Source organism: Methylomonas rapida (assembly GCF_024360925.2).
GTDB lineage: Bacteria > Pseudomonadota > Gammaproteobacteria > Methylococcales > Methylomonadaceae > Methylomonas > Methylomonas rapida.
Map to the genome: position 1 here is coordinate 3394599 of NZ_CP113517.1, position 115343 is coordinate 3509941.

Annotated in this window: 106 protein-coding genes and 1 tRNA gene (1 of these 107 only partly in view); 66 read left to right on the forward strand and 41 right to left on the reverse strand. The window is 53.8% G+C overall.

What is annotated here, in order from left to right:
- The 3 genes from plsX to NM686_RS15960 form a co-directional block, all read right to left on the reverse strand.
- Positions 1 to 492, reverse strand: the start of a protein-coding gene (gene plsX, locus NM686_RS15950) for a phosphate acyltransferase PlsX (protein WP_255188839.1). Its footprint begins 537 nt before the window's first position; 492 of the gene's 1029 nt are visible here — the first part of the coding sequence; the start codon lies at positions 490 to 492; the stop codon falls past the left edge of the window.
- Between the two features lie 193 nt (positions 493 to 685).
- The gene (rpmF, locus tag NM686_RS15955) at positions 686 to 877 is read right to left on the reverse strand and encodes a 50S ribosomal protein L32 (protein WP_255188840.1); all 192 of its coding nucleotides are present in this window, start codon (positions 875 to 877) and stop codon (positions 686 to 688) included.
- A gap of 2 nt (positions 878 to 879) precedes the next feature.
- Positions 880 to 1398, reverse strand: coding sequence for a YceD family protein (locus NM686_RS15960; protein WP_255188841.1), 519 nt, complete (start codon positions 1396 to 1398; stop codon positions 880 to 882).
- 66 nt (positions 1399 to 1464) lie between these two features.
- Here NM686_RS15960 and NM686_RS15965 point away from each other — a divergent pair, with 66 nt between their 5' ends.
- A complete protein-coding gene (locus NM686_RS15965; protein WP_255188842.1) occupies positions 1465 to 2043 on the forward strand; it encodes a Maf family protein in 579 nt (192 codons plus the stop codon).
- Positions 2044 to 2116: 73 nt separating this feature from the next.
- Here the strand turns inward: NM686_RS15965 and NM686_RS15970 are convergent, their stop codons facing one another.
- The 14 genes from NM686_RS15970 to parC form a co-directional block, all read right to left on the reverse strand.
- Complete coding sequence (locus NM686_RS15970) at positions 2117 to 2980, reverse strand: HDOD domain-containing protein (RefSeq protein ID WP_255188843.1); 864 nt, start codon at positions 2978 to 2980, stop codon at positions 2117 to 2119.
- Between the two features lie 2 nt (positions 2981 to 2982).
- The gene (locus tag NM686_RS15975; protein WP_255188844.1) at positions 2983 to 3558 is read right to left on the reverse strand and encodes a transglycosylase SLT domain-containing protein; all 576 of its coding nucleotides are present in this window, start codon (positions 3556 to 3558) and stop codon (positions 2983 to 2985) included.
- A 20-nt stretch (positions 3559 to 3578) separates the two neighbouring features.
- Entirely contained in the window at positions 3579 to 4781 is a 1203-nt protein-coding gene (purT, locus tag NM686_RS15980; protein WP_255188845.1) for a formate-dependent phosphoribosylglycinamide formyltransferase, read from the reverse strand.
- Complete coding sequence (locus NM686_RS15985; protein WP_255188846.1) at positions 4778 to 6373, reverse strand: MutS-related protein; 1596 nt, start codon at positions 6371 to 6373, stop codon at positions 4778 to 4780. Before NM686_RS15985 ends, purT begins: the two co-directional genes overlap by 4 nt.
- A gap of 30 nt (positions 6374 to 6403) precedes the next feature.
- Positions 6404 to 7378: a ferrochelatase gene (gene hemH, locus NM686_RS15990; RefSeq protein ID WP_255188847.1), complete on the reverse strand. Its 975-nt coding sequence runs from the start codon at positions 7376 to 7378 to the stop codon at positions 6404 to 6406.
- A 4-nt stretch (positions 7379 to 7382) separates the two neighbouring features.
- Positions 7383 to 7928 carry a GTP cyclohydrolase I FolE gene (folE, locus tag NM686_RS15995; protein ID WP_255188848.1) on the reverse strand — a complete coding sequence of 182 codons (546 nt, stop codon included), beginning with the start codon at positions 7926 to 7928 and terminating at the stop codon, positions 7383 to 7385.
- Positions 7929 to 7967: 39 nt separating this feature from the next.
- A complete protein-coding gene (dusA, locus tag NM686_RS16000; RefSeq protein WP_407942361.1) occupies positions 7968 to 8984 on the reverse strand; it encodes a tRNA dihydrouridine(20/20a) synthase DusA in 1017 nt (338 codons plus the stop codon).
- Positions 8985 to 9361: 377 nt separating this feature from the next.
- Positions 9362 to 12178 carry a sensor domain-containing protein gene (locus NM686_RS16005; RefSeq protein ID WP_255188849.1) on the reverse strand — a complete coding sequence of 939 codons (2817 nt, stop codon included), beginning with the start codon at positions 12176 to 12178 and terminating at the stop codon, positions 9362 to 9364.
- Positions 12179 to 12365: 187 nt separating this feature from the next.
- Positions 12366 to 12968, reverse strand: coding sequence for a PqiC family protein (locus tag NM686_RS16010; RefSeq protein WP_255188850.1), 603 nt, complete (start codon positions 12966 to 12968; stop codon positions 12366 to 12368).
- A 13-nt stretch (positions 12969 to 12981) separates the two neighbouring features.
- Positions 12982 to 14007 carry an MlaD family protein gene (locus NM686_RS16015; protein ID WP_255188851.1) on the reverse strand — a complete coding sequence of 342 codons (1026 nt, stop codon included), beginning with the start codon at positions 14005 to 14007 and terminating at the stop codon, positions 12982 to 12984.
- Positions 14008 to 14020: 13 nt separating this feature from the next.
- Positions 14021 to 14788, reverse strand: coding sequence for an ABC transporter ATP-binding protein (locus NM686_RS16020; protein WP_255188852.1), 768 nt, complete (start codon positions 14786 to 14788; stop codon positions 14021 to 14023).
- Entirely contained in the window at positions 14785 to 15933 is a 1149-nt protein-coding gene (locus NM686_RS16025) for an MlaE family ABC transporter permease (RefSeq protein WP_255188853.1), read from the reverse strand. The genes NM686_RS16020 and NM686_RS16025 overlap by 4 nt, the downstream gene beginning before the upstream one ends.
- A 29-nt stretch (positions 15934 to 15962) precedes the next feature.
- Positions 15963 to 16553, reverse strand: a complete 591-nt coding sequence (locus NM686_RS16030; RefSeq protein WP_255188854.1) for a Uma2 family endonuclease — start codon at positions 16551 to 16553, stop codon at positions 15963 to 15965.
- Positions 16554 to 16610: 57 nt separating this feature from the next.
- Positions 16611 to 18848 (reverse strand): DNA topoisomerase IV subunit A, encoded by a 2238-nt coding sequence (gene parC / locus NM686_RS16035; protein WP_255188855.1) that lies wholly within the window; start codon positions 18846 to 18848, stop codon positions 16611 to 16613.
- Between the two features lie 830 nt (positions 18849 to 19678).
- On the opposite strand from parC, the gene NM686_RS16040 reads away from it, so the two are divergent.
- The 18 genes from NM686_RS16040 to NM686_RS16130 all read left to right on the forward strand — a co-directional run bounded on the left by NM686_RS16040 (position 19679) and on the right by NM686_RS16130 (position 31222).
- Positions 19679 to 20992 carry a tyrosine-type recombinase/integrase gene (locus tag NM686_RS16040; protein ID WP_255188856.1) on the forward strand — a complete coding sequence of 438 codons (1314 nt, stop codon included), beginning with the start codon at positions 19679 to 19681 and terminating at the stop codon, positions 20990 to 20992.
- A gap of 38 nt (positions 20993 to 21030) precedes the next feature.
- Positions 21031 to 21360 (forward strand): type II toxin-antitoxin system RelE/ParE family toxin, encoded by a 330-nt coding sequence (locus NM686_RS16045; RefSeq protein WP_255188857.1) that lies wholly within the window; start codon positions 21031 to 21033, stop codon positions 21358 to 21360.
- Positions 21353 to 21667: an addiction module antidote protein gene (locus tag NM686_RS16050; protein ID WP_255188858.1), complete on the forward strand. Its 315-nt coding sequence runs from the start codon at positions 21353 to 21355 to the stop codon at positions 21665 to 21667. Before NM686_RS16045 ends, NM686_RS16050 begins: the two co-directional genes overlap by 8 nt.
- Before the next feature lie 376 nt (positions 21668 to 22043).
- Positions 22044 to 22424 carry a DUF7673 family protein gene (locus tag NM686_RS16055; RefSeq protein ID WP_255188859.1) on the forward strand — a complete coding sequence of 127 codons (381 nt, stop codon included), beginning with the start codon at positions 22044 to 22046 and terminating at the stop codon, positions 22422 to 22424.
- Positions 22421 to 22690, forward strand: a complete 270-nt coding sequence (locus tag NM686_RS16060; protein ID WP_255188860.1) for a hypothetical protein — start codon at positions 22421 to 22423, stop codon at positions 22688 to 22690. Before NM686_RS16055 ends, NM686_RS16060 begins: the two co-directional genes overlap by 4 nt.
- On the forward strand, positions 22687 to 22986 hold the full coding sequence (locus NM686_RS16065) for a hypothetical protein (protein WP_255188861.1): 300 nt from the start codon (positions 22687 to 22689) through the stop codon (positions 22984 to 22986). The genes NM686_RS16060 and NM686_RS16065 overlap by 4 nt, the downstream gene beginning before the upstream one ends.
- Positions 22987 to 23122: 136 nt before the next feature.
- The gene (locus NM686_RS16070) at positions 23123 to 23788 is read left to right on the forward strand and encodes a helix-turn-helix domain-containing protein (protein ID WP_255188862.1); all 666 of its coding nucleotides are present in this window, start codon (positions 23123 to 23125) and stop codon (positions 23786 to 23788) included.
- Between the two features lie 186 nt (positions 23789 to 23974).
- Entirely contained in the window at positions 23975 to 24271 is a 297-nt protein-coding gene (locus tag NM686_RS16080; RefSeq protein WP_269022983.1) for a HigA family addiction module antitoxin, read from the forward strand.
- A gap of 99 nt (positions 24272 to 24370) precedes the next feature.
- On the forward strand, positions 24371 to 25246 hold the full coding sequence (locus tag NM686_RS16085) for a hypothetical protein (protein WP_255188863.1): 876 nt from the start codon (positions 24371 to 24373) through the stop codon (positions 25244 to 25246).
- 100 nt (positions 25247 to 25346) lie between these two features.
- A complete protein-coding gene (locus NM686_RS16090; RefSeq protein ID WP_255188864.1) occupies positions 25347 to 25613 on the forward strand; it encodes a helix-turn-helix domain-containing protein in 267 nt (88 codons plus the stop codon).
- Positions 25610 to 26425 (forward strand): PD-(D/E)XK nuclease-like domain-containing protein, encoded by an 816-nt coding sequence (locus NM686_RS16095; protein ID WP_255188865.1) that lies wholly within the window; start codon positions 25610 to 25612, stop codon positions 26423 to 26425. Before NM686_RS16090 ends, NM686_RS16095 begins: the two co-directional genes overlap by 4 nt.
- Positions 26422 to 27183 carry a recombinase RecT gene (locus NM686_RS16100; protein WP_255188866.1) on the forward strand — a complete coding sequence of 254 codons (762 nt, stop codon included), beginning with the start codon at positions 26422 to 26424 and terminating at the stop codon, positions 27181 to 27183. Before NM686_RS16095 ends, NM686_RS16100 begins: the two co-directional genes overlap by 4 nt.
- Entirely contained in the window at positions 27173 to 27574 is a 402-nt protein-coding gene (locus NM686_RS16105; RefSeq protein ID WP_255188867.1) for a hypothetical protein, read from the forward strand. The genes NM686_RS16100 and NM686_RS16105 overlap by 11 nt, the downstream gene beginning before the upstream one ends.
- Positions 27561 to 28703, forward strand: coding sequence for an AAA family ATPase (locus NM686_RS16110; protein ID WP_255188868.1), 1143 nt, complete (start codon positions 27561 to 27563; stop codon positions 28701 to 28703). Before NM686_RS16105 ends, NM686_RS16110 begins: the two co-directional genes overlap by 14 nt.
- 167 nt (positions 28704 to 28870) lie before the next feature.
- A complete protein-coding gene (locus NM686_RS16115; RefSeq protein WP_255188869.1) occupies positions 28871 to 30226 on the forward strand; it encodes a DEAD/DEAH box helicase in 1356 nt (451 codons plus the stop codon).
- Positions 30220 to 30426, forward strand: a complete 207-nt coding sequence (locus tag NM686_RS16120) for a hypothetical protein (protein ID WP_255188870.1) — start codon at positions 30220 to 30222, stop codon at positions 30424 to 30426. The genes NM686_RS16115 and NM686_RS16120 overlap by 7 nt, the downstream gene beginning before the upstream one ends.
- Positions 30416 to 30841 carry a putative PDDEXK endonuclease gene (locus NM686_RS16125; RefSeq protein WP_255188871.1) on the forward strand — a complete coding sequence of 142 codons (426 nt, stop codon included), beginning with the start codon at positions 30416 to 30418 and terminating at the stop codon, positions 30839 to 30841. The genes NM686_RS16120 and NM686_RS16125 overlap by 11 nt, the downstream gene beginning before the upstream one ends.
- 99 nt (positions 30842 to 30940) lie before the next feature.
- A complete protein-coding gene (locus tag NM686_RS16130) occupies positions 30941 to 31222 on the forward strand; it encodes a hypothetical protein (RefSeq protein WP_255188872.1) in 282 nt (93 codons plus the stop codon).
- Between the two features lie 55 nt (positions 31223 to 31277).
- Here NM686_RS16130 and NM686_RS16135 read toward each other — a convergent pair.
- Positions 31278 to 31354 (reverse strand) — tRNA-Met (locus tag NM686_RS16135).
- Positions 31355 to 31707: 353 nt separating this feature from the next.
- Between NM686_RS16135 and NM686_RS16140 the strand changes: the two genes are divergently transcribed.
- Both NM686_RS16140 and NM686_RS16145 read left to right on the forward strand, forming a co-directional pair.
- Entirely contained in the window at positions 31708 to 33324 is a 1617-nt protein-coding gene (locus NM686_RS16140) for a SagB/ThcOx family dehydrogenase (protein ID WP_255188874.1), read from the forward strand.
- Between the two features lie 690 nt (positions 33325 to 34014).
- Positions 34015 to 34518: a tetratricopeptide repeat protein gene (locus tag NM686_RS16145; RefSeq protein WP_255188875.1), complete on the forward strand. Its 504-nt coding sequence runs from the start codon at positions 34015 to 34017 to the stop codon at positions 34516 to 34518.
- A gap of 17 nt (positions 34519 to 34535) precedes the next feature.
- Here NM686_RS16145 and NM686_RS16150 read toward each other — a convergent pair whose 3' ends face one another.
- The 6 genes from NM686_RS16150 to NM686_RS16175 all read right to left on the reverse strand — a co-directional run bounded on the left by NM686_RS16150 (position 34536) and on the right by NM686_RS16175 (position 40483).
- Entirely contained in the window at positions 34536 to 35660 is a 1125-nt protein-coding gene (locus NM686_RS16150; RefSeq protein ID WP_255188876.1) for a fatty acid desaturase family protein, read from the reverse strand.
- A gap of 444 nt (positions 35661 to 36104) precedes the next feature.
- Complete coding sequence (gene glgX, locus NM686_RS16155; RefSeq protein ID WP_255188877.1) at positions 36105 to 38171, reverse strand: glycogen debranching protein GlgX; 2067 nt, start codon at positions 38169 to 38171, stop codon at positions 36105 to 36107.
- Between the two features lie 114 nt (positions 38172 to 38285).
- Positions 38286 to 38729: a roadblock/LC7 domain-containing protein gene (locus NM686_RS16160; protein ID WP_255188878.1), complete on the reverse strand. Its 444-nt coding sequence runs from the start codon at positions 38727 to 38729 to the stop codon at positions 38286 to 38288.
- Positions 38730 to 38749: 20 nt separating this feature from the next.
- Positions 38750 to 39163 carry a roadblock/LC7 domain-containing protein gene (locus tag NM686_RS16165; RefSeq protein ID WP_255188879.1) on the reverse strand — a complete coding sequence of 138 codons (414 nt, stop codon included), beginning with the start codon at positions 39161 to 39163 and terminating at the stop codon, positions 38750 to 38752.
- Positions 39164 to 39197: 34 nt separating this feature from the next.
- Positions 39198 to 39746 (reverse strand): V4R domain-containing protein, encoded by a 549-nt coding sequence (locus NM686_RS16170; RefSeq protein WP_255188880.1) that lies wholly within the window; start codon positions 39744 to 39746, stop codon positions 39198 to 39200.
- A 2-nt stretch (positions 39747 to 39748) separates the two neighbouring features.
- Positions 39749 to 40483, reverse strand: a complete 735-nt coding sequence (locus tag NM686_RS16175; RefSeq protein WP_255188881.1) for an OmpA family protein — start codon at positions 40481 to 40483, stop codon at positions 39749 to 39751.
- A 214-nt stretch (positions 40484 to 40697) separates the two neighbouring features.
- On the opposite strand from NM686_RS16175, the gene NM686_RS16180 reads away from it, so the two are divergent.
- The gene (locus NM686_RS16180; RefSeq protein WP_255188882.1) at positions 40698 to 42005 is read left to right on the forward strand and encodes a TRZ/ATZ family hydrolase; all 1308 of its coding nucleotides are present in this window, start codon (positions 40698 to 40700) and stop codon (positions 42003 to 42005) included.
- Between the two features lie 78 nt (positions 42006 to 42083).
- Here NM686_RS16180 and NM686_RS16185 read toward each other — a convergent pair whose 3' ends face one another.
- Positions 42084 to 42698, reverse strand: a complete 615-nt coding sequence (locus tag NM686_RS16185; RefSeq protein ID WP_255188883.1) for a TetR/AcrR family transcriptional regulator — start codon at positions 42696 to 42698, stop codon at positions 42084 to 42086.
- A 531-nt stretch (positions 42699 to 43229) separates the two neighbouring features.
- Here NM686_RS16185 and NM686_RS16190 point away from each other — a divergent pair.
- From NM686_RS16190 to NM686_RS16200, 3 genes are read left to right on the forward strand one after another with little or no spacing between them, the layout of a single operon-like run.
- The gene (locus NM686_RS16190; RefSeq protein WP_255188884.1) at positions 43230 to 44441 is read left to right on the forward strand and encodes an efflux RND transporter periplasmic adaptor subunit; all 1212 of its coding nucleotides are present in this window, start codon (positions 43230 to 43232) and stop codon (positions 44439 to 44441) included.
- A 3-nt stretch (positions 44442 to 44444) separates the two neighbouring features.
- Complete coding sequence (locus NM686_RS16195) at positions 44445 to 47642, forward strand: efflux RND transporter permease subunit (RefSeq protein WP_255188885.1); 3198 nt, start codon at positions 44445 to 44447, stop codon at positions 47640 to 47642.
- Positions 47639 to 49090: an efflux transporter outer membrane subunit gene (locus tag NM686_RS16200; protein WP_255188886.1), complete on the forward strand. Its 1452-nt coding sequence runs from the start codon at positions 47639 to 47641 to the stop codon at positions 49088 to 49090. The genes NM686_RS16195 and NM686_RS16200 overlap by 4 nt, the downstream gene beginning before the upstream one ends.
- A gap of 22 nt (positions 49091 to 49112) precedes the next feature.
- On the opposite strand, the gene lnt is transcribed toward NM686_RS16200, so the two are convergent.
- Positions 49113 to 50621, reverse strand: a complete 1509-nt coding sequence (lnt, locus tag NM686_RS16205; protein WP_255188887.1) for an apolipoprotein N-acyltransferase — start codon at positions 50619 to 50621, stop codon at positions 49113 to 49115.
- A 198-nt stretch (positions 50622 to 50819) separates the two neighbouring features.
- Here lnt and NM686_RS16210 point away from each other — a divergent pair, with 198 nt between their 5' ends.
- Positions 50820 to 52271 (forward strand): hypothetical protein, encoded by a 1452-nt coding sequence (locus NM686_RS16210; RefSeq protein WP_269021863.1) that lies wholly within the window; start codon positions 50820 to 50822, stop codon positions 52269 to 52271.
- On the opposite strand, the gene NM686_RS16215 is transcribed toward NM686_RS16210, so the two are convergent.
- From NM686_RS16215 to NM686_RS16230, 4 genes are read right to left on the reverse strand one after another with little or no spacing between them, the layout of a single operon-like run.
- Positions 52249 to 53148, reverse strand: coding sequence for a 5'-nucleotidase (locus tag NM686_RS16215; RefSeq protein WP_255188889.1), 900 nt, complete (start codon positions 53146 to 53148; stop codon positions 52249 to 52251). The two genes, NM686_RS16210 and NM686_RS16215, sit on opposite strands and share 23 nt — an antisense overlap.
- 14 nt (positions 53149 to 53162) lie before the next feature.
- Positions 53163 to 54827, reverse strand: coding sequence for an SPOR domain-containing protein (locus NM686_RS16220; protein WP_255188890.1), 1665 nt, complete (start codon positions 54825 to 54827; stop codon positions 53163 to 53165).
- A gap of 58 nt (positions 54828 to 54885) precedes the next feature.
- Entirely contained in the window at positions 54886 to 55620 is a 735-nt protein-coding gene (locus NM686_RS16225; protein ID WP_255188891.1) for a class I SAM-dependent methyltransferase, read from the reverse strand.
- Positions 55617 to 55919, reverse strand: a complete 303-nt coding sequence (locus NM686_RS16230; protein WP_255188892.1) for a DUF1244 domain-containing protein — start codon at positions 55917 to 55919, stop codon at positions 55617 to 55619. The genes NM686_RS16225 and NM686_RS16230 overlap by 4 nt, the downstream gene beginning before the upstream one ends.
- Positions 55920 to 56030: 111 nt before the next feature.
- On the opposite strand from NM686_RS16230, the gene NM686_RS16235 reads away from it, so the two are divergent.
- From NM686_RS16235 to NM686_RS16255, 5 genes are read left to right on the forward strand one after another with little or no spacing between them, the layout of a single operon-like run.
- Positions 56031 to 56339 carry a hypothetical protein gene (locus NM686_RS16235; RefSeq protein WP_255188893.1) on the forward strand — a complete coding sequence of 103 codons (309 nt, stop codon included), beginning with the start codon at positions 56031 to 56033 and terminating at the stop codon, positions 56337 to 56339.
- A gap of 24 nt (positions 56340 to 56363) precedes the next feature.
- Positions 56364 to 56906 (forward strand): septation protein A, encoded by a 543-nt coding sequence (locus NM686_RS16240; RefSeq protein WP_255188894.1) that lies wholly within the window; start codon positions 56364 to 56366, stop codon positions 56904 to 56906.
- On the forward strand, positions 56906 to 57208 hold the full coding sequence (locus NM686_RS16245; RefSeq protein WP_255188895.1) for a YciI family protein: 303 nt from the start codon (positions 56906 to 56908) through the stop codon (positions 57206 to 57208). The genes NM686_RS16240 and NM686_RS16245 overlap by 1 nt, the downstream gene beginning before the upstream one ends.
- Complete coding sequence (locus NM686_RS16250) at positions 57205 to 57477, forward strand: BolA family protein (protein ID WP_255188896.1); 273 nt, start codon at positions 57205 to 57207, stop codon at positions 57475 to 57477. Before NM686_RS16245 ends, NM686_RS16250 begins: the two co-directional genes overlap by 4 nt.
- Before the next feature lie 4 nt (positions 57478 to 57481).
- Positions 57482 to 58465: a peptidylprolyl isomerase gene (locus tag NM686_RS16255; RefSeq protein WP_255188897.1), complete on the forward strand. Its 984-nt coding sequence runs from the start codon at positions 57482 to 57484 to the stop codon at positions 58463 to 58465.
- A 130-nt stretch (positions 58466 to 58595) separates the two neighbouring features.
- On the opposite strand, the gene NM686_RS16260 is transcribed toward NM686_RS16255, so the two are convergent.
- Complete coding sequence (locus NM686_RS16260; RefSeq protein WP_255187011.1) at positions 58596 to 59846, reverse strand: ISL3 family transposase; 1251 nt, start codon at positions 59844 to 59846, stop codon at positions 58596 to 58598.
- Positions 59847 to 59959: 113 nt separating this feature from the next.
- Positions 59960 to 60148 carry a (2Fe-2S)-binding protein gene (locus NM686_RS16265; RefSeq protein WP_269021864.1) on the reverse strand — a complete coding sequence of 63 codons (189 nt, stop codon included), beginning with the start codon at positions 60146 to 60148 and terminating at the stop codon, positions 59960 to 59962.
- 240 nt (positions 60149 to 60388) lie between these two features.
- Here NM686_RS16265 and NM686_RS16270 point away from each other — a divergent pair, with 240 nt between their 5' ends.
- From NM686_RS16270 to NM686_RS16290, 5 genes are read left to right on the forward strand one after another with little or no spacing between them, the layout of a single operon-like run.
- On the forward strand, positions 60389 to 60865 hold the full coding sequence (locus NM686_RS16270; RefSeq protein WP_269022985.1) for a formate dehydrogenase subunit gamma: 477 nt from the start codon (positions 60389 to 60391) through the stop codon (positions 60863 to 60865).
- The gene (locus NM686_RS16275; RefSeq protein ID WP_255188901.1) at positions 60865 to 62409 is read left to right on the forward strand and encodes a formate dehydrogenase beta subunit; all 1545 of its coding nucleotides are present in this window, start codon (positions 60865 to 60867) and stop codon (positions 62407 to 62409) included. The genes NM686_RS16270 and NM686_RS16275 overlap by 1 nt, the downstream gene beginning before the upstream one ends.
- 20 nt (positions 62410 to 62429) lie before the next feature.
- Positions 62430 to 65282 carry a formate dehydrogenase subunit alpha gene (gene fdhF, locus NM686_RS16280; protein ID WP_255188902.1) on the forward strand — a complete coding sequence of 951 codons (2853 nt, stop codon included), beginning with the start codon at positions 62430 to 62432 and terminating at the stop codon, positions 65280 to 65282.
- Positions 65283 to 65296: 14 nt separating this feature from the next.
- Entirely contained in the window at positions 65297 to 66133 is an 837-nt protein-coding gene (gene fdhD, locus NM686_RS16285) for a formate dehydrogenase accessory sulfurtransferase FdhD (RefSeq protein WP_255188903.1), read from the forward strand.
- A gap of 3 nt (positions 66134 to 66136) precedes the next feature.
- On the forward strand, positions 66137 to 66352 hold the full coding sequence (locus NM686_RS16290) for a formate dehydrogenase subunit delta (protein WP_255188904.1): 216 nt from the start codon (positions 66137 to 66139) through the stop codon (positions 66350 to 66352).
- A 155-nt stretch (positions 66353 to 66507) separates the two neighbouring features.
- Here the strand turns inward: NM686_RS16290 and dmeF are convergent, their stop codons facing one another.
- A complete protein-coding gene (gene dmeF / locus NM686_RS16295; RefSeq protein WP_255188905.1) occupies positions 66508 to 67476 on the reverse strand; it encodes a CDF family Co(II)/Ni(II) efflux transporter DmeF in 969 nt (322 codons plus the stop codon).
- A 151-nt stretch (positions 67477 to 67627) separates the two neighbouring features.
- Between dmeF and NM686_RS16300 the strand changes: the two genes are divergently transcribed.
- Genes NM686_RS16300 through NM686_RS16315 form a run of 4 tightly spaced genes read left to right on the forward strand, consistent with a single transcriptional unit; the run spans position 67628 to position 70681 of the window.
- Positions 67628 to 68059, forward strand: coding sequence for a YeeE/YedE family protein (locus NM686_RS16300; protein ID WP_255188906.1), 432 nt, complete (start codon positions 67628 to 67630; stop codon positions 68057 to 68059).
- A complete protein-coding gene (locus tag NM686_RS16305; RefSeq protein WP_255188907.1) occupies positions 68056 to 68472 on the forward strand; it encodes a YeeE/YedE family protein in 417 nt (138 codons plus the stop codon). The genes NM686_RS16300 and NM686_RS16305 overlap by 4 nt, the downstream gene beginning before the upstream one ends.
- 3 nt (positions 68473 to 68475) lie before the next feature.
- Positions 68476 to 69819 carry an exodeoxyribonuclease VII large subunit gene (gene xseA, locus NM686_RS16310; RefSeq protein ID WP_255188908.1) on the forward strand — a complete coding sequence of 448 codons (1344 nt, stop codon included), beginning with the start codon at positions 68476 to 68478 and terminating at the stop codon, positions 69817 to 69819.
- A gap of 37 nt (positions 69820 to 69856) precedes the next feature.
- A complete protein-coding gene (locus tag NM686_RS16315; RefSeq protein ID WP_255188909.1) occupies positions 69857 to 70681 on the forward strand; it encodes a peptidoglycan DD-metalloendopeptidase family protein in 825 nt (274 codons plus the stop codon).
- 126 nt (positions 70682 to 70807) lie between these two features.
- Here NM686_RS16315 and amrS read toward each other — a convergent pair whose 3' ends face one another.
- Positions 70808 to 71890, reverse strand: coding sequence for an AmmeMemoRadiSam system radical SAM enzyme (gene amrS, locus NM686_RS16320; RefSeq protein ID WP_255188910.1), 1083 nt, complete (start codon positions 71888 to 71890; stop codon positions 70808 to 70810).
- A gap of 400 nt (positions 71891 to 72290) precedes the next feature.
- Here amrS and amrB point away from each other — a divergent pair, with 400 nt between their 5' ends.
- From amrB to gnd, 10 genes are all read left to right on the forward strand, one after another.
- A complete protein-coding gene (gene amrB, locus NM686_RS16325; protein WP_255188911.1) occupies positions 72291 to 73070 on the forward strand; it encodes an AmmeMemoRadiSam system protein B in 780 nt (259 codons plus the stop codon).
- A complete protein-coding gene (amrA, locus tag NM686_RS16330; protein ID WP_269021865.1) occupies positions 73057 to 73614 on the forward strand; it encodes an AmmeMemoRadiSam system protein A in 558 nt (185 codons plus the stop codon). Before amrB ends, amrA begins: the two co-directional genes overlap by 14 nt.
- A gap of 164 nt (positions 73615 to 73778) precedes the next feature.
- A complete protein-coding gene (zwf, locus tag NM686_RS16335; RefSeq protein WP_255188913.1) occupies positions 73779 to 75248 on the forward strand; it encodes a glucose-6-phosphate dehydrogenase in 1470 nt (489 codons plus the stop codon).
- A 29-nt stretch (positions 75249 to 75277) separates the two neighbouring features.
- Positions 75278 to 75988, forward strand: coding sequence for a 6-phosphogluconolactonase (pgl, locus tag NM686_RS16340; RefSeq protein WP_255188914.1), 711 nt, complete (start codon positions 75278 to 75280; stop codon positions 75986 to 75988).
- Positions 75989 to 76126: 138 nt separating this feature from the next.
- Positions 76127 to 77476: an OpgC family protein gene (locus NM686_RS16345; RefSeq protein ID WP_255188915.1), complete on the forward strand. Its 1350-nt coding sequence runs from the start codon at positions 76127 to 76129 to the stop codon at positions 77474 to 77476.
- 47 nt (positions 77477 to 77523) lie between these two features.
- Complete coding sequence (gene edd / locus NM686_RS16350; RefSeq protein ID WP_255188916.1) at positions 77524 to 79344, forward strand: phosphogluconate dehydratase; 1821 nt, start codon at positions 77524 to 77526, stop codon at positions 79342 to 79344.
- Between the two features lie 150 nt (positions 79345 to 79494).
- Positions 79495 to 80262, forward strand: a complete 768-nt coding sequence (locus NM686_RS16355; RefSeq protein ID WP_255188917.1) for a hypothetical protein — start codon at positions 79495 to 79497, stop codon at positions 80260 to 80262.
- Between the two features lie 57 nt (positions 80263 to 80319).
- Positions 80320 to 80949 (forward strand): bifunctional 4-hydroxy-2-oxoglutarate aldolase/2-dehydro-3-deoxy-phosphogluconate aldolase, encoded by a 630-nt coding sequence (locus NM686_RS16360; protein ID WP_255188918.1) that lies wholly within the window; start codon positions 80320 to 80322, stop codon positions 80947 to 80949.
- 69 nt (positions 80950 to 81018) lie between these two features.
- Positions 81019 to 81582: a cytochrome b gene (locus tag NM686_RS16365; protein ID WP_255188919.1), complete on the forward strand. Its 564-nt coding sequence runs from the start codon at positions 81019 to 81021 to the stop codon at positions 81580 to 81582.
- A 91-nt stretch (positions 81583 to 81673) separates the two neighbouring features.
- Positions 81674 to 83131, forward strand: a complete 1458-nt coding sequence (gene gnd / locus NM686_RS16370; RefSeq protein ID WP_255188920.1) for a decarboxylating NADP(+)-dependent phosphogluconate dehydrogenase — start codon at positions 81674 to 81676, stop codon at positions 83129 to 83131.
- Positions 83132 to 83228: 97 nt separating this feature from the next.
- On the opposite strand, the gene NM686_RS16375 is transcribed toward gnd, so the two are convergent.
- Together NM686_RS16375 and NM686_RS16380 are read right to left on the reverse strand one after the other, a co-directional pair.
- Positions 83229 to 83633 (reverse strand): Dabb family protein, encoded by a 405-nt coding sequence (locus NM686_RS16375; RefSeq protein ID WP_255188921.1) that lies wholly within the window; start codon positions 83631 to 83633, stop codon positions 83229 to 83231.
- Positions 83633 to 84196, reverse strand: coding sequence for a thioredoxin family protein (locus NM686_RS16380; RefSeq protein WP_269021866.1), 564 nt, complete (start codon positions 84194 to 84196; stop codon positions 83633 to 83635). The genes NM686_RS16375 and NM686_RS16380 overlap by 1 nt, the downstream gene beginning before the upstream one ends.
- 120 nt (positions 84197 to 84316) lie before the next feature.
- On the opposite strand from NM686_RS16380, the gene NM686_RS16385 reads away from it, so the two are divergent.
- From NM686_RS16385 to NM686_RS16415, 7 genes are all read left to right on the forward strand, one after another.
- Positions 84317 to 89446: an ATP-binding sensor histidine kinase gene (locus NM686_RS16385; protein WP_269021867.1), complete on the forward strand. Its 5130-nt coding sequence runs from the start codon at positions 84317 to 84319 to the stop codon at positions 89444 to 89446.
- Between the two features lie 66 nt (positions 89447 to 89512).
- Positions 89513 to 90214 carry a response regulator gene (locus NM686_RS16390; RefSeq protein ID WP_255188924.1) on the forward strand — a complete coding sequence of 234 codons (702 nt, stop codon included), beginning with the start codon at positions 89513 to 89515 and terminating at the stop codon, positions 90212 to 90214.
- 16 nt (positions 90215 to 90230) lie between these two features.
- A complete protein-coding gene (locus NM686_RS16395) occupies positions 90231 to 92612 on the forward strand; it encodes a sensor domain-containing protein (RefSeq protein WP_255188925.1) in 2382 nt (793 codons plus the stop codon).
- Between the two features lie 83 nt (positions 92613 to 92695).
- Positions 92696 to 93361: a ribulose-phosphate 3-epimerase gene (gene rpe / locus NM686_RS16400; RefSeq protein ID WP_255188926.1), complete on the forward strand. Its 666-nt coding sequence runs from the start codon at positions 92696 to 92698 to the stop codon at positions 93359 to 93361.
- A gap of 65 nt (positions 93362 to 93426) precedes the next feature.
- Positions 93427 to 98592 (forward strand): RecQ family ATP-dependent DNA helicase, encoded by a 5166-nt coding sequence (locus tag NM686_RS16405; protein WP_255188927.1) that lies wholly within the window; start codon positions 93427 to 93429, stop codon positions 98590 to 98592.
- A gap of 156 nt (positions 98593 to 98748) precedes the next feature.
- Positions 98749 to 99519, forward strand: coding sequence for a hypothetical protein (locus NM686_RS16410; protein ID WP_255188928.1), 771 nt, complete (start codon positions 98749 to 98751; stop codon positions 99517 to 99519).
- 33 nt (positions 99520 to 99552) lie between these two features.
- Entirely contained in the window at positions 99553 to 99804 is a 252-nt protein-coding gene (locus NM686_RS16415; RefSeq protein WP_255188929.1) for a Rho-binding antiterminator, read from the forward strand.
- A gap of 25 nt (positions 99805 to 99829) precedes the next feature.
- Here NM686_RS16415 and NM686_RS16420 read toward each other — a convergent pair whose 3' ends face one another.
- The 5 genes from NM686_RS16420 to NM686_RS16440 all read right to left on the reverse strand — a co-directional run bounded on the left by NM686_RS16420 (position 99830) and on the right by NM686_RS16440 (position 104345).
- A complete protein-coding gene (locus NM686_RS16420; protein WP_255188930.1) occupies positions 99830 to 100594 on the reverse strand; it encodes an inositol monophosphatase family protein in 765 nt (254 codons plus the stop codon).
- Between the two features lie 87 nt (positions 100595 to 100681).
- Positions 100682 to 101929 carry an ammonium transporter gene (locus NM686_RS16425; protein WP_255188931.1) on the reverse strand — a complete coding sequence of 416 codons (1248 nt, stop codon included), beginning with the start codon at positions 101927 to 101929 and terminating at the stop codon, positions 100682 to 100684.
- A gap of 151 nt (positions 101930 to 102080) precedes the next feature.
- The gene (glnK, locus tag NM686_RS16430; RefSeq protein ID WP_255188932.1) at positions 102081 to 102419 is read right to left on the reverse strand and encodes a P-II family nitrogen regulator; all 339 of its coding nucleotides are present in this window, start codon (positions 102417 to 102419) and stop codon (positions 102081 to 102083) included.
- Between the two features lie 176 nt (positions 102420 to 102595).
- Positions 102596 to 103987: an ammonium transporter gene (locus NM686_RS16435; protein WP_255188933.1), complete on the reverse strand. Its 1392-nt coding sequence runs from the start codon at positions 103985 to 103987 to the stop codon at positions 102596 to 102598.
- Between the two features lie 19 nt (positions 103988 to 104006).
- Positions 104007 to 104345, reverse strand: coding sequence for a P-II family nitrogen regulator (locus tag NM686_RS16440; protein ID WP_255188934.1), 339 nt, complete (start codon positions 104343 to 104345; stop codon positions 104007 to 104009).
- A 659-nt stretch (positions 104346 to 105004) separates the two neighbouring features.
- Here NM686_RS16440 and NM686_RS16445 point away from each other — a divergent pair.
- The 9 genes from NM686_RS16445 to NM686_RS16485 all read left to right on the forward strand — a co-directional run bounded on the left by NM686_RS16445 (position 105005) and on the right by NM686_RS16485 (position 115311).
- Positions 105005 to 106216 carry a porin gene (locus NM686_RS16445; protein WP_255188935.1) on the forward strand — a complete coding sequence of 404 codons (1212 nt, stop codon included), beginning with the start codon at positions 105005 to 105007 and terminating at the stop codon, positions 106214 to 106216.
- Between the two features lie 158 nt (positions 106217 to 106374).
- The gene (gene glnA / locus NM686_RS16450) at positions 106375 to 107784 is read left to right on the forward strand and encodes a glutamate--ammonia ligase (protein ID WP_255188936.1); all 1410 of its coding nucleotides are present in this window, start codon (positions 106375 to 106377) and stop codon (positions 107782 to 107784) included.
- Positions 107785 to 108323: 539 nt separating this feature from the next.
- The gene (locus tag NM686_RS16455) at positions 108324 to 108770 is read left to right on the forward strand and encodes a hypothetical protein (RefSeq protein ID WP_255188937.1); all 447 of its coding nucleotides are present in this window, start codon (positions 108324 to 108326) and stop codon (positions 108768 to 108770) included.
- Between the two features lie 19 nt (positions 108771 to 108789).
- Positions 108790 to 110697, forward strand: coding sequence for a SulP family inorganic anion transporter (locus NM686_RS16460; RefSeq protein WP_255188938.1), 1908 nt, complete (start codon positions 108790 to 108792; stop codon positions 110695 to 110697).
- A gap of 35 nt (positions 110698 to 110732) precedes the next feature.
- Positions 110733 to 111170 (forward strand): universal stress protein, encoded by a 438-nt coding sequence (locus tag NM686_RS16465; protein ID WP_255188939.1) that lies wholly within the window; start codon positions 110733 to 110735, stop codon positions 111168 to 111170.
- A gap of 143 nt (positions 111171 to 111313) precedes the next feature.
- Positions 111314 to 111955, forward strand: coding sequence for a carbonic anhydrase family protein (locus NM686_RS16470; RefSeq protein WP_255188940.1), 642 nt, complete (start codon positions 111314 to 111316; stop codon positions 111953 to 111955).
- Positions 111956 to 112294: 339 nt separating this feature from the next.
- Complete coding sequence (locus tag NM686_RS16475; protein ID WP_255188941.1) at positions 112295 to 112984, forward strand: response regulator; 690 nt, start codon at positions 112295 to 112297, stop codon at positions 112982 to 112984.
- Positions 112985 to 113106: 122 nt separating this feature from the next.
- The gene (locus NM686_RS16480) at positions 113107 to 113778 is read left to right on the forward strand and encodes a response regulator (RefSeq protein ID WP_255188942.1); all 672 of its coding nucleotides are present in this window, start codon (positions 113107 to 113109) and stop codon (positions 113776 to 113778) included.
- Positions 113779 to 113976: 198 nt separating this feature from the next.
- A complete protein-coding gene (locus tag NM686_RS16485; protein ID WP_255188233.1) occupies positions 113977 to 115311 on the forward strand; it encodes an IS1380 family transposase in 1335 nt (444 codons plus the stop codon).
- Positions 115312 to 115343 lie beyond the last annotated feature (32 nt).

Consider the following 115343-nt stretch of genomic DNA (forward strand, 5'->3'; position numbering starts at 1 on the left):
TTCGCCCATCACGGCGAACTGGTAAAGATGCTCGGCACTGGAATCGACGTTTGCGCCCAGATCCAGCACATGGGTATGCCCGAAAATCGAAGGCAAGGTAGAGATGATGGCCGGCCGCTCGATCCCCGGAATCATCTTCAAAACGAAACGCGCGGTCGCCATCAAGGCACCGGTATTGCCCGCGCTGACGCAAGCATCGGCTCGGCCTTCCTTGACCAGATTGATGGCCACCCGCATCGAGGAATCTTTTTTGTTTTTTAGCGCCTTTTGCGGCGGCTCGTCCATTTCGACGACTTGCGAAGCGTGCTGTATGCGGATTCTGTCTTTGAACTCCACCAGCGCTTCGGACAACAGGTTGCTCAGGACAGCCTCGTCGCCCACCATGATCAATTTTAAATGTGGATTTTTTCGTAAACAGGCTAGTGACGCAGGAACGGTCACTTGAGGACCGAAATCCCCGCCCATCGCATCAATCGATAGAGTTGAGCTCACGCTTTAGGACCTAACCCTTGAAGTTGAATGAGGAGACACATCGATCAGACGTGTCGTCTATGAAATCAAATAAAATGAATCTGTTAGAAACCGAAAGACAGGCATGTCAGTTCGAACGGATGCAGCCGGCAAACGCAGCCCACTCAAGCACCCTTTCGAATGACGTCAACGGCTTCTAACAGCCATGAGATTTTTATTCTTCGTCGATTTCGCTATTGCTGGCGATGATTTGACGACCCTTGAAGAAGCCATCGGGCGTCATGTGATGGCGCAAATGCACTTCACCTGTCAACGGATCCTGCGCCAAGGTTTTGGCGGTTAAGGCATCGTGTGAACGACGTTGGCCGCGTCTTGCACGCGATACTTTACTCTTTTGTACTGCCATTATTACTCTCCAGTTTTTTTAAGTTTGGCTAAAACAGAAAAAGGGTTATGGGTCTTGGTCTGACTTTCGTCGTCAAAGTCGGCATCTTTAGAACTGCGTTGCAGGATGCAGTCATATTCATGCCTGGGATAATCCGGCAATGCCAGCAATATTTCATCTTCGATCAGCGCATTCAACGACACTTTTTCGCCGTCAAACAACAGCGGCTCGCAATCGATCTCAAGTTGTTCAGCCTCTTGCAAGGAAGACACCACGCCCAGCTTGAATTTCAGATCGATCGGCCAGCTCAACGCTTGCAGGCAGGATTGACACGCCAGCTCCAGCGTCGCTTTTATCGTGCCGGAGATAACGGCCCGCTTGCCTTCCTTGCCAAACTGCGCTTCAATTTCCACATCGCCATCTTTGACTAAAACCAGATCGGACAAACGCTCGAGCGCCGCTATTTCCAGCGCACCTGACAGAACGGTTCGCCTTTCGGCAAACAATAAAGGGTCAATAAAGTCGGGAAGTTTGTCTGACATAACTGTACAATCATACAGATAACTCTCTGTTGCGTCAATCCGACACAATTTGACCTTAACCGAAACATGTCGCCACTGATTCTTGCATCGAGCTCGCGCTACCGCGCCGAGCTACTCAAAAAACTGCAACTGGACTTTATCACTTGCAGCCGCGGAGTCGATGAAACGCCACATCCCCAGGAACCCGCCGACGCGCTGGCGCAGCGCTTATCGATCAGCAAAGCCCAAGCGGTCGCGCCCGCATACCCTGATCATCTGATCATAGGCTCGGATCAAGTAGCGGTTTGCAACGATGTATTACTGGGAAAACCCGGCAACCGTGCAAACGCCTTCCGCCAACTAAAAGCCCAATCAAGCCAGAAGGTCACGTTTTACACCGGTCTTTGCGTGCTCAACAGCCGGACGGGCCAAACCTGGACAGACCTGGATGTCTGCCATGTGTATTTCAGAGAACTCAGCGAGAGCCAAATCGAGCATTATCTGGATGTCGACCAACCGTTCGATTGCGCCGGCAGCTTCAAATCGGAAGGCTATGGCATCAGCTTGTTCAGCAAAATCGAAGGCGAAGACCCGAATGCCCTGATCGGCTTGCCGCTGATTAAACTGATCGGCCTGCTGAACCAATGCGGCCTGGCGATACCATAATGAAGCCGCCACCACGCGAAAAACCAACGATATATTGATCTTGAAGTCTTGAACACCGCCTTTAAGGCAACCGTCATTGACGTTTGTGCTCGGGCAGCAATTGCTCGAAGATCGAATGAAACTCCAGTTCAGCCTGCGTCATCACCTGTTCTATCTGCGCTCGCGTCAAACGCGCAAAATCCAGGACATGATCCGGTATTTCCACCAAGGTCTGCTCGATGGGCCTGCCGAACTCCTTGTCGTCCACCAGCCTGCTGGCCAGATTCAGTAGCCGCGCATCCAGCTTATGCGTAATGGCCGCATCAGGATCGCGATAGCAACCAACCACTTCGTAGAGCGACTCGGGAAATCCCCACGATTTCATCAACTCGCAGCCAACCTCGACATGGGTAAACCCCAGAATCGCCCGCTCGGCATTCACCAGCAACCGCCTATCCTGCCTGATGGACACCAAGACTTTCGTCGCCTGCTCCGGCATGAGCTGATACAGCACCAAGGAACCTATGTCATGCAACAAGCCATCCAAAAACAAGCGTTCGACATTCAGCACCGCACTCGATTTGGCCAATAACTTGCAGACCACGCCGCAATGAACGCTACGCAGCCAGAACGCCGTCATATCGACCAGGTCGGACGGAATCTTGACGAATTTGTCGACGATACAGGTCGCCACCACCAGACTGTAAACATCTTCGATACCGACGACCGTAATCGCCCTCGATATCGTGTCGACTTTGGCGGGAAAGCCATAATAAGCGCTATTGACTATCCGCAGCAATCGGGCGGACAACGCGGGATCCCGGCCAATCACATTGCCAATTTCGGCCAAGGAATAGCGCGGATCGTGAATCATCTCATTGAGTTGAAAATAAATATCCGGCAAAGAAAATAAATCTTTCGCCTCGGCGACCACTTCCTGTGCGGTTTGAAATTTCACGCTTAACTTTTCCCGTAAAGTCGCAGCACATGCTGGACGTAATTTTGTGTTTCTGGATAGGGCGGCACCGTGTAGTTGTACTTCATCACAGCCCCCTCACCGGCGTTATAACCGGCTACAGCCAATTTCAAATTGGAATTGAACATCGCCAGCAAATCCTTCAGATAGCGCGTGCCGCCATCGACGTTTTGTTCGGGATCGCGCCGGTCGCTGACACCATAACGCCGCGCGGTATCCGGCATCAATTGCATCAAGCCCACGGCCCCCGCCGAAGAAATGGCCTGCGGATTGTAAGCCGATTCGGCTTGAATCACCGCATGCAACAATTTGGGGTCCATTTGATGCTTGGCGGCGGCGCGATCAATCAACTCGTTGTATTTTAATCTGTTACCGGCCATAAACTTCAAGTCGCGCTTGTAAGTCTTGGGCGGCGTGCGGATGATCAGCTTGAATCCCATCCCCTTTTCCGGACGGTCGGTATAATAAACCCGCCCATCGAGCCCCACGCGCTTATAAATATCGGCCGACGCCACTGACGAAACCGCTAGCAACAACATAAACGTTTTCAGCCATTTCATCGCACTCACCTTCGATAGATTCAGCTCGCTACCTGGATACTGATCAAACTGGCGGCCTCGACCGCCTTGCTTCTGGCGCCGGTAATGTTATCCGCCGTCGCCAACGCCACGCCCATGCGTCGGGATACGAAGGCTTCCGGCTTACCGAACAGGCGAATCTCGCTGTCGGGCACCGCCAAGGCCTGTTCCAGCCCTTGATAAACCACGGCCTTGGCATCGACGCCACCCAGGATGACCGCACTGGCGCCGGTTTTATCCAGATCCGTGCAGACCGGAAAACCCAAGATAGCCCTGGCATGCAAGTCAAACTCGCTCTGGCGCTGGCTGACCAGGGTCACCATGCCGGTATCGTGCGGCCTGGGGCTGACTTCGCTGAACCAGACCTGGTCGCCCTTGACGAATAACTCCACACCGAACAAACCCAAGCCCCCCAGCGCCTCGGTGACTTTGCCCGCGATTTGTTGCGACAATGCGATCGCGGAAAGACTCATCGGCTGCGGCTGCCAGCTTTCGCGGTAATCGCCGTTTTCCTGGCGATGGCCGATAGGCTGGCAAAAATAGGTTTCGACCTGGCCTTTTGCATTCAAGGCCCGCACGGTCAACAGCGTAATCTCGAAATCGAACTCGACTTTGGCCTCGACGATGACTTTGCCGGTATCGGCGCGCCCGCCAGCCTTGGCATAATCCCAGGCCGCCTTGAGTTGCTCCGGGCTTTTCACCATCGATTGCCCCTTGCCGGACGACGACATCGTCGGCTTGATGAAACACGGGTAACCGATGCCGCCATCCACCGCCGCCTGTAATTGCTCGAAAGTTTCGGCAAAGGCATATTGTGAGGTCGGCAAGCCCAACTGTTCGGCGGCCAATTGCCGGATGCCCTCGCGGTTCATCGTCAGTTGAATGGCGCGCGCATTGGGCACGATTTGCACGCCACCCTCGGCTTCAATATCCGCCAATGCCTGCGTCGCAATCGCCTCGATCTCCGGGACTATGATGTGCGGCTTCTCGCTGGCTATCAGCGTTTTCACCGCCACGGCATCGGTCATGTCGATCACATGACTGCGATGAGCCACCTGCATGGCCGGTGCATTGGGGTATCGGTCGACCGCAACTACCTCGACGCCATAGCGTTGCAACGAAATCGCAACTTCTTTTCCCAGCTCGCCACTGCCCAACAACAGGGCCTTGGTTGCGGTCGGACTCGTGGGCGTACCTATTTTCATGTCGATTTGGCCAGATAGTTTTCGATGTCTTGTTTGGAAAAACCGATTTTCTTCGCCACCCGGTCGGCGTGACTGACCCTGGAAATACCCTCGATCAATCTGAAGGTCGGCATCTCGTCGGCAAATTCCACTTGTTTGGGCGTCGCGATGCCACGTTTGACGAAAACATCCACCAACTGATGATTGTGCGTAATCAGGATGGTACTGTTACCTTTACGATAAAACCCGTCCAGCACATCGATCGACGACTGCATTTTTTCTTCAAAGGTAGTTCCTTCCGCCATTTCGTCAAGCACCAGCAAGCTTTTTGCCGTGGTCGCCAGGAAAATATCGCGCGTGCGCTTCAATTCGGTACCGAAGCGGCCTTCGCCATCGTCGAGATGACTGATTTCCGGCGCCTGATAGAAAATTCTGTCCGCCACTGCCATCCGCGCCGACTTGGCCGGCACATAACAGCCTATCTGCGCCAGCAATTGTATCTGGGTAATGGTTTTGCAAAACGCGGTCTTGCCGCCGCTATTCGGGCCCGTCACGCAAACCAGCCGCTCTTCCAGCATCGCAAAATCGTTGCCGACATAAGCCGGATTCTGTTTCCCCAGTACCGGATTTTTCGCGCTCTTCAGTTCGATCTCATGTCGCTCGCCGGCATGCATCTCGGGCAACACCATGTCGCTGCCGTAATCTTCGGCGTATTTGATGAAGGCCAAGAGTTCGTCGAGCTGCCCCAGGCCATCCAACATGTCACCCAAAGCCTGCGAACTTTTAAAGCGATTACGCAACGGAATGATGCAATTATCCCGGTCATAACCGCCGATCACCGGAATATAAGCCAGCATCAGCGGCAAGAAAAACACCGAGGCGACCGAAATGCCATCCCTGGTAAACTGGAACATGTCGCTCGGAAAAACCTGGATCAAGCCCCAAATGGCCAGGGCAACCAGAGCCAGCAACATCGGCTTGAACAGGGTCGGGCGGAAAATCGTTGCCGGCGCGAAGCTGCCCTTACGCTCTTCCTTGCTTTGTATGCCTTTTTCACTGTTATAAACCGGGCCGACCATCAGCGAATAGTCGTGGCTATTGGCAAAATTGCCGATTTTGTTGAACACGCTTTGCAGATAAGGACTTTGCGGCGTACCGGAGTTGTGAATCGCGCCAACCAGATTCAAGACGAAATTGATGCCGCGGCGATATTGTTTATAGCCGTAACCTTCGATCTGATTTTCTTCGCGCGCCGTGCCGAAACTGCCTAAGAACTCGCCAAACAACAACAAATACAAGCGTTTTTCCGCCCCTGCCGCATCAGCGATAATATTCTCGACATTGGCTCGCACGTCCGGATTGTCGCGAATCTCGCGCACGGCCTCCTGCTTGGCGGCTATGGTTTCCAGATCGTCCAAGGGTTGCGCCAATGATCGATACAACACGGCCTGACCGGCAACGGTGCTGGCGTAATTGACATAATCGAACAGCTCGTCGACCTCGATGGTATTGAAGGCCCCCTGATCCAGAACGCCTTCACCGGTCGGCAGCGGTTTGCTGGATCGAACCGCCGGCCACTCATCATTCCAACTCTGTAATATGTTTTGCTGCATGCTGCCTCCCCGGCTTTTATGCCGCCAACACTAGGCGGATTTTATGATTTCGGCCATCACCTCGACATGCGCGTCGCTATCGTTCAGGGCCGGGATATAACGATAACTCTTGCCACCCGCCTCGATGAAAATTTCTTTATTGGCCAGAGCAATTTCTTCCAAGGTTTCCAGGCAATCCACCGCAAAACCCGGACACACCACATCGACCTGCTTGATGCCCTGCTTGGGCAGTTCCTGCAACACCTCGACGCAATAAGGCTTGAGCCATTCCGCCCGGCCGAAGCGCGATTGAAACACCATCTGCCATTGCTTGTCGTTCAGCCCCAGCTCTTCCGCCAATAAGCGCGCGGTCGCCTGGCAATGATAAAAATACGGGTCGCCCCATTCCGTCAATTTGGCCGGCAAGCCGTGAAACGACATCACCAACAAGGCCGCCTGTCCGTTTTCCTGCCAATGCGCCCGGATCGAATCCGCCACGGCTTTGATGTAAACGGGCTTTTGGTAATAATCGCTGATGAAACGCAACGACGGCATGTGCCGCCAGCCGATGAATTCGTCCGCCACCACATCGAAAATAGACGCGGTCGTGGTCGAGGAATATTGCGGATACAGCGGCAGGATGATGATATCCTCCACACCCTGCTGTTTGAAGAGTTGCAGCTTGTCGCGCAACGCAGGCTTGCCGTAGCGCATCGCGCAATCGATCAACACGCGTTCGCTGCCGAGACGCTTGGCCAGCTTATCGCTCAATTGCTGGGTAAACACGATCAACGGCGAACCCTTGTCGGTCCAGATGGTTTGATAGGCATGCGCCGATTTGCGCGGCCTAAACGGCAGCACGAACAGATTCAAGATCATCCACCACAAAGGCCGAGGCAGATTGACGACCCGCGGATCACCCAAAAATTCGCGCAAAAAGGCCCTTACATCGCCGGTACTGGTGCTGGCCGGCGATCCCAGATTGACCAATAATACGCCGACCTTTTTTTCGCCTAAGTCTGCCATGGCTTTACTTGCGGTTGATCAAATTCAAAAATTCGGAACGGGTGCTGATTTCCTCGCGGAAAATGCCGGTCATCACCGAGGTCGTCATCACCGAGTTCTGTTTCTCGACGCCGCGCATCATCATGCACAAATGCTTGGCTTCGATCACGACCGCCACGCCACGCGCGTCGATCGCCGTTTCCACCGCGGTAGCGATTTGCCGGGTCAGCTGTTCCTGAATTTGCAGCCTGCGCCCATACATATCGACAATGCGCGCCAGCTTGGACAAGCCCAACACCTTGCCTTGCGGCAGGTAACCGATATGGCATTTGCCGATGAACGGCAACAAGTGGTGTTCGCACAAGGAATACAGCTCGATATCCTTGACGATCACCATATCCTCGGTGTCGGCTTGGAAAATGGCGTCATTCAATACCTCTTCCAAGGTCTTTTGATAACCATTGTTCAAAAATTTAAATGCTTCCGCCGCCCGTTTCGGTGTATCGCGCAAGCCTTCCCGATTGACATCTTCACCAATCGCTTGAATGATTTTGGAGAAATATTCTTCCATCGCCGCCCCCAAGTAAAAAAATGTCGTGAGTATACAACATCAAACCGTAAACTCTAAGGCGCGCATCAACACTTGTTCGTCGGCGCCGCTCTTCGTAGCGTTTTCGCTGATATGTCTGCGCCACGCCCTGGCCCCATCCACACCATGAAACAGGCCCAGTAAATGACGCGCGATGGCGTTGAAGCGCACGCCTTGCCGCAACTGTTCTTGAACATACGGGACCAAGCTTTCCACGACTTCCCGCCGAGACTTGATCGGCTGGTCTTCGCCAAACAACTGCTGATCGACCTGACTGAGCAAATACGGGTTATGGTAAATCTCCCGCCCCAGCATCACGCCATCGACATGATTCAGTAATTCCCGAGCCGCGTCCAAGGTCGTGATGCCGCCATTGATGACGATGTTCAGATGCGGAAAGTCCCGTTTCAACTCAAACACCACCTCATAACGCAGCGGCGGAACGTCACGGTTTTGCTTGGGTGACAAGCCGGAAAGCCAGGCTTTGCGGGCATGCACGATGAACGTTTCACAACCGGCGCCGGCAACCGTTTCGATGAACTTCACCAGCGCCTGATAGGAGTCCAGATCATCGATGCCAATCCGCGATTTTACCGTTACCGGGATAGCCACCGCCTGCCGCATCGCCGACACGCACTCGGCCACCAATTCAGGTTCGGCCATCAAGCACGCGCCGAAACGGCCATTCTGCACCCTATCACTCGGACAACCCACATTCAGATTGACCTCGTCGTAGCCGTACTCCTCGGCAATCTTAGCGCACCGCGCCAAATCACTGGGGCTGCTGCCGCCTAACTGCAAAGCCACGGGATGCTCTTCCGCATTGAATTGCAAATGCCGTTCAGGATGACCATGCAAAATCGCCCCGGTCGTCACCATTTCGGTGTACAGCATGGCATGCCGCGACATCAGGCGATAGAAATACCGGCAATGCCTATCGGTCCAATCCAGCATCGGCGCGACACAAAAGCGGTGGAGAGGGATTGGGCGGGTTATAGCCTGGGGTATTTCTGCGATTGCTGTGGTTTGTCGTGGCATTTTTTAAAACTGTATTGCGCGATGGTTACCGAGTGATTTTCTGCGAGCCTTTTTCCGGAAACCATCAGCAAAACCGCGGAAAATCCCCTTCTTGAACAGGGTACCGTAAAAGCCCCCTTCTCCCGGCGGGAGAAGGCATTCTTTTACCGTTTACGGCCTCCTGAAAGGAGTGCCATCATATCGCATACGACAGGGACTGTCGCAAAAGCGCCCTCTCCTCGCGGAACCAGAGCGAGGAGAAGAATCAATTCAAGCATATGATTTATAAAGCATAATACTGACACCACCCCAATGGGAAGCAGGAATTGTTTTACCTTCTATGATAACCTGCTGTGGGCAAAGGGGGCACGAGGCGGAGGCTATTTTTGACGGAACCCTTAGCCCTGGAACAAGGCTTCAAACTGCACTTTTGCCACCGGTTCGCTGAATAAATAGCCCTGGTAATTCGTGCACCCCAAACCTTGCAAAAAGGTCTTTTGCGCTTGGGATTCCACGCCTTCGGCAATCACATCCAGCCCCATGCTCTGCGCCAAGACGATAATCATTTTGGCAATGGCGGCATCGTTGGGATCGATCAATATGTCTCGGACAAAGCTTTGATCGATTTTTAACTGATCCAAGGGCAATTGCTTCAAGTAATACAACGAGGAGTAACCCGTACCAAAGTCGTCCAGCGCAAACCTGACGCCTTTGGCCTTTAGTTGGCTCATCTTCACATTGATGTCTTCCACATCGGAAGCCAATAGACTTTCCGTCAGTTCCAGCTTGAGTTTTTCCGGATTGGCGCCGGATTTTTCCAGAATCGCCAAAACCTGGTCGGCAAAATCCGGCTGGCGAAATTGCCTGATACTGACATTAACCGCAATGGTGAGATGCGCAAAACGGGGTTGTTTCGACCACTCCACCAATTGCGCGCAAGTGGTTTCCAACACCCACAGCCCCAGCGGCAAAATCAGCCCCGTTTCCTCGGCCAACGCGATGAACTCGCCAGGAGGAACTTGGCCTCGCTCGGGATGCCACCAGCGCAACAAGGCTTCGGCGCCGACGATCCGCCCGCTGCCGTCCATCTGCGGTTGGTAGCATATTTGAAACTGGTTTTGCCGCAAGCCCTCGTGTAGCGCGTGTTCCAGATTGGCGCGGGCCACGATGGAGGCCTGCATGCTCGGATCGAAAAATCGCATCGTATTACGGCCGGCCGCCTTGGCCTGATACATCGCGATATCCGCCTGCTTCAACAATTCGTCTATCGTGGTTTCCTGATCGCAAAACAACGTCGCGCCTATGCTCGGCGTACTGTGATGTTCATAGCCATCGAAGCGGTAGGTTTGATTCAAGGCCGCCAGGATTTTTTCGCCTATGATTTCGGCCTGAATCGCAGCCTCCGCGGATTTTTGTCCAAGTTCCTTCAACATCAGTACGAATTCGTCGCCGCCCAAGCGCGCCACCGTGTCGCATTCACGCACGCTGGCGGTCAAGCGATTGGCCACTTGTTGCAACAGGCAATCGCCTTTGTCATGCCCCAGGGTATCGTTCAGCGTCTTGAAATTATCCAGATCGATGAACAACAAGGCGCCAAACATTTGTTTGCGGGCATGATTCGCCAGCGCTTGATGCAAACGGTCGCGCAACAGACGCCGATTGGGCAGCCTAGTGAGCGGATCATAAAACGCCAGGTTCTTGATTTCCTCTTCGGCCGCCTTGCGGTCGCTGATGTCGATGTGGGTACCCACATAATGCGTCACGTCGCCTTTTTCATCCTTCACGGCCGTAATTGTCAGCCATTTGGGGTAGATTTCGCCGTTCTTGCGCTTGTCCCACACTTCGCCCTGCCAGGTACCGGTACGATCCAGACACTCCCACATTTCCTTATAAAAGCGCTCGTCGTGACGGCCGGATTTTAGAATGCTTATTTTGCGACCAACGGCCTCTTCCGCCGAATACCCGGTCGAATCGATGAAAGTTTTATTCACCCGCAATATCACCGCGTTGGCGTCGGTGATGACCATGGCTTCCTGCGACTCGAAGGCAGTCGCCGCGATTCTAAAGTCCGCTTCGGCCTGCTTGCGATCGGTTATATCGATTGCGGAACCCACATAGCCGCAAAACTCGCCGTTTTCATCGTACAGCGGCACGCCTTGATCCAAAATCCAGCGCCAATCGCCCTGCTCGCGTCGCATGCGATATTCGGTCACGATTGAAATATGGGCGCTGACATTTTTGTAATACGCGGACAAAACGCCGCTCTTGTCTTCGGGATGAATCAATTCCAGCCAGCCTGCTTGCGTAATGGCACGTTCTAGCGTCAAGCCGGTAAATTTGAGCCAGGTTTCGTTGACGAACGTGGTTTGACCCACTGCATCGGTAATCCAGATCATTGCCGGTGAAGTATTGGCCATCAACCTGAAACGTTCCTCGCTGGTCCGCAATGCATCTTCCATTTTTTTGCGTTCGGTGATGTCGCGCAACGCACTCGCGAAAAAGCGTCCCTGTTCGGTTTCGATCGGACTCAGACTGATCTCGACATCGAATTCGCTACCGTCCTTTTTCAAGGCCATTACGATTCTGCCGCTTCCCATCATTCGGGTAAAAGGTGAAACCATAAATTGCTGGCGTAGCAAGACATGATGCGCGCGAAAACGCTCCGGCACCAAAATTTCGATGGTTTGCCCTACCAATTCGGCGGCCGTATACCCCAGCATCAACTCACACTGATGATTGACCATGGTAATCTTGCCGTCAGCGTCGCTGATCAGCATTGCATCAGGCGTGGCATTGAATATCGCGCGCATATAAGCTTCGCTGGCCTCCAATGCCCTCGTGCTCGGCAATTTCAACACTTTGGGCATCAATGGCCAGATGAGAATGGCCGTAGCCATTGAAACCAGCGCCGTGGCCAATTTGATCAAGCCTTCCAGCCAATAATCGGGGTGCCAGATGGTCCAGATGCTCATCAAATGGGTGGTGCCGCATAAAAGAATAAAGGCGCCGAATAAGACAAATACCCAACGATAGGCAAGGTCTTTACGCTTATAAACAAAATACAGCAATGCAAACGGAATGGAAGAGTAGGCCAACACGATCAGCACATCGCTGATGACATGCAGCCACAGAATAGACGGCAGCCAAAGATAACAGGCGCCATGCGGCATGAAGCTGCTGGAAGCCGCTAAAAACTCGTTGAACCAATCTGGCATTATTCCTCCCTAATTGCATGGGAGTTTAAAGACAGAATGCGCCGATGTCGAACCTTGAAACATACCCTATTACGCACACTGACACCAGCAGTTAAGATACTAGTCATAAAGCGATAACACACCATTGAAGACAGCCGCCGCGCACTTGTGAATTCAGGCTGGCGCAACGTCTTTTTTTGTAATTGAATCAATCGACCTTCAGTAGTTTCACCATCGCGGCGATGTCTCGGCTCAATTGGTTGAGGCATTGATTGAGCGCACGTACTTTCAATGACATGTCATCGCCATTGACAGCAGCGCGCAACGAACTGTGCTGGCTCAATACCACCTCGTTGTCGCGACTGACTTGCCATTGCGCGCTCAATTCAGCCAGCCCCTGCGGATTGACATGAAACGCCAAAATGCCAACCGTCAAACGCAATTGGGCTTGCTTGGCGCGAAGCGTGCTATTGATGACGACATCCGCAGGCAGTAAAACGCTCAAATCCTGCAACATGACCCGGGTCATGTTGTCGCCCAGATTCTCCGCCCAGCGATGATATTCGTCCAAGCGGTAGGTATTTTTATCGGATGCGCTCACGATCTGGCTTCTATCCAGGTAAGCCGGCAGCCGAACCGGCGCCAACGACAAAATCATTCGCGGCCGACTGGAATCCGTTTGCTGGGTTTCAACTTCGGCGAGGGGTTCCAACAGGTAAAACCGCGCCGGCGAGGTCGAGCCGATACAGGCCGCCTGCAGCAACAGCAAGCTGGCCATGCCTAAGCGCAACAAACAACGTGTCGTGTTCATGCTTCAGTCTCCTTCAATCCGGTTTTCCAGACAGCAATGACTCCGGATGACGCTCCAGATAATCGCTCAGATCACGGATGGCCCGCGCCGCCTGTTTCAAGGCCTGCAAACTGTCGGTCAAGGCCGACTCCGGCCCCACGGCTTCGTCGACACGCTGCAGGGAATCTTCGGCTTTCAGCAAGGCCGAAGTGGCCGCCTGTAAGGTTTGATCGGTACTTTTGAACACCTGCGGCAATTCAGCATGCAACTGCTTGATCATCACTTGGGTATCCTTGACCAGGCTTTCGGTACTGGCCATCGTGGCAGTCGTATTCCGCAAAAGAGGCTCCAGATTGCGATTCAGAATGTGCATGGCGCCCTCGACATCCTCCAGGGTATTGGCCAAGGCCACCTGGGTTTTTTTCAAATCCTCGGAGGCCAGCAGCTTTTTGATTTCGTGCAAACTTTCCGCGAAATCCTGCACGATTTGATCCAGCGGCAAATTGCGCAGTTTCTGCGCGACTTCCTCGGCGGTATTGCGTAATTCCACGCTGGTAGGCGGAATGCCCGGAATTTCCAGCAGCCCCTGATATTCCAGGTTGGCGAACCTTGGCGGTTTGTCGGGATAGGTGTCCAGATCGACATACAACAACCCGGTCAGCAGGCTCTGCATTTCCAAACGGGCGCGAAAGCCGCTAGCTACCAAGCGATCGCGATGGGCTTGCAATTGCTCCTGGCTCACCGCTTCCGGCAGCGGCGAACCGCCGGAACCACTGAGCAGGCTGCGGTTGATTTCTATGACCACCGGTTTGTACAGTTTATCGCTCTGATCGTCGAACAGCAGCGAGATTTCCTTGACCTCGCCGACTTTGACTCCCTGCATTTTCACCGGCGCACCGACATCCAAACCGTTCAACGAAGATTCCAGAAACACCACGAAACGCACTTTGTCGGCTTTAAAAGCTTGTCCGCCGCCGAAAATTAGCAGTCCTGCCACCAGCAACGCCAGTGCACCCAGCGTGAAGCCGCCTATCGCGGCGGGATTGATCGGTTTGCTCATTGATTGCTCCTGGTTAATCGCCGTCCGCGGCCTTGCCTTGGCCGCGGGTCAGGAATTGAATGATACGTGGGTCTTGCGCATTCGCCAGTATTTGCTGTGGCGGACCGCTGGCCAGCATGGTCTTGGCGTCGGCGTCGAGCAGCACGCCATTGGTGCCAATCGCGAAAATACTCGGCAATTCGTGAGTGATCACCACCACTGTGGTGCCCAGCGCATGGCTCAGATTGACGATCAAATCGTCCAGCAGCCTGGAACTGACCGGGTCGAGTCCGGCGGACGGCTCGTCGAAAAACAGGATTTCCGGATCCAGCGCCATGGCCCGGGCCAAGCCGGCACGCTTTTGCATGCCGCCGCTGAGTTCGGCGGGATAATAGTCCTCAAAGCCGGCCAAACCGACCAGCGCGAGTTTGTACGACACCATGTCGGCAATCTCGGCCTGACTCATGTCGGTGTATTCCTCCAATGGCAACGCCACGTTTTCCGCCAGCGTCAGCGAGCTGAACAAGGCACCGCCCTGGTACATCACGCCGATGCGCCTCAGAATGCGCTCGCGCTGCTCGAAACCGCCGCCCCAAAACGCCTCGCTCCCGTAAAATACGTCACCCTGCTTCGGCTGTTTGAGCCCTATCATGTGCATCAGCAAGGTGCTCTTGCCGCAGCCGCTGCCCCCCATCACGATAAAGACGTCGCCGCGGTTGACGGTGAAATTCAGGTTGCGCTGGATCAGGAATTCGCCGTAGGCCATGCTTAAGTCTCGAACGACGATATGCGGCGTACTCATATGTCCAGCTGGTTGCAGATCAGGGTGATGATGGAGTCGGCGATGACGATGTAAACGATGCTGTCGACCACCGCCTGCGTGGTGGCGTCGCCGACCGCCGAGGCGCTGGTGCCGCAACGCATGCCACGCATGCAGCCGGCGGTGGCGATCAGCACCGCGAACACCAGGCCCTTGAACAGGCCAATCGCAAAGTCGGTCAGATGCACGGCCTTTTGGATTTGGTTGTAATACTGGATCGGGGAAATGTCGAAGATGGTCAAACTGACCGCCGCACCGCCGAGTATGCCCATCAAGTCCGCGTACAAACACAGCATCGGCATCATCAGCGTCAATGCCAGCATGCGCGGCATCACCAGAAATTCCATCGGCGAGATGCCCATCGTGCGCAGGGCGTCGATTTCGTTGTTGACCCGCATCATGCCCAGTTGCGCCGCATAAGCGGCGCCGGTGCGGCCGGACATGATCACCGCCGTCATCAAGGTGCCCATTTCCCGCACGGTGCCAAGGGCCACCAGATCGGCGATATAGATTTGCGCGCCGAACATCGCCAACTGCACCGCGCCGACGAAAGCCAAAATCAAGCCCACCAGCAACGCAATCAGCGTGACGATGGGCAGCGCACCGGCACCGGCCTCCTGAATGCAGATCAGCAAGTCGACGGCGCGGTAGCGCGCTTTGCCCGTAGCAAAAGCCAACCCGGCCAGCATGGTTTCGCCAATGAAACGCGCCAAATCGACGCCATCACGCGATAGACTCAGGACGCGCTGGCCGAATCTGGCCAGAAATGACAGTCGTTGATCGGTACGATGGGCATCGATGCGCTCCGGCACGGTGCAGGCCAGTTTCAGCAGGGCTTGCACGCCATCCGGCAATGCCGAGGTATCGAGCTCGATGCCGTTCTGGCGGGCGTATTCGTCGATGCGATACAAATAGCTGGGCAGGCGGCTATCCCAGGCGCTAACGCCTGCTTCAAGCACGAGGCGGCGGGGATTTCGCTTGGACAGCTCGGCCAGGGTTTCAGCGAGCGGCGGAATCGCCGCGCCGCTGGCCCAGTGGCCGCTGAATTTCAACGCCAGCGCGGAATTCGGCAATGCTTCCAACCGAAGTTCGCCCTTCAGTCCGCTATTGGTAGATTCAATCGACATGCAAACCGTCCGCGGGCTGAGCCGCTGTGTTAGCTGGCATCGGCCGCTTGTTGCAGATAGGCCAGCACATCGTCGTTATCGACTTGGTAATAAATATCCGCGACCGGCACCGTGACATCGACCGAATAAAAATGAATCTGGTCGCCGAGATAATAGTACGACGACTGCCAGCCGTCGCGGCGGCGAAACACCACGATCTCGCCCCTGTCCTGCTCGATCAGAACGTATTCCTCCAGGCTCGGCAGGGCCTGGTAACGCAGGCGTTTGACCGTCTGGTCGAAACGCCGCGTGGCTTTGGACAGCACTTCGACCACGATCACCGGCGCGCTTTTGTAATATTCGTCCTGGTCGTCGCGCTGGCAGACCACCATCACGTCGGGGTAAAAAAACGCCTGATCGGCCTTGACCTTCATATCGGCCATGAAGGTGCGGCAGGGCGTGCCTTTGAGCCGATTTTTGAATTCGGCGAATAAATTTCCGGCCAGCAAATTATGGTTCTCGCTGGCGCCGGCCATCGCGTAAACCTCGCCGTCGAGAAACTCGTGTTTGACCTCGGCGATCGATTCCCCCGCTAAATAATCAGCCGCGCTGATTTTGTATTCGGCATAGTGCAGATTCATAGTTGAGCCCCGTTTTTTCTGCCAAAGAACGCCTGTTGCTTGCCGTGGGCTACCCGATTACACCACCACGGATTCCAGCCCATCCACTTTCTGAAACCCGCGCGGCAAGATGTTGCCGCGGTTGGCTCTGTTGCCGGAATACTGTTCGATATCCATCGCTTTCAGGGTGACAAAGCGTTTGCCGGAGATCACTTTCAGCTCGGCATGCGCGGCCAGCGCGGTGACCGCCACTACCGCATCCTTGCCACTGGTCAAATCGGCACCCGGAATCTGGATCAGCTTATTGCCCTTGCCTTTCGCCAATTCCGGCAAATCAGCCGCCGGAAAAATCAGCAAGCGGCCTTGCAGGGTCGCTACGGCCAGCAGATCGTAACCTTGCGGGATAGGCGCCGGGGTTAATACTTTGGCTTTATCCGGCAGCGTCAAAACGGCCTTGCCTGCCTTGTTCTTGCTGTACAGTTCTTTCAATTGCACTCTAAAACCGTAACCGGCGTTGCTGCTCATCAAGACCCAGTCGTCCGGCTGGCCCGTGAATACATCGGTAAACAGACTGCCGGGCGGTGGATTCAGGCGTCCGGTCAAGGGTTCGCCCTGACTACGTGCCGATGGCAAGTCATGAGTGGTGATGGTGTAAACCCGTCCGGTAGAATCCAGCACATAAGCCGGCTGCGTCGTTCTGCCCTTGGCGGAAGATAAATAACCGTCGCCGGCCCGGTAATTCAAACTTTCCACCTCGATGTCGTAACCTTTGGCTGCGCGTATCCAGCCTTTTTGCGACAAGATGATGGTGACAGGCTCGTTGGCGATCAGTTCGGTGGTATCCAATGCTTGCGCCGCGCCGCGCTCGACAATCGGTGAACGGCGATCATCGCCGTACTTTTCTGCATCGCGCTCGATTTCCTTGCGTATCAAACGATTCAGCAAGCGCTCCGAACCCAGGGTTTTCTCCAGCGCTTGTCGCTCCTGCTCCAATTCGTCCTGTTCGCCGCGGATTTTCATTTCCTCCAGCTTGGCCAAATGCCGCAATTTCAGCTCTAAAATCGCTTCCGCCTGAATATCGGTCAAGCCAAACCGCTCCATCAAGACCGGCTTGGGATGGTCTTCGTTGCGGATGATCGCAATCACTTCGTCGATGTTCAGATAGGCGATCAGCAAGCCTTCCAGGATATGCAGGCGCGCCAGCACCTTGTCCAGACGGTGTTGCAAGCGGCGGCGCACGGTCTCTGTCCTGAAACAGATCCATTCGATCAGAATCTGTTTCAGATTCTTGACTTGCGGCTTGCCGTTCAGGCCGATCATGTTCAAATTGACCCGGTAGTTTTTCTCCAGGTCGGTGGTGGCAAACAGATGCGACATCACCGCATCGACGTCGGTGCGCTTGGTTTTGGGGATGATCAGCAAACGGGTCGGATTTTCATGATCGGATTCGTCACGTAAATCCTCGATCATCGGCAGTTTCTTGGCCAACATTTGCGCGGCGATCTGTTCCAGCAATTTGGCGCCGGACACCTGATGCGGCAAAGCAGTAATCACAATGTTACCGTCTTCGACCTCGTATTTGGCACGCATTTTCACCGAACCGTTGCCATTGGCGTAGAGCTTTTGAATGTCGGCGGCAGATGTAATGATCTCGGCGTCGGTCGGATAATCCGGACCTTTGATATGTTGCAGCAGACCTTCCAATGGCGTTTCTGGCTCGTCCAGCAATTGCAGACAGGCATTGGCGACCTCGCGCAGATTGTGCGGCGGAATGTCGGTGGCCATGCCCACCGCAATCCCCATCGTGCCGTTCAGTAAGACATTGGGCAGGCGGGCCGGCAGCAGGCTAGGCTCTTTCAGAGTGCCATCGAAATTGTCCGCCCAGTCCACCGTGCCCTGCCCCAGTTCGCTGAGCAGGGTTTGCGCATAGGCTGTCAGCCTGGATTCGGTATAACGCATCGCCGCAAAAGACTTGGGATCGTCCGGCGAACCCCAGTTGCCCTGGCCGTCGATCAGCGGATAGCGATAGGAAAAATCCTGCGCCATCAACACCATGGCTTCATAACAGGCCGAGTCCCCGTGCGGATGATATTTACCCAGCACGTCACCGACGGTACGCGCGGATTTTTTGTATTTGGCCAACGCGGTCAGCCCCAGCTCCGACATCGCATAAACGATGCGGCGCTGCACAGGTTTGAGGCCATCGCCGATATGCGGCAAAGCCCGATCCAAAATCACATACATGGAATAATCCAGGTAAGCTTTTTCGGTAAATTCTTTTAAAGGGAGTTGTTCGAAGTTTTCCTGTACGCCCATATTTTTGCGAGTGATCCTAAGCAGTCGTGTCGCCAATTTGCGACGTTTATAGACCCATTAAAATACCACAGCCAGCGATAGTGGATTCGAAAGTCGATTCAATGGCAAGACAGTAAGAATGACAGTTGGCGACGTCAAGGCCTGACGCCTCAGCAAAGCCCAAGAAGAAGCCCGCCAATCGCAAATGCCGGAACCGTACTCAGGTAAGCGAAGGCGAACAATATCGCCAAAACAGAGAAAGCCAAGGAGCGAGTTAAATCCGAAGTCATGCGTGTGGCCATTCGCATTTTTATGCCAATTGTTAAAGAATGAACATGAAATAACCCATGCAAGCATTCGGTGTAGGTGCGGACTTATCCGCGCAGTGCGAATGAATTCGCACCTACCAATGCCGAGATTATTTCCCACACATGCCTAAAATACTTGCAGTGATTGATATTCCCTATAGGTTTATCAAATCAGATTACAAGAGTGAGCACAAAATCAACAAGCAATAAAAAAGGCCTAGGTCACTCGACCTAAGCCTTTACTTTTTTGTCTGGTAGCGGGGGCAGGATTTGAACCTACGACCTTCGGGTTATGAGCCCGAACAACAGCACATTTCCTGGCGTTGACTGGCATTCCCAAAAATCAATAAATAACTGATTTTTATTGGAATATAAATTTACCGCTATTTTTATTTGTTGATTGTCATTCCCAAAAATGCCTATAATCTGCCTACAAATTGCCTACATGGATTTTCATGTAGGAACTTCGGGCGAGTTTTCGGGATTTTTTATCCCAGCCCCCACACCTGCCTACATTTGTAGGCAATTTGTAGGCAGACGATTATGGCAACCATCAAACTAACCGGCGCAAAAATCGACAAGGCACAGCCGGAACCCGGCAAGGCCCAAACATTTATTTGGGACAGCTCAACCCCTGGTCTGGCTCTTCGCATCACTCAATCGGGCGGCAAGGCCTATATCTTTGAAAGCCGGTTCAATGGCAAAACCATCAGGATGACCATCGGCGACGTTAAAGCCTGGAGCCTTGGCAAGGCCCAAGAGGAAGCCCGCAGACTTCAAACCCTCATCGATGCCGGACAAGACCCCAGGCAGGTAAAAGCCGAGAAGATCGCCAAAGCCGAGGCCGCCAAAGAGCAGGCCAAAGCCGATGAAATCCGCAACAGTCTCTTGGTTCAATCCGCGTGGGATGAATACCTAAGCAGCAATCAAGACTATTGGGGCGAACGTCATTACCGGGACCATATCAACCTATCCCAGGCCGGCGGACAGCCCAAAAAACGCGGCACAGGCTTAACCGTGCAAGGCGTGTTATATCCATTGCTGCAAATGCGCATGGTCGATATAAGCGCCAGCGTCTTGGCTGACTGGCAAAAGCGAGAGGCAGAGACACGCGCGAACAATGCCCGGCAAGGGTTTGAAATGTTCCGCGCGTTCTGGCGTTGGTGCGGACAGCATGAGGTGTATGCGCGTGTGATCGATGCCCCCATCGTCGAGAATCAGGACGTTAGAAAGAAAGTCCCCAGCCGTAAAGCCAAAAAGTTTGACGTATTACAACGCGCCCACCTGCAAGACTGGTTTGCAGCGGTCCGCAACCTAAGCAATCCGGTTATATCGGCCTACCTGCAAGGCTTGTTACTGACCGGCGCCCGGCGTGAAGAACTGGCCGAGCTGAAGTGGTCGCATGTCGATTTCAAATTGGGCGCAATGTGGATCAAAGATAAGGTGGATGCCGAAGGCCGCATGATTCCATTGACGCCTTATTTGCGCAGCCTGATAACCGCCCTGCCCCGGCGCAATGAATGGGTATTCAGTAGCCCCACCGCAGCCGACGGCAGACTAGGAGAACCTAGGATTGCCCACAATCGCGCCTTGGATGCGGCCGGCCTGGAACATGTCACTCTGCACGGATTACGACGTACGTTTGCATCATTGGCCGAATGGGTCGAAATGCCGGTCGGTGTCGTCGCTCAGATCATGGGACACGCGCCCAACGCCACCGCAGAGCGGCATTACAAATCCCGCCCGTTAGAGCTTTTGGCTATCTGGCACGGTAAATATGAGGCCTGGATATTGGAACAGGCCGGCGTCGAGTTTTCGAACGACAAACAGGTTGAGGGTTTGCGCGTTATCAAATAATCCGCTTGCAGCTGCTACCCTGTAACATATAATTAACAATGTACACAATCGAAGATTACCAGACAGATGATGGAAAGTTGCCGTTTAAAGATTGGCTTTCCGATTTAGCTGATCGGCAAGCGAAGGCAAGAGTATTAACGCGAATTCAACGCATGGCAGCCGGTAATCTTGGAGACTGCAAGCCCATACAAGACGGCGTGTGGGAATTGCGTATCGATTACGGTCCTGGTTATCGCATGTATTACGCGCAGGCCGGCGACAAATTGCTGTTGTTGCTGATCGGTGGCGACAAGCGAAAACAACAGGCCGACATTGCCAAGGCCGTTGACTATTGGCAGGATTGGAAACGGAGAACGCGCCATGAGTGAAGCATCAAGACCCCATGACCAAACCGTTGTCGAGTTGCTTAGAGAAGATCCCACGTTTGCCGATGAATACCTGGCGGCGGCGCTGGATGAAGTAGATCAACCCGGTGGGCGTGAAACATTATTGACAGCCTTGCGTCATATCGCAGAGGCTCAAGGCATGGCCGAAGTGGCAGAACGCGCCGGTATCAAACGTGAAAGCCTTTACCGGGCACTCTCACCAAAAGGAAACCCCACCATCAAAACCTTGCTGGCCGTTACTAAAGCGGTCGGTTTGAAACTGTCGGTACATCGACAAGCAACCGCTTAACCCCTTTTTACCAAGCCTATCCCGACGGGGCGAACCCGGATTCCTTCAACCAGCAAGCAGGTGAAGGCTTGCGCCTCATAAAATAATGCTTGACAAAATCAACACAGGTCAATAATCTGCACCCATCCACTGAGCACAGTGGACGGGATTCGAACCCCGTTTCAACCATGGCGTCAAAAGCGCCGCATTCATAGCGGCTTTTTTGTGCCCGTCATTCAGCGCGGCGTGAGTCGTGTTATCCTGTTTTGGCGGGCTGTTCTGGGCACCCTCGCGGTGGCCGTTGCCTTGGTACGGTAGTTCGAACCCATTACAGCCCGTCGCCCAAAGATTCGAACCTTTGCCGACGGTTACTTACCTGAACCAAGGAGTCGTCGCTATGACTACGCAAATCATGGGCGCAATCCGCCCAAAAACACCCAATACACAACTCGATTTATTCTTTCAGGAAATACTCGCGCACGATCAAGAGCGCAAGGCGGCCACCGAAACCGGCATTCCTGCATTAATCCGCTTGGCCAACGTCGCCAAACGAGACACAGGCCAATCAAAAACCGTTCGCCTATTCCTATTGGGCCTTTATAACGGCTATCGCTTCCCCTTCAATCTGATAACACTTCGTAGCCTGGACAAAGAACTGTTCGATGACTGCATGGCCGTACTGACACTTGATGCGAGAGCGACCGCAAAAGAGGTTCACCAATACCTGAGCAACGGCGGTGAGCTTTTCGAGCATTGGGCTCAAGGGGGTGCGCAATGACCGCAAACATTTTGAAGCATCGCATCGACGAAACCGAGATCGATCAATTACCCATGGTCGATGATGCCATCATGAGTTCACTCAACCGAGCGCAAGGTATTCTGATTCTGTTGTCTTTTAACTTCGATGAAGGCGTCCGGAATCAAGCGGCTGATCATGTCGTGGCGAAGGCGCTTGATTCTGTTTTGGCCGAATTGACCGATGTTCGCGAAATTTTCCGGGCCTACAGCCGCACGGCATCTTTGCGTACAGGAGGTGCCGAATGATTTGCTCGATTCAAATTGCGCTACTGCAACTGTTCGAGGCAGCAAAAGATAACCTGGACGACGATCAGCTTATATTTTTCGGCAATCTGCTGTTGCATGCCGACGAAGAAGCCCAAAACCTTTGCAATACGGTGACAGCCTTGGCCATGTGTGATGTTAGCGAACGCTTACCCGATGGCGAGATTCAATCTGTACTGCTTGGACTGGCCAACAGGGCCGGAACCATTGCGGCATTGATCCAGATTGGCGCGAAAGCCAAGCAAATGGCCGCCGAACGCAAAGGGGGCGCACGATGATGACTCGAGCCAACACCAATCAGATTTCAAAAAACCGGGCCAACCTGGAACGCGCAGCCCGGATAAAACACAACCCACAATTCGACAAAAGGTCGTTGATAGCTGGCCTGGCGTTGCTGTTTTTTGGAGGTGAGAAATGAGCATGGAATGTTTAACCCAGGCATTCAATGCCAGCATCAAAGGGGCAAGTAAGGCGGTGTTGATCGCATTGGCTGATAGGGCCAACCGTGGTGGCTACTGCTTTGCCTCTCTGTCTGACATTGCCTTTCGTGCAGGCTGTGATCGCCGCACAGTGATGCGGTCGATTGATACGCTGGAAAAATCCGGGTTTATCTTGGTTATCCGCGACAAAGGCCGGACGAATCATTACATGATTTTGCCGGCTGTATCAGATGACGCCGGTGACAACATGTCGCAATATGACGAAAGTGAGCAGGCCGATTTTGAACAAAACTTATCCACAGCCAGCGACATAGAGTCACCAAAAAAAGTTATCCACATCGGTGACAATGTGTCAAAAACTGGTGACATGGTGTCAAAAACTAGGGGCGTCATGTCACCCAAACCCAATATAACCCAATTAACCCAAAAACGCGCGCGCGAGGAATCGCCGAAAAATGTCACGTGTCAGCCGAAGGATCGAAAACCGAAACCACGCATCGATGCGCAGCCACCCATCCAGCCAGATCAACCGCAGCGCAACCGGCAGGCCGGCATTCATGGATTGCGAGGTATCAAGGCGATTTTGAAAAACATCACACCAACCCAGCCAGACCAAGACATTGCAAACCGTAAAGCATAGCTATACACTGAGTTATGATTAAGAGTTTCCGGCATAAAGGCATAAAGCAGTTTTTTGAAACGGGCTCAAAGGCCGGTATCAATGCCGAGCATGGCAACAAGCTAGCGCGGCTATTGAATGCCGCCAAGAATCCGCAAGAAATGGACTTGCCCGGCTGGAAACCCCACCCGATCGAAGGCGATTTATATGGCGATGTTCAACCCACCCCACCCCGGCAGCATATTGAAAGAGGATGTTTTACCCGAGCTTGGTATAGGCGTTACAGAGGCAGCGGCTCAATTGGGTGTGTCCCGTGTGGCCTTGTCCCGTGTCGTCAATGGCAAAGCGGCTATCAGCGCAGAAATGGCGATTAGACTCGAAGCCTGGATGAATGGCCCGACCGCCGAAACATGGGTAAAAATGCAAGCCGAATATGACCTATGGCAGGCCCGTCAGAAACCCAAGCCTACCGTTACCCCTGCCCCCAGACCACAAGCCGCTTAACCATATTTGCCGCGCCTAGGATGGCCACCCGAAAACCGGATTCCTTCACCGGCTGGCGCGGCAATCCCTCGAAGGACTACGCTTTGAAGGAGGCGTATCGTGGTTGCTATACCACCTAAAACCATTAATCAAAAAATCAAGGCACGCGAGGCCCTGAGCTTTGCTGACATCATTTATTGTTATCCTCAAATTCGAAACAATAAGGCGGAACAACGGCGGCTAATCGCTCAAATGACGCGGGAATATTTGGCCGGTGAATTAAGAGCGAAAGATGATGGAAGCGAATTTCAACACTGGGTTAAGGTGAAGCGTGATATTGAATTTGAAAACGAAGAACAAGCCCGGTTAGCTGGCTTTGATACCGTTTCACCACATCCATGGCGCTACGAACAGAAGCAATACAAAGATAAGGTTGTGGTGAAAGCCGGTATTGATGCCGTGCTTTCCAGTGAGCAACATATCCGTCTTTCTATCGCTGGTCGATTCGAGGTTATCCAATCGCCCTATTTGCCTAATTTCACAGTATCGCCAGCCGATTACGCGGCCTATCTTGGCAACCATGACGTGGGGTCTATTTTATTGAATGAATGGTTAGATCGAACTTTGACCGGAAAGGCAGCGCCAGCAACACAGGATGAAAAGAAAAAGTACATTGCGCCGATAATATCCGTAGAACAAGACGCCCCCAACACCGACAAAGAAATTAAATTTAATCGATTGCTTGATGAATACTTGTTCGAGCTTTGGTGCGATTGTGGAAAACCGGAAAAGCCGAGTAAATTTAAAAAGCATATCAATACTCTCAAAAACCACCAGAAGAATTCACTAATTGGCAATTGTTATGGATCGGGCAATAAAGGAGAAGATCAATGGACGTTTGAATTTGTAAAGAACGGGATTGTAAAATCTGTCCCATCAGGAACGCTGGGTAACAAAGTTCGAGAATTCAAAAAACGCGTCAACCCCCAAAAATAAAAAAATTCCACAACAGTTTTCCATTTTTCCACACTCTAAAATTTTGTGGAAAAACCAGCATTACAAAACAGGCTCCATCAACAAATCGGAGTCTTTAGTAATGACCAGTCAAGCCAATCAAGCGCCAGCAACCCAGGCGCGAAAAATCGAACCGGTATCATTAACCAAATACCCACCCCTCAACGAAGTCACTCGTGACCTACTGACCACCGACGAAACTGCTTTCTACCTGGGATTGAAGCCGCAAACTTTACGAAAATGGCACTGTGAAGGCCGGGACGTTATCCGGCCAGTGTATTTAGGCCGTAAACCCATGTACCGCAAATCAGCGGTTCAAGCCCTGATTGCGGGCGAGGTGGCAGCATGAAGCCCGCCTTTATCTTCAATCAGTCAGAAAGCGAGTACCGCGCAGCAAAGCCGGAGCTCTCTCAATCGGTTATCAAAAACATGCTGGCACAATCACCGGCCCATGCACGTTATCAGATCGACAACCCGACCGAATCAACGCCAGCAATGCGGCTAGGCACCCATGCACATAATCGTATTTTGGAGCCCGGCAATATTCGCTATGCAGTCGCGCCAGCAGTGGACCGCAGAACAACGAAAGGTAAAGCCGAATATCAGCGAATCATTGATGAAAACCCAGGCAAGGAAATCATCACCGCCAGCGATATGGAGCAGATCGAAGGCATGGCCGCAGCCATTGAAGCCCACCCACTCGCAGGCCGACTGTTACAAGGCAGCGTCGCTGAGGTATCGGCATTCGGCAGCATCAACGGCACAGCAATCAAAGGCCGGCTCGATTACTTCCACCAAGCCGACGGCATTGTCGTCGACCTGAAAACCACCTCCGCCGCTTCACCCGACGAAGCACAGCGATACGCGGTCAAGTATGGCCTGCACATCCAACAATTTGTCTATTCGGATATTTACCGCAGCATCACCGGCAAAGCCCCGGCTGATTTTGTGTTTGTGCTGGTCGAGAAAAATCCCCCGTATGGCGTGGCGGTCGTTCGATTGACGAAAGAAGCAGTCGAAGCAGCACGCGGTCAAGTCGAAAAGGCGCTGGCAATTTGGCAGCAGTGCGAAAAATCCGGCATTTGGCCGGGTTATGGCGACAACGTGATAACCGTCGATTTACCCGCATGGAGCTATCGGAAATTGGAGGTTACGGTATGAGCGATTTAATGAACGCATTGAACACGCCCGCAGCGCCCAAGCCGCAAACCTTGCCAGCCTGCTTAAAAATGGCGTTGCCACGCATCAAGGCCATATCACCGAAAGCGGCTGACCCTAACCGGATCGCGGCGGCTGTGATGGCGGAAACTAAAGCAAACCCGAAACTATTGGAATGCAACCCTTATTCCGTGGTTGGCGCTGTTATCCGTGCGACTCAATTGGGGCTGGAAATCGGTTCGCATCTGGGGCAAGCGTATCTAGTCCCCTACAAAAACGACTGTACTTTGCAGATCGGCTATCGCGGGATGATCGACTTGGCTTTCAAATCCGGCCTTGTCGCCTCAGTCACAGCGCGAACAGTTCACGAAAACGACGTTTTCGACTGGGAGCTTGGCACCGAGGAGCGCATCACCCACAAACCCGCCACAGGAGACAGGGGCAAGCTGATTGCAGTCTATGCCATGGCAAAACTGACCACCGGCGGCATTCACTTTGAGGTGCTGGACCTGGCCGAAATCGAGAAAGCCAAACGCGCCAGCAAATCGAGCGGCTTCGGGCCTTGGAAAGATCATTTTGAAGAGATGGCAAAGAAAACAGCCATCAGGCGATTGTTCAAATATTTACCCGTCGGTACAGAGCTAAGTCGAGCCGTGGCGCTGGATGAAAAAGCCGAAAGCGGCAGCCAGCGCAATGACATCGAAGCCGAGATGGTTCTGGATGCCGAATTTTATCAGGCGGGAGGTGGCGATGGCGCCTAAGTCGAAATTGCCGCCATTCGGCACGATACTGGTAGAGCGCCAGCGTTTCAAGAATCCGCCATGGCTGGTCGTCGTGTGCGTCGGCGCTGGCGCTTGGCAGTCTGCGAAGATTCGGAACGGTCGTGGGGATTCGGTCGGCTTGGTCCTACCACCCGGCGAAAACCCCGCGTCATTCAACTGGCCGATTCAGGGCTGCAAGTGTGTTGTCGAGTGGTCCGTTGGTCCGAGCGTCGACGATGTTGTCGAGCTGGTTAAGGCTTTGTTGAGATCGGGAGCGGAGTTGGTGGCCGTTAATCCGATTTGGCAGAACGGCGTCGCTAACACCGGCGAGCCCAGGGAAGTCGTGCGCATCTACCGCGCAAAGAGGGAGGCCGGCCATGTTGCCAGATGATGACGAGTTTATCGAGATCGACGCGAATCCTGAACAATCCGCGCCTAAACCCTTCCCTTTTATAAGCGCCGCAGAGCTTACAGCGAAGCCCATCAGCATTCCATGGTTGTTGGAGGGTTACATCGAGCGCGGGTCATTGAATCTGCTATTCGGTGGACCGGGAACCGGGAAATCATTACTGGACCTGGATTGGGGGTTTTGCGTGGCGCATGGGATCCACTGGAATGGATGCCCGACCGAGCAAACCGACGTCGTTGTGATCGCTGGCGAAGGTTTCGCAGGCATGGCCAGACGATTAAAGGCGCTGGAAGTCAAACACGGCAGACCAGCACCGGAGCGGTTATTCATCAGCCAACGCCCCGGCGACCTGATCGACTCGAACAACGCACAATGGATAGCGGATTCCATCATGGCGCTTTGTCCGAATCCCGGCTTAATCATCATCGATACGCTACACCGCAACATGACCGGCGATGAAAACAGCAGCGCGGATATTGGGCAGTTTGTCGCCAACATCGACAACCACCTTAAGCCCTTGGGCGCGGCGGTTCTGATCGTCCACCACAGCGGCCACGGCACAGCGCAGCGAAGTCGGGGTAGTTCATCAATCCGAGCGGCGATGGATGCCGAATTTTCCGCTACCAAAGACGGCGCAAATGTCGTGCTGACCTGCACCAAGGCCAAAGACTTCGAGGCATTCAGTCCCCAGCAATTCACGCTCAAAACGGTTGATTTGCCCTGGCCGGATGATGACGGCGAGCCGTTGAAGTCGGTCGTCTTGGAGCATGCCGGCGATGCGAAACCCGTTACAGCAAAGCGGCGATTGTCGGCACGCGATGACGCGATATTGACCGCACTATCTGAGGCTATCGATAAGCATGGCGTCGAACCCTCAGCAGAGATCAAGGACAAGTTCGCCGGATTCAAAGGCTGGACGAACCGCGCGGCGAAAGTCGTTCATATCGACCATTGGCGCGAATTGGCTTACCAAACCATCACCGTTGATTGTGAGGCTGAGGAAGGTAAAGCAGATGCGCGAAAAAAAGCGTTCAAGCGATGCAGGAATAAATTGTTCGATTCCGGTTTTATCGTCGAGCACGGCGATTACGCATGGCCAATATTCCACTAATTATCAAAGGGACAGACAGGGACAAAAGGGGACGAATGTCCCCCCTGGACAGTCCAGTTAGGGGGGACAGACAGGGACACACCTCTGTAAGAGGTGTCCCTTGTCCCCCTGAAACTGTCCCCCGGGAATCGTCCTTAGCCCAGTCCCAGAATTTAAGAGATAAAACGATGAAAATCACATTAACAAACCATGCCCGCATCGAGGCATCGGAAAACATCCTTAACCAGATCGAAAAACGCTGCACGCACAGCAACCCGAAATATTACGAGGCTCTTCGGCAAAACCGTTACACCGGCAGCATCCCCAAACAGATAATGCTGTCCAGACGCATGGACGACGGCAGCCTAGTTATTCCGGTCGGCATGGTGGGCGAACTGTTCACGGCTGGCGCTGAAATCATGGACAACCGGCGCAGCGTATTGGCCCAGATCGGCTTTAATGGCCAGTTGCGGGATTATCAACAAACCTTTGTTGCCGATGCTATGCGAGCGAAAGGCGGCGTGTTGGTGGCGGCAACCGGCGCAGGGAAAACCATTTCCGCCATTGCCCTGGCGTCAAGACTAGAGCAGCGGATGCTGGTATTGGTTAAGTCAAAGGATTTGGCCGAACAATGGCGCGGCGCTATCGAGCAATTCACAGGATTAACCGCGGGCATGATCGGCGCTGGCAAGGATACCGAAGGCGAGCAGTTCACCGTCGGCACCGTGCAAACGCTGGTTAAGCGGGATTTATCCCAACTGGATTACGGCCTGGTGATTGCCGATGAATGCCATAACGCGCCAGCAGATCAGTTTTACCAAGTCATTACCGGCCTGGATGCCCGCTATAAATACGGCCTAAGCGCCACGCCACAGCGGCGCGATAGCCTGGAATTTATGATTCATGCCGCATTAGGCCCGGTCGTGTCTGAAATCAAACCGGAACAGATCGGTGACAAGGTTTTACCGGTCGAGGTCGAGATGGTCGAATTGCCGTGGGAGCGCCGAGCCCCGGAAACCTGGCAGGACTACATCGATATGATTGTGAGCGATGCCGAACGCAACGACGAAATCATTAGACAGATCGATCAAGCGCAGTTTTTGCGGTCGGGCGCCGTGATCGTTTTGAGCCAACAAATCAACCATTGTGAAATCCTGGCGAAATTGGCCGAGGAGGAAGGACTAAAGCCCTTGCTGATACATGGCCAGCTACCCAGCAAGACGCGCCTAGAACGCATGTCACAGGCCCCAGACAGCCAGCTTATCATAGGCACCACTAGCCTATTGTCGGAGGGGATCGACTGGCCGCACCTGCAAACGCTGATATTTGCCACCCCGTTAAGCGCCGTGATCGAAAAAAACGGACAACCCGCAGCCACCAAGCTGATTCAATCGATAGGCCGATGCCGCAGACCCTACCCCGGCAAAACATGCGCGTATGTGATCGATTTCGTCGATAGATGCGCGTTTGGTTACGCCACCGCCAAAAAACGGCGGACCATCTACGAAATACAGGGTTTTACCGTGGAGCGTTTGCCATGGTGAATTGGGCGGAAGAGGCTAAAGCATTGGCCGACCTGGTTGAGTTGCTGGCGCTGGAAATCATCGACGCTATTGCACAGCCAGACGCGCGGCAGGTGCAAGCCTTATATCTGATAACGGAGGCAGGGCAACAGCTTTACGCAGCCAGCATCAACCTAAAGCCGGATGGTGAACAGACCGAGGGGGCGGAATATGCGGATTAATAGCCGGCAAAAAGGCGCCAGCGCAGAACGGGAATTTGCCGGATTGATTGCGGATTGGTGCGGCGTTCGCTTGATTCGCAATTTGGAGCAAACCAGATCGGGCGGCCATGACTTAATCGTTCACCCGGACGAAATCGGCGCGGTCGCTGATGCGTTCCGTCGTCTGGCTATAGAGTGTAAACGGTATCAAACCGCCACCGATGCGCAGATTGCAAAATGGTGGACACAGGCACTTATACAGGCCGACGATGCTGGACTGATACCAGTGCTGGCCTATCGTGCCAATCGCGCCGCGTGGCGCGTCGTCGTGCCGATTTATCGCATAAATCCGGCGCTTGGCACTAGCCAGCAGATAGAGCACGCGGCAACGCTGACAGTGGAAGGTTTCTGTCTGTCCATGAGAGAAACAATTTAGTTTTACGGGTCCTTCCTGGCAAATCGGGATGCGGGTAATTCGGGCCCCGTTTTGATTGTAGGTAGCAAGGCATTTTTATTAGTTGACGTGGAACAATGCGTGGAACACTTTATAACCTGGAACGGGCAACAACTTGTATGGGGTGCGGAACTGGCACGGCGGTTAAACCTATCGCGCCAGCGCATAACCAAGATGAGGCAGGGAGGGAAAATCCGTTATGCGGTCGAATTATTGCAACTGTACGATTTCCAGCAGGCGGTTATCGATTACGATCGCAACAGCGACCCAGGCCACGTACTCCGACACAAGGCCGACAAACTGGACGCCATTGACCGGCATTCCCAAAAATTTAGCCAAACTGCCTACAAAGTGCCTACATGAAATCGGCAGGCAATAAAAAAGGCCTAGGTCGTCAAACCTAAGCCTTTGATTTGTCTGGTAGCGGGGGCAGGATTTGAACCTACGACCTTCGGGTTATGAGCCCGACGAGCTACCAAGCTGCTCCACCCCGCGATTGATTTGGGCTATTATACGGATTAATCCGTTTGCGTCAAGCACAATCTTGCTTTCTGTTTGTGCGCGGCACCGACTGCCTGCAGATCATGTATTACAACCGCCAACACTTTGGGGTTCTCAGCGTTTATCAAGCCGGCCGACTCAACCGTTTCAAGGATGGGCAATCGAGTGCTTCGGCACACAGTTGGAAAGGCAAAACCGGCAGAGATCATATGACAAAGTGCTTCGTGGGATTATGGTTTACCCTGTAACCCATACTCGATCGACGCGGCTTTGCTAATAAAGCTTTTTCCGCGCATTTCCGGATGTCTGGAATCGAAAGGTTTTACGTAACTACCCTGCATGCCGCCATGAGCACAAACGCCGACGCCGTATTTCATTATCACCAACGCACCAAACATCAGCCCAATGCTTATGCCAAAGGCCCCGACTCGCTGGATTGGGCCAATCAACCCGACCCGTTCCGCCGTTTTACAGGCTGCGAGTCGGTGAAGCTACCCCTGCCCGGCATGGAGCTGGCTTGCCGATTTGGCGATCTGGACAAGCCAGAAACCATACCCCCGCAACCCTTAACCATGAACAACCTCGGGCTAATGCTGGAATTGTCGTTCGGTTTGTCGGCTTGGAAACAATACGACCCTGACCACTGGGCTTTGCGCTGCAACCCTTCCAGCGGCAATTTGCATCCGACCGAGGCCTATCTGATCTGCACCGATGCTTCATTGCTGCAGCCAGGGGTTTATCACTACGTCAGCCACGATCATGCGCTGGAACGCCGCTGCCATTTCGCCGGTGACGATCTGTCTGGCGAGCTTTATATCGGCCTATCCTCTATTCACTGGCGCGAAGCCTGGAAATACGGCGAACGCGCTTTTCGTTATTGCCAACACGACATCGGCCACGCGCTGGCGGCTCTGAGTTATGCCGCTGCCTGTCTAGGCTGGTCACCGGAATTGCTCGGCGAAGCCAGTGATGCCGACATTGCCAGCTGGTTGGGACTGGACCGTAGCGACGATTTTGTGGAACACGAGCGAGAAGCCCCCGATTTGCTTTGCCGATTGCGCACCAATCAGCACGGCTGCGAGGCCTTCGACGCCCAGCGGTTGACGCAAATGACACATGGCGCGCAGTGGTCCGGCAAAGCCCTACGCCTGAGCGACAGACACTTTCATCGCTGGCCCATCATCGACGAAGCCGCTCATCAAATGCAAAAACCCGCCACCACCGCCGAGCGCAGTCAGCCCTACGCGTTTGACTTGCCGACTCCCAGTCATAACCTCGCCGCCAGTCGTTTGATACGCCAACGTCGTAGCGCACAGCATTTCGATGGCACCGCAGCATCATTGCCGTTAGCCGATTTTCACCGCATCCTGGCGGCATTGCTGCCCAACGCCAAGCCGCCATTTACGGCATGGAATTGGCCGGCACAGGTACATATGCTGATATTCGTGCACAGGGTGGACACACTGAAACCCGGCCTTTATTTGCTGCCGCGTAACGCAAACGCTATCACAGCCCTAAAACAGACTTTTGCCACCGATTTTGTCTGGCAACGCAGCGCAGCACCTTTCGAATTTTACCAATTGGTAGCGGGCGATATCCGCCAAGCCGCGAAAACGCTTTGCTGCCACCAGGCCATCGCTGGCGACAGCGCATTCAGCCTTGGTATGTTGGCGCGATTTGCCGAAAACGTAGAGGCAGAGACCTGGCGCTACCGGCGCCTGTTCTGGGAGTGCGGCCTGCTCGGGCAAATCCTGTACCTGGAAGCCGAAGCATCCGGCGTGCGCGGTACCGGTATCGGCTGCTTCTTCGATGACATGGTGCATGCCGTGCTGGGCTTGCGGGATCACACCTGGCAAAGCCTGTACCACTTTACCGTGGGCATGCCGCTGGAAGACAACCGCCTGCAAACCTTACCTGCCTATGCTCATTTGCGTGGCGAAATCAGTTCCGAAGGGAAGGTTTGAAAGCTGTTTCAGCTTACCGGTGACCCAATTCGCGCGCAATTTTTCAAAGCCTGCGGATGTCGTCAGCATCACTTTCCAAACAAATCCTAAAATCAAGCCGGCATCCGGCGTCAAGTTCATCATCCTAGAAAAATCATTTAACCCACGAAACACATGAAAATCACGAAAAGTTTCAAACGGTTATCCCCCAAAGAACCGCACCGAAAAGGTGAGCCGATAAGCTTCATAACGCAATGGTTTCTTTCGTGTATTTCGTTCTTTTCGCGGACTTGCTGCCGGTTTTAGGATCATGGAACAGACAGACATCCACTCGCCCACAGCTTCATGAGACTTAAAGTGCCGCTTGACGATTTGTCCGGGCAAAACATGCAAGCTCAGTGTGTCTTGCAAAAAACCGACCGGTCTTGGTATCGTTATGCGCAAAAGAGTGGCTGCTTTCAACGTCGCCTGGGAGGAAAACCATACGTGCTCAATTCATCGACCTTTATTTACTGTCCGCGTTGCGGAAGTCGAAACACCTGCGTTTCATCCAGGCAATCCAGGAAAGCTTCGCTCAGGGCCTGGTTTTATAAAATTTACCGTTGCAACGACTGCTCCTGTCATTTCAAAACCTTTTTAAGTCAACGCTTTCTGGCGATCATTGCCCTAGTGCTATCACTTACTTTCATACTGACTTCCGCAATATATTGGTTGAAACCCAAAAACGAAATTTATCAGGAGGAAGCGATTTCTCCGGAGATTATTGACTTGGCCAAGCAAGGCAATGCCGAGGCCGCACTGGAGCTTGGCTTGCACAGCAAACATAGGAATCCGAAAGAATCCTCGGAATGGCTGGAAAAATCCGCCAAACGAGGAAACCTAGAAGCCAAGTATCATTACGGCATGGCACTGATGGAGGGTAACGGTGTTTTGCAAAACTACAAGGACGCCATCTACTGGCTGCAAGATGCCGCAATGTCAGGGCATGACTCGGCACAGTACGAAATGGGCAACATTCTTGATTTGGGCATAGGGGTATTGAAAGACACCCAGAAAGCCTACATGTGGTTTACCTTGGCCGCGGCAAAGGATGTAAAAGACGCCGTTACCAGAAGAGACGCCCTATCCAAGAGCCTCTCCCTGGAACAGATCCTGACCATGCAGGAAGAAGCAAAGAAAATTGCATCCAAGGACAATTCCAAACATCAACCCTAGTCCTCAACAATGCCGGCCTAAGCTGCCGCCGGCTTCAGCATCGACGTTTTTCCTACCATGATGTCCACTGCCTTCAGCAAGCGTTTGAATACGGAATCCTGGCAATAAGGAATATTGTGCTTCCGACACAAGGCCTTCACTTGGGGCTGTAGCTTCTGGTACTGACTCAACGGCAAATCCGGCCACAAATGGTGTTCGATTTGATAATTCAGCCAACCGTAGAAAAAGTCGTTGAAATTGGAACCGGTCGGGTAATTGACCGAACCCAATATCTGCCGGAGATAGAACTCTCCTTTGCTGTGGGATTTTTCATCAAACGCCATCACATCGTCGCCGGCATGGTTGGGGATCATCACCAGAAAGGTATGCATATTGGTGAAGATTTCAGCCAGGATGGAGTTCAACAATACGCTGGTCGCCGCCACGCTACCCAACGGCAAGAACAGCGCCGGCAAAAATACGAAGCGATAAGCCACATAAGGCAGAATGCTCTGCAACCATAGACCTCGTCCTCGCGGCGTGAACAAACTCCAGCCCCCCAAACGGGTCATTTCGGGGACAGGCTTACCCTGCTGCCGTGCCGCATTGATTTCCAATTCCTTGTGCGTGCGTGGTGTGTAATAACTCAGCTTCCAGACCCCCGAGAACAAGGCCACGATGGTATAGCGCAGCCACATCGGCAATGAGGATTGTCTCAACCATTCCATGTTGTGCTGTGCATTGTTGGGATCGGCCGTTTCCCCCAAGCGGTAATGGTGCAAGCCGTCGTGCTCATGATGCCAACCCGAGGGCGTCATCCAATCGGGCCAATCGAGAAAGCGTCGCCAACCTTGAGCAAATTTTTTGCTTTTATAACGCTGCGAAGCGCCTTGGGCTTTGTCGTAGCCGCGGTGTTGAATCGGATGCGCGACTTGTGTCCAGCGCGTGAAACTTCCCTGACTGATCAACAGCGCGGAAACCGGATTAGGCGCCAACCACGCCGTCGCGTAGCCGAGCAGTTCGCAAGCCTGCCCCCACCGCTCCATGCGCCGCATGTGACGAAAATCGTCCGGCCCCATGTCGGCCAGTGCTTGCTGGTGGAGCTGTTTGATGTCTTTGGCCAACTGTTCGCGATCGACCGTCTGGTAACTATTCAAGCTCAAGATAGGTATTCTCTGAAATGTAATGTGAAAGGGGTAAGCGTTTATTTGTTCGGAATGATGACAAGCAGCCACGGGGTGAGCGATAAAACCTGGACACAAAAAAAGGGCTTGCGGAGATGCAAGCCCTTGATTTATCCGCCACCCGCGAGATGAAAACGCCGGCGCTGTTGATGAACCACCACGGAGCGCGATATTATCACAATCAATGAAAGTTTTCCGAGGAAGCAACGCCCTCATCGAGACGAAGGCGTTGCTTCCATAATATCATTCACCCTAGAACAAGCAGTTGATCCACGAAAGACACGAAAATCACGAAAGATTTCAAAGCATTATTCATATTTCATCCTACAGCCAACCGGTGATAGGCATGCTTCATTCAAGCAACTGATCTATTTCGTGTCTTTCGTGGACTGACTGCGGTTTTAAGGTTCACGGTAAAAGCCATTAGCCAATCCTGGCTATCAATAAAACGATGGACCTGGGCTGCGCCGGATACTTGTCGCTTTGTATCAGTACACCCTCCTCCACATCGACGCAATCGTCGGGAGATGGCAAAGCGGTATCAATCACGCGACGCCAATGCAAACGAGTCTTCTGGGATTCACGAGGCAATTCAAATTCTCGCGCTTCCCAGTAACTGTTGAAAATGAAATAAAGCGCGTAAGGTTGCTGCAATTTGCTGACCAGAATAGCCAAGCAATGGGAATCTTCTCCCCAATCCGGCTGGTTAAGCTGGATGCCGTGGTATTCGATGTGCAATTTCTGAAAGAGCAAATTCAGCGTGGCGGACGATTCGCCCCAGATGTACAGCAAGCCACGCATATGTATCAGTTGTTTTGCGAAACGATGCATGTCGGCATGCCGCTCCAGCAATGTCCAGTCGAACCAACTCAATTCGTTGTCCTGACAATACGCATTGTTATCACCCAATTGCGTGCGACAGGCTTCGTCGCCCATCATCAACATCGGCGTGCCGGTCGCCAGCATGGTTAGCGTCAAGAAATTCTTGATCTGGCGCTTTCTCAACGCCTGAATGGCTAGGTTCTCGGTAGGCCCTTCGATGCCACAATTCCAACTGATATTGTTGTCGCAACCGTCGCGATTGTTTTCGCCGTTGGCTTCGTTGTGCTTCTGGTTATAAGAGACCAAGTCATACAACGTAAATCCATCGTGGCAGGTGATGAAGTTGATACTGGTTTCCGGCTCCCGCCCCTGATCGGCAAAGATATCCGGGCTTGCGAACAAGCGATTGGGCAGCTTGGCCACGCTGCCCGCATCGGCGCGCAGGAAAGCACGGATATCGTCGCGGAAGCGGCCATTCCACTCCTTCCAGAAATCGCCGATGAAGCTGCCTACCTGATAAAGCCCGGCCGCATCCCACGCTTCGGCAATCAGCTTGCTGCCGGACAATACCGGATCGGTTTCGATGTCCCACAAAATCGGCGGATTGGGCAGAGGCCGGCCGTCCTCGTCGCGCGACAAAATCGACGCCAGATCGAAGCGAAAACCATCCACGTGCATTTCGGTAACCCAATACCGCAAACTGTCCAGTATCAGGCGCCGGACCACGGAATGATTGGCTTTCAGGGTATTGCCGGTACCGGAATAATTGGCGTACTCGCCGGTATGAGGATCGACGATGTAATAAACATCGTTAGCCAGCCCCTTGTAACACAACATCGGCCCGCGATGATCCCCTTCCGCGGTATGGTTGAACACCACGTCCAGAATGACTTCGATCCCGGCCCGGTGCAGGGCTTTTACCATGTCGCGAAACTCGGCGATGGCGCCAAGCGGCGAAGGATCGGAGCTGTAACCGCTATGCGGGGCAAAGAACGACACCGGCGAATAGCCCCAGTAATTGATTTTACCGGGCGGCGCGTCTTGCGGATCAAACTGAAAGATGGGCAGCAGTTCCACGGCCGTAACGCCCAATTCTTTCAGATAAGGAATCTTCTCGATCAAGCCGGCATAAGTCCCGCGCTTGTCCGGCGCGACGCCGGACGAAGGATGCCGGGTAAAGCCCCGCACATGCATTTCATAGATCACCGTGCCGCGAAAGGGTTTTCTCAGTGGCGTATCGCCTTCCCAGTTGTAGCCGCGATAATCCACCAGCACGCTTTTCATCGCCGCACCCATGTTCGCGCCAGCGCCTATGGCAGCCCTGCGATCATAAGCCTGGCCCACCGCGACACCGCGCGCATAAGGGTCCAGCAATAATTTATCAGCGTCAAAACGCAAACTCGGTTGCAGGTTATTCGGGCCATCCACACGATAGCCATAAAGCTGCCCTGCCTGAACATCCGGCACGAAAGCATGCCAGTAATGAAACGTGCGATTATGCAAAGGGTCCAATGGAATCACATGACTCGGCGTGTCGTCATCGACATGGTCAAACAGCAGGATTTCCACCCGCGTGGCATTTTTGGCATAGACACTGAAATTGGCGCCGCCGGGACGTAACGTCGACCCCAAAGGGTAGGAACTTCCGTTATTTTTTTTATTGTTCATGGCCGACAGATTCCTCAAAGACAAACGCGCCGCACAGGCTCGAGCGCGAACCCGCTCAACGGCTTCACTGAAACAAAATAACTAAATTTGCGCGGCATCCGATGGCGCCGGAACCTATTTACCCTGGCTGAGCGCCAGCGCCAAATTAAGCTGTTTGGAGCTAGAGATGCACAACACCAAGGGGCCCACAGTTAACAGCGCGACTTTATTGACGGCCCCAACGATCACGATTTGTTCTATATTGCCCAAATCCAACATAGCGCCACCCTGTTGCGCCGCGCGAATACAATCTTGCACCATCGCCCCGTAGCCATCGACATTGTCCGCCTTCGCCGAATGCGCCAGAATCAAACCGTCATGGTAAGCTGAACACGCAGAGATGCCTTTGATTTTACTGACTTTATCAACCAATCCCTGTACCGCGTCAATAAATTGGTTGCGCTTTATCCGCGTTTCTTCGCTAACATCGACGATATTGCCCTGCGATTTTTGTTGCGACAAAACATAGGCTTCGGCCAGCCGGTCCAATTCTCTCAGTTGCGATTCGAACCAATGCATGGAGTGATCTAAACGGCTTTTCAATTGGAGAGATAACTAGCAAACAATTTTTTCAATACCGGAACGGTTTCTTTCAATTCAAACCGCACCCGCCCCAACAAGGCGTCACGCTGAGTCACCAACGCCAGCATGAAACCGGCTTCGATAGGTGTGGATAAGATATAGCCTTCCGCATTTTCACAAATGACCAGATTGGTCAGATGGTGGCCGACATGCTGAGCGGCCTTGGCGGCTGCGCCAAATACCACTTGCACAGACGCACCAATTGCATCGGTATTGATGTCGGAATCGCGGTGGATATGCGTGACAAAGCCATCGCCATCGACAATGGCAGCCGCAGTCACGCCCTGAATGCTCATCAAATTACGCAAGATCGAATCGATTTCGCTGGTTTGTGACTTACGCACGTCAAGATGATGGATATTGCTGCTCATACTGCACTCCTGAAATCATGAAAAAAAGTTCCGCTCAAAGCAGATCGACGCGAATCAAACAGGTTTTATCGCCCAAGGCATTGCATTTGGTTTCGGTGGCTTTGACGTTCCGTTTGAAGAAGGTTTTGACGATGCCGCCCACCATGCCGGCCTCGAAGTGGCAAATCGGCGCCGCAACATGGTGAATACCGGCGCAAGACACGCATTCATCGACGCGCAATTCCAGCAAACCTTCACTGAGATCGACTTTTTCGGGCACGACCAGGCCAATGCTGAGTTGCCGGCACAACAGCTTGATTTTACCGACATAGGTTTCCAGATCTTTATCGATATTCGCCACGGCAATTTGCCCCATGGCCAAGCCCAAACTCTGGCCGGAATGGTAAATCAGAGACGGCGCGCCCTGCCCCAGAATTTCTTCGACATTGGAGCCCAAAGCCACCATGCGCAGTGCCTGAAACAGGCGTATGGGAATCATCGGTCCCAAATCCTTGCGGTTTTCGATATCGAATTCGCCGGAAATGATGCCATCGAAAATTTGCTGCTGCGCGATCTGATAATCTGTTTTGTTGTTTGATGACATGTTTAATCCTGCCGGGTCGATGATTGATCGAGACAAGCCAGCTCCGTCCGTCGATTTAATGCCTGTCCCATTTGTGTATCGTTCGGCGCCACTGGCCTGTACATGCCTTCGGATACGGTAACGATACGATGTCTTGGGATACCTTTGGCCACCAGCCAATTTTCCACTGCCTTGGCCCTGGCCAAGCCGAGTTTTCGATTGCGTTGATCGGAGCCTAGGCTGCAGGTATGCCCGGTAAGCTGAATCTTATCTGAACAACTTTGCGCCGCATCGATTAGTGCTTGGGCTTGTTCTGGATTCAATGTTCCCAGCTTACTGGAAGCCAATTTGAAATTCACGCTGAATATCGGCTTCGCGGCCGGCTCGATTACTGGCCTTGTTTCTTGTTCATGTGCCACAGGGACTTCCCCTGCTGCCTGTGTGTCCACGGCCTGGCTCGAGCCTGTGGCGTTTTCCGGACTAGGCAAGGATGCGGGGATATTTTCCGCTGCAGGCGCATCGGTATTTTTCGCTGCCTCGGCCTGGTCCGTATGGGCCAGACCCGCTTGTGGCGGTTGCGCGGCGGTAATCTCCGCAGGCAGCTGCTGGTTGAGTGTTTGGAACAAAAGCAAGCCCAGCAAAAGAGCACAGATCACCAGCAAAAACCAGGGTGATTGATACCATTGGGTTCTACTGCCGTCTGTGGACAGCAACACCCCGTCCAAGCCGTCATAATCAAGGGAACGGCGATTCTTCATCCTATTTCCTCTGCCACTATTGGAGAATATGGAAATTGCAGACTGCGTTACCCGAGAAAATCGTGATATGCATCACACAAAAGTATAATAGAAATTTGAATTCCAAAAACACATAAGTTGCGAGGAACGTTTGCGCTTCCTTCGCGCATTGAATCCAGAACTCGATTAAAAGCCGATTGCAGTAAAATCGGCTTTTTTAAACTTGGAAAACAACATGCAAGTCGATCTTCTGCTTCAAGCGCGCTGGCTGATCCCGGTGGAACCGGAGTCAGTCACTCATGAAAATTACAGCCTGGTCATCGACGACGGCAAGATCATCGATGTGCTGGACAACGCCGAGGCGCTACAAAAATACCAGCCTCGTGCAGTGGAAAAACTGGACCGGCATGTCTTGATTCCCGGCTTGATCAATTGCCATACGCACGCGGCGATGTCGTTGCTGTCCGGCATCGCCGACGACTTACCGCTGATGGATTGGCTGCAAAATCACATCTGGCCGGCGGAACAAAAATGGGTCAGCGAGGCGTTCGTGCGCGACGGCACCGATCTGGCCATAGCCGAAATGCTGCGCGGTGGCACCACCTGTTTCAATGACATGTATTTCTTTCCGGACGTCGTCGCCCAGCAAGCCATCGCGCATGGCATTCGCGCGAACGTCGGCCTGATCGTATTCGACTTTCCCACCGTATGGGCGGAAAACGCCGATGTCTATTTGAGCAAGGGGCTGGCTTTACATGAAACCTTGCGGCACGAGCGCCTGATCAGCACATCGTTTGCCCCGCACGCGCCGTACACGGTATCGGACGAACCGCTGCGCAAAATGCGCACCTTTGCCGACGAACTGGATGCCACGATACACATGCATCTGCACGAAACCCGGCATGAAGTACTGGAACAGCAGCAAAAAACCGGGCAAACGCCCTTGCGGCGCATCAGCGACTTGGGCCTTTTGACGCCTTCGTTCATGGGCGTGCATATGACGCAATTATCCAGCGAAGAGATCGAATTTTATGCCCAAACCGGCGCCCACATCGTGCATTGTCCAGAATCCAATCTAAAACTGGCCAGCGGTTTCTGCCCGGTGGCCGCCTGCCTGAATGCCGGCATCAATGTGGCCTTGGGCACCGACGGCGCCGCCAGCAACAATGACCAGGACATGCTGGCGGAAATGCGCACCGCGGCGCTGTTGGCGAAAGGTGTTTCCGGCAACGCCAGCGCGGTATCGGCGATGCAGGCCTTGAAAATGGCGACGATCAACGGCGCCAAGGCATTGGGCCTCGATGACGAGATTGGCTCCTTGAGCATAGGCAAGGCGGCCGATATCGTAGCCATCGATTTGAGTGACGTGGAAACGCAACCCGTGTTCAATCCTTTGGCGCAAGTCGTCTATGCCGCCAGCCGGCATCAAGTCTCCGATGTCTGGATCGCGGGCAAGCGAGTATTGAACAAACGACAGCTGACGACATTGGATTTGCATGAACTCAGACATCGCACCGAGGCTTGGCAACGGCGTCTCGCATAACCCGCACCGCACACCGTGGCCATGTTCTGCGTAAATCAATACTCGGTACTGGCGAAATTTGGAGCGCGAAAAACCCGATCAGCGCGGCAAACAGCCGCGTAAGAACAGACGCGTGACCTGGGCCACCCAAGCCGCTATTTCGGCTTCGTCGGGCGGCGATTCCAAGCCCAATTGCAATCGTTGCATGCGCTCGCCGCGCAAGGCATTGACGAATTGATCCGCCAGAAAGTGCGGATCGATGGCGGCGATCCGGCCGGCCTGTTGCTGGCGGCTGAAATAATCGGCCAGACGCCCTAGCGTGCGGCGAGGGCCGTGTTCGTAAAATTGGGTCGCCAGATCGGGAAAACGCGCCGATTCGCCGATCAGAATCGCCCGCATCCTGATGACGTCCGGCCGGGTAAGGCGAAACAAGAAGTGGCGGCCGAAAATTTCCAAGGCTTCAGTCAACTCGCAATCGTCTTTGAGGCCATCGATGAATTGATCGCTGCATCGGCGGATCAAGGCGCCGAACACGCCGGATTTGCCGCCGAACTGGTTATAAATCGTGCGTAGCGACACCCTGGCATCGCGCGCCAGAGCCTCCATGCTAAGGTCGCCGTAGCCATGCTCCAGGAAAAGTCTAAGCGCAGCATCGAGCAACCTGTCGCGGCTGAGTTGTTCATTGCCTTTGGGCGGGCGTCCGCATTTGATCATGATGAAATTAATCCAAAAAGCATTCGGTCCAGAAACATACAAAAACCATCTGTTTGCAATTCGACCGCAGTCGAACCCACGCGTAACACAACCTCGTTGAGGCGTGTGGGAAGCGTTCGTTAGCCTGTCGGACCATGAGCGGTTTCCACACGTCAACCCATTGGGTAAGCCTATCACCCCACCCTTCGACTAGCTCAGGGCGAACGGGGTTTTGATAGGCTCGACTACGTTTTTTAGGATGATCGACTTTCCTTGAACCTAGAAAAATCATTTTGCCCACGAAACACACGAAAATCACGAAAAGTTTCAAACCGTTATCACACCTGAGAGCAGCATCGAACAGGTGATTCGATAAGCTTCATAATGCAATGATTTCTTTCGTGTATTTCGAGGACTTACTGCCGTTTTTAGGTTGAACGTACCGAACTTCAGGCGCAAGGAAAATGCATTGACGCGGCCAAGGATGATACCCTAAACTAAACGGTAAGGTAAATTACCATTTTATTTTCATCAAGCGTGGAGAGGCGTGCAATGGAACAATCAAACCAAGTCGAGGCAATCAGGAACGCTCGTTTTTCGGCAGCCGTTTTCTCGCGTCATATCGCACAATCATTATTGATTTCAACCTGCGCGCTGGCATTGCTGGCGGGCTGCGAAAAAAACCAACCAGCCGGGCAAGCCAAGATGGAACCACCCGTCAAGATCGCTCTGCCCTTGATTCAGGAAACTACCGAATGGGACGAATACACGGGCCGTATCGAAGCCATCGACGCCGTCGAAGTCCGGGCCCGCGTCAGCGGCTATCTGGAAAAAGTCAATTTCACCGCCGGCGCCAAAGTCAGGAAGGATGATTTGCTGTTCGTGATCGACCCCAAACCGTTCAAGGCGCAACTGAACTATGCCACCGCCGAACTGGAACGCGCCAAGACCAAGCAGGAACTGGCCAAAAACGACTTGGAGCGCGCCGAAAACTTGTTTGCAGCCAAGGCCATCTCCGCCGAAGAATACGACGCCCGCCAGAAAGGCCTGCGCGAAACTGCCGCCGCGGTGACGTCCGCCGAAGCCAATGTCTACACGGCCAAGCTGAACCTGGATTATACCGAAATCCGCGCCCCCATCAGCGGTCGCATCGGCCGGGAAATGGTCACGGTCGGCAATCTAGTCAACGCCGGCGGCGACGGCACCTTGCTGACCAACATCGTTTCGACCGACCCGGTTTACGTCTATGTCGATGCCGACGAACAATCGGTCTTGAAATACCGCCGCCGCGCTCAGCAACAAGGCGAGGCTAACGCCGGCTTGAAAGGCACGCAAGTACAGTTGGCGGTTGCCGACGAAAGCGATTTTCCGCATCAAGGCCGACTGGATTACGTCGCGCCACAGGCCAACGCGGCGACCGGCACCGTGACCTTGCGCGGCGTATTCGCCAATCCCGACGAATTGCTGAGTCCGGGCTTTTTCGCCCGGATGCGGGTGCGCGGCAGCGATCCTTACCAAGCCACCTTGTTGCCGGACAGAGCGATAGGCACCGACCAATCCCAGCGTTTCGTCTGGTTGGTCAAGCCGGATAATCAACTGGAATACCGCCAAGTCACCCCCGGTGCTCGCATCGGCCAGATGCGCGTGATCAAGGACGGTCTCACGCCCGATGACTGGGTGGTCGTCGAGGGCGCGCAGAAACTCAGGCCGGGCATGAGCGTCAAGCCGGAACGCATCACGCTGGATGGCCAGGGAGCTCAATAGACCATGGACAAATTCAGCCATTTTTTCATCGACCGGCCAATTTTCGCGTCGGTACTGTCCATCGTCATCGTATTGGTCGGCGCGCTGGCGCTGATCGGTCTACCGATCGCGCAGTATCCGGAAATCGCCCCACCGACCGTGGTCGTCAGCACCACCTACCCCGGTGCCAACGCCAAGGTCGTCGCCGACACGGTGGCAACCCCGATTGAACAGGAAGTCAACGGGGTCGAAGACATGCTGTACATGTCGTCGCAATCCACCAACAGCGGCACGATGTCGCTGACCATCACCTTCAAACCCGGCACCAACCTGGACAAGGCCCAGGTCTTGGTGCAAAACCGGGTAGCGCTGGCCGAACCCAAACTGCCGGAAGAAGTGCGCCGGCAGGGTCTCAGCGTCAAGAAGCGCAGCCCTGATTTGAGCTTGGTCGTCAACCTGATCTCCCCCGACAAACGCTACGACAGCGTTTATTTGAGCAACTACGCCTTGCTGCAACTGAAAGACACCCTGGCCAGATTGCCGGGTGTCGGCGAGATATTGGTATTCGGCGCCCGCGATTACAGCATGCGGCTGTGGCTGAATCCGGAAAAAATCGCCGCCCGCGACCTGACCGCCAGCGAAGTCGTGGCGGCCGTGCGTGAACAAAACGTGCAGGTCGCCGCTGGCGTGGTCGGCCAGCAACCCTCCGAGGAAAAAGCCGAATATCAATACACCGTCAGCACGCTGGGCCGCTTGCAGACCCCGGAACAATTCGGCGACATCGTCATCAAGCAAGGCGCGGATGGCGAAATCACCCGCTTGAAGGACGTGGCGCGCATCGAATTGGGCGCTAAGGACTACAACTCCGGTCTGTACCTGGACGGCGAGGAATCGGTTGGCTTGGCGATTTTCCAATTGCCGGGCTCCAATGCGATCGACACCAAAAAAGCCGTGGTCGAGGCGATGGAGAAAATGAAGCCGCGCTTCCCGCAAGGCCTGGATTATTTATTGGTTTACGACACCGTGGTGTTCGTGCAGCAATCCATCGACGCGGTGGTCAAAACCCTGTTCGAAGCCTTGGCATTGGTGGTGCTGGTCGTCATCATCTTTCTGCAAAACTGGCGCGCCTCCATCATTCCGCTGCTGGCGGTACCGGTGTCGTTGATCGGCACTTTCGCGGTAATGGCGGCGATGGGCCTGTCGTTGAACACCCTGTCGCTGTTCGGCCTGGTGTTGGCGATCGGCATCGTGGTCGACGACGCCATTGTCGTGGTCGAGAACGTCGAGCGCCATATCGGCGAGGGCATGAACGCCCGCGAGGCCACCCGCATCGCGATGAGCGAGGTGGTGGGGCCTATCATCGCCACCACGCTGGTATTGATCGCCGTTTTCGTGCCGACCGCCTTCATCACCGGCGTATCGGGCGCGTTCTACAAGCAGTTCGCATTGACCATCGCGGTGTCGACGGTGATCTCGACCTTCAATTCATTGACCTTGAGCCCGGCTTTGTGCGCGCTGCTGCTGGACAGGGCGCACGGCAACAAGGACGCGTTCTCGCGTTTGCTGGACAGATTGTTTGGCTGGTTTTTCGTACCGTTCAACAGCTTCTTCGAACGCTTTAGTTCAGGCTACGGTCGCCTGGTCGGGCGCACGATACGCATGAGCACACTGGTGCTGGTGCTCTATGTCGCCCTGAACGGCTTGAACTTTCTGGCATTCGAAAAAGTGCCCACCGGCTTCATTCCGCAACAGGATCAGGGCTATTTGATCTTGTACGCGCAGTTGCCGGATGCGGCTTCCTTGTCGCGCACGCAGGATGTCATGAGAAAAGCCGCGCCGATTATTCTGGAAACCGAAGGCGTCGCCCACGTCAATGCTTACGTCGGCTGGTCGGTATTGACCGGCGCCAGCCAATCCAACGTGGCGACGATGTTCGCCCGGCTCAAGGGATTTGAAGATCGCGCCGGCCATCCTGAATTGTATGCCGATGAAATCGTCAAAAAACTGACGCAACGTTTGTCCGGCATCGAAGACGCCCATATCGCGGTGTTTGCGCCGCCGCCGGTGCGCGGCATGAGCGCGGTCGGCGGCTTCAAGGTGCAAATCCAGGATAGGAGCAATGCAGGCATCGCCGAGCTGGAAAAAGTCACCAATGACATGATCGCCCAAGGCAATCAACAACCCGGCATGGCCCGCTTGTTCACGACCTTTCGCGCCAACGTGCCGCAGTTGTTCGTCGACGTCGACCGTACCCGCGCCAAAGCCATGGACATTCCGCTGCGCGACCTGTTCGAAACCCTGCAGATTTATCTCGGGTCTTTGTACGTCAACGACTTGAATGCGTTCGGCCGCACCTATCAGGTGGTAGCGCAGGCCGACGCCGAGTTTAGAATGAAACCCAACGACATCACCGAACTAAAGACCAAAAACAACCAAGGCGGCATGGTGCCGCTGGGCGCGGTCGCCAAGGTCGAGGAAATCGTCGGACCGGACAAGATCACGCGCTACAACATGTACACGGCCGCCGAGATCAACGGCAACACACTGCCCGGTGTCAGTTCCGGCCAGGCCATCGACGTGATGGGCAACATGCTGCGCGCCCAGTTGCCGCCCGGCTTCGACTTCGAATGGACCGAGTTGAGCCTGCAACAAGTTTTGGCCGGCAACGTGGCTTTGTTGGTGTTTCCATTGAGCGTGGTATTCGTGTTTTTGGCGCTGGCCGCGCAATACGAGAGCTGGTCGCTGCCGTTCGCGGTCATTCTGATCGTGCCGACCTGTATCCTGTCGTCGATGGCCGGCGTTTGGCTCAGCAACATGGATAACAACATCTTCACGCAGATCGGTTTCATCGTGTTGGTGGGGCTTGCCAGTAAAAACGCAATTTTGATCGTCGAGTTCGCCAAACATAGACAGGAAGCAGGCCTCGACGCCTTCAAGGCCGTGGTGGAAGCCGCGCGTATCCGTTTGCGGCCGATTCTGATGACTTCGTTCGCGTTCATCATGGGGGTGTTGCCCTTGGTCATGGCGCAAGGCGCCGGCGCAGAATCGCGGCGTCTGTTGGGTACCGCGGTATTCAGCGGCATGATAGGCGTAACGCTGTTCGGTTTGTTGTTGACGCCGGTGTTTTACGTCGTCGCCCAGGGTTTGTCTGCACGCTGGGCGGCTAGCCGTGCGCAGCAACCGGCTCCATCTCACCCTTCATCGTCCGAGGATAATTCATGATGCTTCATTCCAAGTCCTGGTCGACGCTCACCGGCTTGCTCGCGTTGTCAGCCGCCGTACTGAACGGTTGCGCGGTCGGGCCTGACTACGAAATTCCGGCGGCGAATACGCCCAGTCAATTTTCTAAGGCCACACCCACGACATTTTCCGACCGAACCCTGGAAGTCGAGTGGTGGAAAAGCTTCAACGACCCGCAACTGACCGCCCTGGTCGAACAAGCCATGGCCCATAATTACGACATTCAGCTGGCCGAGGCCAATCTGCGCGAGGCTCGGGCGCTGTATCTGGAATCGGGCTTGAATCTGGCGCCGGCGATTACCGCGCGCGGCAGTTATACCGAATCCAAACGCAGCGTCGGTTCGATGAACAACCGCGCCTTCGTGCCGCGCGAACTGAAGCTCTACAGCACCGGCTTCGATGCCTTTTGGGAAGTGGATATTTGGGGGCGTGTTCGCCGCAGCGTCGAGGCCAGCAGCGACGAGGTCGATGCGCAGGAGGCCAGCTTGCGCGATGTCAGCGTCAGCCTGATCGCCGAAGTCGCCAGAAATTACTTTCAGTTACGCGGTTTGCAACGCCAATTGCAGGTGGCCGAACAAAATACCGAAACTCAGGCCCAAACCCTGGAAATCACTCGGGTCCGCGCCGACAACGGCCGCGGCACGCAATTGGACGTCGCGCGCGCCCAAGCCCAGCTCGACGGCACCCGCGCCAGCATCCCCAGCTTGACTGCGGCGATCCAGCGCGCCATTCATCGCTTGAGTGTGCTCTGCGGCCAAATGCCAAGCGCGTTGACCGAACGACTGTCCCCTGCGGCGCCGCTGCCGACGGCGCCCGACGTCGTCGCGATCGGCAGCCCCGCGGATCTATTGCGCCGCCGCCCCGACATCCGCATCGCCGAACGTGAACTGGCCGCCGCCACCGCCCGCATTGGCGTGGCTACCGCCGACCTGTTCCCGCGCGTGACCTTCGTCGGCAACATCTCGCTGGAAGCCATGACATTGTCCGGCTTGGGCGCGGCGGGCTCCGAAGCCTATTCGGTCGGCCCCAGAATCACTTGGCCGGCCTTGGATCTGGGTAAGATTTACGCCCGCATCAAGGCCGCCGATGCGCGCGCGGAAGCCAGCCTGGCCAACTATGAACAAACGGTGTTAAACGCGCTGGAAGAAACCGAAAACGCCTTGATCGGCTACAGCGAGGAGCGCAACCGGCGCAATTTATTGGCCTCGGCCGCGCAAGCCAGCGAAGAGGCGCACCACCTGGCGCAACTGCGTTATAAGGAAGGCATATCCGATTTCCTGACCTTGCTGGACAGCGAAGCTCGCTTACGCCAGGATCAAGCCCTGCTGGCACAAAGCGAAACCGCCACCGCAACCGCCTTGACCGCCGTCTACAAGGCCTTGGGGGGCGGCTGGGAAAACGAGACACCCGCCGCTGAAGAGGATGACTGACAGGCTTTTACCGCAGGCCCCGTCAAGCGGATTGCTGTTGGCGTCTCGGCAAGCACGCCCAGGCCTGCGATAACGCCACTAACCCGATCAAGACCATGAATACCCCTTGATCTCCCAGGCGAACATAGGGTGTCGATCCCGCCATGGGAACGATGGTATCGGTCAAGGTCATGCTGGTGAACAAAGGCGCCTGCTTACCGAGCCGTCCATCCGGCTGGACGAAGCCGCTCAAACCGGTATTGGTAGCGCGAACCAGGTAGCGGCCGGTTTCCAGCGCACGCATTTGAGCCATTTGCATATGCTGATGGGGCTCGGCGGTATCACCAAACCAACCGTCATTGGTCACATTGACCAGATAGGCGGCTTGCGCGGCCTGCCGCCTTACCAGTTCGCCAAAGGCATCCTCATAACAAATCGTCGTCACAAAGGAGTAACCGCCCGCCTGTAACAACGGTTGCTCGTCACTACCGGCCGTGAAATTTCCCAATGGGATTTGTAATTGATCCAGAACCCAGCCGGATAAGGGTTGTAGCGGCAGATATTCGCCGAACGGCAACAAGTGAATCTTGTGGTACAGCGCTTCGTGTTCGCCCAGCGTAATTACGCTATTGTAATAATCCTTGCCAGCTCCGTTGACCGGCAGGCTGATGACCAAATCCACGCCGTGTTCGCGTGCCTGCCGCGCCAACGGGTCGAGAAACCAGTCCTTAACCTCCGTCATGAATGCCGGCACCGAGGTTTCCGGCCAAATGACGACATCGCTATCCCAATGCTGTTCGGTAAACTGCCGGTAAAGCGTCAAAGTCCTCAGCCTTTGATTCGGCTGCCATTTTTGATTCTGGTCGATATTGCCCTGCACCAACGTCACGGTGATCGGTTCGCCGATGGCATGCGTCCATACCCCCCCTTTCAAGCCGAAGCCACCGCCCCAGATCAAAATCAGCACCACTGAACCCAGGCGCGAAAGCGAACGCTTGCACCAGATTTCAGCCAGAATGGCCGCGGAAAGCGCCAAGAGGAATCCACTTCCGTAAACTCCGCCAATTGGCGCAAATCCGGCTAATGGCGTCTCAATCTGACTATAGGCGACCTGCAGCCAAGGAAAGCCGTTGAAAATCCAGTTACCGCGCACATATTCCATCGCTACCCAGATCCAGGCAAACGCAATCACTCTGATGCCTGCACCGATTTTGGAAAACACTTTTACCGATAGCGCGGCGGTCAGTGCCGGGAACCCTGCCCATAAGCCGGTCAACAATACGGTCAAAAAGCCGGCGCTCAACGGGTTTGCGCCACCAAAATCATGCATGCTGACATATACCCACCATATCCCTGAGCCAAACAATCCCAAACCGAATAGATAACCCGTTACGGCCGCCCGAACGGCGGATAGTTCATTGCAAAAGCGATAAAAAAACGCCAGCGCGATCAAGGCCAGATAGGCAAAGTCATAGGGGGCGAAGGCCAGCGTCAGCATGACGCCAAACAGCGGCGCCAAGATTTCCCATTTCCATTCCAGGAATCGATTCATTGTGTTGGTGCTAAACGTGAATACCAGCGCATTATTATGCCGTGGTTGCCGGGGTGGAACATGGTGATTTTCAAAATCCGCTCAAATTCGTCTAGACTTGGCCCGATACTTGACCAAATTTTATAAAGCTCCATGCCAAATTCCAGAAAACTACCATGCGAATTGACTGTCGAGGCACTAGCCGCCTGGATTGATTCCTTGCGTGCGATGCCCCAGGCTCAAGCGGCGCACCAGTTGAATCAACTGTTGAAAAAAATCAAGGATGACATGTGCGAACCCAGCGCCTTGCTTCCAGTGCTGCTCGGCCTGACGCCAATAAGCCTGCGCTATGCCAACGGCCTCGCCACGGCCGCTACAGCCCCTTCCGAACATAAAAATTTCGCCGCGTCGCGCAAGGTAGCCAAATTATGCATGCAGTTGCTTCGGCAATTGGCCCTGCTTTTTTGTCAACTGGCGGAACAGGAAAATCTGGCAAATGCAGAGCGACAAACCGCCATTTATTATGCCTTGCAATGCGTAGGTCACTGCCTGCGGGTTTATTGTCTGTTTTATGAAACGCCTTCCGCCACCTTGTGGAAAAAATCCGCCGCTCTGTATGAACTGGCCAGTTCCAAACAGTACTTGCGTACCCATCAATCCACAAAATTGACCGAGTTCAGACAACAGAATGACATAGAAACCGTGCTGAAGCGCAATTTGCTGTTCAGTATTTTGCGGCCCGCGCTGCATGCGCCCAGCGAAATCAACCAATTCTTTGAACTCGCCAATCATTATGCCGATCAGCTGCAAATCAGCACCGCACCCGACGGCAATGACTTCGGTTTTTATTGGGATTTAAATGATGAGCAGCCGCCCTGCAAGGTCCGAAAAGCCAGAAGACCGCTGCCACACGGTTTTCTGGCCATCGATGCGCAAACAATTGGCCTGGCGCTACAGCAGGATGTGCATGTCGCTCATTTGGAGCGACTGCTGCAAACCAAAATTGCCTTATTGTTAAGCAATTACCAAGCGGTGTTCGATTCCATCATTCCCGGCCATCCTTCACATTCGGAATTTTTGCTCGGTTTCAAGGACGTATCCGCATTTTTGCTGGAACTGAATAAATTACAAAAAATCAGGCAATTGAGCGGTCAAGCAAAAGCTTCAGGCAATCCGCGACGCAATTTGGCACTGGTTCCATTGGAGCACGAGAAAAACGCCTTTGAATGGATGAACCAGGCCATAGCCAAAACCAACGCCATCAGCAAGGTAGGTAACGTTTTAAAAATAACGCACACCGAATATACCATCGCCGAGGGCGGTGTCTTCGATTGTTTCACCGGTGATTTGGCGATGTTTTATAGAGACCAACAACCGGCCACGCTGGCGATCATTCGGGAGCAATCCTCCTTGAGTATTTCCAACGTCACCCATATTTTGATGGAAAAGATACCCGGTCCTTATAGCATCTATACGATTCAATCCGGCTCGAACAATCAGCAGGCCATCGTCGTCGATGAAGAAGGAAAAGACCCGCAAGTATTCTTACCGCCTGGGAAATACGCCGTGGACGGCAAAATTCCATTGACGATTGAAGAATCGCTGCACTTGACCGCATGCCTGGAGAGCACTAGTTTCTTCGCCCGTTTCAGGTTTTACTTTGATTCGTAATCCCGTGCGGGACATGGGCCGATGTAATTTGATGCATCTGGGCCGACTCGCAGTGCCCCGTTTGGTCATCGAAGAAAATGTCGGCACCGAATGCCTTCAGGAAAGCGCCTTTCGGCATCCCGCCCAGAAATAACGCTTCGTCGATCCGAATATCCCACGCTCTGAGCGTGCGCACGACACGCTCATGGGCAGGCGCCGCCCGCGCGGTGACCAAGGCGGTACGAATCGGGGAAACATCCGGCTCGAAACGACTCTGTATTCGATGCAGGGCACTCAAAAAACCTTTCAAGGGGCCACCCGCCAAAGGTTTATGCGCGTCGTCGCGTTCGTTTGCCGCAAACGCCGCCAGCCCCTGCCGCTGGTAGATGAGCTCCGATTCATCGGAAAACAATACCGCGTCGCCGTCAAAAGCGATGCGTAATTGATCCGAAGCATTGCTAACCGGGCCGGACACTATCGTCGCGGCGGCAAAACCTGCCGCCAGGGCTTTTTTGACATCTTCGCCATTGGCCGACAAAAACAAATGCGCGCCAAAGGCCGGAATATAGCCATAGGGCGATACCCCGCTGGTGAAAGCTGCCCGCGTGATAGCCAAACCGTGATGATGGATGGAGTTGAAAATTCTCAGGCCGGTATCGGCGCTGTTTTGCGACAACAAGATGATCTCCACCAAAGGCTCCCCCGGAAAAACCTTGTTGATGTCCAGAAATTTTTTCACCAACTGAAAACCAAAACCGGGCTCCAGCACTTCGTTCTCGTGCTCGATTTGATACCGGCAAAAAGCTTCCTTGCCTTGCGTCTCGAAAATCGCATGCGATTCATCCAGGTTGAATAAAGCCCTGGACGAGATGGCCACCACCAATTTTTGCTTGCTCATGCTGTTGCCAGCCCTCACTTCTTGGCAACCCAGACCGAATCCAGATTCAAGGTCTTTTTTACCTTGGCCGCATAAGCCGCCGCTTCGTATTGGCTTTTGAATCCATCCACCACCAAGCGATACCAGGTTTCTCCCTTGGAGTCGGCCTTGATGACGGTAGCGCCAACGCCCTTGGCGGCAAATTCCTCGGCCTTGCGCTTGGCATACCAATCTTGCTTGAAAGCCACCAAATTGACCACCCAATTTTCTTGGACAAGCGCCGGTTTTTTGGCTGCCGGCTTGGCAGCGGCGGCAGGCGGTTTGCCTTTTTCCAGGGCAGCCACCTTGGCCTGCAGGGATTCGATGGCGGCGCCCATCTGCATGTCTTGCCGCCCCAGTTCCTCGAGCTGCTTGCCCACCCCTCCGCTTGCTTGAGCTCCAGCGCCTTGCTGGGACTTGTTCATTTCAGCGATCTGGTTGCTGATAACACTGTTGGCCAAAGCCAGTTCGTCCAGTTGTTTACGCAACATTTCCTTGTCCGCTGCATCTGCGACCGGTGCCGCATTGATCTGGGTTTGCAATTTGCCGACGAATTCCACCAATTGCCCCAGCTGAACTTTTGCCACATAGCCCTGAAATCCCAGTCCACCGCCGACGATTAGGGCTATGATGCCAAGTGCGATCGCCACATAAGCCGATACCGGTTTTTTACTGCTTAGCGTATCGAGACTACGTTTCTGCTTTTTTTGCTCGGTCATCACTGTTTCGATGCTTTCCCGGCAATCCAGCAATTCCTCCTGGTTTCCCTTGAGTTGGACTTGTTGCTTCAAGTGTTGCTGCTGTTTTTTCAAGTCCTTGAGATGCGTCGTCAATTCGGCGATTTCCGCGGTCAGGCCCGCGATTAATGCGGCCTGTTCCGACAACGCCGCGGATTCACCGGCGCGGGCTTGCGTTTCATGGACCAGACCACTTACATTTTCCGGTTTTGCGGGTATCGACGGAATCTCGTCGCTGAATTCTTTATCGCCGGATTCGGCAAATATCGGCGCCGAGGCAGTGGATTCTTCCACGACTTGCGACTTCGCCGGAACGGGCTGCGCCTGCTCCGGTTCGTCATCCGCCGAAATATCGAAATCGGCTAGTAAAAATTCAGCCTTTTCGCTGCCGAAATCAACCGAATCAGCGGAAAACTCATCGATCTCGGTCATCCCTTCAAGTTCGTCTGGGCTAACACTTGCGGCGACATGTTCCGCTTTAAAATCCGGCATGACAGTGGCATCGGCGCCAAATTCATCGATTTCACCCACGCTTTCCAATTCGGACAAATCAATGGTTTTCTCCTCCTCGACGGCATCAAATGGGACGATTTCTTGATCAGCATTGGCCGCTGCGGCCACCGGCTTGATTTCAAAATCTGGCATGAAATCGTCGGCGTCGTCGCCAAATTCGTCAAAATCGACCGTTGGCTCCTTGTCTTGCCCGGCGTTTTCATCTACCAGTTTGTCGATGTCGCTCAGTTCACCCACCTCTTCCGCTGGCTCGGCGAAAACATCGCCCATCAACAAGCGGTCGATGGCGTCATCATCATCGATCAAGCCCACTTGCTGGTCGGCCACTTCATCGATATTCAGCATCGAATCCAGATCGTCCGCAAAACTAGCGGCTGGTTTGTTTTTTTTCGCATCGTTGGATTCGGCCATGATTAACCTCGCGCCCGATTGATATGTTTGCCAGTTTACTGAGTTGAACGAGGCGTATTCAGCATTTGACCGCTGTCATCACCGCATTGACTTCCAGCCGTGACTTTAATTGAACATGTTGAAATCCCGCGTCTTTCAACTCGGCCAACGAAGCGGACTCACGCATGATGCGAGCCTCCGATTCGTCACTGAATAAATGCAGAATCCATTGTTCAAGCAAGTCCGGCCTGCCCATTTCCGTCAGCACTTTGAAATATCCGGCAACTTCCTGCTGCGTGTTTCGCGTATGCAGAACCATATCATCCAACGCATAACGGTCACCGTTGATGAATCGCCCGTCCGGTTTCAATACGCGATAGATTTCGGCGATGACCTCTTGCCGGTATCCTTTTTCGAAATTATGCAAGGTATATGCCGACGCCACGATATTGACGCTATCGTCCGGCAAGGCTTTCAACGCACTCAGCGCGTCGTTGGCGGAAAAATCAAGCCGCCCCGCCAGGACCCAATCCTGCAGGTTGTTTTTGGCCTGCTCCTGCATGACCGGTTCGTTATCGATGCTCAAAACCTTTACGCCCTCGTGGGCCGATAGAATCGACAAGGTCGTGATACCTGTGCCGCTGCCCAACTCGACCAACGTTTGCATGCCCGGATGAGCATGACAGAAAGCCGCAACCTCTTCACCCACCAAGCGACTCATTTCGGTCGCCGGCGGACAAATTTGCTTCAATATCTCATATTCTTGACCGATGATGCCCGCAAACAGCGCATCGAAACTATTTTCCGTATTCATGATTCTGCCTTCAATTTTTGTTTGGCGTCGTAGGCTGCCAGTTGCTCGGGGGTGGCTTCACTTTGGTAGCGTTCCTTCCACTCACTGTAAGGCATGCCGTAAATGATTTTTCTAGCCAGTTCGTAGTCGACGTCGATACCGCGCTCGGCCGCCGCCTCCGCGTACCATTTGGCCAGGCAATTACGGCAAAAATCCGCCAGTATCATCAAATCTATATTCTGAACGTCTGTGTGCTCCTGAAAATGTTTCAACAATCGCCTGAATGTGGCTGCTTCCAATTCAATGGTTTGGTCTTGCATGCTATTTCTCCCAAATGGACGATTTTACCAGTTATGCGATTGGGCTCATGTACATTTGCGGACAAAGACTCTACAATTGGGAATTATTTCAGATGTGCTTAACGTCGTCTCGTGAACACCATCCATAGTTCATCACTGGCTTTTTATCCTACCGGTTACCTAAAACCGGAGCAGGATAGTCTTAACAAAAAACAAGCCCCACTGGATGAGCCAAACCCGCTGAATCTAAATCTACCGGCCTGGACACCCGAGCAAATCCAAAAGGCCATGGCCAGCGCAGGCTTAAACAAACACAACGATTTTTCTCAGGAAGCCAATACGCGCACAAACAGGGCGGTTCAGGCCTATCACCAGACCCGCGACCAGCCCATTCAAGCTCAACTCGAAAACATCATTTCTCGCGTCGATTATTACGTCTAACCCTCGCCTTACACAAAACCCTAAATGAAGCCATTTTTAGAATTCTTTCCGATTATTCTGTTTTTCATTGCCTACAAGCTATACAACATTTACATTGCCACGGCCGTGGTCATCGCCGCGACCGTCGTTCAGGTCGCGATTTATTGGCTGATGTATCGAAAGGTGGAAACCATGCAATGGATCACACTAGGATTGATTCTAGTCATGGGCGGCGCGACCCTCTATTTACAGGACGAACAATTCATCAAATGGAAATTGACGATCATCGAATGGTTGTTCGGCGGCGCTTTCCTGGCCAGCCAATTCATCGGCCCCAAAACCTTCATCGAACGCATGATGGGCGCCAATCTGGAATTGCCGATGCATATCTGGAAACGTCTGAATCTGAGCTGGGCCTCTTTTTTTATCGGCGTCGGTTTCCTGAATTTATATGTTATGAACAATTTCAGCACCGATGACTGGGTCAATTTCAAAACCTTTGTGGTTCCCGGCTTGATGGCCGTTTTTATCGTGATTCAAATGGTATTTCTCTACAAATACGCCCCGGAAACGGAGACCAAAGAATAATGCTTTATGCGATCATCAGCGAAGATGTGGACGGCAGTTTATCCAGACGCCAAGCCAGCCGCCCTGCTCACCTGGAACGTTTACAAGCACTGCAGGACCAAGGCCGCTTGATTCTAGCCGGCCCTCATCCGGCCATAGACAGCGACAATCCGGGCGAAGCAGGCTTTACAGGCAGCCTGGTTGTTGCCGAGTTCGCCTGTTTACAAGACGCACAGACATGGGCGGACACCGATCCTTACCTCGCCGCGGGCGTTTATGCCCGAGTTACCGTCAAACCCTTCAAACAAGTATTTCCACAATGACTGCCAACACTATCCGCCAAAAACTGGAACAAGCCCTGAAGCCAGAACTGATCGAAATTGTCGACCATAGCGCCGCGCATGCCGGACATTACGGCAACAAAGGCGGCGGCCATTACAATGTCACCATCGTGTCGGAACAGTTCGATGGCAAATCCTTAGTGCAAAGACACCAGATGATTTACCAAATCTTGGGCGACATGATGAAAGAGGAAATTCACGCCTTAGGTATCAATGCTTTAACCCCCCTAGAAAACAGCAAAGGAAATTAATCTAATGAAACAAAAAATCATCCCACTGATTCTGGCAAGTGCCGCCATTGTCGCCGGCTGCGAAAAACCCCAAGCACCCGCGACCACCGCCGCATCCGCCGTCAGTAAGGAAGACGCGGTCGCATCGGTCAACGGCGTTTATATCAGCAAAAAAACCTTGGAAACCCTGGAAAAAGAAATCGCCGAGCGTAGCCAGGGCCAGAATTTCCCCAGAGAGCAGTTACTGGAAGAGTTGATCCAACGCGAACTGCTGATCCAACAAGCCTTGCAAAAAGGCCTGGATAAATCGCCCGAAGTCATCGAGCGCATGGAAACCGTGAAAAACTCATTGTTGTCGCAAGCCGCGTTACAGGACTACCTGAAAGCCAATCCGGTGACCGATGACGAAATCAAGGCCGAATACGACTCCAAAATGGCCAACATGGGCGAAGAATACAAAGCCCGCCACATTTTGGTAAAAACCGAGGACGAAGCCAAAAAAATCATCGCAGAACTGGAAAAAGGCGGCAACTTCCAAGAACTCGCCAAAAAGCACTCCATTGACCCAATGGGTTCCGAAGGGGGCGATCTGGGCTGGTTTACCGCCGACCGTATGGTACCGCCATTCTCAGAAGCCGTTGTCGCGCTGGAAAACGGCAAATTCAGCAAACAACCGGTACAAACCCAGTTCGGCTGGCACGTCATCCTGAGAGAAGAATCAAGAGCCTTGACTCCGCCTCCCTTTGACGCAGTCAAAGAACAAATCCGCCCGATGCTGCAACGCCAAAAAGCGCAAACCATGATCGAAAACTTGCGCAATACCGCGAAAGTAGAGGTTTTGTTGCCGCCAGAAGCCAAACAATCTAGCGCGGAACCCGCCGCTGCAGCCGAAGCAAAACCTGAAGCCTCACAGCAACCAGCTACTGAAGAAGCCGCCCCTGCGCCAGAAACCGCGCCAGCCGCAGAACCAGAGACAACACCGGCAGCAGAGCCAGCGCCTGCGAAATAACGGCAATAAACAAGCAGGATGGAAATCCATCCTGCTCTCTCGAACACTCAGCGCCGGCAAAACCTGGATATTCGCCGCAGCCTTTTTTGTGGCTCTTCCGTATTTCGCGGAGTAGCCCCGACATATAGGGTTATGCATAACCGAACAACCGTCTCCCTTCGATATCAAGCCAGATATGCTGAAACAGGCGGACGGTATTGTAAATGCCAAAGCAGCGTCGTTTGATGCTTTTGATTTTGTTGTTAAGCCCTTCAACAAAGCCACTGGTTTCCCGGCGAATGAAATAGTTGGTGATTTCATTTCGCCAGTTTTGATAGGTTTTGACAAACGCATCAAAGCCCTTCAACTTCAAGACTTTGATATGCTCCATCCAGCGATCCAAGGCTTTTTCGGCCTCAGCCTTATTGAGTCGGCGCTCAAAAATACCCGTCAAAAGCTCCCGTTGGATATAGACTTCTCGCAAAATGGGGGCTTGCTGGAATAGAAAAAGCAAAACGGTTTGCTGATCGGCAGAGAGTTCCATCCAGCGCTTCCGAAAAGCCCACATCGCGCCTTTCAGCTTGGCATAATCCTCGGCAGACAGGGTATTCTTGAGTTTTTTCATTTCCGCCTTGCGGACCTGGTCGGCGCCGTCTCGATAATGCTTGGCGACATGGAAGCGATCAACCACCACCTCGACGCCGGGCAATGTCTCATAGACGGCGTTGCGATACCCTTCATACATGTCCACGCAGACGCGTTGTAACGCGTGTTGCTGTGCCTCGGGAATATTCTGCAAAAAGGCTTTAACCGTTTCTTTTTTGCGGTCGGGCAGCACCGCCAGAATCCGCTTATGGTCCTCGGTATCGATAGCCGACACGATGACCACAAAATCTTGATGCCCTTTTTTCAAAGCGATTTCATCCAGTCCCAGCAAGCGAATGCCTTGGATGGCAGACCAATCAACTTGTTGGGCCACGTGCCGATTGATAATCCCTTCCGCCGCTTCGGCGCTGATGCCGTGCTTCACGTCCATGTCGGTCACGCTGCTGTTGATCAATTCACGCAATATCCACTGCTCATACGCTTTGGTATGGGGGCTTTTCCAGTTATACCAGCCACATTGTTGCGTGGTCGTCGGACCTTTGGGGCAGTCAGGGCATCGATAGCGCTTGGGGGTTAGCTTGATCCAAACCGGCCGATCGAAAATCGACAAATGACGCAAGGTGATTTCTCTGCCATAGCCATAAAACTTATCGATCCTCTGGCCGCATTGATGGCAGGTTGCACTGGTTAACGTACTACTGACCGTGATGATGAACTCGCCTTTGGCGGTGGTTTCAACTTTTTCGATACAAACATCAGGTATATCCAGCGGTATTTGAAGTAGCGACTGTGTCATCACGATACTCCAGCGTTAAATTGTCGACCTTAGCAAAACTCACTGTGGCAGGCAAAGACTATAGCACTACATGTAGTGGTTTCTCCGCAAAATACGGAAGAGCCTTTTTTGTTTTAAGCCGCCTGTCTTTCTTGTTGCCGACAAACCTGCTCTTCAAGCATATTCTTTATGCTCTGCGAACATTTTCCGCACACGCTCCCCGCGCCAGTACACTGCATCAACTGCCTGCGCGTACAGGCTCCCTGATTTATCGCTTGAGCCACTTGACGATCGGTGACGGCTTTACACACACAAATGTACATCGCTACCCCACAAAACGTTATGTCTTTTCGTTGACCATAATGATAACAATTATCATTTAAAAGTAAAGCCCCGGATTAATAAATTATTCCCTAATTTGAAACCAAGCCGGTAAGCCCTTAAAAAACCACGCAAACATTAGGAAATTCGCGGGATTGAGACATGTTCTTACATTGCAAAAGTTTATTTGTTCGTGATTAAATAGCCGACTATATATTTCATCATTACTTATAGAGCCCATGATGCAAGACTATCAAAGCCAAAAATCCATCGTGCTTGACATACTGGATGCCCACCAGAGCATGCCCGGCAATTTGTTACCGATCCTTCACGGCATTCAAGATACTCTGGGCTGTATCCCGTCGGCGGCGGTGGAAGACATCGCCAAGGCACTGAATCTATCCAAAGCGGAAGTGCATGGCGTCATCAGTTTTTATCATTATTTCCGCACCACCCCGCCTGGCAAACACACCATTCGCATCTGCCGGGCCGAATCCTGCCAAGCCATGAACAGCAAAGCACTGGAAAATCATGCCAAACAAACGCTAGGTATCGATTTTCATGAAACCACCGCCGATGAACATTTTTCGCTGGAACCTGTCTATTGCCTCGGCAATTGCGCCTGCTCCCCATCCATGACCATCGATGGCGACGTTTATGGCCGCGTAACTCCGGAAAAATTCGATCAACTGATAGCCGTATGTAAAGGTGCAAACTAATGACCCGTCTATTCGTTTCACGTGACTCGACCGCACTTTCCTTGGGCGCGGAGCAAGTAGCCAAAACCCTGCAAGAACAAGCCAGCAGCAAAGGCCTGGATATTCAAATCGTTCGCAATGGTTCGCGTGGCCTGTTCTGGCTGGAACCCCTGGTTGAAGTAGAAACGACCCAAGGCCGCGTCGCTTACGGTCCCGTGCAAGCCGAAGATGTCGCCGGCCTGTTGGATAGCGGTTTATTGGAAGGCAAGGAACACCCGCTTTATCTCGGCAATATCGAGGAACTGCCGTATTTCAAAAACCAGAACCGCCTGACTTTCGCCCGCGTCGGCCTGACCGATCCGGTTAGCCTGGACGATTACCTCGCGCACGATGGCTACCGCGGCTTGAAAAATGCCTTGGCGATGCCAGCAGCGGACATCGTCAAACATGTCACCGATTCCGGTTTACGCGGCCGTGGCGGCGCGGCGTTCCCGACCGGCATCAAATGGAATACCGTACTGAATGCGCCGGCTGAACAAAAATACATCGTCTGCAACGCCGACGAAGGCGACTCCGGCACCTTCTCCGACCGCATGATCATGGAAGGCGACCCTTTCGTCTTGATCGAAGGCATGACCATCGCCGGTTTAGCCGTCGGCGCGACCCAGGGTTACATTTATTTGCGCGTCGAATATCCGCATGCCAAGGTAGCCTTGAACCAAGCCATAGCAGCAGCCTATCAAAATGGCTATTTGGGTGAAAACATCCAGGGCAGCGGCAAAACCTTCCATCTGGAAGTGCGCAGCGGCGCCGGCGCCTATATCTGCGGCGAGGAAACTTCGCTATTGGAAAGCCTGGAAGGCAAACGTGGCCTGGTGCGCTACAAACCGCCGCTGCCGGCCATCGTTGGCTTGTTCGGCAAACCGACCATCGTCAACAACGTCATTTCGCTGGCCTCCGTACCCGTGATCCTGGACAAGGGCGGCGAATTTTACAAAGACTATGGCATGGGCCGTTCCCGCGGCACCCTGCCCTTGCAACTGGCCGGCAACATCAAACATCCCGGCCTGTTCGAAGCGGCCTTCGGCATGACCTTGCGCGAGCTGCTGTACGACTACGGCGGAGGTTCGGCCAGCGGCCGGCCAATCCGTGCCGTGCAAGTCGGTGGCCCATTGGGCGCCTATCTGCACGAAGGCCAGTTCGACACACCTTTGGATTACGAAGCCTTCGCCGCGATTTCCGCGGTCCTCGGACACGGCGGCATCGTCGTGCATGACGACACCGTAGACATGGCCGACATGGCCCGTTATGCGATGGAATTCTGCGTCGAAGAATCCTGCGGCAAATGCACACCGTGCCGTATAGGTTCGACCCGCGGCGTCGAAGTCATCGATCGCATCGTCGGCAATATTGACAAAGATAAAAACACCGCACTACTGCGCGACTTGTGCGACACGATGATGTGCGGTTCCTTGTGTGCGATGGGCGGCATGACACCTTATCCGGTGTTGAGCGCGCTGAACCATTTCCCTGAAGACTTTGGCCTACCAGCCGCCAAAGCCTGATCGATACCCGGAGGTAGCATATGTCTGCAAATAAAGAAATCGATTACGGCACGCCAGCCAGTTCGTCCGAAAATCAAGTCACTCTGGAAATCGATGGGCGCCAGGTCACTGTCAATGCCGGCAGCTCCGTCATGCGCGCAGCCGCCGAAGCCGGCATCACGATACCAAAACTCTGCGCCACGGACAGCCTTGACCCGTTTGGCTCCTGCCGCATGTGCCTGGTGCAAATCGAGGGCGCGCGCGGCTATCCGGCTTCTTGCACCACGCCGGTCGCGGAAGGCATGAAAGTCTGTACCCAGAACGACAAACTGGCCAGCATCCGCCGCGGCATCGCCGAACTTTACATTTCCGACCATCCGCTGGATTGTTTGACTTGCGCCGCCAACGGCGACTGCGAGCTACAGGACACAGTTGGTGCAGTTGGCCTGCGCGAAGTCCGTTACGGTTTCGACGGCGAAAACCATTTAAACGCCGAAAAAGATACCAGCAATCCGTATTTTACCTTCGATCCATCCAAATGCATCGTCTGCTCGCGTTGCGTGCGCGCTTGCGAGGAAGTTCAAGGCACGTTTGCCTTGACCATAGACGGCCGCGGCTTCGAGTCCACGGTTTCGCCGGGTCAAGACCAACCCTTCATGGAATCCGAGTGCGTCTCCTGCGGCGCTTGCGTACAAGCCTGCCCGACCGCGACCCTGATGGAAAATTCCGTGATCGAAAACGGTCAACCCGAACACAGCACCATCACCACTTGCGCCTATTGCGGTGTCGGCTGCTCGTTCCGCGCCGACATGAAGGGCGAGCAACTGGTGCGCATGGTGCCGGATAAAAATGGCGGCGCCAACCACGGCCATTCCTGTGTGAAAGGTCGTTTCGCCTTCGGTTATGCCACGCACAAGGACCGTATCACCACGCCGATGGTACGGGAAAAGATTTCCGATCCATGGCGCGAAGTCAGTTGGGAAGAAGCCATCCAGTTTGCCGCGGACAAACTAAAGGGCATTCAAGCCAAATACGGCAAAGACGCCATCGGTGGCATCACGTCGTCGCGCTGTACCAACGAAGAAACCTATCTGGTGCAAAAACTGATCCGCGCTGGCTTTGGCAACAACAACGTCGATACCTGCGCCCGCGTCTGCCATTCGCCGACCGGTTATGGCCTGAAAACCACCTTCGGCGAATCGTCCGGCACCCAGACTTTCGATTCGGTCATGCAAGCTGATGTCATCATGGTGATAGGCGCCAATCCAACCGATGGCCATCCGGTTTTCGGTTCGTTGATGAAACGCCGTTTGCGTCAAGGCGCCAAACTGATCGTGGTCGACCCGCGCAGCATCGATCTGGTGCGCAACAGCCCGCACGTGAAAGCCGATTATCATCTGAAATTGCGTCCCGGCACCAACGTCGCCGTCGTCACCGCACTAGCTCATGTCATCGTCACCGAAGGTCTGGTTGATGAGCAATTTGCGCTCGAACGCTGCGACGTGGAATCCTTCACTAAATGGAAGGCTTTCGTCGCCAAACCAGAAAACTCTCCGGAAGCCGTGGCCGAACTAACCGGCGTGCCTGCAGAAACCCTGCGCGCGGCCGCCCGTTTGTACGCGACCGGCGGCAATGGCGCGATTTACTATGGCTTGGGCGTCACAGAACACAGCCAAGGCTCGACCACGGTGATCGGCATTGCCAACCTGGCGATGGCCACCGGCAACATCGGCCGCGAAGGCGTCGGCGTCAATCCGTTGCGCGGTCAAAACAACGTGCAGGGTTCTTGCGACATGGGCTCGTTCCCCCATGAATTCGTCGGTTACCGCCACGTATCGGATACAGCCACCCGCGCCCAATTCGAAGCGGCTTGGGGAGTCTCGCTGGCGTCAGAACCGGGTCTGCGCATTCCTAACATGTTCGCCGCCGCGATCGACGGCAGTTTCAAAGGCTTGTACGTGCAAGGCGAAGACATCGCACAATCCGACCCGGACATCCAACACGTGCATCACGCGTTGCGCGAACTGGACTGTCTGATCGTGCAGGACATTTTCCTGAACGAAACCGCCAAATTCGCTCACGTGTTCCTGCCCGGCTCTTCGTTCCTGGAGAAAAACGGCACCTTCACCAACGCCGAGCGCCGGATTTCGCCGGTGCGTAAAGTAATGACCCCGCTGGCCGGCAAGGAAGATTGGGAAGTGACCCAAGACTTGGCCAATGCACTGGGCTTGCCGATGAATTACAACCATCCGTCGGAAATCATGGATGAAATCGCTCGCCTGACCCCGCAATTTGCCGGTGTCAGCTACGAAAAACTCGACCGCATGGGCAGCATCCAGTGGCCCTGCAACGACGAGGCCCCAGAGGGTACGCCTATCATGCATGCCGATCAGTTCGTTCGCGGCAAGGGCCGTTTCATGTTGACCGAGTATGTCGCCACGGAAGAACGCACCAGCAGCAAGTATCCTTTGATTCTGACCACCGGCCGGATCTTGTCGCAATACAACGTCGGCGCGCAAACCCGCCGTACCGCGAACGTGGCTTGGCACGAAGAAGACAGGTTGGAAATCCATCCGCACGATGCCGAAGTTTTGGGTATCGCCGATGGCGACTGGGTTGGCGTCAAGAGCCGTACCGGCGAAACCGTGTTGCGGGCATTGATCACCGATCGTATGCAACCGGGCGTGGTTTACACCACTTTCCACTTCCCGCATTCCGGTGCCAACGTCATCACCACCGACAACTCGGATTGGGCGACCAACTGCCCCGAGTACAAGGTAACCGCCGTGCATGTGGCCAAGGTGGCTCAGCCTTCGGAATGGCAAAAACAATACCAGGACTTTTCCGACAATCAGTTGTCATTGTTGGATAACCGTATCGTCGCCAATACCTAACATCAGCCTTGGACATGGATGCAATCAGTGAGTTGGGCTGGACCAGCTATCGAAAAGGCCATTTCGATGTCTGGCGCGGCTCGACTCACACACAAAAGGAAGACAGCGTAGCCGAGGAAGTACCCGTCGTTCTGGTCTACAACACCCATCCGCATGTGGTGATGCTGGCTACGCCGTTGAATCTGGAAGACTTTGCGCTGGGCTTCAGCCTGACCGAAGGCATCATCCGGCATCCTTCCGAATTACAATCGGTTCGAGTCGTACAGCGCTCCAAAGGCGTAGAGGTACGCATGACCATTCCGGAACAACGCTGCGAAGGCATGGCAAGCAAAGGTCGCAACATGACGGGGCGCACCGGCTGCGGTTTGTGCGGTGCCACCACCTTGGAACAAGCCGTCAGACAGCCGCCGCCGGTCGGCAAAGGTTTGCTGCTGGATGCCGATGTGTTATGCCAAGCCCTCGCCGACATGCCAAGCAAGCAGTCCCTCAATCAAATCACCGGCGCGGTACACGCCGCCGCCTGGCTGGAACCGGAAAAAGGCATAGTCGCGGTGCGGGAAGATGTCGGTCGGCATAATGCGCTGGACAAGTTGATCGGCGCCCTTTCCAAGGCCCATTGCAATTTTGAACAAGGCTGGCTACTGGTTACCAGTCGCGCCAGCTACGAAATGGTACAAAAAGCCGCCAGCGTCGGCATCACCTTACTGGCCGCGATTTCCGCGCCCACCGGCTTGGCGATAAAATTGGCCGAAGAATGCGGCTTGACCTTGATTGGCTTTGCCCGCAATGACAGACACGTGATCTACACCCATCCTCATCGTTTACAACATCATCAAGAAACGGTCGCATAACCTATGGATAACAGCAATTTAATCAAAATGGCCAACAACATCGGCGCCTTTTTCAAATCCGAACCCGATAGAGACCTGGCCATTCAAGGCGTGGAACAACACATCAGAAATTTCTGGGAACCGCGCATGCGCAAACAAATCGTCGAGTATGTCGATAACGGCGGCAGTGATTTGCTGGACATCGTGACCGAAGCCGTAAAGAAACTGGCCAAGTCCTAATCGCCATCCCTTGACGCCCTCGCGTCGATTTCATAGAAAAAGCTAAAGCTTTTTCACTCCAAGAGGCAGGAGTGCAATAGCTTTAGCTATTGCCCAATCCGCAGTCGATACATGCGCCTGGCTTGACGACGACCTCATTCGTCCTTCAGCCTTTTTTAGCCGAGGTCTTTCGCCACGCATTCATCGCCAGTACACGCATTAACTTCGACTGTGACATGGTCCAGATGCACAAAATTGGCCAGCAAGGTTTTGTAATAACAGGGCGATTTCGGAAAACGCGTCACCAGCACGACAATCGCCGCATGATGCGACGGACTGATACGCCAGATATGAATATCAGTGACCTTGCATTCGCCGTCTTCCTCCAGTGTATCCTGTATCGCCTGCTGATAATGTTCGTCTATGGCCTGATCCAATAGTATCGGACTGGTTTCCTTGATCAAGCCCCTGGCCCAAAGCAAAATCACCGCCGCGCCGACGAAGCCCATCACGGCATCCAGCCAGTTCCAGCCATAGTATTTGCCGGCCAGCAGGGCCACGATCGCCAGTATCGAGGTCAAGGCATCGGCCATTACATGCAGATAAGCCGCCCGCAGATTGTGATCGTGGTGGTCGTGATGCTCATGCGGGTGATCATGATGATCATGATGATCATGATCGTGGTGATGGTGGTGATCGCTGAGTAGCAATGCGCTCAACAAATTGATCAGCAAACCCGCCACAGCCACGATGATGGCATCGTCAAACTGAATGACTTCTGGCGTGATGAGTCTTTCGGCGGACTCCGCCACCATCATGAAAGCCACCACCGCCAGCGCCACCGAACTGGCAAAACCGCCCAATACGCTGACTTTGGCCGGACTGAAGGCGAAGGTTCTATCTTGCTCATGAATGCGCCCGTAGCGGAACGCAAAAATGGTAATCATGAAGGCCATCACATGCGTGGCCATGTGCCAGCCATCGGCCAGCAATGCCATCGAATGAAATTGCACGCCAGCCACTATCTCCACCAGCATGGTGATGAATGTCAGCGCCAGCACCCATTTGGTGCGTCTTTCCCCACGCCGATTGATACGCGCAAAATTATGCGGATGCTGCCAATTAACCAATTGATGTTCATGCATGGCGGTCTTTTGATTCCTGACTGAGTCGAAGTGATAAAGACGATTTTAAACCAAGCGGCCGATTCAAACAGCCATGCCTCGGAATTCGCGCTGCAGTGGAGTGAAAAGCGCCGTAAAATAAGACCTTTGACATCATTCACGAGTAGCGATTTTGCAAAATTTCACTCCAATTTCCGCGCTATTGGGCGGTGCGTTGATCGGCATCAGCGCATTTTTATTATTTTGGTTCAATGGTCGCATCGCCGGCATCAGCAGCATCATGAGCGGCCTGTTCACGACGAGCGGTCCAAACCGGCACTGGCGTCTTAGTTTTTTACTGGGCTTGATGCTCGGTGCCGGCCTTTGGCAACTGCTGGCGACGGACACGTTTTCCCTGCGCCAGGATTACCCAACGACCTTGATCATATTGGGTGGCTTTCTGGTGGGGTTCGGCACCCGCCTCGGTAGCGGCTGCACCAGCGGCCATGGCATCTGTGGCATCGCCCTTTTGTCGCCGCGCTCCATCGTCGCCACCCTGATTTTCATGGCCAGCGGCTTGCTGACCGTTTATCTGATTCGCCACGTATTTCAAATAGCCGCATGAACCTTCTTTTTTCAGCATTGCTCTCTGGCGTCATTTTCGGCTTGGGCTTGTCCATCTCGCAAATGATCAATCCCGACAAAGTTTTGGGTTTTCTGGATATCGCCGGCGATTGGGACCCTAGTTTGGCCCTGGTGATGGCCGGCGCGTTGGCCGTGGCCATGCCCTGCTTCCGCTGGGCCAGGCGCCATGACAAACCCGTTCTCGACAGCCGCTTCCATGTCACCGACAAAACCGCACTCGACAAAGCACTGCTGACCGGCGCCGCCATCTTCGGCATCGGCTGGGGCATGACCGGCTACTGCCCCGGCCCCGCCTTCACCAGCATCGCCATAGGCAATCGGGAAGCGCTGCTGATGGTGGCCAGCATTTATGCAGGCTTTTGGGCCGCCGGCTTTTTCAACCGCAGAAACTGATTCGTGGCGACATCCGAATTAATTTACAGCGTTTCCGAATTGAATCGGGAAGCCAAACGTCTGTTGGCCAGCCACTTCATGACCGTGCGGGTCGAAGGTGAAGTCTCCAACTTCAGCGCGCCCTCGTCCGGACACTGGTATTTCACGCTGAAAGACGCCCAGGCCCAGGTGCGCTGCGCGATGTTTCGCGGCCAACAGCAACGCTTGGGCTTCAGGCCCGGCAACGGAGACAGGGTCATCGCCAGCGCGCAAGTCAGTTTGTACGAACCGCGGGGCGACTATCAACTGGTGGTCGAACATCTGGAACAAGCCGGCGACGGTGCGTTGAGACAAGCTTTCGAAAAACTGAAAACCAAACTCTTGAACGAAGGTTTGTTCGACGAAAGCCGCAAGCAACCCATCCCGCTGATTCCGAGAAAAATCGGCGTCATCACCTCGCCCAGCGGCGCGGCGATACATGACATCTTGACGGTCTTGAAGCGGCGCTTTCCAGTCGTTCCGATCCTGATCTACCCGGTCGCGGTACAAGGCGAATCCGCCAAGTTCGAGATCCAAGCGGCGTTGGAAACGGCCAATCGACGTAAGGATGCAGACGTGATCATCCTGGCGCGCGGCGGCGGTTCGCTGGAAGATTTGTGGGCCTTCAACGAAGAAATCGTCGCCCGCGCGATCGCCGGCAGCCATATCCCGGTGATTTCCGGCATTGGCCATGAAGTGGATTTCACCATCGCGGATTTCGTCGCCGATTTGCGCGCGCCGACCCCCTCGGCGGCGGCCGAACATGCCGTGCCCAATCAAGCCGAATGGCTGGGCGGCTTCAGGTTCATGGAAAATCAACTCATCGAGAAACTGCGCAGGCAACTCAGCCAGCACAGACAACGCCTGAACTGGCTGGAAAAAGCCTTGCAAATCCAGCATCCCGGCGAAAGACTGCAACGGAACGCCCAACGCCTGGATGAACTGGAGCAGCGTTTAAATAAAGCCATGCAACTCACACTCAAACAAAACCAGCACCGACTGACGCTGGGCAGTCAAAAGCTCAAACAATTCCAGCCAATCGATAAAATAGCCCAGCACCAGCAACAACTGCAGTATCTGCAACAACGCCTGCAACGCGCGATGGATTTGAAACTCGTCACCTTGAAACGACAACAAGCCGGCATCAGCCAGACTTTGCAAGCGGTCAGCCCGTTGTCAACCCTGGAGCGCGGTTACGCCATCGTGCAGCAGCATGACACCAGCAAGATCGTCAAAGCGGCCGCCGATGTCGCCTTAGACACCCTAATCGACACCCGTTTGGCCAAAGGCCGCATCGTCAGCCAGGTCAAGGAGATCATCCGTGATTAATTCACGAACATCGCTAAAATTGGTTTGGCGCTTAAGCATGCTATTGATGATTCCGGCGCCGTCGCCAGCGGATTTACTACCACAGGCATCTTCTGTACCCGGCGGCATCGCGGAAATCGTCATCGGTGATGGCCTGCAACCCGCCCCCAAAGTCTTTTATGGCAATCGCCGCGTGCTCGTCACGCAACAAAACCACCACTGGCTGGCTTTGGTCGGTATTCCGCTGGATGCCAAGCCCGGCACGCAAACCCTCGAGATCGAGCAAACAGGACATCGCGAACAAATCCCGTTCAGCGTGAATGACAAGCGTTATCCCGAACAACGGCTAAAGATCAAGAACAAACGCATGGTCGATGAAATGACGCCGGCGGATTTAAGCCGCATCGAAGCCGAAAAACAGGAAATGGCGCGCATCAAGGACACCTGGAGCGAACGCCCGGCCGATACCTACTTTGTCGCGCCAGTCGAAGGCCGCTTGAGCAGCTTGTTCGGACTAAAGCGCTTTTTCAACGACCAGCCGCGCAATCCGCATAACGGTCTTGATATCGCCGCAGCCACCGGCACCGACATTCTGGCGCCCGCCTCTGGCACCGTGATCGGTGCCGGCAACTTTTTCTTCAACGGCAATACGGTTTTCCTGGACCACGGCCAAGGCCTGATCAGCGCCTATCTGCACATGAGCAAAATCGACGTCCAAGTTGGTCAAGCAGTCCGGCAAGGCCAACGCCTCGGTGCCGTCGGCGCCACCGGCCGCGTCACCGGCCCGCACTTGCATTGGATAGTCTATCTGAACCAGGAAACCGTCGATCCCGCCTTGTTTATCAGCCAGGACATTCCCCGGCTGGCGGCGAGAAACCAATAATTCAGGAAATCGGGAGCCAATTCCCTCTTTTTTATCCGGCAGCTAGCGACTTGGTCGAGCCGTACCTTGATACCGTCACAGCCGTTTTGTGCCCAGTGCTGATCGAAAAACCGCCGATTCAAATCGCTAAAAACGCACCGCCTGCCGCTTGGCACCCCAATCACCGGGTTGAGGGTTGAAAAAGCCGGCGCAGGCGGTACCGCAAAAACGACATTGCCCTTTGGCATCCAGATTCCAGTCGGACAGCACATACCAGTCGCGACCTATCAACAGTTCACCACAACGATGGCAATAGGTGCTTTCGGCCGCCTTGTCATGAACGTTGCCGACATAGGCATAACGCACACCATTTTTGCGGGCGATATTGCGTGCCTTCAGCAAGGTCGAAGTCGGCGTGTGTGGCTTGTCCATCATTTTCCAGTCCGGATGAAAGGCCGTGAAATGCATCGGCACGTCCGGCCCCAACTTTTCCACCACCCACTGCGTCATCGCTTCCAGCTCGGCTTCGGCATCGTTTTCGCCGGGAATCAGCAGGGTCGTCAGTTCGAACCAGACTTGCGTCTCATGCTTCAGATACAACAAGGTTTCCAAAACGGGTTGTAGATGGCCGCCGGTAATTTTGTGATAAAAATCTTCGCTGAAGGCTTTCAAATCCACGTTGGCGGCATCCATCCAACGGTAGAACTCGACGCGGGGTTCGGCGCAGACATAACCCGCGGTCACCGCAACGGATTTCAGTCCCAATTCGCGGCAAGCTTGCGCCGTATCGATGGCATATTCGTGAAAAATCACCGGGTCGTTATAGGTATAAGCCACGCTGCTGCAGCCATGGGCTTTTGCTGCCCTGGCGATTTCATCTGGCGCGGCCTTGCTCATCAGGGTATCCATTTCCCGCGACTTGCTGATATCCCAATTCTGACAAAACTTGCAGGCCAGATTGCAGCCGGCGGTGCCGAACGACAATATCGGCGTACCCGGCAAAAAATGATTCAACGGCTTTTTCTCGATCGGGTCTATCGCAAAACCGCTGGAACGGCCATAGCTGGTCATGACGATTTGATTAGCCAGATTCTGTCGCACGAAACAGAGGCCACGCTGACCCTCGTGCAATTTACAAAAACGCGGACACAAATCGCATTGTATGCGACCATCGTCCAGCTTATGCCAATAGTGGGTGGCAACCGTGTCGTGACTAATGAATGTGGTCATCATCGTTCTCCTGTCATACGCGCGTCCATGCCTTGATCGACTCTGAAGCGGCGCAAGGACACACCTCAGTCTCGCAGCCGGCATTCAACCGATAACCGGTTGATGTTCGAGAAAAAATTTAGAATAACGTTCCCGGAATTGCTAACGGTTGTTGTAACATATCGAGACCCTAGCGGTTAAACATTTTATGCTTGGGATATGGTCATAAATAACTTTCCAAACATGGCCAGAGACCTGGGGAGTACCAAGTGGGGATGTCGGCAGCAAGGACACGCTGCTGTCAAGCCCCCACGGAAGGGTTTACGGCGTTCCTCGCTCGGTGCACCCCAGGGTTCAAACAGGCAAAAGAGAAGTCATTTTCAGCCAAATTGTTAGGCCTTTTCCAACGGAGGTAGATGTCATGAACAGAGCACCCGCCGTTGCAGGGAGTTTCTACCCTGCCGACCCCACCACGTTGAGCCGCATGATGGCCGATTTTTTACGCCAGGCCAGGCCCGATGGCAAGGCACCCAAGGCCATCATCGCCCCGCATGCCGGTTACATTTATTCCGGCCCGATCGCCGCCAGCGCCTATGCAAGACTGAACAGCGTTCGCGAAAGCATTTCCAGGGTCGTGTTGATCGGCCCTTCGCATCGGGTGGCCTTTCAAGGCTTGGCGGTCAGCAGCGCCGACACCTTCACGACCCCGCTGGGCTCAATTGAGATCGACAAGGAAGCCATAGAATCGCTGCAGTCTCTGCGCTTTGTCGGTTATCTGGAACAAGCCCACGCATTGGAGCATAGTCTGGAAGTCCATTTGCCTTTCCTACAACAGGTGCTGAGCCATTTCAAGCTGGTCCCCATCGTCGCCGGCGACGCCAGTCCGTCCCAAGTGAGTCAGGTCATCGAAAAACTTTGGGGTGGCGACGAAACCTTGATCGTCATCAGCTCCGATCTCAGCCACTATCACGATTACTCGACGGCCCAGCGTCTGGATAAGCACACCAGCGAACTAATCGAGCATTTAGATTATCAACACCTGTCATCCGAGCAAGCCTGCGGCAAGGTACCCGTCAGCGGGCTGCTGAAAGTGTTGCAAGACAAATCCCTGAAAATCAAAAATATCGATCTAAGAAATTCCGGCGACACCGCCGGCGACAAATATCGGGTAGTGGGGTATGGCGCCTATGTCGTTGAATGATTCACAAAGAGCAATCTTGCTTAAAGTCGCGCGCGATTCGATCGCCCATGGCTTGAAAACCGGCAGACCATTACGGCTTGATTTACAGAGCTACCCGCCGGAATTGACGGTCACTCGCGCTACCTTCGTGACACTGGAACGTCAGGGGCAACTACGCGGTTGCATCGGCATGCTGGAAGCGATAAGACCGCTGGTGGAAGACGTCGCCGAAAACGCGTTTTCCGCCGCATTCCGCGACCCTCGATTCCCGCCATTGGCCGACGACGAGTTTGCGGAGCTTGATTTGCACATCTCGATCTTGAGCCCCGCCGAACCCATCAGTTTCAGTTCGGAGCAAGACTTGATCGCCCAATTACAACCCGGCATCGACGGCTTGATTCTGCAAGAAGGCCATCTCCGCGGCACTTTTTTACCTTCGGTTTGGGAACAGCTGCCCGATCCGAGGCTGTTTTTGCGCCATCTGAAACAAAAAGCGGGCCTACCGCCGGATTATTGGTCGGACACGGTCAAAGTATCGCGTTACAGCAGCGAAATGTTTTCCTGAGTCGCTTCAAACTGGCCTTGCTGCAGCCTAATTTTCCACAGCCTTTGGCGGGCGCCTTGTTTGTCAAGCACCGCGGACACTATAATAAGCAGATTTTAATCGCCCCTTGCCCCATTGAAACGCTGTAAATGGCATTGGGCTTTTTGCTCCGTAGCCCCAAAGACATGACAAAAAACATTACTTACAAACCCTGCGACCTGGTGATTTACGGCGCACTGGGCGATTTATCCAAACGTAAACTGCTGATTTCCTTATACCGTTTGGAAAAACACAATCTGCTCGAACCCGATACGCGCATCATCGGCGTGGATCGTTTGGAAGAAACCAGCGACAGTTTCGTCGAAATTGCGCACAAAAGCTTGCAGGCATTTTTGAACAATGTCATCGACGATGAAATCTGGCAACGTTTTTCCAAGCGCTTGTCTTATTTGAAAATCGACCTGACCCAACCCGAGCAATACAAACAACTGCATACCGTCGTCGATGTCGAAAAACGAGTCATGGTGAATTATTTCGCGGTGGCACCCTTTTTGTTCAAAAACATTTGCCAAGGCTTGCATGACTGCGGCGTATTGACGGCCGAATCGCGCATGGTGATGGAAAAACCCATCGGCCACGACCTGAAATCGTCGAAAGAAATCAACGACGCCGTCGCCGACGTATTCCACGAAGACCAGGTCTACCGCATCGACCATTACCTGGGCAAGGAAACGGTCTTGAACTTGCTGGCCTTGCGTTTCGCCAATTCGATATTCACGACCAACTGGAATCACAACACGATAGATCATATCCAGATCACGGTGGGAGAAGACATCGGCATCGAGGGCCGTTGGGAATATTTCGACAAGACCGGCCAGTTGCGCGACATGCTGCAAAACCATTTGCTGCAAATCCTGACCTTCGTCGCGATGGAACCGCCCGCCGATTTGTCCGCGGAAAGCATACACATGGAAAAGATCAAGGTCCTGAAAGCCTTGCGGCCAATCACCGTGCGCAATGTCGAGGAAAAAACCGTGCGCGGCCAATACACCGCCGGTTTCATCAAAGGCAAGTCGGTACCGGGTTATCTGGAAGAAGAAGGTGCCAACACCGAAAGCACGGCCGAAACTTTCGTCGCGATCCGCGTGGATATCGATAACTGGCGCTGGGCCGGTGTCCCGTTTTACATGCGCACCGGCAAACGCACGCCCAACAAACGCACCGAGATCGTGGTCAATTTCAAGCAATTGCCGCACAACATCTTCAAGGACAGTTTTCATGAACTGCCGGCCAATAAACTGGTCATTCATTTGCAACCGAACGAAGGGGTGGATGTCATGATGTTGAACAAGGTGCCGGGCATAGACGGCAACATCAAGTTGCAACAGACCAAACTGGATTTGAGCTTTTCCGAAACCTTCAAGAAAAACCGAATTTTCGGCGGCTACGAAAAATTGATTCTGGAAGCCCTGCGCGGCAACCCGACGCTGTTTTTGAGCCGCGAGGAAATAGAACAAGCCTGGACCTGGGTCGATTCGATTCAGGATGCCTGGCAACACAACCACACGCCACCCAAACCCTATCCCGCGGGTAGCTGGGGTCCAGTGGCATCGGTCGCATTACTGGCACGCGACGGGCGTGCCTGGGAAGAATAACCAACACCATCCTTATTGAGAGAATAACCATGGTTAAAGAATTCTTTTTTGAACAGCGTCATCATCTTTTTACGGCGTTAGTGGCCGAATGTCAGGATGTTTTAGCGGAAGCACTCAGCAAACACGGCGTGGCGACACTGCTGGTTTCTGGCGGCAGCACGCCGGCGCCTTTGTATGAAGCGTTATCCAAAACCGAACTGAACTGGAAAAAAATCAAAATCGCGCTGGTGGACGAGCGCTGGGTGGACCCAGCTCATGCCGCCAGCAATGAAGCGCTAATCAGGCGCACGCTGTTGATCAACAACGCCAAGGCGGCCGAATTCATCGGCATGAAAACCACCGCGAAAACGGCCTCGTCCGGTCAAGGCGAAACCGAAGCCAATTATCGGAAGCTACCGCAACCCTTTAGCCTGGCGATTGTCGGCATGGGGCCGGACGGACACACCGCATCGCTGTTCCCGCGCGCCAAAGGCTTGGCCGACGCCTTAAAACCAGACAACGACAATCTGACCGCCGCGATCAGCGCCAATCAGAGCGAAGTCACCGGACCCAATACCGAGAGAATGACCTTGACCTTATCTGCGTTGATGAAAACCGATCGCGTGATCATTTTGTTCACCGGCGAGGACAAACTCACCGTGTTTAGCGCCGCACAACAACCCGGCCCCGTAGAGGATATGCCGATTCGCGCCCTGCTGCATCAGGAGCAAGTACCTGTTGAATTGTACTGGGCACCTTAAAAGTCTTCATAGTGCCAACCGGCTCACGGAATCGATGATCCACGATACCGCGAGCCGGTCATGCAAACTTTTTTCAGCACCTTTTAAGCTGCAAGTCGCATTCTGCCCACATCTACCACCACCCACGGGACACGCCCAATGAAACCGGACACTCGCCCCACCTCGCCCAGGAACTTGCAGCTGGATTTCTTTCGCGGTCTGGCCTTGATGGTCATTTTCATCAACCACATGCCTGGTAATCCCTGGTTTGCTTATACGCCCTCTCGCCTCGGTCCCAGCGATGCCGCCGAAACGTTCGTGTTTTTGTCCGGTTTCGCCGCCGCCATTGCCTTTGGCCGCAGCTTCAGCCAGGCCGGTACCGGCCTGGGCGCGATCAGAGTGCTGTTCCGTTGCGGTCAGATCTATGTCGCGCATCTTGCCCTGTTCGTGTTGATGGCAACCCTCTATCTCGCCATGCAGGCGCAAGGTTTCATCGGCAGCCATTGGCAACTGGACAATCTGAATTATTTCTTCGATCAAACGCAAGATGCGGTGCTGGCCTTGGTCAGCCTCAAATACGTCCCCAACTTCATCGATATTCTGCCGATGTATCTGGTGATCATGCTATGGCTACCGATGATCTGGGCGTTGTCACGCATTCACACCTGGCTGGCGTTGGCATTTTCATTGTCGATTTATCTGGCCGCGTGGCACTTTGGCTGGGAGCTGACCGCCGATCCATTGACAGGACACCCCTGGTATTTCAACCCTTTCTGCTGGCAGCTGGTTTTTTTCACCGGTTTTGCCTTCAGCAGCGGCTGGCTGTCCATGCCCGGCAGCAATCGCGGCTTGATGTGGTTGTGCATTGCTTTCGTCATTTTTTGTTATCCACTGGAAAACGCCTTCGGCTATCAACGCCTGCCTTGGTTCGCCGCGGTGCGCGAGCAGTGGGCTGGCTGGCTGGATAAGAGCCATTTGGGCTTCCTGCGTTATCTGCATTTTTTGGCGATGACTTATTTGGTCACGCTGTTCATGCATAAGCGCCAACATTGGTTACAGAGTGGAATCGCGCGAGCAATCATTACGATGGGTCAGCAGTCTCTGCCTATTTTCATGTTCGGCAGCTGTTTGTCATTACTCGGCGGCATGTTGCTGGACGGCACGCAGGCCGATCTGATCGACAGCGCCTGGGTCAATCTGGCTGGCATAGGCTTGATGATGTTATTGGCAGCATTTTTGAATTGGCTGGATCAAAAGCCCTGGAAAACAGTCAGCGCCTCGACTGGATTCAACTGGGGTTTTGAACGTTCCATGCTGGCCTTCGGCCTGATGGCGTTGACCGCCGCTCCGCTATTGTTTTTACAAAACGCTCAACAACCTGCGCTGGAAATGGCCGCTGTTCCAGTACCCGACCAAGTGGTGATGTTGCCCGAGGACATGCCGCCGGCCACCGAAGAAGTGGTTTTCCAACCGCAAGAAGCCGAAATCGAATTACCCGAAACCCTTTGACACCCTGGTAAAGTGTCCCGCACTCGCATCACCCGGAGACATCCTTAATGCATCCCGTACTCGAAAAAGTCACAGAACAAGTCATCGCCCGCAGCCGGGAAACCCGTGCCGCTTATCTGAAGCGCATAGAGGCCGCCATCGCCGAAGGCCCGCAACGCAATAAACTGCCTTGCGCCAATCTGGCCCACGGTTTCGCGGTCTGTTCGGCCATCGAAAAAGAAGAATTGTCTCATGGCCCCAAGCCCAATGTCGGCATCATCTCGGCCTACAACGACATGCTGTCCGCGCACGAACCCTACAAGGATTATCCTGCCCTGATCAAACAGGCCGTGCGCGAAGCCGGCGGCGTGGCTCAATTCGCCGGCGGCGTGCCCGCGATGTGCGACGGCGTCACCCAGGGCATGCCGGGCATGGAATTGTCGCTATTCAGCCGCGACGTCATCGCGATGTCCACCGCGATCGGCCTAGCTCATAACATGTTCGACGCGGCGCTGTATCTGGGCGTCTGCGACAAGATCGTACCCGGTTTGTTGATCGGTGCATTGAGCTTCGGCCATTTGCCGGCCGTGTTCGTGCCAGCCGGCCCCATGACCAGCGGCCTGTCCAACAAGGAAAAATCCCGCGCCCGGCAAAAATACGCCGAAGGTAAGATCGGTGAAAAAGAATTGCTGGAATCGGAAGCCAAGTCTTACCACAGCCCCGGCACCTGCACCTTCTATGGCACCGCCAACAGCAACCAGATGATGGTCGAGATCATGGGCCTGCACCTGCCCGGTAGTTCCTTCATCAATCCTTACACCCCACTGCGCGACGAACTGACCAAGGCCGCCGCCAGGCAGGTGTTGAAATTCACCGCGCTGGGCAACGACTTCAGGCCAATCGCGCATGTGATCGACGAAAAAGCCATCATCAATGCCATCATCGGCTTGCTGGCGACCGGCGGTTCGACCAACCATACCATCCATTTGATCGCGATTGCCCGCGCCGCCGGCATCATCATCAACTGGGACGATTTCGACGCCCTATCCAAAGTCATTCCGTTGCTGACCAAGATCTATCCGAACGGCCCGGCCGACGTCAACCAATTCCAGGCGGCCGGCGGCATGAGCTTATTGATACACGAACTGCTGGATCACGGCTTGTTGCACGGCGACATCCTGACCATAGGCGACCAGCGCGGCATGGCCCAATACAGTCAAGTACCGACGCTGCAAGACGGCCAATTACAATGGCAGCCCGGTCCTAGCGAATCGCGCGATCCCGAAATCATCGCCAGCGTGGCAAAACCTTTCGCCGCCGGTGGTGGCCTGCATGTGATGCATGGCAATCTGGGCCGCGGCGTATCCAAAATATCCGCCGTCTCGGAAGATCATCAGGTCGTCACCGCGCCCGCCATGGTATTCGACGACCAGTTGGATGTGGTGGCTGCCTTCAAACGCGGCGAGCTGGAAAAAGACGTCATCGTGGTATTGCGCTTCCAGGGCCCCAAAGCCAATGGCATGCCTGAATTGCACAAACTGACCCCTGTCCTGGGCGTTCTGCAAGACAGGGGCTTCAAAGTAGGCTTGCTGACCGACGGACGCATGTCCGGCGCATCCGGCAAGGTGCCTTCGGCGATTCACATGTGGCCGGAATGCATCGACGGCGGTCCGCTGGCGAAAGTGCGCGACGGCGACATCATCGTGATGAACACGCAAACTGGCGAGGTCAACGTGCAAGTCGATCCCGCCGAGTTCAAAGCGCGTGTCGCCGAACCCAACCATGCGACCGGCCATCATTTCGGCATGGGCCGCGAATTGTTCGGCGCGATGCGCGCGCAGGCTTCAACCGCAGAAACCGGCGCGACCAATTTGTTTTTCGTGGACTGAACAAAGGCGGCTTTTCATACGCTTGCCTTTCAATGACCTCGGAGCCTAAGCCGAATTGCGCTCGGTTCGGCTCCGAGTAATCCAATGCAAACAAGGCGTTGAATCACACCATGCCAACTCGGTCACTGAATTAACTGTGGAATTCCAACCATGCCAGCTGTTTTGAGCAAACATTCTATTATTGCGGGCTTGTTAGCATCCAGCTTGAGCTTTGCTCCGCATGTTTTAGCCAATACCGATGACACCGGCATAGAGGGCGATACCGCGCTAAGCAGCGAGAAGCCGCACATTCCAGAGCCCATGGTGTTCGATCTGGTTAGACCTTTGGGCGTTCAACAAGGTGAAGCGGAGGTTAATGCATTGATGCTGCACAACCTCTCTGAATCGCATACCGAATGGGCGCCGGAGTTCGAGATAGGCCTGCTGGACGATTTAGCGCTCGAACTGGAATTACCCTTTGAAAACAGCCGAATCGAAGCCTACAAAGTTGCCCTGCAAGGTACCTGGGGCAGCCTGTTGAATCGGCGCGCCATACATGGCTGGCAGCTAATAGGTTATTACAATCGTGAACGCCACACTTACACATTCGATGCGCTATACATCCTGGGCTTACGCCTTGGCAGCCGATTTTCCAGCCTCAGCATGATGGGCCTGCGCCGCGACGACCTCAACGCGGACGGTGCCTTCGTCGGTCTATTCAACACCAGTGGATTCTATGATTTTTCTCAACAAGTTACTCTGGGCTTGGAAATGAATACTGAATTCCATGCCAATGGAAAATGGAATTACCTATTGATGCCGCAACTTCATTATGATTTCGCGTCCCATACCACTTTACAACTGGGTGCCGGTGTAACCAAAGATCACAACAGAAAACCCGAATTCATGACGGGTTTGCGCTTAATCTATGCGTTTTGACGACATTCGCCATAAAATATCACTTTAATAACAAGATAACACCCTTAGGAAAATACTATGTCCGTCACCATCAAAGAAGTCATGACCACCTCGCCCGTTATGCCGGTCATGGTCATCAATCATCTGGAACATGCCGTCCCTCTGGCTCGCGCGCTAGTCGACGGTGGCTTGAAAGTTTTGGAGATCACATTGCGCACGCCGGTGGCACTGGAATGTATCCGACGTATCAAAGCCGAAGTACCGGACGCCATCGTCGGCGCGGGCACCATCATCAACCCTCATACCTTGTATCAAGCGATTGACGCCGGTGCGGAATTCATCGTCAGCCCCGGCATCACCGAAAATCTGCTCAACGAAGCGCTGGCATCCGGTGTGCCTATCCTGCCCGGCGTCATCACACCCAGCGAGGTCATGCGTTTATTGGAAAAAGGCATCAATGCGATGAAATTCTTTCCGGCTGAAGCCGCCGGCGGCATACCGATGCTGAAATCCCTTGGCGGTCCCTTGCCGCAAGTCACCTTCTGTCCGACCGGCGGCGTCAATCCCAAAAACGCGCCCGAATATCTGGCATTGAAAAATGTCGCCTGCGTCGGCGGCTCCTGGATGGCGCCGGCCGATCTGGTAGATGCCGAAGACTGGGCGGAAATCACGCGGCGGGCGAGCGAGGCCGCGGCATTGAAAAAATAATCCTGGCTCTTTTGTAGGGTACGCAATGCGTACCCTACGCCCTCGAAATATCCAGATAGGAAATTATCAATGACATCTAAAGACGCAAGCCCCCGCTACAGCACACCGAGCATAATCCTGCACTGGTTGATGTTGATCTTGATGATCTCCACCTATGCCTTCATCGAACTGCGGGAATTATTTCCGAAGGGCTCCGACCCGCGCGAAGCGATGAAAGCGTTGCATTTCATGTTCGGCTTGTCGATATTGCTGCTGGTTTTGCCGCGTATCGGCATGCGCCTTTTGGGCGAGACGCCGACGATTACGCCACAGCCGCCGGCTTGGCAACAAGCCTCCGCCAAGCTGGCCCACTGGCTGCTGTATCTGTTCATGCTAGCCATGCCCCTGATGGGTTGGTTGACGTTAAGCGCCGCCGGCAAGCCGATTCCGTTTTTCGGCCTGCAACTACCGGCCTTGATAAGCGAAGACAAGGAACTGGCCAAATTCATCAAGGAAATTCACGCAACCGTCGGCGAAATCGGTTATTACTTGATAGGCCTGCATGTTTTGGCGGCGCTGTATCACCATTATGTTCAGCACGACGATACCTTGCGTCGCATGCTACCGAAATCCAAGACTCAAGCGCTCGACTGAGCGCAAATAATCGCTCCGATTCCGCGCGGAGGCATTATTGCGCCCGCACGTGTTACCATCCCGCCATCAGCAACGATGACGGGATACAGCCATGAAAGCAAATATCGGTTTAATCGGTCTGGCGGTGATGGGCCAGAATCTGGTTCTGAACATGAACGACCACGGTTTCAAGGTCGCCGTGTACAACCGCACCACCAGCAAGGTCGATGAATTTTTGCAAGGCCCGGCCAAAGATACACAAATCGTCGGCGCCCATTCGTTACAAGAACTGATCAACCAACTGGAAACGCCGCGCAAGATCATGCTGATGGTCAAGGCCGGCAGCGTGGTCGATCAATACATCGAAGATTTGATCCCGCTGCTGTCGCCCGGCGACATCATCATCGACGGTGGCAATTCCCTATTCACTGACAGCAACCGCCGCACCGAATACCTGAAAGAAAAAGGCCTGCTGTTCATCGGCACCGGCGTCTCCGGCGGCGAAGAAGGGGCGCGCCACGGCCCGTCCATCATGCCGGGCGGCAATCCGGCGGCCTGGCCGGCGGTCAAACCCATATTCCAGGCCATCAGCGCCCAGGTCGATGCTGCGCCTTGCTGCGAATGGGTCGGCGACAACGGCGCCGGCCATTACGTGAAGATGGTGCATAACGGCATCGAATACGGCGACATGCAATTGATCTGCGAGGCCTACCAATTGCTGAAGGAAGGTCTGGGCTTGAGCACCGACGAGATGCGGGCGATTTTTTCAGAATGGAATCAAGGCGAACTCAGTTCCTATCTGATCGAAATCACCGCGAATATCCTGGCCTACAAAGAAGAAAACGGCGCCCCCTTGCTGGAAAACATTCTGGACACGGCTGGCCAAAAAGGCACCGGTAAATGGACCGGCATCAACGCGCTGGATTTGGGCATTCCTTTGACCTTGATCGGCGAATCGGTGTTCGCCCGCTGCCTGTCGGCGCAAAAGGACGAGCGCGTCCGTGCCGCAAAAGTGTTGCCGCAAAAATCGAGAATCGCATTTGGCGGCGAAAGACACGCCACGATCGCCTTGATCAACGCGATCCGCCAAGCCTTATATGCCTCTAAAATCATTTCCTATGCGCAAGGCTTTCGGTTGATGCGGGAAGCCTCCAAGGAATACGGCTTTGCGCTGAACTACGGCGATATTGCGCTGATGTGGCGCGGCGGCTGTATCATCCGCAGCCAATTTTTGAACGACATCAATCAAGCCTACAACCAAAATCCGGATTTGGAAAATCTGCTGCTGGCGGATTTCTTCGTCGATGCGATGGAGCAAGCCGAAAGCGGCTGGCGCCAAGCCGTGATTTTTGGCATTCAACAGGGCATTCCGACGCCGGCCTTCTCCTCCGCATTGGCCTATTACGACGGCTACCGCAGTGCGCGGCTGCCGGCCAATCTGTTGCAAGCGCAACGGGATTATTTCGGCGCTCATATGTACGAGCGCACCGACAAGCCACGAGGCGAATTCTTCCACACCGACTGGACCGGCCGCGGCGGCAAAACCGCGTCGACCACCTATACGGTTTAACCCAGGGTTATCAGGCAATAGCTAAAGCGATTGCACTCCCGAATTGAAATTCGGGAGTGAAAAAGCTTCAGCTTTTTCCGAAGCCCGCCCAAGAACCTTATTCGACGAAATCGTAGACCTTGTACTTATCCACCAAAGGCCGCAACACCTCTTTCGCGATTCTTTGATATTCGGGGTCTTGCAAAAACACCGCAAACGCCTGCGGGCTTTCGTAAACCGCGGATACGGCCACGTCATAGGAATCGTCCAAGGCCTTGCTGGCATGGGCTCGCTGGATAGTTGCCGGGGTGCCGACATCGTAAGCCAATACGCCCGGCAATTTGGCCAAGGGCTGGCTGGCTTGAATATATTGATTACGTAGCTGCGCATCGCCGGGCTGTTTCAGCCAAACCACCACCAGATGATGCAGGCGAGGCGCCGGTTCCGCTGTTGGCGTGCTGGCACAACCCGCCAGCAACCCTAGCCAAACCGCTGGGAGCAACGCCTTTAATGAAACCGGCATCAGGCCGCCTTCCATTTGATGTTGCAGCCTATGCTGGGGACTTGCTCGGGGTTGATCGGCTGCTTGGCCAATAAATTATCCAAGGCATTGCGCAAATCCTCGCCGGTTACCGGAATATCGTTTTTCGGCGTGGAGCCGTCCAGGCGGCCGCGATAAACACACTTCAAATCCGCATCGAACAAATAAATGTCCGGCGTGCAAGCGGCCTGATAGGCCTTGGCGACTGCCTGCGTTTCGTCATACAAATAGGCCGCGAAGGGATTACCCCATTCCGCCATCAATATTTTCATCTTGTCCGGCGCGTCTTCCGGATAATTTTCGATGTCGTTGGAACTGATCGCGATCGTGGCGATACCCAATGTCGCGTACTGCTGGGCAATGGCGATCAACTGCTGTTTGATGTGCATCACATAGGGGCAATGATTGCAGATGAACAGGATGACGGTGCCCTGCTCGCCTTTTAAATCCTGCAAACCGAAGTGCTTGCCGGTGACGGTATCGGGCAGATTGAAATCGGGGGCTAGCGTACCCAGGGGCAGCATGTTGGAAGGCGTGGCAGCCATGGTATCTCCTGCAATGAAATCGACAAAACCCAGATTATAAACAGTCATTCCGCTGGTTTTGCCGAAAAAATCGCTTTACCATGACTGATGCCCATCGATACGCGAAAGCAGGTTGACCATATGCTGGAAATCACGAAAAAAAACAGGGAAATGCTGGATGAGCCGCGCTTGGCCAACTATACCTTGGTGGAAAAGCTCGGCGAAAGTCTACAAGCCCTGGTTTACAAGGGGTTTCACAAGCACGTGCCCGAATACCCGCTGGTGATCAAGTGTCTGAAGTTGCTCTCCAGCTGGGAAGATCAATCCCGCCATCTGCGGCAAAAAATCGAACGCCTGAAAGTCTTGCACGACCCGCGGGTCTGCACCCCGCTCACCCTGGAAAGCACCGACGAGCATCATTTCATCGTGCAACCCTGGTTCAGCGGACTTCCGCTGAACCAATGGGCGGGGCAACAGGCAAAAATCAGGCTGGAGGATTTTTTTACCCTGGCTTGCGCGTTGACCGATACGCTGCAGATCGTGCATGCCGCCGGCATCACCCATGGCGGCATCAAGCCGCACAATATTCTGGTGCAACCCGGCACCTTGAGCATCAGACTGACCGATTTCATCACGCCCCTGGATATCCGCGACGTCAGTCACTTTATTTACGATCCCGAGTTCGTCCGCAACACGCTGGCCTACACCTCCCCGGAACAAACGGGGCGCATCAACTACCGGGTGGATTTTTCCACCGACCTGTATTCCCTCGGCATCGTATTTTACGAGTTATTGACCGGCCGGCTGCCGTTTTTCTCGCGCGACCCGCTGGAGCTGATTCACTCGCATCTGGCCGAGGAAGCCGCCAAGGCCGACGACATCGATCCGGAAATACCGCATGTCCTGGCCGAAATCATCGCCAAACTCACGCTGAAGCAACCGGAAAAACGCTATCAAAGCGCCTCCGGCCTGCTGGCGGATTTACATCGTTGCCAGGATGAATACGCCAGGTCCGGCCGCATCTCCGATTTCTCCCTATGCCAGTACGATCGCAGCCACAGGGTGATTTTCATTTCCAAGATGGTGGATAGGCAAACCGAAAGCGCCTTGATTCAGGACGTATATCGGCAAGTCATGGCTGGTCAATTTCGTTCGGTATTCATATCCGGCCTGTCCGGCATCGGCAAAACCCGGCTGATTCAGGAACTACAGAAACCACTGGTCAAGAATCGCGGCTATTTCACCTCGGGCAAATTCGACCAATATCAAAAAAACATTCCCTATAGCTCGCTGATTCAGGCCCTGCGCAATCTGATCCGTACATTCTTGACCGAAAGCGACGATCAAGTCGCGCAATGGCGGGAAAAAATCCTGGAAGCGGTCGAAAACAACGGCGGCGTGATCATCGACGTGGTGCCGGAACTGGAATTCATCATCGGCGCCCAACCCGAACCGACACATCTGCCGCCGGTGGAAGCGCGCAACCGCTTCAACAATTTATTCGGCCGATTTCTGGGCTGTCTGGCCAGTGAAAACAATCCTCTGGTACTGTTCATCGACGACTTGCAATGGTGCGATACCGCGACTTTCGATTTTTTGCAAAACCTGTTTGCCAACCACCACGAGCACCCCTATCTGTTTTTCATCGGCGCCTATCGGCACAACGAAGTCGATAGCGCTCATCCGTTGAGCAAACTGATACACAGCGTGCAAGAAGACAATGGACCGCTGGCGGAAATCCGCCTGGAAGCCCTGAGCGACGACCATTGCCATGAAATGGTGTCCTATATCCTGGATTCCCCGCCGCATGCCACCGCCCACCTGGCCAGTTTCATCGCCCATTTGACCGAGGGCAACCCGTTGTTCGTCAGCGAAAGCCTGGCCTGGTTGTATAACGAGGGCCTGTTGAACACCGACGCCGATCAGCATTGGACCTGGGATATGAAGCGCATCCGCGATACGCAAATGCCGACCAACGTGGTGGAGCTCTTCAGCACCAAAGTCAGCAAACTACCGGCCAGAACCCTGCACATCCTGAATCACTGCGCCTGCATGGGAAACCGCTTTACCGCCAGCGAAGTCACCCTGGTAATGGATATGCGTATCGAACAGTTGTTCGAAGACCTGAAACCGGTATTGAGTCTGAGCTTGCTGCTCGAGAGCAAAGCCGATCTGCAATTCGTGCATGACAGAGTACAGGAAGCGGTTCTGCGCCAGGTCGACGCCAAGACTCGCCCCGGCATTCATTGGCGCATCGGCAAGCGGCTATTGTCGGAGATACCCGTGGGTAGCAATCTGGAGAGCCTGGAAAATTTATTTACCATAACCACCCATCTGAACCAAGGCTGCCCGCAAGACATCGACACCGGGACCGCCTACTGGCTGGCCGACATCAATTTCCACGCCGGCAACAAGGCGCTGGATGCGCTCGCCAGCGACGCCGCCAACGAATTTTTCCTCAAAGCGCACGACTATTTGCCGGACAATTGCTGGAAAAACGCTTATGAGCTGAGTTTTCGCATTTATCAACGGCTGGCAAAGACCAATTTGATGTGCGGACGCTACGAACACTCCGAGCGCTTGTTGAACCATTTGATCGAGCAAGCCAATAGCGACCTGGACAAGGCGGAAGCGTTGGCGGAGCAAACCACCTCGTTGTCTTCGTTTGGCAATTTCAACCAGGCCATCGCCACCGCCAATCGTGGCCTGGCCTATTTCGACAAGTCCATACCCTCCGATGCCGAACGGGCGCGACAACGCATGCAGGAACTGATGACGCAAATAGAGCGTCAGGGTGACGTCTGGGACAAAATCCTGCATATGCCGTTTACGCAAGAACGCAAGAGCAAGATAGAACTGGCCTTTTACAGCGAACTGATCCCCGATTTGTATATGTGCGGCCTAGTACCGCAACTGTATTTGTCGGCCGCGCAATCCACGCTGCATTGCCTGGAAGGCGGCATGGACGAATCGGTGATTTATTCGTTTTCCATCATGGGACTCAATCTCGGCGAACAAGGCCAGTTCGAACAAGCCTTCCGCTATCAAGACCTGGCCCACGACTTGTGCGCGAAATACCCCAACACCTTTGGCGCCACCCGCGGCATGAACGGCATCGTCTGGTGCAACATGCATACCCGCAGCCATCCGGCCGAGATCGTCGATTACGCGCATAAAGCCATACAATCCGGTAAAAACTGCGGCGATTTGTATAACGCGGGCCTATCCTACGGCCCGTTGATGTGGAACTTGGTGGTGCAGGGCAAAAACCTGCGCTGGATAGAAGACGTCGCGGAGGAGTGCCTGCAGTTTTCCCGCAAAAATCAGCTGACTTTTTCGGTCGGGCTGGCCGAAGCGGTTTTGGCCGGCTGGGTGGAACCCATGAAGCCGGGCTATCAGCCGGTCGACATGCACGACACCCTAGAACGCTGGGCGCGCGATAACTACGTCGCCGCTTCCGGCAGCTATTTCGCTTTGCTCGGCTTTGCCCAATATTACCTGGGCGATTACACCGCCGCGGCGCAATCCTTGCAAAACGTCGAGCGTTATCTGCACGGCATGACGGATAACGTGCTGAAACGGATGTGGTATGTATTCCAAATCTTGAATCGGCTGCGGCTACCGGAAAAACTGGAACAAAGCGAACTCGACAAAACGATCCATCCGCTGTTGGCCCAATTGCAAGTCTGGGCCAAGCTGGGTCCGCTACTGAAGCCTTATTTGGCATTCATTCACGCCGAACTGACGCTGAAGCGCGGTGATTACCGCGAGGCGCGAAATCTATATCTGGATGCGATCGCCCTTTCCCAGGCGCAAAATTATGGCCTGCTCACCGGCCATTTGTTTCAGGCATTGGCGGAACTGCTCTCCAATCACCCGCTGGGCGATGCGGAACTGTATTTCGGCGAAGCCCGCCGGTATTACCGCCAGTGCCGGGCCGACGCCAAGAACAATCTGCTCCAAGCGCAGCATCAATATGCCCCCCCCGAAACCGGCGCCAGGGCCAAGCCGGACGACGGTTCGCACGCGACCCTGCCCAGCCTGGACATCAATTACCTGATGAAATCGGCATTGGCGCTTTCCGCCGAAATCGACCTACCCCATTTGATGCAGAAAATCATGGCCGTGGTACTGGAAAGCTCGGGCGCGCAACACGGTTATCTGCTGATCAAGCAAGACGACGAATGGCTGGTAACCGCCGAACAACACGTGGGCAAGAAACACAAGATCACGCTGCGGGGTTATCCATTGAAAAAGGTGCGCGGTATTTGCCTGGCCATCATCAATTATGTGCAGCGCACCCATGAAAAAGTCGTTTTGCGCGATGCCATCAACGAGGGCGACTTCCAGAGCGCGCCGGAAGTGCAAACCCTGAGCCTACGCTCCGTTCTGTGCCTGCCCGTCATCAAGCAGACGAAACTGATCGGCTTGCTCTACCTGGAAAATCGTCTGGCGGAAGGCGTGTTTACGCCGGAAAAAATCAGCATGACCGAATTATTGACCGCCCAAGCCGCCATTTCGCTGGAAAACGCCAATCTGTTGGAAAAAACCCGGGTCGCTTACATGCAATTACAGGAAAACCAGGAACACATGCTGCAAATGGAAAAGCTATCGGCGATCGGCACCCTGGTCGGCGGGGTGGCGCACGAAATCAACAATCCCTTGATGGGCGTGATGAATTTCGTCGAATTCGTCGCCGACCGTAGCGAAGATCCCAAATCCAGGGACATTCTGGCTCAGGCCATGCAGCAACTGCAACGCATCAAAAAGATCGTTTCCAACATGCTGGTCTTCATGCGGACCAAGTCGCTGCCGACAGGCCATTGTTCGATAGAAGAAGTCCTGGGCCAAACCCTGCTACTGTTGGGGGGCGAATTACGCAAAACCGCGATCAGCGTACAAATCGAACTCGCCGAGCATTTACCCGACATCGATTGCACGGCGGAAACGCTACAACAGATTCTGGTCAACCTGCTGATCAATGCTCGCGACGCCCTGGCCGACACCAAGAATCCGACCATCCACATTGCGGCACTGGCTACCGGTAATTTTGTGGAACTCATCATTACAGACAACGGCCCCGGCATCAGCGATGAAATACAAAGCCGCATGTTCGACCCGTTCTTCACCACCAAGACGCCCGGCAAGGGCACGGGACTAGGCCTGTCCGTAACGCAACGCCTGGTCCAGGACAGCGGCGGCTCAATCAGCGTACAAAGTAAAATAGGCGAAGGTTGTCGTATTTATTTAAAATTCCCACAGAATCGATAGATAAATAGTAAAGTTACCTGGATAATAACGCGCTAACCTCCTTAACACAGTAGACCGTGACAAACCATGCTAAACAACATTCTGGTGATAGATGACGACCCGGCGGTTCGCGGCGCATTCAAACTCATTCTGGAGGAAGAAGGTTATTGCGTGCACGAAGCGGAAAGCGGCGCTCAGGGACTCGAGATGGTCGCAGCCCAACGTCCGGACTTGATATTTCTGGATCTGCGCATGCCCGGCCTGGACGGCGTCGAAACACTGCGCCGCCTGAAGAACTTGGACGAGACGCTAAACGTTTACATCGTTACTGCCTTCGCGACCGAATTCATGGATCAACTGAAAGCGGCACACGAAGAAGGCCTGACGTTTGAGCTGGCCAGCAAACCGTTGTCCGCCTCGCAAATTCGCAACATCGCCCAAATCGTGCATGCATCCAAGATGCAGGAAGCACACCGCGCCTCGCATCACAAGCTAGTGTTGACCCTGTATGTGGTCTCGCTGAACAAGGAAACCCGGCGGTTGGTCGAGCAAATCAGCGCGATACTGGCCGGTATTTACGAACCCGGCCATTGGGTGTTCGATGTCGTCGAAGTATTGGGTATGCCGGAAAAAGCGCTGGAAAAGGAAATTTTTGCCACGCCGATGCTGGTGCGCGACATTCCAAAACCCGTATTGAAACTATTGGGCGATTTGTCGCGCATGTCGTCCGTCATGGCCGCCATTACCACTCAATCGGACAGCTCGGGCGTACAAACCATTATCATTTGACGGCACTCAAAGTGGCATGACCGATACCCGGAAACGACTCAGCCAAATCCTGGATACCATCACCGACGGTATCTTGGTGGTCGACCACCAAGGTATCGTGCTGTACGCTAACCATGCCACGGAACGCTTACTGGAACGGGAAGGCATCATCGGACAAACCCTCGCCATTCCGATTACGACCCGCAACCACGAACCGCAGGACATCAACCTGATTCGCCGTAGCGGCTTTGCCTGGGCCGAAATGCGCTCGGAGCCGTTCGATTGGGAAGGAACCCCGGCGTATGTTATCGGCCTGCGCGACATCACCGCCCGCAAACACACCGAAATCGCGCTGCAGCAAAGCGAGGCCTTGTTTCAAACGCTCGCCCGGTTGGCCCCCGTCGGCATTTTCAAGACCGACTTATCCGGACGTTACGAATATGTCAATAAACGCTGGCGCGAAATTAGCGGCGCGCATGTCGCCGATGTCTCCGACGAAGTCTGGCAACAGGCGCTTTTTGCCGACGACAGGCAACGGGTAATACAGGAGTGGCAACACGCCATCCTGTATCGCACGGCGTTTAGCAGTCAATTTCGCTTTCAACATGCCAACGGCCCGATCAGATGGGTCATCGGCCGCGCGATACCCGAGTATGACAAGCGCGAGCAATTGCTCGGATACGTAGGCACCATCACCGACATCACCGACATCAAGCGCAACGAGGAACATTTGCGTCAGGCCGCCGCGGTTTTCGAAACCACCCGCGAAGGCGTCATGATCACCGACGCGCATTGCATCATTCAACGCGTCAATCGGGCATTTTGTGAGATCACAGGCTACAGTTCGGAGGAAACCGTCGGTCAAACCCCCAAACTGTTACGATCGGGGCGACATTCGCACGAGTTTTACACGGCCATGTGGTCGGAGATTTCTCGGAGCGGTCACTGGCAAGGCGAAATCTGGAACCGGCGCAAAAATGGCGAAATTTATCCCGAGCTGCTCAGTATCAGCACCGTCACCAACCAGGCGGGCGAAATCAGCAATTACGTGGGCGTATTTGCCGACATCACCAAGCTGAAGGCCTCGGAAAAGGAACTGGAATTCCTGGCCCATCACGACCCGCTGACCAAGCTGCCCAACCGCATGCTGTTGATGTCGAGGCTGCAACACAGCCTGGACACCGTCAAACGCAAACACGACAACGGCCACCAAATCGCGGTGCTCATGCTGGACTTGGACAGGTTCAAGGACGTCAACGACAGCTTTGGTCATAACGCCGGCGACGACTTGTTGCAAATGGTGGCGGAGCGCCTGCGCAAACGCTTACGCGAGAGCGATACGATCTGTCGCCTCGGTGGCGATGAATTCGTGATCCTGCTGGAAGAGCTGACGCAACCGGAATCCGCCGCCCGCATCGCCGAGGACGTCATCAACACATTGAGCGAATCCTGGACGCTGTCCAGCGGCCATGAAGTGAGGATAGGCGTCAGCATCGGCATCGCCCTCTACCCCAATCATGGCACCACCGCCGCCGAACTGGTGCAGCATGCCGATACCGCGCTGTACCAGGCCAAGGGCGACGGACGCAATTGCTTCAAATACTTTTCCGAAGAACTCACCCTGGCCGCGCGCGAGCGCATCAAGACCGAGTTCCACTTACGCCAAGCCCTGGAACGAGGAGAATTGAGCCTGTTTTATCAGCCTCAATTCCGGGTAACGGACGGCAAGATAATCGGCGCGGAGGCGCTGATACGTTGGCGAACCGCCGACGGCGAGATGATACCGCCGCTACGCTTCATCCCGATTGCGGAAGAAACCGGCCTGATTACCGTGATCGGCAACTGGGTGATAGAAACCACCTGCAGCCAGGGCAAGGAATGGCTGAATGCTGGCTTGCCGCCGTTGCGGCTGGCCGTCAATCTCTCATCCAAACAGTTTCTGCATAGCGACATCTGCGAGGTCATCGAAAAAACATTGGCAAAAACCGGTTTTCCGGCCCATTTGCTGGAACTGGAGCTGACCGAAAGCATATTGATGAAAAGGGAAAAGGAAGCCATCGACATATTGAACCGCCTGCATGAATTGGGCGTCCATCTCGCCATAGACGATTTCGGCACCGGTTACTCGTCGCTGGCCTATCTGAAATCCTTCCCGCTGGATGTTTTGAAAATCGACAAAAGCTTCATCGAAGACATCCCAAGGCACAGCGACGACATGGAAATTACCGCCACCATCATCGCGATGGCGAAGAATCTGCGCATGCGGGTCGTGGCCGAAGGCGTGGAATCCCCCGAACAAATGACTTTTTTGCAAAAGCATCAATGCGACTTGTATCAGGGCTATTACAGCAGCCCGCCTTTACCGGCCGCCGAGTTTGCATACTTTTACGCGCAACATTGCACCGACAAACAGGCTTGACTTTTGCTGCCTACAAGCAGAGCTTTAGTGATTTGCTAGAAAAAAAGTATAATGCCGGGTTTTAACCAACGAGGATCAAAAAAATGGCTGACTTGATTGCACCTTCCATTCTATCCGCCGACTTCGCTCGCCTGGGCGAAGAAGTAGACAACGTTTTAAAAGCCGGCGCGGACATCGTGCATTTTGATGTTATGGACAACCATTTTGTGCCTAACCTGACCATTGGTCCTCTGGTTTGCGAAGCCCTGCGCAAGCACGGTGTCACCGCGCCGATCGACGTACATTTGATGGTAGACCCCGTCGATCGCATCATCCCGGATTTCGCCAAAGCCGGCGCCACTTACATCACTTTCCACCCGGAAGCGTCCAGACACATCGACCGCTCGCTGCAAATGATCCGCGACCACGGCTGCAAATCCGGCTTGGTATTCAACCCGGCTACACCGCTGTCTTATCTGGAACACGTCCTGGACAAAGTGGACATGATTCTGTTGATGTCGGTCAACCCCGGCTTCGGCGGCCAATCCTTCCTGCCGTCCGCATTGCCAAAACTGCGTCAAGCCAGACAAATCATCGATGACAGCGGTTTCGACATTCGCCTGGAAATCGACGGTGGCGTCAACACCGCCAACATCCGTGAGATCAAAGCCGCCGGCGCCGACACCTTCGTCGCGGGCTCCGCAATCTTCGGCAAACCCGATTACAAAGCCGTCATCGACGAAATGCGCGCGGAAATGGCCAAGGCCTGATTTCGCTTTACCGCTTCGGCCACATGGCCGAAGCGGTTCCCTTTCTTTTCGGCATCCTCACTTCCATGGACTGGCAAGGCTTTTTCAAGCGCTGTTGCAGCCTGGATATTGAAACCAACGAAAACGGCGAAATCTTCGCGCTCGCCGCCCGCTTCAACAATCAAGTCTTTCAACGCAGCGCCCCTTTTTCGCTGAACCAGGTTCTACGCGAACTGGATGCTTTCGCGCGACATGCCGACCTTTTGCTCGGCCACAACCTGTTGGGTCACGATTTGCCGGTGTGCAAGTCTTTATCACCCGATCTGTCTTATCTGCAAAAACCCGTTGTAGATACCTTGTTTCTGTCGCCTTTGGCCTTTCCGGAAAATCCCTACCATCGCCTGGTCAAGGATTACAAACTGGTACGCGACGGCCTGAACGATCCGTTGCTGGATGCCAAGCTGGCCGAATCGCTATTGCAAGATCAATGGCTTGCATTGGCCGCACAGCCCAAAGATTTACTGTCGTTTTATCACTATGCCTTTTCCGGCGCAGACCAATACACGGGACTCAGGGAATGTTTGCGAGCACTCGGCGCCCTGGACATCAATGCCTCGCAGGCCTTCGATTTGTTCAAGGCCCTGTGCCGGGGCCAAGTTTGCGAGACGGCCTTCCACAAGGTCATCCTGTCCTATCTGCCCGACCCGCGCAAACGCCCTGCCTTGGCCTATTGCCTGGCCTGGTTGCGGGTAGCCGGCGGCAATTCCGTTTTACCTCCCTGGGTACGCCAGACTTTTCATGATGTTGCCCCGGCCCTGCGCCAACTGCGTGACATCCCGTGCGGCAAACCCGGTTGCAGCTATTGCCAGGAAGTTCACGACCCTGTGGCGCAATTGACCCGCTATTTCGGCTTCCCAGCCTTCAGAAACGAGCCACCAGCCGCCGACGGCGGCAGCTTGCAGCAACAAATCGTGCAAGCGGCGATGGCCGATACGCCATTGTTCGCCGTGCTGCCGACGGGTGGCGGCAAATCCTTGTGTTTTCAATTACCAGCCCTGGTGCGTTATCAACGGCGCGGGGTACTGACCATTGTCATTTCCCCGTTGCAGGCCTTGATGAAAGATCAGGTCGATAACCTGCGCAACAAAACCGGCTCCCCCAGCGCAGCAGCCCTTTACGGCATGCTGACGCCGCCTGAACGCGGTGAGGTGTTAAAGGCGATACAAATGGGCGACATCGCCATACTGTATGTATCGCCGGAACAGTTACGCAATTCTGGCTTCCGTAAGTCCATCGCCCAACGCGAAATCGGCTGCTGGGTGTTCGACGAGGCCCATTGCCTGTCCAAATGGGGCCACGATTTCCGCCCGGATTATCTGTACGCGGCCCGCTTCATCCAGGAATTCGCCGCCGAGCAAAACGCCATAGTGCCACCCGTGCAATGCTTCACCGCCACCGCTAAACAGGATGTCAGGGACGAAATCATCGACTATTTCCGCGCCTATCTGGCCCAGGAACTGGCGGTATTCGAGGGCGGTGTCGAACGCAACAATCTGCAATTCGAAGTGCAAACCATCGGCAGCAACGAAAAATACGCGCGCATTCAGCAATTGCTCAGCGAGCGCCTGGATCAAACCGAAGGCAGCGCCATCGTCTACTGCTCCACCCAGAAGAACACCGAAGACGTTGCAGAATTCTTATCCCAACAAAACTGGCAGGCGGCGGCGTTTCATGCCGGCAAGGATGCCGCCGAAAAGCGTCATATCCAGGAAAGCTTCATCGACGGCAGCATACGCGTGATCGCCGCCACCAATGCCTTTGGCATGGGCATAGACAAGGACAACGTACGCCTGGTGATACACGCCGACATCCCCGGCTCTCTGGAAAACTATTTGCAGGAAGCCGGCCGGGCCGGACGCGACCGGGAAGCTGCCGAATGCGTGTTGCTGTTTGATGAACACGACATCGAAACCCAGTTCAAGCTGTCGGCCGCCTCGCAAATCGATCAGCGCGACATCGCCCAAATTTTGCGGGGCCTGCGCCGCAGCAAGAAGGATAAAAACGGCAACGTGGTGATCACCAGTGGTGAAATCCTGCAGGATGACAACATCGAAACTTCATTCGACAGTGACGATCGCAACGCCGCCACCAAGATCATCACCGCCGTATCCTGGCTGGAACGGGCCGGTTTCATCGAACGCAACGAAAACCGCACCCAGGTGTTTCAAGGCCGGCCACTGGTTAAAGACCTGGACGAAGCCAAAGGCAAAATCGAGAAACTGGGGCTGTCGCAGCGCCAGCAAAAACGCTGGCTGGCGATCCTGGAGCAACTGTTCAACGCAGACAGCGACGAAGGCTTCAGTGCCGACGAACTGGCCTTGCTGGGTGAATTTGCCGCCACCGACCAAGACAAGCCCGGGGAGACCGCCAGCCAGCGCGTGATCCGCACCCTGTACGACATGACCGCCCAAGGCCTGATCCAGCAAAACCTGCTGTTGACCGCCTTCGTGCGCTACAAGATCGCCGATTCATCGTTACTCAGGCTGGAAAAAATCTGCCCACTGGAACGGGCCATGATAGAGGCCATGCGGGAGCAAGCCCCGGACGCAGCTTCCAATGACTGGCAGCTGCTGTCGCTGCGCCATGTCAACCAGCATCTGCTGGATCACGGCCATAGCCTCAGCAACCCGGAAGTGCTGCGCTTGTTGTTGAACAGTCTGGCTCGCGACGGCCTGGGACTGGCCGGCAACAAAGGCAGTCTAACCCTGCGCCATCGCGGCCTGGACCAATATGCCGTCAAGCTGAACCGCGGCTGGCCTGCCCTGATTGCCACCGCCGAAAAGCGCCAGGCCATCGCCAAGATCGCGCTGGATCGTATCCTCGCCAACATCCCTGAAGACACCAAAGCCGGCGCCGATCTGCTGGTGGAGTTTTCCGCGGAGCAGTTGATGGCCGCGTTGAAGCAGGATTTGGTCGCGGCTAGCGAAGTCAAGGATCATCTGGCCGCCGTGGAACGGGCGCTGAATTTTCTGCACGAACAAAAAATCATCACGCTGCAACAAGGCTTGGCGGTATTCCGGCAAGCCATGACGATACGGGTATTGCCGGAAGCCAAAACCCGCCGCTATAACAAGGGCGATTATCAGCCATTGTCTCAGCATTACGGCGAACGGGTGTTTCAAATCCATGTAATGAACGAATACGCCCGCCGCGGCCTGGAAAAAATCGGTCAGGCGCTGGCCTTTGTGGTGGCTTATTTCGCGATGGACAAGACCGAATTCGTCAAACGTTATTTCGCCGATCGCCGCGAAATACTCGAGCGCGCGACCAGCCAGCAATCGTTTCAGCGCATCGTCTCCGACCTGCAAAATCCGGAACAAATCGCGCTTGTGGCCGGCGCCGAAGACCGCAATACCCTGATCCTGGCGGGCCCCGGTTCAGGCAAGACGCGAGTCGTGGTGCATCGCTGTGCTTACCTGCTGCGCGTCAAACGCGTACCGGCCCGCAGCATGCTGATCTTATGTTTCAACCGCAACGCCGCCACCGAATTGCGCAAACGCTTGAGCGATCTGGTTGGCGACGACGCCAAGGGCGTCACCATACAGACGTATCACGGTCTGGCCTTGCGCTTGACTGGTCACGCCTTGAGTAACGCCGGCGAGCAGAGCGAACTGACATTCGCCAACATCATCGAAAACGCCATCAAGTTATTGCTGGGCGAACAATCGCTACTGGGACTGGAAGCCGACGAAAGCCGCGATCGCCTGCTGGCCGGCTACCGCTATATCCTGGTCGATGAATATCAGGACATCGATGAGCAACAATACCGGCTGATTTCCGCCATCGCCGGACGCACCGCCGACGATGACGCCAAGCTGACGATACTGGCCGTGGGCGACGATGATCAAAACATCTATCAGTTTCGCGGCGCCAACGTCGGTTTCATCAAGCAATTTCAAAGTGATTACCAGGCCGAGTTGCATTATCTGCTGGAGAACTACCGTTCCAGCGCCCACATCATCGCCGCCGCCAATGCCCTGATCGCCCACAACCGCGATCGCATGAAGCAGCAACAGCCTATCCGCATCAATCGCCAACGTAAAAACCTGGAAGCTGGCGGCCGCTGGCACCATCTGGATACTTTAGCGCGCGGTAGGGTACAACAAATCGAAGTGGCCAACGAATCCATTCAAGCCCTGAATGTGGCGCATGAACTACAGCGCCTGCGGCAATTGGACCCTAGCTTGGACTGGTCGCAATGCGCGATTCTAGCCCGAGAATGGCGCTTGCTGAACCCGATTCGGGCGGAACTGGAACGGCAAGGCATTCCGCCCAGCATCATGCTGCCGAACACTGCCAATCCCAGCCCATTCCGCATCCGCGAGAACGCCGATCTGCTGCAGGCTCTAAAACAGGCCGGCAATACGTTGAATTCGGCCTCGTACTGGCTGGATTATCTGACCGATCAATATCCAGCCGATAGCGAAAATACCTGGGCCAAACAATTACAAAACCTGTTGCAAGACTGGCAACGGGAAACCGCCGACGCCGAAGTCAGCAACCGGCAAACCCTGGAATACCTCTGCGAAACCCTGGCCGAACAGCGCCGGGAACGGCGATGGGGTAACGGTGTATTACTCAGCACCGTACACGCCGTCAAGGGCATGGAGTTTGCGCACGTAATGGTCGTGGACGGCGGCTGGACCAGGCAGGATTTGGAAGAACAACGCCGTCTACTCTATGTCGCCATGACCCGGGCCAGGGAAACCTTATGCCTGATGCGTCGCCTGGATTGGCACAACCCGTTTTTGCCTGAAATCCAAGGCGATTACTTGCTAGTCAGAACCGCCCCCATACTAACGCCACAAGCGGTGGAGCTTGATCTGGTTTACCACATCATGAGCCTGCAGGAGCTGGATCTCGGCTATGCCGGCAGCTTTGACCCGCAGCACTCCATTCATCGCCAATTGACAAACTTGCGCCCTGGCGACGAGCTGACCCTGACTAACCAACACGGTAAATTGAGTTTGCAGGCCCAAGGGGAGACTATCGCGCGCCTGTCCCGTGCAGCCCACGCCATCTGGCAAGAGCGATTGCCTCACATAAAACGCATCACTGTCATCGCCCTGCTCAAACGCCATCACGAAGACGGCAACGTCGAATATCACGGTCGTAGCAAGGTCGATGAGTGGGAAGTACCATTGGTCGAAGTGGTTTGGAAACAAAGCCAGACCCTTTTACATCGTCTCTAGCGATTGCATGGACACGCTGTCTCGCTCAATGGCGGGATGAATATGCAAGTAAGGCACGAGCGAAATATCGATCCCGTTTATCCAAAAGAGCCTCTATACTGCCCGCATGTTTTCAAGTTGACGCTTCCACCCCGCGGCTTTATCCAAATTACTGCCATGCTCATCAACCCGGTCCTTGAACGGATAACCAAATACCTGTTTCTGCTTTGCGCCTGCATCGCCGGCATCCTGCATTTTCATCAAGACGCTTGGCCAGAGCCTGCTTATTACGACCAAAGCTTGTTGGAACCGCCGCTACAAACCGAAACAGACCGGGATTCGTTTCTGATAGAGGCCAATGAACTGAAATACACGATTCATCCCAAATTCGATTACGAGCTATACGGTGTGGTCGTCAGCTATAGCAATGCCGACGGTTTTACCAATATCTGGCATCACAAGCGTTGGCGAGATTTCATCAATGTGCGCGATCTATGCGTGATTTGGGGTAAAAACGTCGAGTCGGGCGTGTATAAACGGATGAAATTCGACAGTGACAGCTGGACCTGCTGGGCTTATTGGCCAGATCAAGAAACCAGAACCCTGTTCACGATGAACGCGCTGTCGAATAACCATATCGTGAGCGATGACGACAAGGTCAAGGCCGCCTTGATGCAAGCCGAACCCGGCGACCTGATCCGGCTGAAAGGCGTGCTGGCCGAATATATCAATCATACCGGCGGTTATACTCGAGGCACCAGCACGACTCGCGACGATACCGGCCAGGGCGCCTGCGAAACGATTTATGTCGATGAATTTGCCATCGTCAAAAAAGCCAATCCGACGCTGCGCCGCCTCGCCAGTTTGTTTAACTGGCTGACGCTGATAAGCTTTGTCGGCTATTTTGCGCTGTTCATCTCAACGCCACCTAAGCCGCGCTACCGCTAAAATCAATCCATCAACATTTTCAGGGAGACCGACATGAGTAACTGTTCCGTAGCCTGCGATTTGCACGATTTCATCGAAATCGCCTGCATGTATCACTACCAGGTCAAACTCACCCTAAAAGATCAGACGAGCATCGAAGGCAAGGCCATCGACACCTTGATCGGCTGCGACAAACGGGAATACCTGGTCATCGACACCGGTCAAAAACAGCAAATCGAATTGAATCAGCTGAGAAAATTGCAGGTGTTGACGCCCAAGGCGCAGTTTACGGAGGTATCATTCTGAGCCCTGCATGCATGCGCGAGTCAAATCACATCAGCGGCAGAATCTGATCCAGGAGCTTGCCGTTGGTGGCCAGAATCTGCTTGGGGAATACGCCGGGGTTGCCTTTGAAATCGGTGATGGTTCCGCCCGCTTCCCGAACAATCAAAGCACCAGCGGCGACGTCATACAGATTCAGTTCCTGCTCCCAATACGCATCGACCTGACCATCGGCCACCATGCATAGATCAAACGCGGCCGACCCTTGCCGGCGCTGCCCGGTAGTGGCTTGGGCGATGCGGCCGAAACGTTCCAGGTTATTGTCCTTAAGATATTGCCGCAAGCAGGCAAACCCGGTAGCCACCATGCTATCGGCCAGGCTGGTTTCGCCTGACACCTTGATGGGCTTGCCGTTTTTCCAGGCGCCTTTGCCTTTTTCGGCGCAATAATAATCGTCCAGCGCCGGTCCATAAACGGCGCCCATGACCAATTCACCGTCGATTTCCAGTGCCACGCTGACACTCCAGTAATATTGACCCTTGGAAAAGGAATGCGTGCCATCGATAGGATCGACGATCCAGCGCTGTTTTTGATTATCGGTTTGCCCGCTTTCTTCGCCCCAGAAACCGTATTCCGGACATTGCTCGGTGAGCGCCTGCTTCAAATAGTTTTCCACGGCCACGTCGGCGTCGGTCACCAAATCGCGCGCGCTTTTCTTGTTGATCGCAAGATTGTCGATGTCATTGAAGTAAGTCATCGCCACGTCACCCGCGGCACGGACGATTTTTTCCAGTTGGTCTAGCGTAATAGGCATATGTTCCTCGAATGCTGGGACGGGCGAACCAGCCGTTTTCGGCCTGTTCGCCCAACAAAAGCCTATTGTAACCCGCCAGAGGTGTGATCACAGGTTGTGATAGCCGGTCTCTTCGTGCAGAGCGATGTCCAGGCCTTGCACTTCTTCGTCTTCGGTTACGCGCAGACCGATCAGAGCATTGATCAGTTTCAACAACAAGTAACTGAACAAACCACTCCAGACCACGGTGACCAATACCGCCAGCGCCTGTACCCCAACCTGATCGGCCATGCTGACGCCATTCAATCCCAAGCCACCGAAACTTTCGGCGGCGAACACGCCGGTCAGGATTGAACCAATGCAACCGCCCACGCCGTGCACCGGAAATACGTCCAGCGAATCGTCGATTTTCAACATCCGCTTGATGTATTGCGTGGCATAAAAGCATACCGCGCCGGCGGTGATGCCTATCACCAGGCCGCCGATGGGGCCGACGTAGCCCGATGCCGGCGTGATGGTGCCGAGGCCGGCCACCATGCCGGTGACGATGCCCAATACGCTGGGCTTGCCGAAGCGTAGCCACTCGATGGTCATCCAGGTCAAGGATCCCGCGGCGGCGGCGATATGGGTCACGACGATGGCCATGCCGGCGCTGCCGTCCGCCTTCAACGCGCTGCCGCCATTGAAGCCAAACCAGCCAAACCAAAGCATGCCGGCGCCGGTCACGACCATGGTCATGTTATGCGGCGGCATCGCCACGGTCGGAAAGCCGCGCCTGCGCCCCAACACCAAGGCCGAAACCAGCGCGGCGACGCCGGCATTGACGTGAATCACGATACCGCCGGCGAAATCCTTGGCCCCCAAGGACGCCAGCCAACCGCCGCCCCACATCCAATGGCAGATGGGCATGTACACCACAATCAGCCACAACGCGCTGAACCAAAGCATCGCGGAGAATTTCATGCGCTCGGCAAAGCCGCCGACGATCAAGGCCGGCGTGATGATCGCAAACGTCATTTGAAAAATAAAAAACACGGTTTCCGGAATATCGCCGGTCAGGCTTGCCGTGCCCATATCGGGCAAAAAGCTCTTGCCGCCACCGCCGATGAAAGGCTGCCAACTACCGCCGTCGGCGAACACGAAGCTGTAAACGCCGGCCAGCCAGAGCAGCGATACCAGGCAAGTAATCGCAAAGCATTGCATCAATACCGACAATACGTTTTTGCTGCGGACCAATCCGCCGTAAAACAATGACAGGCCTGGTAGCGTCATGAACAGCACCAGGGCGCTGGACGTCAATACCCAGGCGGTGTTGGCGGGATTCAAGGTTTCGGCGACGACCGCTTGAGAAAACATGGAGGCGGTGAGAGCCGAGAAAAAGGGGGTGTGGGTTTTTCTTATCATAGTGGGTCAAAATAGGTAAAACCGACGGCCTAAACAACAAAATCGCCAAGGTCTCACAGACTTGGCGATTTTTTGCGGGGCTATCGGCGGATTCGATTAACGGTTAAATCGCATCTTCGCCGGTTTCGCCGGTCCGGATACGGATGATTTGTTCCAGGTTCGTGACGAAGATTTTGCCGTCGCCGATTTTGCCGGTGTTGGCGGCCTTGACGATGGCTTCTATGGCTTGATCGACGGCGCTTTCGGCGACTGCAATCTCAAGCTTTACCTTGGGTAAAAAATCGACCACGTATTCGGCGCCACGGTACAGTTCGGTATGGCCTTTTTGCCGGCCAAAACCTTTCACTTCAGTCGCGGTAACGCCCGAGATACCGATGTCCGACAAGGCTTCCCGGACATCATCGAGTTTGAAGGGTTTGATGATCGCGGTAATGAGTTTCATAAATTCCCCATATATTTAAGTTGATAATGATTTTTTGCCCACTGCTCGCATGATAAAGAATTCCTCGAAAACCTACAATTTGACCGGCATATAGCGCTTATCAATCATAGAGTTACCAAAACGACAAAAGGGCGCCTTGGAGGCGCCCTTGTTTATCATAAGAGCCGCGGCGAAAATCAGAGGTTGTAAGCCGATTCGCCGTGTTCGGTTACATCCAGACCTTGACGCTCGATGGCTTCTTCAACGCGCAGACCCACCAGCACATCGGCAATCTTGTATGCGATGAACGAGGCAACGCCGGACCAGACGATGGCGACCGCAACACCCCAGGCTTGACTGCCGAATTGCGCTGCCATGTCGTATTCGGCCACGGCATTGCTGACATAGTCCCAAACCCCGGCGCCGCCCAGCGCGGGACTCGCCACTACCGCAGTGCCCAGCGCGCCGATGATGCCGCCGATACCATGCACGCCAAAGGCATCCAGGGAATCGTCGTAACCCAGTTTGTGTTTCAAACTGGTGACCGTCCAGAAACAAACCGCGCCAACCACCAAGCCCAGGAAAATCGAACCCATCGGGCCCGCCCAACCGCAGGCCGGGGTAATGGCTACCAAACCGGCGATCGCACCGGAAGTAGCGCCGAGCATGCTAGGCTTGCCGCGTACCAGCCATTCGGCACCCACCCAGGCCAGGGTCGCGGCAGCCGCCGCCAACAAGGTGTTCAGAAATACCAAAGCCGCCAGCCCATTGGCTTCCAGATTGGAGCCCACGTTGAAACCGAACCAGCCCACCCACAACAGCGATGCGCCTACCATGTTCATGGTCAGGCTGTGCGGCGCGATGAACTCTTTGCCGTAGCCGATACGCTTGCCTATCATCAAGCAACCCACTAAACCGGCTATGCCAGCATTGATGTGGACGACGGTGCCGCCGGCAAAATCCAGCGCGCCTTTTTGGAACAAAAAGCCTGCGGTTGCGCCAGCTGCGTCGGCGGCGGCTTGATCGGTGTAGGCATCGGGACCGGCCCAGAACCAGACCATGTGCGCCATCGGCAAATAACAGATCGTGAACCAGATCACGGTAAACACCAGCACGGCGGAAAACTTCACGCGCTCGGCAAACGCACCGACGATCAGCGCCGGCGTGATGCCGGAGAACGTCAACTGGAATGCCACGTAAATGAATTCCGGCACGTAAACCCCTTTGCTGAAGGTGCCCGCCATCGAATCCGGCGTGATACCGCTCAAGAAGGCTTTGCTGAGGCCGCCGAAAAAGGCGTTGCCTTCGGTGAAGGCCAAGCTGTAACCGTAGCAGGCCCATAAAATCGCGGTCAGCGAAAAAATCACGAAGACCTGCATCAATACTGACAACATGTTCTTGGCGCGCACCATGCCACCGTAAAATAGCGCCAGCCCCGGAATCACCATGAGTATGACCAGCAATGTCGCGACGATCATCCAGGCCGTATCGCCCTTATTGACGGTGGGCGCGGCGGCTTCCTGAGCAATCGCCAGGTCCGTAACACCGAATAGCGCCAGTAACACCAGACCTAATACACAATGTTTCATAATTTTTCCCCTTGCTGGATTAAAGCGCGTCTTCGCCGGATTCGCCGGTTCTGATCCGGACAACCTGCTCTAAATTGGTGACGAAAATCTTGCCGTCGCCGATTTTGCCGGTGTTGGCCACCTTGACGATGGACTCTACCGCCTGCTCGACCAAGGCATCCCCCACCGCCACTTCGATTTTGGCCTTGGGCAAGAAATCGACGACGTACTCGGCACCTCGATAGAGTTCTGTATGCCCTTTCTGACGGCCAAAGCCCTTGACTTCGGTCACCGTCACCCCGGATACGCCAATCTCGGACAACGCCTCACGGACGTCGTCGAGCTTGAATGGCTTTACAACTGCTGTTATGAGTTTCATAAATTGATACCTCTCATGGTTAATTCCCCCAAAACGACTTGTCATTAACTTCACGAGCGAACAAGCACGTTACATGCCAACACATAATCAATTGTTATTAAAAGACTTTTTATGAAACCCGTTTGCAATCCCCATTTTGAAGCACCAACTTGGCGCACGGCGCTTCATTTTGGTACCGCCCTTTTTGCGCAGGCACGGGATTAATAAGGAACATGTCATCAATACACCCGAAATTCCGCCCAGCTTTACCCTTTGAAGCGGGCATCACAAAAACCAGGTTAGACTGCATCTCAACATTCTGATTTCGTTGACTTATGCGACGCGGATCCAAGCTACATTTGGTCTTTTACGAAAGCCATATGGAAAATAGGCCTGCAGAAATGCTTCGGATACCCCCCCCTAGCCGCTCTTTTCCCTAACGGAGAGAATTATTTTGAACGAAAGCAATACTCCGCGATTCGTCGATAGCGGCAGGCTTTTGTTGTTTGACAACAACGAATAGACTTCAAGCAACAGAATTGGTGCAAGTAATGCACTATAATGGTGCAATCCCTATCGAATCGGCAGCTTATTCCACCCGCAGGCCACTGATGTACATAACTTCAAAACATGGCACACATCATGCTTTGAAGTTCATGAGTCTTAACTGGAGAACCCTTATGAAAAAAATCATACCCACGTTAATTACTGGAGGCCTGGCACTGACAGTAGCGCCTACGCATGCCGATGATGCCGGCGTGATCGAATCGCTGTCCGGATATAACGTCAATGACAGCGCTTTTGCCAAAAGCACGGGCATCAATGTTGGCGGTTGGGCGAGTGGCGGCATTACCTATGCCTCTCACAACAATCAAGCCCGCAGCAATGCCCCCATCAGTTTTAATGACCGCATCAACGAAGTACAGTTGAATCAATTGAACTTATTCGCCGAAAGGGCAGTTACCAAAGGTGATAAATGGGATTTCGGCGGCCGGGTAGATTTCATGTTCGGCACCGACTCCCGCAAAACTCAGGCGACAGGCTGGGATGACCGAATGATTCCCAGAAACAACGGCAACTCGCCAGGTGAAGGCGAGCGATTTTATGATGTAGCCTTCCCACAAGCTTATGCGGAAATCTATGCGCCCTTCGGCAACGGCATCACCGCCAAGATCGGTCACTTTTATACGCTGATTGGCTACGAAGTCGTGACGTCACCGGATAATTTTTTCTATTCACACGCCTATACCATGCTGTATGGGGAACCCTTCACGCATACTGGCGCGCTATTGAGCTACGATATCAATGATTTCGTATCGGTCACGGGCGGCGCCGTGATGGGCTGGGATAACTTTCGCGAAAACCCTGGCGCGTGGAATTTCCTGGGCGGCGTCACGTTGAAGCCCGACGATGACACTTCTCTGGCCGTGTCGATGATCAGTGGCGATAAATTAGACAATGAATCCCGCAACACCACGATGTACAGCGTGGTGCTACAACACAACTTCACCGACAAACTGCACTATGTGTTGCAACATGACTTTGGCGTGGAAGAAAAGAATCCCGCCACGGGCACCGACACCGATTGGTACGGCATCAACCAATACCTGACCTACGACATCAACGACAAGTTGGCCGCCGGCTTGCGCGGCGAATGGTTCAGGGATGGAAAAGGTGTGCGCACCGGCCTGGTGGACACCGCGGATAACTTTGTCGGCGGCAATTACTACGCCGTGACCGCGGGTCTGAACTATATGCCCAATTCCTGGCTGAAATTGCGCCCGGAAGTGCGATACGACTGGTTTGACGCCAACGGCGCAACTCAGGCCTTCGATGGAGGCACCGAAAACGATCAAATCGCCGTGGCGATGGATATGATCGTCACGTTTTAACCCCCCGATCCACAAGCATCGCCGTTTCCCGAAAGAGCCGCTCGATAGCCGCGAATTCGCGCGTTATGCAGTGGCTCTTTATAGCGATTGATGCTATTGTAACGGCTATTTTTATATCCATTAGACCATAACAATTATACTGTAGGAGACCCTGGCCGATGTCCGTAGAAAACGTAATCAAAATGATGCAAGAAAACGACGTCAAATTCGTCGATTTTCGCTTTTGCGATAGCCGCGGAAAAGAGCAACACGTAACTTTCCCGGCCCACGCCGTCGATGAAGACACCTTCGAAGAAGGCAAAATGTTCGATGGTTCTTCCGTTGCAGGCTGGAAGCACATCAACGAATCCGACATGATTCTGATGCCTGACCCAAGCACCGCCAAAATCGACCCTTTCTTCGATGACAAAACAGTTATCTTGCGCTGCGACATCATCGAGCCCAAAGACATGCAAGGCTACGGCCGCGACCCGCGTTCCATCGCCAAACGCGCGGAAGCCTACCTGCAATCCACCGGTATCGCCGACACTGCATTGTTCGGACCGGAAAACGAATTCTTCATTTTCGACGACGTGCGCTGGTCTGCCGAAATGGGCGGCTGCTCCTACAAAATCGATTCCGAGGAAGCCGGCTGGAACTCGGAAAAAGTTTACGAAAACGGCAACATCGGCCACCGTCCTGGCGTAAAAGGTGGCTATTTCCCCGTGCCGCCGGTCGACTCTTTCCAGGATATGCGCTCCGCGATGTGCCTGGTGCTGGAAGAAATGGGTCAAACCGTCGAAGTACACCACCACGAAGTGGCAACCGCCGGCCAATGCGAAATCGGCACCCGTTTCAACACGCTGGTGAAAAAAGCCGACGAAGTCTTGGAACTGAAATACGTCATCGCTAACATCGCGCACGCTTATGGCAAAACGGCGACCTTCATGCCGAAGCCACTGGTGGGCGATAACGGCAGCGGCATGCACGTTCACCAATCTCTGGCAAAAGGCGGCGTGAATCTGTTCTCCGGCAACCTGTATGGTGGCTTGTCCGAAACCGCGCTGTACTACATCGGCGGCATCATCAAACACGCCAAAGCCCTGAACGCGATCACCAATGCTTCAACCAACAGCTACAAACGTCTGGTTCCAGGTTTCGAAGCACCTGTGATGCTGGCCTACTCCGCACGTAACCGTTCCGCGTCCATCCGCGTGCCTTACGTCACCAATCCGAAAGCGCGCCGTATCGAAGTTCGCTTCCCAGATTCAACTGCAAACCCATATTTGGCCTTCGCAGCCATGTTGATGGCGGGTCTGGATGGCATCCAAAACAAAATCCATCCAGGCGACGCGATGGACAAAGACTTGTACGACCTGCCGCCCGAAGAGGAAAAAGCCATTCCACAAGTGGCGTTCTCCTTGGACGAAGCCTTGAACGCCCTGGATGCGGACCGCGAGTTCCTGACACGCGGCGGCGTTTTCACCGACGATGCCATCGACGGCTACATTGCACTAAAAAAACAGGATGTAACCCGTCTGCGCATGAGCACGCACCCTGTTGAGTTCGACATGTACTACAGTCTGTAGATTTTTTAACTGTCTCAGACAGTCTCAAGCAGTACCAGAACCCCGCAAGCCACAAGGCTTAGCGGGGTTTTTTTATGCCTCAAGCTTTCCCACGCGGATTTCCCTAACCCAATGGATGCGCCTTTTTCAAACTACCCTTTTGGCGTGATGGCGATATCCCACCACTTCAAGGTTTCTTAGCCAACTCCACTGTATGTCGATTCCAAACCGGCATGGCCTCGGCTATACGCGATTTTTTAAGTATCGCTCATGAAAGCGCGACATCGCCCGGCAAATGAAAGTTTTCTGTGGGAGCGACGCCTTCGTCGCGACGAAGGCGTCGCTCCCACAATGACTTTCAGAGTAACGCTCATGAAGGCTGGGCATCGCCCCGGCAAATGAAAGTCAACTTTGTTATGTCGTTAGTCTGTTTTTGGGGTTGCCGCGTGACTTTCAGAGTAAGGTTTCTATAAGGTTCGAGTAATTTTCATGCAAGGTTTTTGAAAGCTCCGGTTACTAGACTGTCGCAAAAACAAAAACAAAGGCTGGAGATTACCGAGATGAACCGCACCGTCTTCATTCCCACCGATTTTTCGCAAGCCTCGCTTCGCCTGGTAGAGCACACCTTGTTGTCCGCGATAAACGATCAGATCGAAATAGTGCTGACTCACAGCATGTTTTTGAGCAATTCAATTGTCGAGCTTCTGTTTTTCGATAAGGACGAAATATTCCAAACCCTGCGAAGTGATCAATTCGATAAGACTTTCATAGCGCTTTGCGACTGTTACTCGCAGGTTGAAGCCGAGTTTAGATGGGAAATATTTACCGGACTCAACCAAGCGGCCTTCAATAATTTCATTTCCGGCAATCAAATCAACGAAGCCGTCATTCCACGGCCGTATTTTCGCATATCCCGTAAGTCTGCAAATTTCGATCCCACGCCCTATGTGCGTCGCAGCAAGCTACCAATCACTGAAATTCCATTTTATTCCTATCTGTTGGCTTAACAGCAAAAGAGGCAAATGTATGAAAAATGTAGCTGTATTGAATCCGCATGATCCTGCATCGCGAATTTCTTCTCGACAGACTGTCCTGTCTCAAATCTGGCAACGGTTAATTCTTTTTAATACCCTGATCGACAGTCGGTTTGAAGATATCAAGAAAGAAACTTGGTTAAAAACCACGTATCGAGATATGAGCGCCGGATTAATCGTTGCATTGACGGCGATACCGATGGCGATGGGATTCTCGATGGCAATGGGCCTGAGGCCGGAACAAGGGATTATTGCCGGTGCTTTGGCTTGCGCGATAGGTCGTACCTGGGGTGGGTCGAAATACCAAGTCTACGGGCCAACGGCGGCATTTATCCCGATTATTGGCGGCTTGGTGCTCAAGTATGGTGAAGCGGGAGGCGGAAGTTTGGCCGAAGCGCATGGTTTCTTGGTGTTTGTGTCTATTATCGCCGGCATTATCCTGATGTTGATGGGAGTGTTCGGACTCGGCAAATACGCCAAAGTGGTGCCGAATTCGATTATCGTAGGTTTTACCGTGGGTATTGCGGTTGCCATTGCGCTAAGCAACTTTGAGTCGATACTAGGGGTGGAAAGCTATCGGGATTTGCTTGGCGAAGACGAAGATATCAAAGGCGGGTTACTGCATAATTTGGCTGTCGCCTTTGGCAACATCGATAAAGTCAATTTCTGGTCCGTAGCATTAGGCTTTGGTACCTTTTTTGTCACCAAGCTGTTGTTACGCGTATCGATTTTTATCCCCGCCCCGCTGTTGGCGATTGCAGCCAGTACCGTATTGGCAGCCACCCTGTTGGCCGATAAAGGCATTATTTTGGTACGCGATATTTATGGCTCCATTCCCAATAACTTTTTCGTTTTTACCCCACCTGTGCTTCCCGAAATGACATCCGGCGTGGTGATTGATATTTTCTACTTTGTATTCGGCATCGTTTTTGTTTCGGCCGTGGAAAGCGTGCTTTGCTCTTCCATGGCTGATCGCATGGCCAATAACCGAGGCACGCCTTTCAATCCCGATAAGGAGTTTTGGGGACAAGGTTTGGTGCAAGTATTAACGCCATTGGTTAACGGTTTTCCTTGCACGGGTGCGCTAGCGAGAACGGCCACCAGCATCAAAGCAGGCGCCATTACTCCGTTGGCGGGTTATTTCAAGGCCTTTTTTAAATTAAGCCTGGCATATTACATAGCCAGTTATTTGGAAATGGTGCCCATGGCGTGTATCGGCGGCATCTTGCTGTGGGTGGCTTCCAATATGATAAAGGTATCGGAGATCAAAGAAGTCATCAGTCATAACCGCTTCCATGCGACTTTAATGGCTTATACGGCGGTTATGGTACCCTTGACCGACTTTTTGACCGGCGTGTTATCCGCATTAGTGCTTTTCTTTGTGGCCCGTCCCTTTTTCGATAAACCGCGTGAAATCGCAAGTCCTGAATTGACAGCGGTCGACATCGCAAAAGAACAACCCGGCATAGTGTCTCAACCTGGTTACTTCAACAGGGTAGTTGTTCCGTTGGCACTTAATGAACACGATGACTATCTGCTGCGCTATGCGGCCCAGCTAACCCAGTCTGGGATCGTGGGTGAACCGCATTTTATTTTCATCGATACGCCACGTTCCCGCGCATATCTGAAGCCCAACGTCGAACCGGTCGAACAAATGCAAAAATTAGTTCGCAGCAGCATGGGAGCGGTTGATAAGGCCAGCTATCAGGTCATAAAGGCTCAGAGCAGACTGGATTCCTTGGTGGATTACGTATTCAAAAGTTCTATCGATCTGTTTTATTGGGCCACCAAGATCACAGCAACGCACAACATTCTTTGGCGCAGCGCCTCGCCATGCTTTGCGGTTGCTCGGTATGGATGGTGCCGGAAAGTTACGCTAATGGAATCCGGCGTATCGTAGTTCCAATCGATTTCTCGCAGGTATCGGCGGATAGTTTGACGCAAGCGACCGCCATAGCCGCGAAAAATACAGTGCCGGAATGTTTGGCGATACATGTTTATTCCGATGAGTCGGCAATCCGCTATGACGATCACGAGCTAATCAAGAAGGGGGAAGAGAAGGCGCGCTTTGCAGAGATCATGACAGGCGTGGATACGCATGGCATCCGCGTCAAACCCCTATTTATCGAAAGCTTTAAAACCGCACAGGAAATTCTGACGGAAGCGACAAACTATCAAGCCGATCTCATCGTAATCAGTACCAGGGGCCATAGTAAAACCGCGAGCATTTTACTGGGTAGCGTGACATCGTCGGTGATGTCGGAAGCGACGATACCAGTCTTGGCTGTCAAACATTACGGTGCGCATTTATCGCTATGGCAATCGCTGTTGTCGAGGCACTTTTTGAGTGAGGTGGAGCCTAAAGTCAATTAGTGGCCTAATTTTGATTCAACCATAAATTTTTCAGCATGCATTACAGAGGGTGGGATAAGCCGACTGATGCATGCGATATACCGATCGAGGCTGAAAAAGGAAACTTGGACACGCAGCCCTATCAAAGCAACAAGAGGACATAAATGAAAACATTAACCAAAGAGATGCAGGCGGCCATTACCCCTGCAATGGCATTGGAATTATTGAAAGAAGGCAATAAACGATTTGTCAATAACCTCAAAATTAACAGAAATCTGCTGCAGCAGGCCAATGAGACTTCTGACGGCCAACACCCGTTTGCAGTTATCTTAAGCTGTATGGATTCGCGTACTTCGGTTGAGCTCATATTCGACCAGGGTTTAGGGGATGTATTTAGTATTCGTATTGCCGGCAACATCATTAACCCAGATATTTTGGGAAGCATGGAGTTTGCGTGTAAAGTGGCCGGCTCGAAAGTTATTGTGGTTTTGGGACACAGCAAATGCGGCGCGGTAAAAGGGGCTTGCGACCAAGTGGAAATGGATAACCTAACGGCATTGTTAAGCAAAATCCTGCCGGCAGTTGACCAAGAAACAACCGAGACCAAAAATCGAACTTCAAGTAACGGCGAATTTGTAGAAAAAGTTTCCGCTATCAACGTTAAAAGAACTGTAAAAACCGTCATCGACTGCAGCCCTATTTTGAGAGAGTTGATTGAATCAGGCAGGGTTGGTATTGTCGGCGCTAATCATGATATTGCAACGGGAGAAGTTGACTTTTATAAAGATACTTTAATTATTAATTGATTTAATCTGATTGATCATTTTGGATGCTGGTTTGATCAGTCCGGTCAGCAAAATTCAACCCTATTTATAATATCTAACACAGATAGTTAATGATTCCGAAAGGGAAACGGGTATCCGGCACCACGTTGCGCAAAATTCACAGCGCCCGAATTATCTAGATACCCGTACCCATCAGGACGCGATGCGAATCCATACCGGAGTAAACAAATATATTGGGTTTAATTAGGCATTTCCTGAAATCATTAAAAGCCCTAAAAATAGCCGAAAACAGCACTCATTGTCGCGGCATGTAAATAAAAATAAAAAATCATAAAATGAAAACGCCGAATAAAATTTCTCATGAATATCCTGTTAATAGAAGACGATTATGTTATTGTTGATGGTTTATGTTACTCTCTGAATAAGTCCGGTTTTAATGTAACATGCGCCACTACCGGCCGTTATGCAGAGGCATTGATATTTGCCAAAAATTTCGACTTGATTATTTTGGATTTGGGTTTACCCGATATGGATGGTTCTCATTTTTTGTCGAAATTGAGGCTACGGAAAAATCCCATTCCGGTATTGGTCCTCACTGCCAGAGACGCCATCAACGACAAGGTGAATTGCCTGAAAAAAGGCGCGGACGATTACATGATCAAGCCTTTCGATCTCAACGAGTTGGAAAATCGCATCCATGCCTTGATTCGCCGCAGTTACGGTAACTTCAATAAAGACATTGTTTGCGGCAAATTAACGCTAGACACCCGTCAGCACAGCGTATTTGTTGATGAAAAGGCTTTGTTATTGTTTCCCAAGGAATATGCATTGCTGGAGTTTTTTTTATTGAATATTGGAAGGGTTGTGAGTAAAGACAAAATTGCGCAACGTTTATTCAATGACAATGAGATTAGCGACAATACCATTGAAGTTAGTATTCACCGGCTTCGGAAGCGCTTAAGTCCTTTTGGTGTCAATATTAAAACATTAAGGGGTTTGGGTTACATGTTGGAGGAAGATTCAATCGATACACAACGTGACAGCGCATAGACATCTGGCAATAAATTTTTGCATAAATAATTTCTCAAAGTCTTGTCGGTATGATGCTCGAGGGTCTGGTTTCTATTATATTGATAGTAAACCATGTATTTACCTAACAATACGGTATGTCCATGAGAATTTTGTTAATCGAAGATGATCCAGTACTGGTAGATGGCCTGCACTACACCTTGAGTAAAACCGGTTACAAGGTAACTGCGGCCATGACCGGCGCAGTTGCAGAGCATTTATTAGGCGTGCAAGAATTTGATTTAGTCGTGTTGGATCTAGGGCTGCCTGATTTGGAAGGCTTGGACTTATTGAATAACATTCGGCAACAAAAACTGCCGCTGCCTATATTGATATTAACCGCCCGGGATGATCCCAATGATAAAGTCAAAGGTATGCAAGCAGGAGCGGATGATTACCTCACCAAGCCATTCGAACTGAAAGAATTAGAAGCCCGCATTCATGCCTTATTACGTCGATGTTACGGCGGATTTCAAAATGACGTCGTTGTCGGTAGATTGGCCTTAAACACATGCGAAAATCAGATACTGTTCGATGGTTTGCCTTTGCCTTTATTACCGCGGGAATATGCGGTCATGGAGGTTTTGTTATTGGAAGCGGGCAAAGTCGTGAGCAAGAACCGACTGGCTCAACGGCTCGCGCCGAAAACCGGAACAATACCCGATAATGCAGTCGAAGTTTATGTCCATCGACTTAGAAAACGCATAGAGGACTACGGTATCACAATCAAAACCTTGCGTGGACTCGGTTATATGTTGGACGTTATCGATGCCTAAACGCAAAAAAAGCCTCAGAAAGACGATACTGCAGCGTTTGCTGGTTCCGCTGATTGCATTTATGGGTTGCGAAACGGTGCTGTCTTATTATGTCCTGAATCCGTGACTTAAAAGGCCATCCACGGCCGCAACGCAATGATTTAAAACGCTTATTCTGGGATAATACCGCTATTCTTCCATTCACCCGGCGAGTGATTCATGAAGCGGTTTATCCTGGAGCAATCTGAAACTGAATTTTATACCAGCCATTCTGGATTAGCCTTGGTCGGTTTATGTTTGAATCAATATGGCCAGCTCAATCAGGCGCTGGAAAAAGGTATTCCGCTACGGCACGGTATTGCTCACGCCGATATTATCAAAAGCTATATAGGCACCCTTAGCCTGGGCAAAAGCGACTTCGAAGCCATCGAAAACCATCGCGACGACGACTATTTCAAAGCCGCGCTCGCCATTCATCAAGTACCCTCCAGCGCCCGCCTCAGACAGCGACTGGATGAACACGCCGACGCCTTATTACCGATCATTTATCAAAGCAACCTCGATTTTCTGGCTCACGCCCAGGTGCCGGTAACGCCGTTAGCCACAGGCCATGTCGCGTTGGATATCGATGTTTACCCCATGAACAACGAAAAAACCTGCAAAGAAGGCGTCTCCCGAACCTACAAAGGTTTTGACGGCTACGCCCCGATTGCCCTCTATCTGGGTAAAGAGGGCTGGTGTATTGGTAATGAACTGCGCGAAGGCAAGCAGCATTGCCAATACGAATTCCGCTATGCGCTGGAGCGCGGACTCGCCGCCGCGAAACGTTTGACGACTTTGCCTTTGTTGGTCCGGCTGGATGGCGGTCACGACGCGCTCGACAATCGCATCGACTTACACGAAGCCGATCAGGTCGATTTCATCATCAAATGGAACCCGCGTAAACAAGATGCCGACGCCTGGCTGGCCTACGCCGAACAACACGGCCAGTGGACCACACCGCGCGAAGGCAAACGCGTGGCCTTGTTCAGTGTCATGGAGCAACACACTCGCAACGGTAAAACCTATACCTGTCGCCGGGTCATGCAAATCACCGAGCGCACCATCACGGCTCAAGGCCAAGCCCTCGTGCTACCGGATATCGAAATCGAAGGCTGGTGGACCAGTCTGCCGGTGGCCGATTACGACGATGCCATGGTTATTGCCCTCTATCGCGACCATGCCACCGCTGAACAATTCCACAGCGAATTCAAGACCGATCTGGATATCGAGCGCCTGCCATCCGGCAAGTTTGCCACCAACGACCTGATCATGAGCCTCAGCGCCTATAGCTACAACATCCTGCGCTGGATAGGCCTGATCGGCTTGCTGGGCGAACAAAGCCCGGTCAGGCATCCTGCCAAGCGGCGGCGTATCAAAACCGTGATCCAGGAACTGATGTATCTGGCCGCGCGACTCATCCGTAGCGGGCACCGGCTGAAGCTGCGCTTTTCACAGAGCTGTCCCGGTTTCATCGCTTTTGAATCCACCTACGCCAAACTCGCCGCCGGCTAGCGACTGATCGCTCTGCCATCGATAGCACAACG

Coding starts and splice junctions, on each gene's coding strand:
- amrS (WP_255188910.1), bottom strand. CDS start 71,890: ATGACCACATTCATTAGTCACGACACGGTTGCCACCCACTATTGGCAT.
- NM686_RS16040 (WP_255188856.1), top strand. CDS start 19,679: ATGGCAACCATCAAACTAACCGGCGCAAAAATCGACAAGGCACAGCCG.
- NM686_RS15975 (WP_255188844.1), bottom strand. CDS start 3,558: ATGAAATGGCTGAAAACGTTTATGTTGTTGCTAGCGGTTTCGTCAGTG.
- glgX (WP_255188877.1), bottom strand. CDS start 38,171: ATGAACAATAAAAAAAATAACGGAAGTTCCTACCCTTTGGGGTCGACG.
- glnA (WP_255188936.1), top strand. CDS start 106,375: ATGTCCGTAGAAAACGTAATCAAAATGATGCAAGAAAACGACGTCAAA.
- NM686_RS16015 (WP_255188851.1), bottom strand. CDS start 14,007: ATGAGCAAACCGATCAATCCCGCCGCGATAGGCGGCTTCACGCTGGGT.
- NM686_RS16265 (WP_269021864.1), bottom strand. CDS start 60,148: ATGTACATTTGTGTGTGTAAAGCCGTCACCGATCGTCAAGTGGCTCAA.
- NM686_RS16460 (WP_255188938.1), top strand. CDS start 108,790: ATGAAAAATGTAGCTGTATTGAATCCGCATGATCCTGCATCGCGAATT.
- NM686_RS16105 (WP_255188867.1), top strand. CDS start 27,173: ATGGCGCCTAAGTCGAAATTGCCGCCATTCGGCACGATACTGGTAGAG.
- NM686_RS16030 (WP_255188854.1), bottom strand. CDS start 16,553: ATGAATCTGCACTATGCCGAATACAAAATCAGCGCGGCTGATTATTTA.
- NM686_RS16020 (WP_255188852.1), bottom strand. CDS start 14,788: ATGAGTACGCCGCATATCGTCGTTCGAGACTTAAGCATGGCCTACGGC.
- NM686_RS16390 (WP_255188924.1), top strand. CDS start 89,513: ATGCTAAACAACATTCTGGTGATAGATGACGACCCGGCGGTTCGCGGC.
- dmeF (WP_255188905.1), bottom strand. CDS start 67,476: ATGCATGAACATCAATTGGTTAATTGGCAGCATCCGCATAATTTTGCG.
- edd (WP_255188916.1), top strand. CDS start 77,524: ATGCATCCCGTACTCGAAAAAGTCACAGAACAAGTCATCGCCCGCAGC.
- gnd (WP_255188920.1), top strand. CDS start 81,674: ATGAAAGCAAATATCGGTTTAATCGGTCTGGCGGTGATGGGCCAGAAT.
- NM686_RS16115 (WP_255188869.1), top strand. CDS start 28,871: ATGAAAATCACATTAACAAACCATGCCCGCATCGAGGCATCGGAAAAC.
- NM686_RS16345 (WP_255188915.1), top strand. CDS start 76,127: ATGAAACCGGACACTCGCCCCACCTCGCCCAGGAACTTGCAGCTGGAT.
- NM686_RS16045 (WP_255188857.1), top strand. CDS start 21,031: ATGTACACAATCGAAGATTACCAGACAGATGATGGAAAGTTGCCGTTT.
- NM686_RS16355 (WP_255188917.1), top strand. CDS start 79,495: ATGCCAGCTGTTTTGAGCAAACATTCTATTATTGCGGGCTTGTTAGCA.
- NM686_RS16230 (WP_255188892.1), bottom strand. CDS start 55,919: ATGCAAGACCAAACCATTGAATTGGAAGCAGCCACATTCAGGCGATTG.
- NM686_RS16305 (WP_255188907.1), top strand. CDS start 68,056: ATGAACCTTCTTTTTTCAGCATTGCTCTCTGGCGTCATTTTCGGCTTG.
- NM686_RS16415 (WP_255188929.1), top strand. CDS start 99,553: ATGAGTAACTGTTCCGTAGCCTGCGATTTGCACGATTTCATCGAAATC.
- NM686_RS16385 (WP_269021867.1), top strand. CDS start 84,317: ATGCTGGAAATCACGAAAAAAAACAGGGAAATGCTGGATGAGCCGCGC.
- lnt (WP_255188887.1), bottom strand. CDS start 50,621: ATGAATCGATTCCTGGAATGGAAATGGGAAATCTTGGCGCCGCTGTTT.
- NM686_RS16250 (WP_255188896.1), top strand. CDS start 57,205: ATGACTGCCAACACTATCCGCCAAAAACTGGAACAAGCCCTGAAGCCA.
- fdhF (WP_255188902.1), top strand. CDS start 62,430: ATGTCTGCAAATAAAGAAATCGATTACGGCACGCCAGCCAGTTCGTCC.
- NM686_RS16405 (WP_255188927.1), top strand. CDS start 93,427: ATGGACTGGCAAGGCTTTTTCAAGCGCTGTTGCAGCCTGGATATTGAA.
- zwf (WP_255188913.1), top strand. CDS start 73,779: ATGACAAAAAACATTACTTACAAACCCTGCGACCTGGTGATTTACGGC.
- NM686_RS16375 (WP_255188921.1), bottom strand. CDS start 83,633: ATGCCGGTTTCATTAAAGGCGTTGCTCCCAGCGGTTTGGCTAGGGTTG.
- NM686_RS16225 (WP_255188891.1), bottom strand. CDS start 55,620: ATGAATACGGAAAATAGTTTCGATGCGCTGTTTGCGGGCATCATCGGT.
- NM686_RS16165 (WP_255188879.1), bottom strand. CDS start 39,163: ATGAGCAGCAATATCCATCATCTTGACGTGCGTAAGTCACAAACCAGC.
- NM686_RS16255 (WP_255188897.1), top strand. CDS start 57,482: ATGAAACAAAAAATCATCCCACTGATTCTGGCAAGTGCCGCCATTGTC.
- amrA (WP_269021865.1), top strand. CDS start 73,057: ATGTCGTTGAATGATTCACAAAGAGCAATCTTGCTTAAAGTCGCGCGC.
- NM686_RS16240 (WP_255188894.1), top strand. CDS start 56,364: ATGAAGCCATTTTTAGAATTCTTTCCGATTATTCTGTTTTTCATTGCC.
- NM686_RS16185 (WP_255188883.1), bottom strand. CDS start 42,698: ATGATCAAATGCGGACGCCCGCCCAAAGGCAATGAACAACTCAGCCGC.
- NM686_RS16100 (WP_255188866.1), top strand. CDS start 26,422: ATGAGCGATTTAATGAACGCATTGAACACGCCCGCAGCGCCCAAGCCG.
- NM686_RS16195 (WP_255188885.1), top strand. CDS start 44,445: ATGGACAAATTCAGCCATTTTTTCATCGACCGGCCAATTTTCGCGTCG.
- pgl (WP_255188914.1), top strand. CDS start 75,278: ATGGTTAAAGAATTCTTTTTTGAACAGCGTCATCATCTTTTTACGGCG.
- rpe (WP_255188926.1), top strand. CDS start 92,696: ATGGCTGACTTGATTGCACCTTCCATTCTATCCGCCGACTTCGCTCGC.
- NM686_RS16365 (WP_255188919.1), top strand. CDS start 81,019: ATGACATCTAAAGACGCAAGCCCCCGCTACAGCACACCGAGCATAATC.
- dusA (WP_407942361.1), bottom strand. CDS start 8,984: ATGCCACGACAAACCACAGCAATCGCAGAAATACCCCAGGCTATAACC.
- NM686_RS16050 (WP_255188858.1), top strand. CDS start 21,353: ATGAGTGAAGCATCAAGACCCCATGACCAAACCGTTGTCGAGTTGCTT.
- NM686_RS16060 (WP_255188860.1), top strand. CDS start 22,421: ATGACCGCAAACATTTTGAAGCATCGCATCGACGAAACCGAGATCGAT.
- NM686_RS16245 (WP_255188895.1), top strand. CDS start 56,906: ATGCTTTATGCGATCATCAGCGAAGATGTGGACGGCAGTTTATCCAGA.
- NM686_RS15960 (WP_255188841.1), bottom strand. CDS start 1,398: ATGTCAGACAAACTTCCCGACTTTATTGACCCTTTATTGTTTGCCGAA.
- NM686_RS16190 (WP_255188884.1), top strand. CDS start 43,230: ATGGAACAATCAAACCAAGTCGAGGCAATCAGGAACGCTCGTTTTTCG.
- NM686_RS16010 (WP_255188850.1), bottom strand. CDS start 12,968: ATGAACACGACACGTTGTTTGTTGCGCTTAGGCATGGCCAGCTTGCTG.
- NM686_RS16455 (WP_255188937.1), top strand. CDS start 108,324: ATGAACCGCACCGTCTTCATTCCCACCGATTTTTCGCAAGCCTCGCTT.
- NM686_RS16360 (WP_255188918.1), top strand. CDS start 80,320: ATGTCCGTCACCATCAAAGAAGTCATGACCACCTCGCCCGTTATGCCG.
- NM686_RS16140 (WP_255188874.1), top strand. CDS start 31,708: ATGAGCACAAACGCCGACGCCGTATTTCATTATCACCAACGCACCAAA.
- NM686_RS16395 (WP_255188925.1), top strand. CDS start 90,231: ATGACCGATACCCGGAAACGACTCAGCCAAATCCTGGATACCATCACC.
- NM686_RS16095 (WP_255188865.1), top strand. CDS start 25,610: ATGAAGCCCGCCTTTATCTTCAATCAGTCAGAAAGCGAGTACCGCGCA.
- NM686_RS16170 (WP_255188880.1), bottom strand. CDS start 39,746: ATGTCATCAAACAACAAAACAGATTATCAGATCGCGCAGCAGCAAATT.
- NM686_RS16215 (WP_255188889.1), bottom strand. CDS start 53,148: ATGAGCAAGCAAAAATTGGTGGTGGCCATCTCGTCCAGGGCTTTATTC.
- NM686_RS16480 (WP_255188942.1), top strand. CDS start 113,107: ATGAGAATTTTGTTAATCGAAGATGATCCAGTACTGGTAGATGGCCTG.
- purT (WP_255188845.1), bottom strand. CDS start 4,781: ATGAAAATAGGTACGCCCACGAGTCCGACCGCAACCAAGGCCCTGTTG.
- NM686_RS16025 (WP_255188853.1), bottom strand. CDS start 15,933: ATGTCGATTGAATCTACCAATAGCGGACTGAAGGGCGAACTTCGGTTG.
- NM686_RS16120 (WP_255188870.1), top strand. CDS start 30,220: ATGGTGAATTGGGCGGAAGAGGCTAAAGCATTGGCCGACCTGGTTGAG.
- NM686_RS16065 (WP_255188861.1), top strand. CDS start 22,687: ATGATTTGCTCGATTCAAATTGCGCTACTGCAACTGTTCGAGGCAGCA.
- NM686_RS16470 (WP_255188940.1), top strand. CDS start 111,314: ATGAAAACATTAACCAAAGAGATGCAGGCGGCCATTACCCCTGCAATG.
- NM686_RS15985 (WP_255188846.1), bottom strand. CDS start 6,373: ATGCAGCAAAACATATTACAGAGTTGGAATGATGAGTGGCCGGCGGTT.
- NM686_RS16270 (WP_269022985.1), top strand. CDS start 60,389: ATGCAAGACTATCAAAGCCAAAAATCCATCGTGCTTGACATACTGGAT.
- hemH (WP_255188847.1), bottom strand. CDS start 7,378: ATGGCAGACTTAGGCGAAAAAAAGGTCGGCGTATTATTGGTCAATCTG.
- NM686_RS16080 (WP_269022983.1), top strand. CDS start 23,975: ATGGCGATGTTCAACCCACCCCACCCCGGCAGCATATTGAAAGAGGAT.
- NM686_RS16485 (WP_255188233.1), top strand. CDS start 113,977: ATGAAGCGGTTTATCCTGGAGCAATCTGAAACTGAATTTTATACCAGC.
- glnK (WP_255188932.1), bottom strand. CDS start 102,419: ATGAAACTCATTACCGCGATCATCAAACCCTTCAAACTCGATGATGTC.
- NM686_RS16440 (WP_255188934.1), bottom strand. CDS start 104,345: ATGAAACTCATAACAGCAGTTGTAAAGCCATTCAAGCTCGACGACGTC.
- NM686_RS16160 (WP_255188878.1), bottom strand. CDS start 38,729: ATGCATTGGTTCGAATCGCAACTGAGAGAATTGGACCGGCTGGCCGAA.
- rpmF (WP_255188840.1), bottom strand. CDS start 877: ATGGCAGTACAAAAGAGTAAAGTATCGCGTGCAAGACGCGGCCAACGT.
- NM686_RS16005 (WP_255188849.1), bottom strand. CDS start 12,178: ATGCCAGATTGGTTCAACGAGTTTTTAGCGGCTTCCAGCAGCTTCATG.
- NM686_RS16175 (WP_255188881.1), bottom strand. CDS start 40,483: ATGAAGAATCGCCGTTCCCTTGATTATGACGGCTTGGACGGGGTGTTG.
- parC (WP_255188855.1), bottom strand. CDS start 18,848: ATGGGCGTACAGGAAAACTTCGAACAACTCCCTTTAAAAGAATTTACC.
- NM686_RS16435 (WP_255188933.1), bottom strand. CDS start 103,987: ATGAAACATTGTGTATTAGGTCTGGTGTTACTGGCGCTATTCGGTGTT.
- NM686_RS16220 (WP_255188890.1), bottom strand. CDS start 54,827: ATGGCCGAATCCAACGATGCGAAAAAAAACAAACCAGCCGCTAGTTTT.
- NM686_RS16260 (WP_255187011.1), bottom strand. CDS start 59,846: ATGACACAGTCGCTACTTCAAATACCGCTGGATATACCTGATGTTTGT.
- NM686_RS16410 (WP_255188928.1), top strand. CDS start 98,749: ATGCTCATCAACCCGGTCCTTGAACGGATAACCAAATACCTGTTTCTG.
- NM686_RS16420 (WP_255188930.1), bottom strand. CDS start 100,594: ATGCCTATTACGCTAGACCAACTGGAAAAAATCGTCCGTGCCGCGGGT.
- NM686_RS16125 (WP_255188871.1), top strand. CDS start 30,416: ATGCGGATTAATAGCCGGCAAAAAGGCGCCAGCGCAGAACGGGAATTT.
- folE (WP_255188848.1), bottom strand. CDS start 7,928: ATGGAAGAATATTTCTCCAAAATCATTCAAGCGATTGGTGAAGATGTC.
- NM686_RS16200 (WP_255188886.1), top strand. CDS start 47,639: ATGATGCTTCATTCCAAGTCCTGGTCGACGCTCACCGGCTTGCTCGCG.
- NM686_RS16180 (WP_255188882.1), top strand. CDS start 40,698: ATGCAAGTCGATCTTCTGCTTCAAGCGCGCTGGCTGATCCCGGTGGAA.
- NM686_RS16055 (WP_255188859.1), top strand. CDS start 22,044: ATGACTACGCAAATCATGGGCGCAATCCGCCCAAAAACACCCAATACA.
- NM686_RS16110 (WP_255188868.1), top strand. CDS start 27,561: ATGTTGCCAGATGATGACGAGTTTATCGAGATCGACGCGAATCCTGAA.
- NM686_RS16445 (WP_255188935.1), top strand. CDS start 105,005: ATGAAAAAAATCATACCCACGTTAATTACTGGAGGCCTGGCACTGACA.
- NM686_RS16380 (WP_269021866.1), bottom strand. CDS start 84,196: ATGGCTGCCACGCCTTCCAACATGCTGCCCCTGGGTACGCTAGCCCCC.
- NM686_RS16070 (WP_255188862.1), top strand. CDS start 23,123: ATGAGCATGGAATGTTTAACCCAGGCATTCAATGCCAGCATCAAAGGG.
- NM686_RS16290 (WP_255188904.1), top strand. CDS start 66,137: ATGGATAACAGCAATTTAATCAAAATGGCCAACAACATCGGCGCCTTT.
- NM686_RS16275 (WP_255188901.1), top strand. CDS start 60,865: ATGACCCGTCTATTCGTTTCACGTGACTCGACCGCACTTTCCTTGGGC.
- amrB (WP_255188911.1), top strand. CDS start 72,291: ATGAACAGAGCACCCGCCGTTGCAGGGAGTTTCTACCCTGCCGACCCC.
- NM686_RS16425 (WP_255188931.1), bottom strand. CDS start 101,929: ATGTTTTCTCAAGCGGTCGTCGCCGAAACCTTGAATCCCGCCAACACC.
- NM686_RS16090 (WP_255188864.1), top strand. CDS start 25,347: ATGACCAGTCAAGCCAATCAAGCGCCAGCAACCCAGGCGCGAAAAATC.
- NM686_RS15965 (WP_255188842.1), top strand. CDS start 1,465: ATGTCGCCACTGATTCTTGCATCGAGCTCGCGCTACCGCGCCGAGCTA.
- NM686_RS16475 (WP_255188941.1), top strand. CDS start 112,295: ATGAATATCCTGTTAATAGAAGACGATTATGTTATTGTTGATGGTTTA.
- fdhD (WP_255188903.1), top strand. CDS start 65,297: ATGGATGCAATCAGTGAGTTGGGCTGGACCAGCTATCGAAAAGGCCAT.
- NM686_RS16315 (WP_255188909.1), top strand. CDS start 69,857: ATGCTATTGATGATTCCGGCGCCGTCGCCAGCGGATTTACTACCACAG.